Consider the following 115,343-nt stretch of genomic DNA (forward strand, 5'->3'; position numbering starts at 1 on the left):
TCGTCGCGGGGGCTGAGTCTGCGGTAGCCGGACAGCCAGGAGATCGTGCGCTCGATCACCCAACGGCGGCGGCCGAGCCGTTCGCCGGACTCGATGCCTTTGCGGGCGATGCGCACGCCGATACGCTTTCCGCGTAGCCATTTTCGCAGGTGGGGAATGTCGTAGGCCTTGTCGGCATGCAGTCGCCGTGGCTTGAAGTAGCGGCCGTTGTGGGGGTCGTGTCTCGTTTGGTGACCGGCCACCATGGGCCTCCGGCCTTGGCAGTCGTGGACGTTGGCGGCGGAGATGCCGACGACCAGGGGTAGCCCGTTCGCGTCCGACAAGATGTGCATCTTGGACCCCGGCCTGCCCCGGTCCACGGGGCTCGGACCTGCGTGTTCGCCCCCCTTTTTTTAGCGCGCACGTGGGCGGAGTCGAGCACGACGCGGGAGACGTCGATGAGGCCGGCGTCGTCGAGCCGGTGCAGTACTGCTTCGTGGAGGCGGCCCCAGACGCCGGCCCGCGACCAGGTCATGAACCGGCGGTGGGCCGTCGACTTCGATATCCCGAAGCACGGCGGCAGAGCCCGCCAGGCACAGCCGCTGACCAGCACGTAGATGATCGCCGCGAACAGCATCTCATCAATCCAACTCCATGTACCCAGCCCCATGAACGGACCAACGAGCATCACCACATAGGACACCGTCTACGCCGTGCGGTCGCTTTCCGGAGGCCGTCAGCGCGCGCCTGAACGTGCACCAGGAGGGCAGACAGTCTGTCCGGATGGACCTTGCCGCACCTGTCGCGATGACTTAGAACGAGACGAAAGCTTCCTTGCTGCTGGAGAGGACTTGCGTGCACTACCTCGGACATGGACAGGCTCGTAGTAACGGACTCCCGTCGCCCGCATCGCGTGCCGGCATGCCACGCGCAGGGCTGACGGGCGCCTGGCTGACGCACTTGCAACGTATCGCGGCCAAGGGAAGCGGGTCTGCCGACCAGGAGAGGGAGGACGCGGACCACGCGCAGGTGCAGCGCGCCGCAGTGGACAATGCCCTTCAGTCGCCGGCACGCCAGCTGGATCCCGGCTTGCAGACCGAGATGCAGGCGCGTTTCGACGGCGCCGACTTCAGCCGCGTGAGGGTGCATGACGGGCCTGCCGCGCGGGAGGCGGCGGCCATCGTCGAGGCCACGGCGTTCACTACCGGTCAGCACATCGTGGACGGCGGCGGGATGAGCCAGAAGGACTGGGCGCACGAGCTGGCACACACGCTTGACCAGGCGAAGGGGTCCGTCCCAGGCGTGGACAACGGCGCCGGTCTGAGCATCTCGGATCCGGGCGACTCCGGTGAACGGCACGCTGTCAACACGGCGGACCGGGTCATGCAAGGACCCGCGCCCATCCAGAGGATCGCCTCCGGGGAGCCGACCAAGGACGTTGAACAGCACCGGCACAGCCATGCCTGCGGACACGAGGTGCAGCGTGTCGCGACCGGTGCCGTCGCGGTACAGCGCACCCGGCGGGCCACTCGGGAGGACATGGAGGCGTCCCGGTCCGCCTCGGCGCTGACACGGAGCGCGCAGATGCTGCGGGCCCAGGGCAAGGACGACTTGGCCGCCAAACTGGAGGACCAGCTGGAAAAATCGCTTCCTCTTCCCATACAGGGGACGGTCGCGTTCGCGAACGACATGCTGGTCCAGCGGCGTCACGGCCGCCGGTACAAGCTCTCCCTCGACCTCTCGACAATGCTGTACTCGGCGTCACCGCACGAGGGTCGCAAGCAGTACGGGACCCCCGCGCTGGCGAACGGCAAGTACAACTTTGTGATCCCCGTCCGGAAGCCGGCCAAGATGATGGCGTCGCAAGTCGGCACCGAGTACGAAGAGGGACATTCCGCGCTCGCGAAGGCCAGCAAAGCCGGCGACGGGCACGTGTACTGGGCAGGTACGGCCGTGTTCACCGACGGCGTCCTGGAGAAGTGGACGAACGACAGCGGTCACTACAGGCCCACAGGCGATGATGCAGGCCAGGTGGCAGGCATCACGGGCGGTTTTCCGGTCGACAAATACAAGAACTTCGACGACCCGGGCGGGGCGGGCTGAAGTCTGCGCTGACGAAACGGCTGGACGGCGGCGGGTAGTCAGCGCTGTCCAGCCGTTATGGCTTTCCGCTCAGCCCGCGTCTTGGTCGTCGGCTGAAGGAGCTTCCCGATCGGCCGCCGTCCTCGGGGGACTCAGCAGACGCACAACGGCGGCGTTTCCCGCCAAGCGTTGCAGCGCGGCCAGGCGGTCGAGGACGTTGGTCTCCGGTGCGGCCCGCGCCGGATTGCGGCCCTCGCCCGGATCGCCCGGTGACTGCACGTCGCCTGAGTCACCACCGTCATCGAGCCCATCTCCAACTGGCCTTGCGGCATGTGGCAGTTCACGCATCGCACACCTCGCACTCGTGTAGTGCCACGAGCGTGGAACTCACCCCGCAACACGGGTCGTCGCGGCGCCGTTCATCCTACGGCGGGAAGATCGCGCTGTGCCTCCAGGGGTTCACCGGTTTGCGTTCAGCGGGATCTAGCGAGGAACCCTGGGGTGTTCACGCTCGGGAGGAATCGCTTTTCTGGATTGCTCTGACGTGCAGATCGCGTCGGACGTTTTTGCTGTTCGATGTATTCCTTGATGGCAGCCGACGGTGCTCCGCCGCTGCTCGCCGCGAAATATGAGGGTGACCGGAAGTGTGCGCCCCACAGGTAGTTGCGGATGTGGTCGGGGTGCTTCTGGCGGAGTCTGTGGGCGGAGACCCTTTTGAGGGAGCCCACCCGTTTGGAGAGGGAGACCTTCGGCGGGTAGTGCACGAGGAGGTGGACGTGGTCGCGTTCGCCGTTGAACTCGACCAGTTCGGTTTCGAAGTCGGCGCAGACGGCGCGCATGACTTCCTCGCAGCGTCGGAGGATCTCGTCCGTGGACGGTCCACGCCGGTATTTGGGCGTGAAGACCAAGTGTGCGTGGAGGGTGTACACGACCGTAGGGTCCCTGCGGATGTTGGGGTTTGGTTCCCGGCGCGGTGAGACAGATCACCGGGAGTACGACGCTCCGCGTGAAGATCGTCGTGAGGATCAAGCTGATGCCGGATGCCGTGCAGGCGCCCGCCCAGCGGTGCGACCCTGCACACGGTCAACGACCGTGCCAACGGGGTGTCGGAGGTGGCATTCGCTCGCGGTGTGCCGCGTGAGTACGCACTGCGCAACCACACCTACGCCGGGCTGAAAGCAGCCGGTCTCGGGGCGCAGGCCGGCGCAGCACACCATCAAGAAGGTGTGCGACGCCTACACCACGCTGCGGGCGAACCTGCGGGCGGGGAACCTCGGCAAGCCCGGTTCGAAGCGCCGGAAGAAGGCCGAGTCCAAGCCGGTCGTCTTCCGCTCCGAGGCCGCGCACCCGTTCGACGACCGGTGTTTGTCCTGGCAGTACGACGCGCAGACGGTCAGCATCTGGACCACGGCAGGGCGCCTGAAGAACCTCCGCTTCGCCTGCTCCACCGACGCCTCAAAACGTTCCGGGAGTACCGCAGGGGCGAATCTGACCTGATCGAACGTGACGCCGTGTTCTATCTGGTCGCCGTGTGCGAGGTTCCCGAGGCCGAGCAGTACGAGCCGGACAGCTTCATCGGCGTCGATCTCGGCATCGCCGACATCGTCACTACCTCCACCGGATACCGTGCCGCCGGTTACGGACTGAACCGGCACCGCAAGCAGCAACTCGACCTGCGCAAGAAGTTGCAGTCGAAGGGCACCAAGTCTGCAAAACGACGGCTGAAGAACCGGCGCCGCAAAGAACAACGGCACGCCGCCAACCAGAACCACATCATCGCGAAGAAGATCGTGACCGAGGCTGAACGCACCTCGTCCGGTGTCGCCCTGGAAGACCTGGGCGGCATCCGGCAGAGGGTACGGCTCCGCAAGCCGCAACGGGTCACGCTCCACTCCTGGGCCTTCCACCAACTCGGACAGTTCATCGAGTACAAGGCACGCCGGGCAGGCGTCCCGCTGGTGTACGTCGATCCGGCGTACACCGACCGGAATGCTTCCCGCAACATCGCCCAACGCGGCGAGGCTGTGTGGATTGCGGGGCGTGAGTCACGCGTCCCAGCACCTTCCTAGGTGCCTGGACGGAGGAGGGCACACCACAGCCAGTGGTGTCCTACCTCCAAGCCCGGTCGTTTACGGCGGAGTCAAGTTGACACCGTCTGTGACCGGCGGCGGCATCTGGCCACGTTCGGTGCGGCGTAGAGCGATGAGTTCCGATATCTGTGCGAGGGCCAGTCTGATCATGCTCAGGGCCGTATGGGCGGCGTCTGCCCAGGGTGGTGTGCGGCGCGGGCTGGATCGCCCGGTCGCTGGCAGGCTCGCCGCGGTGCGGCCGGCGGCGATCGGCTGATTCCTCGCTCCGTGCCTGGATGCCGGTACGGGGATGACGTCGGGCCCGGCGGCCGCAGTGCTCCTGCACGCCCGCGGAAAACAGGGCGCTACGTCTGGCGGGGGCCGACCAGTTCCCTGTACAGGGCTTCTCGTTCCTCGCTGCCGTCCTCGGTCTTCCCGAGTTTCTGCACCCACTCCTGGTTGAGTTCGTCGAGGAACGTGCGCCAGTCGCCGTCGTTCCGCTTCTGCGCGAAGTCGGAGAGTTCGACCAGGCGGGAGTTTTCCTTGAGCTTGCCCGCGCCGACCTTGTCGCCCTTGTGGCCGTGCAGGACGGACTCGTCGTTGGCGGTGGCCTCGCTGGAGGTGGCCTTGTGCTCGTAGCCGACCGGGCTCGTGGCGCCCGGGGCGAGAGTCTCGATACCGACCAGGAGGGAACCCTTCGTCTTCGCAGTGGGCTGCTGGAATACCAGCAGCATGTGACCCCAGGACCCGTTGGGCAGGATCACGTCGCCGTTCCAGTCGGCGCCGCCGAGACCGCCGCCCGAGATGTCCATGCCCATGAGCAGCGGTGGGTTCGAGCCCGCTTTGGAGAAGAAGTTCTTCACGGCGGCAGGGAGTTCGCCCTCCTCCTGAAACTTTCCGGGCTTCCCGTCCTTGTCCTCGGTGATCTTCGTACGGTGAGTTGCGAAGCCGCGGTGGGACACCGAGGGGCCGAGCTGGCGGGCCGGATCCTGGCCTTCCGAGTCCGGGGGGTGCGGGACCGGCTGGGTGGCGCCCAGGAAGTCCGTGAGGTCGTACGGCGACTGACCGTCGGTCAGGGCGGGGATGTCGATGACGACTCGGCCGCCGTGGGCCAGCGCCCGGATGACGTCCTGCCCGTGGTCGTCCACGTGGGCCTTCTGGCCGGCGTCGTAGAGCTTCAGACCGTTGCGGAGGATCAGCAGCACCTTGGTGAGCATCTCCCGAGCGTCCTTGTCCTTGGGCGCCCAGGCCCGGGTGGAGTCCTTGTCCGCGTCCGGGTGACGCCGCTCGGCAGGGATACCGGCCGGGTGAAGGGTGTCCACGGCCGTCTGCCGGATCTGTTCGTACGCCTCCCGTTTCATCTCCTCCTTCACGTCGTCGGGGATGTTGGGGGACTTGGTCGTCATGAACCTGCCCAGGGTGTAGTCCGGGTGGCTCGGGGGAGCCGTCATCGCCTCGACCATGTGCGGATGCTGCTTCTTGAAGGCCAGCGTGGCGGTGAGTACGCGTTTCCCGGAGGAAAGCTTCATCCAGTTGTCGAACCGGCCTCCGACGTATTTCTCGGCCTCCTGGTACGTGCCGATGCCGACCCTTTCGAGCCACTTCGGGTTGAGCTCGGACAGGTGCTGGATGTCCGCCAGCTCCTGGTCGGTGAACGGCTCACCGAGCTTCACTCGCCGGTCCAGGGTGCGGCGCAGCTTGGGCTCCCCCTCGACCATCCACTCCTCGGGCCACCAGGTGTTGGGGGCGAGCCAGCCGATCTTGATCTTCTGTAGGACGGTGTGGTCGGGGATTGACTTCATCAAGCGCCGGATCTGCTGCGCGCCGTGTTTGTCGCCGCTGCCGACCTCTGGCGTGGGCGCCTCCTGCTCCCGGGCGGACTCCGCCGGGGCTTCGGCGCCGACACGCTGGACCGTGACTCCGGCCCCGCCGCGGCCGTGGTCGACGGCCTGGGTCTGCTGACTCGCGCCCTCGTGATGCTGTCCCGCACCCGTGTCCCCTGACGCCACCCGCTGCAAGTGGGTCAACCAGGCGCCGGTGAGTGGGGCGGGCGGCTGGGTGGTCCGGGACGGCCCGCCCCGTAACTGATCGGTCTCCGGGTTGCGCTGCCGCTGGTAAGGGTGCACGCGGATTCCTCCTCGCTGGCCGGGGCGGTTCCCGGTCGGCTCCGTTCTACGCCGCGCCGCCACCGCGCCGGAAGGTCCGCTCGGGCAGATTCCGTTGCCCCCACCCGCCACGTGACAGCGTCGTACGACTGCGCACGCCCATGGGTGGCGGCTCCTCGCCCTCGCCTGGGAGAGCGGCACGACTGTGCACCTGTGGGGCACGCTTGTGCTTGGGCCGTGCGAGCTGTTGATACCCCGGGTCAGCACCCGTATCAGGTGGATGATCCGGGTGGTGCTCTTCATGCCGTTCACACACCGCCAGCGCGGTGAACTGCCTTCCTGTGCAGACGAGTTTGACCCCGAGACAGGGCTGCCGACGGGCAGGTGCGGGCAGCGCCGCCTTGAGGGTGGCAGATGTGGGGTAGCGGAGTGCGACAACTGGTTCGCATAAATGTGGTGCATACACGGTCTGCGCCAGCTCGGAGGTCGTACCGCCCGCCGTCCGTGGCCGGCGGTTGGTGGCCCGAGATCACTCGCCGGGCCCGCGCATGTACCGACGTGGTCTCGTATCCGGCGGGGCTGCGGGGTCCACCGCTTCCTCGTGAGCAAGCCCTGAACAGGGCCGAGTACACGCCACTTCCTACACCTCGGCGGGCCAGACCGTCTCCATCGCCCCACAGTCGGCGTCGTACACCCCGTCGGCCAGAAGAACGAGCGGCGCGTCTTCGGCCGCGGACGCCGTTCTCGCGATGCGAGCGGCTCTGAACCGCACCGCGGCTTCGGGGTCGCGCAGCCACTGCTGCACCCGGCCGGGGAGCCTGGCGTCCGGGGAACGAAGGGCGAGGGTCACCGCCGCTTCGGCCAGGCAGGCACGCGCGAGCGCGTGCGACTCCGCAGCTTCCGTCGCCAGCAACAGATCGAGATCAGCCGTTCATTCGACGGATGCGTCCCCCAGCAGGGCCGCGGCCATGGACCGTACTTCCGGGTCACTGTCCGTCAGCAAGGGGCGGACGACGTCGATGTCCCGGGTCAGGAGTTCGGCCACTTCGGTCTCCCAGCCGACCTGGGTGTCGTCCAGCCAGGGCTTGGAACTCGTCTGCCGTTGCGTCTCCCACTCGCCCAGGGCGAAAGCGGTCGCGTCGAGAACGCCCAACGTGTCAGCCACCCATGCGGAGTCACGCCGTTCCAGCAGGCGCAGGAGTTCGCGAACCGCTTCCGGTGCCGTGGCCTCGATCGACGTTCCTCCAGAACGTTCCAGGCCGCGCGGCGGGCCGCGGCCCGATCATCCGCCTCGGCCAGGCCACGCAGCAAACTCGGGACGTCCGTCGGCGTCACTGTCTCTTCGTCCGCAGGTGCTACCGGCACAGGCAATCTAGAAGCTGATACCGAAGTGATTCAGAACGTCTTGGCAGATGGGACATGGACTGGCCGGCGTCGCATGCAGATTGGCGAGCTGGGACTGCGTCGACTTCACGAACTGGGTCCTCATCGAGCCACCGCGGATTGCCGCTTCACCCCTCGTTGTTGAACGCGCCGATGAGGCAGCCCATGTCGGCGCATCCGCGCGTGGTCAGCCCGGCATCGTCGAGGAGATTCGGCGGTTGCAGCAGAAGCGCCGGAGAGATACGGACAAAAGTCTCTGGTGGGCATGATAGTTGTGGTACTAAGTGAACACGGAGTGTGAGCCAGGGGGTTGGATGGCGGCTGAGCACGCGCCGCTGTCGGCGGCATTGCAATATCTGGTGGAGTTGGTCGTGCAGGCTCCGGACGGGTTGACCCGAGGGGAACTTGCGGCAGCTGCTCGTGAGCGGTACGCCCGGCTACCGGGCGAGCGCATCTCCAAGTTGTTGGAGGAGGCATTCCAGGCCGGTGCGCTGACTGAGCGTGTCGGGCGAATCAGGGGGCCTGAGCCGGACGCGAGCCTGGCAGAGGCGGTTGCCGTGCCACTCCCGAGGGAAGGTTTCCGGGCCGTCGCCCTCGACCTGGAGAGTGCCGTACGGACCACGGCCACTGAGCCGTGGACCGAGCGGCGGATCTTTCAGATCGGGGCGGTACGCCTTGGCGCAGACGAATGGGTCAAGGAGCAGCCCAGGTTCGAATGCTGGACCAAACTGCCTGAACTGCCCGACGCACCCTGGGAGATCAACGATCCCGCCCGGCGCAAGCGGCATGACGCCGAGGCCGTGGACATCGCCGAGGCGCTGGAGGCCCTCCGTGCTTACTGCGTCGGCGCGGAGTTCGTCATCGCGCACAATGGGACGGCTGCGGACTTTCCGCTCCTCGACGAGGAATGCGCACGCGCCGGGCTCGCTGTGCTCGACTGCACTCGCGCGGATTCTCTCTATGTGGCACACGTTCTCTTGCCGACCGTCACCAGCCACCGCTTGGCCGACGTCGCGGACGAGTTGGCCACGGACCGTCGCGGTTTGGCCCTTCATGACGCGGTCGACGATGCCGAACTGCTGGCCCGCCTGCTTCGGAGAGCGGCTCAGGTATACGGGCAGTGGCCCGCGGAACGTCGTGAGTTGCTTGCGGCCGTCTGCCCGGATTCGCCCGCCTGGCGGCTACTGCGCCGGTTTGCCGGCGAAGAGGACCGAACAATGGCCCCGTGGACTCCCGCCGACACTGCCGCCGTGGTCGGCCGGTCCCTTGCCTCACACGTCCCGCGCCGTGGCCCTGCCACGGGGATACAGGCAGGGCGGGGGCAGATCGTCGTGGCCGAGCGGTTGTGCGGGTCGGACGGTCGGGTGGACCCTACTGCGCTCGCGGCTGTCGTCCATGGAGGTGAGGCCAGACCGCGTCCGGCACAGCAGGAGATGTCCGCCACGCTGCACACCTGGTGTGACGCCGCTGTACCAGGGCTTGTTGAGGCGCCCACCGGGACAGGAAAGAGCTACGCGGTGCTCGCCGCCGCGCTCGACTGGCTGGCGGGCGGATCCGAACGTACAGCTGTGGTTGCTACCTACACCAAACAACTCCAGACCCAGCTCGCCAAGGACGTAGAGATCCTGGACAAGGCGGTGCCGGGCCTGACGGCCTCCGCGGACCTGGTGAAAGGCAGTGCCAACCGCATCTCGCTGCGCATGCTCACCACCGCGCTGGCCGAAGCGACGACGGTCGGCAGCGGCGCCGCCGCTCGCGCAGTGGGCGTCAATCACCGGTTCGTACAGCGACACGAGTACCGCGAACTGCTCGCTTACCTGTGGCTCAGGCTCGCCGCATCGCAGGCCCCACCTCTCAGCTGGACCGCGAGGTCGGTGGATCCGGTGGACATCCCCGCCCACTTCGGGGACAGCATCGGCGCCGTACTGCCACTCTGGTTGCAGTCGCTGTCGCAGAGCGCGGGTGGCGAGTACCGGGCGGGTGCCGCCACGCCTCTCGCGGAGCACACAGACGCGGTGCGTGAGGCGCTCGCCTCGCACCGGCTGCTGCTTGCCAACCACGCATTGGTCCTCACCCACCTCGACGACCTGCGCGCTCTGCCCGGCGAAGTGCTTCTTGTCATCGACGAGGCCCACCAGTTGGAAGACGCGGCCACCTCCGCTCTCACCATTTCCCTCGACTACGCGGCTATCGAAGACCTGGCGGGGGAGTGTGCCGCGTGGCTGCGGGAAGCGCGTTCAGGTGTCTCACGGGACCGCGTCACGGCGGCGCTCCAGGAGCTGGAACTGCTCCTGGACCATGAGCAACTGCCGCGGGCCGCTGCCCAGGCGTTCGACGGCAGTGGGTCCGGCGGCTCCCGCGTGGGATCGAGGACGGTAACCCTCGCCAGCGCGTACAGCGGTAGCTCGGGGGTTCGCGCGGCGCGGGATGTAGAACGGCCACTGGTCGTCCTGGCCGCCTTGGCGCACAAGCTCGGGGCAGCCTTCGCAGCGTACGGTGCCGAACACGGACGTTTGCTGGACTTCTTTGCTCAGGAGCGGCTCGACGCACTGTACGACCGGGTCAAGGACACGGCCGCCGCTGCACGAGACCTCATCGACGACCTCGATACGGTCCTCGGGCCTCCCGGCACGACATCCCCCCGCACGGCAAGTGAGGAAGCTCCGCCACAGGTCGCCGCCGACGACTCGGAGCAGGACGACACGGCCGCCGCTGACGACGAGGTGCTTGGCGGCGGGCCTGAACAGGAAGCGTTTCCCGGACTCCCTCCCGTCCTCAACCGTGTCGTCCACGCAGAGGAGTTGGAGGTGCCCAGACCGGGACTGCGGCGCTACCGCTTCCGACTCTCGTCCAGTCCTGTCGAGCTCCCCGCTGACCCGGCCTGGCGGCAATTCCGTGAGGCATTTGCCCGCACCTATTACGTATCCGCGACCTTGCGAGTGGCCGGCAGCTGGGACTTTGTACGGGAACGTCTCGGCCTGGCCGAATCCATGGCTACCGTGCACCTACCCACACCGTTCAGGCTCGAAGAACAGGCCGAACTGGTCTGCCTCGCCGACTTCCCTTCCTGGGCCGAGCAACAGGAAGGGGCCATGCGCACTGTCGCCCACCAACTCGCCGGCTACGCGGAACTTGCTGTGCACCCCGCCCCGGCACGCGAATCCGGTGGGTGGGACGGGGGCGCCCTCGTGCTGACCACTGCCCGGTCGACAGCGGGCGGCATTGGTGAACTCCTCACCACCGAACTGCGGCGGCGCAGCCATGACGCACCCGTACGCAACGCGCTGACCCTTGGCAATGGTCGGGCCTTCGCGGACTTCACCGACCGAGACCATGGTGGCGGATTCCTCGTAGGCACCCGGGGCCTGTGGCAGGGCATCGATGTCTCCGACGCGCACAGATTGCGCCTGGTGTGGATCAACAAGCTGCCATTCGCGCCGTTCGCAGCCCCCATCATTGAGGCCCGCAGGGCCGCAGTACGGGCACGGGCAGAGGCCGCATGTGAGGAGGACCCCGACGCGTACGCCACCCGTCACTATTACCTGCCGCTCGCCGCGATTCAGCTCCGGCAGGCCGTCGGCCGGCTCATCCGGTCCGACCAGCACCGAGGCGTCATCGTCATCTCCGACCGCAAACTCGCTGGACAGTCCGCGCTTCGCCGGGCGTACCGGCAGGCGTTCCTGGGCAGCCTCGAACCCGGACTGCTGCGCCTCGACCAGGTCACGGGAGAGCCAGGTGGTGGCAATGTTGTGCCGATGGCCGAAGGCTGGGCCCGGATCTGGACGTTTCTTGCCCGGAACGGGGTCGTGCCCGCTTCCCGTGCCGATGAGCTGACCGAACCCGCAGCGCTGCTCAAGCACACCCTTCTGCCGCAGACGCGCCGTATCCGAGAGCTTGCCCTGAGCACCGAGGAAGCCGAAGAGCTCCGGTCGGCGGGCACGCTAGAGAAGGAAGTATTGCGACGGTGCGCAGAGACGGCCGGTCTGTTGCGCCTGATGGACCACCCGGAGGACTTCCGGCTCAAACCGGCACAGCAGGCGGTTATCGGCGCGGTGGCCGCAGGACAAAACGTCCTCGCGCTACTGCCCACCGGGTACGGCAAGAGCTTCACCTTCCAACTGCCTGCCCTGGTGATGCCCGGCGTCACCATCGTTGTAAGCCCGCTGGTCGCTCTGATGCAGGACCAAGCACTCGAACTTAACCGTTCCATCGGCGGAGCGGTACGCGCCCTGGTAGCGCCGATGCGCGAGTCCAGCAGCCGGGCCGGCAAGACCGAGGTCGCCGAGCAGCTCGAAGACCGCCGCGACCATGGGATCAAGATTGTGTACGTGAGCCCCGAGCGCTTGTGCCAGAGCCGCTTCAGAGGGCTCGTACGCGACGCGGTCAAAGCGGGCATCGTCACTCGGATCGCGCTCGATGAGGCCCACACCATGGTGCAGTGGGACGACTTCCGGCCGAGCATGGGGCGGGTCGAACGGTTCCTCGCCGAACTGCGCCAGGAGTACGCCCTGCCCGTCACCGCGCTGACGGCCACCGCGAACCGGACTGTGCAAGCAGGACTGCGTGAAGGGGTGTTCGGGCTCGCTGCGGATCCGCCGCCCCTTGGCAGTGAGTCGGAGCGGAATGAGCAGGAGCGGTCCGGGGTGAACAGCGCTCTGGTCACCGTGCGCGAGAATCCCATCCGGCCGGAACTCGCCCTGTTTCGCCGTACCTTGCAGCGCTCCGGTTCACTCACCGCCGCCCGGCTCGCCGAGGAGGTGGTGGACGCGCTTCAGGACCATGCCGTGCTGTACTGCCTGACAGTCAAAGAGGTTGTGGCTCTCCACGCGCACCTGCGGGACTACCTCGGAGAAACCGGAATCCGCATACGGCGCTTCCACGGTCGGCTCACGGAGGTCGAAAAGGCCGCAGTCATGACGGAATTCCGGGAAGCACCACGTCGGGGAGAGGAAGGATTCACCCCCCTGGTGGTCGTCGCGACAGCCGCCTTCGGGCTGGGTATCGACCGGGACGACATCCGTACGGTCTTCTGCGTCTCTGCGCCCACCGACATGGCCGCGCTCTACCAGCAACTCGGCCGTGCAGGACGGGACGTCGCCGGATCCGGCGTCCAGTCCGGGAAGGAGTCACCCAGAAACGCTGGTCTCGCCCTGCTCACCGGAGGCGGCCTGCGGACCGTTGCCTGGATGACCGGCACCGATTTGGCGCCGGAGCTGCTGGAGCGGATGAGTCAGGCCGTTCTCGACTGCCGCGGCGGAGTGCTGGACGCTGGGCACTTGGCCGACGCGTTTATCGGTCAGGAGCTGGCCGCGGGACGCCTCACTGAGGAAGACGCCCGGCTTACGCGAACCGTCGGTTCCTACACCACCGGTGTCATGAGGACGTTCAGTGCCTTGGCCGACCGAGGTCTGATCACGGATTTCGGCGACTTTCCGCCGCGCTGCACCGTGCGTCCCGGGGAACTGCCACCGGGCGATGCCGACGTGGAGGCGGCAGTCGTCGCCGCTGTTCTGGCCCTTCCGGGCCGTGCGGAGGCAGCGGGCGGGCTCAACCGTGGCGTACTCGATGTCGCACGCCTCGACGTGTTGCTCGCCCGCACGGTCGACGGTTACCGTCACCTGTCGGTCACCCCTGCGGAAACGTGGCAACTGCTGGCCGATCTGCACGATCGAGGGGTGCTGGACGTGTCCGCGGCACCAAGTCGCAGCCTGGTCACCGGGCTTGAGGTGCGTGGCAGCGGGTTGCCCGGCGGATTCCTCCGTCTTCTCAATGCCCGCGCCGAGCGAGCGGCTCGCGAAACGGCCCTGCTCCGGGACTACTTCGAGGACTCCAGTACCTGCGCCCACCGCAAGTTCGCCGACTACTTCGGTGTCACGGAACTCCCCGACGGATGCTGCACCACGGCGTGGAACCGATGCTCGGCCTGCTGGGAGGATCCGTCGCTGCCGCTCGATGAAACGCGGCCGGCCGTAGCCCGCGCGTTGGCGACCCCGGTGCAGCAACTTCGAGGCGCGAGCACCCGGGCTGATGCGGAACACCTGCGCCGCCGCTTGGACGAACAGGTCTACCGCCTGGTGTGGACGGTTCACCGGGGCCTGCATCCTCGTACCGTTTGGCGGGCTTTGAAAGGTGAGGACTCGTGGTACTCGCCCGTCAAGCGGCGCAGCGTCCGGCTTCACCCCGCTCTGTCGAGCAGCCGTCACTTCGGCTCCCACGCCGACCTGATTTACCGTCAGGTACAGGACAGCCTGGAACGACTGGCCGCCGAAGGACGTGTGCTCCCCGACGAGCACCGGTGGCGGGCCGATGCGCACCTCAGCGCCACCCGCACGGCGCCACCCGCGGGAGGTACCCCATGACCGTCGTCACCCCTGCCGCCGGAACACAGCTGTGGCGTCCGTACGACGATCCGCCGCTCCTCACTCCCGACATGGTCGCAGGGCCCTGGGCGACACCTCCTGAAGACGTTGCCCGGATGGGTCGCTACCTGGCCGCGCTGGTGTCGGCCCGTCGCTGCCCGGTGCATGTCTCCGTGGCGTTCAACGCCGTCTACTTCGGCTACGACGTACACGAAGGCGGCTATCTTGGCGGCCCGCTGGACCTTGGTGCCTTTCCGACGGTCAGCTTCGGTGAAGCCGTCGTGGCGCTGCCGGTAGGAGCGATGGTCAATGTGGCAACCGGGTCGATCCTGATGCCCGCCGAGATCGTCTATAAAGAGGGAGCTCACCCTCAACTGGGCGAGGGCGGGGAAGTGCCTGGTTGGTTGTCGGGCGCGCCAGCAGGAGCCTGTGGCCCAGGACGGACCGACCCTATGGTCCCGGCTGTGCTCCGTGAGCGGCTGGTGATCGATCCGGACGCCTTCGGGGAAGGGCTGTCAGCCAGCGCCACCCAGCTGGCACGCATGAGACGCAAGAGCCGTTGGCTGGACGCTCGTGGCCATCTGGTGCTGGACGCGCAGTACGACTCGGCGACCGAGGCTGACCTCGGTGACACCGACTACTACGCACGCTTCCTTCTTACGCGGGGCCGGGACCTCATGCTCAGCCCGTTTGCTCCGGCCCCGCTGCCGACGCTGTTGCCGCCCGGTGCCGATGAAGACGCGCTGGTTGCCGCACTGCACGGTCTGCTGGACACGGTGCGCGGTGTGCTGCGGGGCATCAACGAGCTTCGGATGTGTGGCGACTACGCGTTCACTCGCTCGTCCCTGGCGGAGTGCCTTGCCGACGATGGACCATTGGGAGGGCAGGCGCTGGAGGACATGGCCACTTCGATATCCCGAACCGGCATCCCCAGTCGGCGTCGTAGCCTCGCCCAGGTTCGAACTGTCGGGCACACCGCGCTCGGCCCCGCCCTTCTCACGATGCGGGACACCTCCGGGCTGCTGGACGGCATCGCCTACCCCGTCGCGATCTGCCATGCCAACGCTGTGCTCTCCGACTACGTGCGCTGCGACAGCGACGAGGACACCGGGTTACTGCGCAACGGCGTTCACCTGCGGCTGGACGATCCATGGCAGGGCGGCGGGATATGGCGGGCCGAACAGCCCCGCACAGCGTCTGCGGACCGGGCGCCGGATGAGCCCCTCAGACTGGGTTGGCAGGACTCCCTGCCGCACCCCGTGCCGCAACCGGCTCCTGAGCCCGAGTCGGTGTCCCCGGAGCCCGCAGCGGGGCCGGCTGAGGAGCACGAACGAGGAGAACGGCCCGACTGGGCTCCTGATGACGAGGATCTGGGTCTCGGCTCGGTACCTGCGCTCACGGACAGCCAACTGGACTGGATCCAGACGCTGCGCTTGTGGCACACCCTCCAAGACGTACTGCCGCTCCCCACCCTTGTTGCCGACGGGCTTCGCGACGCCGGATGGGAGGGCCGTATCCTGCGTCTCGAACTTGATCACGCTGGCGAGTCGCTCGCCCCCGGCGATCAGGCTTTTGGTGTGACCCTAGAACGCGACGATGACGGCGTCAGGCTTGCTGGTGTCGGCTGGCCGCTGGAATTTTTCCCCGGCATTGTGCTCACCCTCAGCTGGGCCCGTGCTGGAGGTGTCGTACGGGTCCGCACCACCCTGCTGCCGGAACCGGTCGTCATTGACGGTGAGGAGATTCGGCACCGCTACGACCCCCAAGTCCTGACCCGGGACCAAGCCCCCGGCAACGCCCGGAAAGGAACACGCGGTACCAACGAACTGACCCCCGGGCAGCAGCTCCTGCGGGCGGTACGAATCCTCGGTCTCCTCGACCAGTACGGCCGGGCGATGCTCCCTGAGGCGCACCTGGCAGAGGCGCTGCGCAGTACGACGCCCGACGGCCACCGTGTGATCACCCAGCTGGAACTACAGGCGGCCATCGGTCTGCTGGTCGCAGCTGGAGAACTCGGCATGGAGCGGGGCAGCCTCGGCGAGGACGGCCGTACCCAATACCCCGCCCGTGCTGGGCGGCCAGGAATTCAACTGCTCTGTTACACCCCACGTCGGGCGCAGGGATTCGCCGAATCGCAGGTTGAGCCGACTCCTTTCACGGGTCGTCCGCCGTCCCGGGGCCATCGTGTCCACGGTCACCTGCGGAGGATTGGACATCTCGGTCATCAACCCAGTGACAGGCAGCGCGCCGCGTACCGCGAGGACATGCGGCGCTGGGGACTGGTCGGCAGCCTGGAGATTCCTCGGGGCTACACATACATCCCTGATCATCACCGGGGCAGCTGAGTCGTCCCGGAACCCTCCCGCATCACTCAACCCGTTGTACATCTGTACCGGAGCCGCGCGTGACGAAGAACCGTATGCCCCGCCCTCTCGACTGCAGCGACGAAACGGCTTACCCGGTAGTCCCGGTCGAGGTGTCCGCTGATAGCGCGGACATCAAGCAGCTCAATGCCTCCCTGAACGAGCTGGCCGCTGCTCTGACGGACGTGCCTGATGCCTTCGAGTCGGCCATCGCGGAACTCACGGTGGCGGATATCGGCGCAGTGCTGAACGCGATGTCCGTCCGAGAGCGCAAACACGCGCTGGGCGCGCTGCGGATCCCGCTCGGAGGGGACAGGGTCAACAGTCCCCTGTGTCGTGATGTACTGGCCCGGCTCCGACAGGACGCTGCTGCTCCACGTGTTCGGCACGCTTTGCGGCACCTCACCTTGCCGGTCCAAGCGCAACTCCTGCAAAACATGGTGCCGGGTGAGGTGCTCCTGCCCGGGGAGGCGCGGAGGCCTCAGTGGCGCGGGCCGCTGCTCCGCTTGTGTTTGTGGTCTCGTACGCAGGTCAGTGTCTGGGACGCGCATCTCTGGCAGTGGGCCCTGACTGAGGGCGGCCTTGCGGAAGGGCTGGACGTGGCAGCCGTTGAGACAGCCGCAGCAGCCGCCACGGCAGTCGTCGACCTGACCCCCAAGGAGCGTTGTGCCTCAGATGCTGCGGTGGCCGAGCCTCCTCAGCAGCATCAGGAGTCAGCCGATCACGTAGAGAGCTACGAAGAAAGAATGTCCAGGCTGATGGCGACTGTCTCCGAGCTGACGGAAGCCGTTGCCGCAGCAAAGGAGCCGGCCGACAGGATCGCGAGTGCGGTGGCCGCGGCCACCCGCCCGGAGGACACTGACATCGAGGTGATCCGCAGGCTCACCGAATCGTTCGATACCACGGTGGCGGCATTCCCGGCGCTCGGTCTGTCCCAGCCTGTTGCCCGGGCGGACGCCATCGAGGCCGCCGCCGAAGACGCTGCCGCCCGGCTCGGCGACGGGGTACTGCGCGCAGAACTCCAAGTCGTCCTAGGGCTGCGGGCAGTGCCTGGATCAGTAGCCGAGCCACAGCTTGAGGAGGCCCAGCGCCATACCGGAGAGCTCCTGACCAACGTGTCATGGTCCCAGAACCATCGGCAGCGGGCCGAAGCCATGACGGCCTTGCTGGGTCTCGTTCGGATGAACGGTCAAGGGGTGGATCCCCAGGAACTGTTCACCCTGCAGGGCCGTTGGATGGCCGGTTTCCCGGAACTGGCCCAACTCGCTGTGTCTATTCCTCTGCTGTCCGAACCGCGCGCGTCGGCCGGGGACACCACTGCCACACGGGACGCAATGCCGCGGCGTCGGACGGAAGACGGTGTGCCGGGGCCGGTCACCACGCCGGTGGCGGCCCCTGGCGATCGAGTTGTCTCCGACGACCGGTCACCGCAGGCCGCCGACGGCGCCGGGGTGGAGATGCCGGTTACTCCGGCTCCAGTCACTGCTGACAACCTGGGCGACGCCGTTGAGACGCCTACGAGTGGGTTGGTCGTGTCCCGTGCCGGGGTCGCGCCCTTGCGGGCCGAGATGTCCGGTAAGGAGGTCGAGGCCATCGCCGAGGACCCCGCGATGGACGTAGTCGTGGCCCTAGTCCCAACTCGGCGCTATGGTCTCGCCGCCCACGTCGCCACCGTGGCTGGTTGGCCCGGGCAGCGGCAGGCCGCCCTTCGTATCGCTGCCTACGCGTACGACCTGCGCACCGAGGCGGGAGGCTGTGCCGCCGGTCTGAGCAAGGAGATGTCCGAACTCGATGCTGAGGCCGTGGCGGTGGACTGGCCCACCGCAGCGCTCGTTGTGCCCGCTGTCATTCGTACGGCACTCATCACGGGAGACCACACGGCCGGCGCACTGCTTCACACGTTGGCGCCCAGGCTGGAAGAGAACCTCGGCACGGTCGCCCGGGAAGTCGCGGACCGGGCTCTTTCGGGTGCTTTGCTGCACTGTCCGCCACTGACCGTCGTCGAGGATGTGGCGGCAGCCGAGCGGGAGTTGGAGCGGGCCCGAGCGGCCTGTCGGGAGGCGCTGCGCAAGCCTGCCGGATTCCGGTTTCCCCGCGCGGGTGACATCGCCAAGAAATGGCTCGCCAAGGACGGACTGCTGGGTGCCATTCTGCACAAGGCCGCGGCGGACGAGCGTGATGCCTTGCCCGAGATCGTAGACGCGGTTCACCGGCTGCTCAGGCCCGAGGCGGTTCGCGGTGAGCTGGACTCCATGGATCGTGAATTGATGAACCCCGGCGGTAAGCCGCTGGAAGGCCGGTCGCGGCAGGACCTGCTGCGGCTCGTGCCGGTTCGGCTCCAGCCGGTCGAACAATGGATCGCCGCTGCTCGCGGGCTGCCCAGGGCGCGCTCCCAGGACCTCGGCTGGAGCAGGAGTGAGGTCTCGGCCTTGCGCGCTGGAGCGTTGGAGCGCAAGGACGCAGTTCTGGCGGCTATGAGCAAGCGGGTGGAGCAGGAGACCGATCGCCTCGCCCGTGCGGCCTGCCAGGCTGCTCTCATTTCTCTCCAGCGGACTTTTGCGTTGTTGGAGGGCGGCGAGCGCTTGTCCGCCGATGAGCGCCCACCGGGCCTGGTACTCAACTCCGAACTGCTCAAACTCCCCGGGACCCGCGTTTCAGCGGGCATCCATGAGATCCAACCGCCTTCGGCCACGGTGGGCGAACTAGCGGCAGCCGCAGGGCGGACGTGGCCCGAAGCGGTACTCCAGCAGCTGAAGGGAGAGCACTACGACACGGTCGACTACCTACTCGCCTGTGCGGAAGGGCAGTTGCTGGAAACCGGCTCGGGTGTCAAGGCGGAGACGATTTCCGAAGAGCTGCTTCGGGACATTAGGGAGGCCCGGCAGCAAAGCACTGATGAACTCACGAGCATTCATGAAGCCCTGGAAGCCGATCTACGCCTGGCGCGTCTCCACAATGCCGTGTCTTCGGATCAGGAGCGTGAGTTGGACCGCTGCCTCCAGGCGACGGCCGGGCTGGAGCGCGGCGATCTGGGTACCGTACGGGTCGAACTCGGCCTGATGGCGGGGAAACTCAAGGAACACTGGGCACGTTGGGAAAGTGTTCTGCGTGCCAGGCTCGACGCACTCCGCACGGTTGAGGCTACTGCACGGGAGAAGGTCGAGCACGAGCTGGCAGCGGGGCAGCTCGGCGACGCCGAAGTGATGATCGCCCAGTTGGAGACGAACGGCGTCCTCGCTCAGATCGGCGGTCGACGTGAGCTCGACAGGTTCTTCCCCCGGGTCCCGGAGGCGCTGCAGACGGGAATCACTCGTGATTTGGTCGCAGTTGTACGCTCCCGTGGCCGTTTCAAGGACCTGCGGGAGCTCGACTATTCCCAACTGTCCGAGGAGAACGCCGAACGCGCAGCGGAAGCACTCGACAGCTGGTCCGCGATGGGGCGCCGGGCAGCCGCACAACGGCAGCAGGGTCTCAAGGAGAGCGAACTGCTGATGCCGGCCCTGCGGCTGATCGGCTACAGCAGTCTGCGCAGCCCGCTGCGCCGTGATGATCTACGCAAGGGGTCGGACCACCGGTTCCTCGACCTGACCGATGTCCGTTCGGATGGCGAGGCGCATGTACCTGCTTTTGGCTCGGAGCTGGGCGGCCGGTTGCGGATCATGCTTGTGTGGGGGCAGCCGGCTCCGCAACTGCTGCTGAGCTACGCGGACCACGACTCCGGACGAGAGGGCCTGCTCGTCGCCTACTTCGGCACGATGTCGCCGAAAGACCGGGCGGCACTGGCCGTGCACTGCGTCGGACGCCGTCCCATCGTGGTCTTGGACGACGCGGCACTCGCCTACCTCGCGGCGTACGGAAAACGTGGTCTCGATGCCACGATGAGCATCCTGTTGCCGTTTTCCGGAGTCAATCCGTACGTCAGCCAGAAGCGAGGGCGCGTTGCGAAGGAGATGTTCTTCGGCCGGGACCGTGAGGTGCGTGATCTCCAGGATCCCCAACAGACACAGGTGGTCTTCGGAGGACGGGGACTTGGCAAGTCGGCGCTTCTGAAAGCGGTAGGGCAGGCGTTCGAGAAGACCGGAACCGACAATCGCAGTGAGCAGATCAGCCTCCTGCTGAGCCTGGACTCGCTGGATTTCGGAGGCTCGGCGACTTCGGCGACGGTATGGCGCGAGATCAGCAGGAAGCTCGAAGCACGGGGGATCACGCTGCGAAAGCGGGCCAGGTCCGCCACCGGCATCACGCACGAGCAGGTCCAGGATGCGATCCAGACATGGTTGCGTGCGGACGACCGGCGCAGGCTTCTTATCCTGCTCGACGAGGCCGACAAATTCTTCGACTGCGATTCTCCCGGGTTCTTCGAGACCCGCCGCCTTCGTGATCTAGGGCAGGAGTACGACGGCAGGGTCAAAGTGGTCTTCGCCGGACTGCACTCCGTGCAGCGCTATACGAAGGTCGCTGGCAACAACCCCTTTAGTCACTTGGCCCAGCAACCTACAGTTGTAGGACCACTCGATCCCCAGGACGCGGCGAACCTGCTTGGTACTCCGCTTGCGGTTCTGGGATACCGGTTCGAGGACGACAATCTCGTGCATCGGATTCTCGGTTACTGCTCTTACCAGCCGTTCCTGCTGCAGATGTTTGGGCACCGCTTGGTGGAGACGATGCACAAGCGACGTACCGAAGAGAGTTCCGGAACCCCGCCGTTCATCATCACCAGGGCGGATGTTCAGGCGGTGCACGGCGACACCAGTCTTCGGCAGGGGATCACCTCGGCATTCCGGGACACCCTCATGCTTGACCATCGGTACAACGTGATCGCCAACGTGCTCGCCTTCCATGCCCATGAACGTGGGATCCAGTCGAGGATGAGCCAGTCGGAGTTGCGTGACGAGTGCGTGTCCTGGTGGCCAGCCGGATTCAGAGGGCTGGACACCGAAGCCTTCCGGGCGTACCTGGCCGAGATGGAAGGGCTGGGCGTGCTCGCTCCGGACACAGGCCTCGGCTGGCATCTGTGCAGCACCAACGCGCTCAGCATGATCGGCAATGTCGGGGAGGTTGAGAGCCAGCTGATCAATGCCGAACAGGGCATCGTTCCCGAGGAATTTGCGGCACTGGAGGCGAGGCCCCGGCTCGCGGCGGACTTCTATGCCCCGTTGACCACCAGCCAGGTCGCGGCGGTACTGGGCGGTGACGGCAACCAGGTGCGGGTGGTGATCGGCACGACCGCCACCGGTGTCAAGCGGGTCAAGCCCGCGTTGTGCGACCTGACGTCCAGGGCCGGGGGGTGGGTCGTTCCGTTCGTCAACAACCGGAAGGACTTCGCCCGAGAGCTCTCGGAGGGAGCAGAGAACACGAAGCGTGTGGTGCTGAGCGATCTGACCGTCAAGTCACCTCATTCCGAGACGTGTCTGGAGTCCCTTGAAGATGCGCTGCGACTGGTTCCCACCGCATCCGGAGTCAAAAGGTCCGCGGTGATCGTCGCCGGCCAGGATCAGCTCGCGCTGTGGCGCGAGGTGATGTCCGGCCATATCCAGGATCCGTCCTTCGATGTGGTGGTACTCCGCCGGTACACCCGGAACGGGTTGCGGGCTTGGGCTCTGGAACAGCAGCGGTTCACTGACAGTGAGCATCTGGAGCAGCTATTCGAGGTGACCGGCGGTTGGCCGGTGCTCGTGGAACAGATCGCCGACTGCCTACGCGAGGGACTCAACGAACGGAAGTCATTGGCTCAGTTCCGTGAAAATCTGGCCATACCGGGCGAATGGCAGGCTTTCGTGGAAGCAGCCGGGCTTGGTGAGGGGTGTGAGCTTTCCGGGGCGTACACGTCGATCCAGCGGTATATGGGGTCGGCTGGCCTCAATCAGGGTGAACTCGTCGACGCCGTTGCGGAGGTCCTGGGTGAAGAAACCGCCAGCGGAACTGTCAACTGTCTAAAGGCCATGCAGGCCTTCGAAGAGAACAGCCCTGGTCGCTTCTCCTTGGAGCCGGTACTGGACTCGTGCTGGCGGCAGCTGTACGAGCAGTAGCACGTAACGGCTTTATGGGCCTGCGCCGGAGCCCAATGCGCCTGTTCCAACCTCGTTCCTAGGCTGGGTAGTTGGCCCGGCAGACGCTCGAGTTCCCACTCCTTCTCGGCCTTGCGCAACCGGCCGAGTTCAGCCCGGAGCCTCGCCAGTTCCTCGTCCCGATCCTCTGCCGCCCCGTCACCACGGACCTGCCCACCGCCGGCGGCCTCGTCGGCCTGCCGGATATGGAGACTTCCGTCCCACCAGGACATCCTTCCTCGGACCTACAAGATCCATTGTCAGAGTGTCCACACCAGGGGAGTCACCTCAGTGATCTGCCGCGACCGTTCCCTCGCCTTCGTCGAGGCCGGACGGCTCGGCGCCCCCAACGCCATCCAGGTCGCGGACAGGTGGCACCTCTGGAAGAACCTCGCCGAGGCCGTGGAGAAGGCCGTCATCCGCCACCGTGCCCTGCTGCGCGAACCGCAGGAGAACAGCTCGCAGTCCGTCACGGTCCCGGACTTGGCGGAGCCGGTACCCGACGCTCCGGCCGGGCCTCGACGGTCCGGCCGTCTCTCGGACCGGGTCTGAAATCAGCACGCATCCGTCCACGACCTGCTCGGCCAGGGCATCGCACTGCGTGTTATCGCCCGGCAGTTGGGCCTGGCCCGTAACGCCGTCCGCCGCCTCGCGGACGCGGCGACCGCGGATGAACTCCTCGTCGGACGGTGGACGGGCCGCACCAGCATCCTCGATGCCTACAAGCCGTACCTGCACCAACGGTGGAGCGAGGGCCGCACCACTGCCAGGGCAAGGCCGGCACCTCGGCCAGGACCTCGACGCCGTCGTCGCCGGCCTCAGCCTGCCCGACAGCTCCGGCGCCATCGAAGGCCACAACAACAAGATCAAGATGCTGAAACGCCAGATGTTCGGCCGCGCCAACTCCGACATGCTGCGCAAACGGGTCCTCCTCGCTGCATGAGGCCGTTCATGATCGCGGGTTCGGTGACCCTCCGTGGCTCCGGCACTGAAAGTGATCCAGAACCACGATTCAACCGCCGCCGATAGGCGCATCGCTGAGCACACTCTCCGCGCCGTGGAGCTGATCGCCGTGTGCGGAGTTGGCCTCTCGCCAGGCGCTGCCGGTGCCGTCAGGGATACCAGGTGCCTGATGTGGGAGTCAGGTTGGGCAAGAGCCTTCCGCAACTGGAACGCGAGGGTTGTGTCGAGGGCTCAGCACGGCCCGTCCTGCTCGGGCGTCGACCGGGACACCTGCGAGGGACACCGTCAGTGCTGCAACGAAAGGCGGCAGCGTAATGACTTCCGAAAAGAATATCCCTCTGAACAGGCATGATGGGCACAGCAGGTGAGGTTGTGCCAAGTCGGGGAAGAAGGGGTGGCAGCCGATAGGAGGTTTTCGTGGTGGGTGGAGATCTGGAACTGGGTGAGTTGCTTGTCGCTGCGGAAGCGGCGCCGCCCGGTGAGTCTGTCGATGTGGTGGCACATGACCTGCAGAAGCGGTTCGGTGCCGAGCATGTGTCTTTCCTGTTCGTCGACCTGATTGGCCAGCGGCTGATTCGGCTCGCCGCAGTCGGCGGCGAGACCGCTGACGATGCCGGGCCGATCGCTCTGCGGGACAGCGTCTACGACAGAGTTCTGCAGAGCCAACGCCAGCACGTGGAACCGGACGGCCAGGGCGGACTGAACGTCATCACGCCGGTCACCAACCGCGGCGACTGCATCGGCGTCCTGGAGGTGACTCTGCAGTCGGCCGACGACACGGTGCTGCGCCAGGTCCGCGACGCTGCACACGCGTTGGCCTACATCATCGTCACCGACCGCCGCTTCACCGACCTGTACCACCTGGGCCGGCGTACCACCAAGCCCAGCCTGGCCGCGGAGATCCAGCACCAGCTGCTCCCCTCGGCCCCCTGCTGCGAGGCGGAGCAGTTCACTTTGGCCGCCGGACTGGTCCCGGCCGATGACATCGGGGGTGACACCTACGACTACACGCTCGACCGCGGCACCCTGCATCTGTCGATCACCGATGCCATGGGCCACGACACGGACTCAGCCCTGTTGGCCACCCTGTTGGTCGGCGCACTGCGCCGGTCACGCCGCAGCGGCTGCGACGCCCTCAACCAGGCCCACCACGCTCACCAGGCCCTGCTGAGTCACTGCCGCGGCCTGGCCACCGGGCAGTTGTTGTGTGTCGACTTGGAGACGGGCCGGTGCGACCTGGTCAATGCCGGCCATCCCCGGCCTCTGCTGCTGCGCGGCGACGTCGTCGAAGAGCTGGAACTCGCCGTCAATTTGCCCTTCGGCGTGGCGGCCCCCAGCTCCTACCGCCTACAGGAACTGCAGCTGTGTCCGGGAGACCGCCTGGTCCTGCTCACCGACGGAATGCAGGAGCGTGGTGCCGCGGCCGTCGACCTCGCCGCGGTCATTCACGACACTCGTGCACTGCACCCGCGCGAAGCCGTACGGAGCCTGACCGCCGCGGTGCTCGACGCCTGCCATGGCAATCTCAAGGACGACGCCACGGTCCTGATACTGGACTGGCACGGTGATCGCCGCCGATCGGCGGGAAGCAGACAGCCCCGTAGCGATGATCCGCAACGGCCCAGTCAGTGAGTGCGTCATGACGCGGTCGCTGGTCATACAGAGGGCGTGTGTCCGTGGACATGAGGGGGACTCGGCTGGAGGGGGGAGGTTGGAAAACGGCCTCGTGGGGGGCTCTTCGTGTCTTGCGGAGGGGCGTTTTGCTGTTGCACTTCGGGGCAGGCGTACTGGAAATCCCGCCCCTATGGAGTCCTGTCACGACGATCTCTCGCGAACAGCGGCCCCTGCCCGACAGAGCGCCTGACGCCGATGCGGCCCGTCTTCGGCAGGAGAGCGCCGAGCTGCGACAGGGCGTTCATTCGCACGCGATCGTCAACCAGGTCATCGGTGTCCCTCATCGCGACCTACGGCATGGCTCCGGCTGCCGGGGCCGAGGTGCTGCGCGAGGTCTCCCAGCAGACCAACATCAAACTGCGTACGGTCGCGGAAGCTCTGATCGGATGGATGTTGGGCCGGCCGAAGCCGAAGCCGCTGGGCCGGGAGCTGGACGCGGCAGTGCAGCGGCGCTCGCGATGCCCGGGTACCCAGGATTGTCCCTCCCCTCGTAGCGTAGAGACCATGACTGCAGGGGGAGTTGGGAGTCATGGCGGAGAAGCGACGGAAGTTCGAGCCGGAGTTCCGTGAGAGAGCTGTACGGATCGTCATGGAGACCGGCAAGACGATCGCGGAGGTCGCCGGAGACCTGGGGATCAACGAGACCACGCTGGCGAGCTGGGTCTCCCGTGCCCGCCGGACGGGGACCGCACCGGCTGGTGGCGGTGACGAGCTGAAGCGTCTACGGCGGGAGAACGCCCAGCTCAGGCGGGACAACAAGGAGCTGGGCATGGAGCGTGATGTCCTCAAGCACTGCATGGTCCCGTGGGTGAAGTAGCCGTGGCGGACCCGGCGTCCGTCGTCGGGGTGATCAGCGACTTCAGGACCGAGCACGGCATTTCGCACCGCGTCTCCTGCCGCGCCCCGGGCGTGAGCGAGTCGTGGTTCTACAAGCACCGCACCCACCAGCCCACCCGGCGTGAGCTGCGCAGACAGCATCTGATCGAGGCGGTGAAGGGAGAGTTCCACACGTCCGGCGGCACCTACGGCTCGCCGAAGATCTGGATCAGGCTGGTGAGGCAGGGCTGGCGGATCTCGGTGAACACCATCGCGAAGATCATGGCCGAGCTCGGCCTGGTCGCACGGAAGGTGCGCAGACGGCGGGGGCTGACCCGGCCGGGCAAGCGGCCGGCCGCACCGGACTTCGTGCGCCGCGACTTCACCGCCGAGGCACCCGACCTGGTCTGGTGCGGGGACATGACCGAGATCGAGACCGGTGAGGGCAAGTTGTACCTGGCCACGGTCGTCGACCTCTTCTCCCGGCGCCTGCTGGGATACGCGATGGGGGCACGCCACGATGCCGAACTGGTCGTCGCCGCCCTGCACATGGCCGCGGCCACCCGTGGCGGAGACGTGCGCGGCGTCATCTTTCACACGGTCCGCGGCAGCGAATACGTCTCACGGAGGTTCCGCCGGGCCTGTCGCCGGCTGGGCGTCTTCCAGTCCATGGGCCGGGTCGGATCTTGTGTGGACAAGGCCGTCAGCGAGGCGTTTAACAGCGTGCTGAAGGTCGAGTACGTCCACCGGCACACCTTCGCCACCCGCGCCGCGGCCCGGATCAGGATCGCGACCTGGATCACCGACTGCTACAACACCCGTCGGCTGCACAGCGTGTGCCATTGGAAGAGCCCGATCGACTACGAACACGACTACTGGGCCAGCTTCACCGAGGAGCTGGCTGCATAGGACGGTCTCCACACTTCGAGGGGATTGACAGAGATGGCGGTTCACCTGGCTGCCACCCTCGTGCAGTGGTTTGCCGCAGGGCTCATTCGACGTGCGCCGTAGCCCACCTCACGCTGATGGGCTTCCGTGGAAAGCGAGCAGGATCAGGATCAGGTGTGTGAGCGAGGCCTGTTACCGAGTCCGTATCTGTGAATGTCTCAGCGGGAACCCGTCTCGACGGCGGTTTCCTTGCACCCTGCATGGTCGTTGTCTACGGGGATGGGACTCACCTCTTCGAGTCCTGCGGGCCTTGACGACAAGCGAGGATGCCATGGGGCGCGAGAAGATGAACAAGCCGCGCAAACCGCACAACGAGAAGCCGCGCATCGTCGACATGGTGAGCGTCCCCGTCGCAACACAGAAGAACGTGATCCTCACGTACATCATGTCCGCAGAGGATCCGACCTGGCGGATGGTCGAGGCAGGGGTCCGGAACAAGTACGGGGAGTTCACGGTCGCTGAGCGAGACCTGCTCGATCTCCCCGCGCAGGCGCGTACCGAGGCGCTGAACGACTTGGCGCTCTACGCGTCTGCGCAGATGCCCCTACAGGCCCCCATGGAGGTACGGGAGCAAGCCGCCCGTACCGCGGCCAACTGTCAGCAAGCTCTGACGCGACTCCGCTCCGCTCTCTGACGCCTGTCTACGCCAGCAGCGCGCTGGCGCAGGTTTGGGTCGACGCCTTTCCCGTAGGGCTGTCCCGGCCGCTTGTTCAGCGGGCGAGGGTGACGGCGATCGTCCACCCGGATGACCACGGATCAACGCAGCCGAACCACAGTGACCACTTCCCTGATGCTTGAGCGTGTTCAAGCTGCGGGTCACGCCGGTTCCAGCAAAACGGCCGGCAGCGTCCCGCTCACGATCGGATCCCTCGGCAGCGTGAGCCCGAAGAACTCCTCGACAACACCCAGCGCGGCGCGGTGGACCTCGCGTCGGTTCCGCTCCGGGTCCGGGAGGCCGGCGGCCGTGAGCCGCTCCTGCAGTCGAGCGGCTGTAGCGGGGTCGCCTTCGACCTTTTCGTAGCCCCATGACCCGTCCATGTGCAGGTTGAAGGCGGCCAGCAGCCGGCCATCGTGGAAGTAGGCGAACTGGGGCGGTACTGGCTTGCCGTTCTCCTCCTCGTACTCCAGGAGGCAGACATCCGCGCCGCCGAGTGAGACCGGTGTCAACGGTCCGAACTCGGCCGGCCAGCCGCCGTACGCAACCGCGTATGTCCAGCCCCCCACAGAGCCGAGGCGCAACCCGACGTCGTCGTAGTCGTCCATGAGCTCCAGGAGCGAAGCTCCCGTGTGGTCCCCGACCGGCACGACGATGTGCTCCGTGTCGTACCGCAGGGCCGCGGCAAGACGCTTGGCGAGTTCCTGCGGGGAGAGCCTGCGGGCGAGTACCACGTGATAGCCCCCGAAAGCGATGGATTGTCGATCAGCGAGCCAGGTCGTTCCGTCTGTCATGACCGTCATCCTGCCCGGCGCCTCTGACAACGCATGCCACGAGCCCGCGGTGTTCAGTACAGCGGCGGTCCTGGAGTCGGTATCGCTGCGTTGTCAGCACTCGCACACATCGTTCTCACGCCGCACCGGGCGACCTCGCCATCGAGCAACAAACGTTCCCGACGCTCCCCTGCAAAGCCACCCGCCTCAAGGGCCCCTGCATCAGACCAAGAACCTGAACACAAGAGCTCGACAGGGAAGACCACCGCGTGCCGGGTCGTGCCTGCCACGACCTCTACGACGACGTCTTCGGAGACGGGTGTGTAGGCGTCGCAGGCTTTCGTGGAAGCGCGCCCGGCATCGGGCAGCAGGCGTGGGCTGATGGCGGCGGTGAGCGCGGTGGTCAGCCGCTGGGACAGTGCGACCCGTCCGTCGGGCTGGAGTACCGCACGGTGCAGCCCGGTCTGGTGGCCGAGTTGGCCGCCCACACCGCCATCGACGCGGGCCGCCACCGTCACCCCGTCCGGTTCCTGCGCGTGCGCGAGGACCTCACCTCGGAAGAGGTCGAACCCTTCCGAGGGTGACCACGTCACCGTGAGCGGGACATCGCGGAACATCCATGGCCACCGGCACCTTCTCCCGTCGCTGGGTGACCGCCATGGAACTGTTCGCCCTCCACCCGGGCTGACGCTCCCTGATTGACGATGCCTCGGACGGGTTCAGGGGGGTGGGGTGAGGCGGGCGGTGAAGATGATGATGTCGTCTTCTGGTTCGGTGCCGAAGGTGTCGAGGAGTTCGGTGCACAGGGCGTCGGGGTGCGCGGCACCGGTCGCGGCGGTGGCGGCCAGGAGTGCGAGCCGGTCGTCCAGGTTGGTGTCGCGGGTTTCGATGAGTCCGTCGGTGATCATGAGGAGTCGGCTGCCGGGTTCCAGGTGGTGCACGGTGGCCGCCGGTTGGGGCAGGCCCAGGCCGAGCAGGGGGCCGTGTTCGGTGAGGTAGCGGGGTGTGCCGTTCGGGGGCAGGAGCAGTGGGGGGAGGTGGCCGGCATTCGCGATGTGCAGGCGGGTGTTGCCGGGTTCGACGAGAGCGATGCAGACGGTGGCGGTCCAGCCGGGTCGGTGCAGGCCCAGCAGGTGGTCGAGGTGTTGCAGCAGGGTGTGTAGGGGGTGGTCCTGGGCGGCGTAGGCGCGCAGGGCGTGGCGGAGTTCGCCCATGACCATGGCGGCCTTGAGAGAGTGTCCGACGACATCGCCGACGGCCAGGAGGAGTCCCTGGCGGGTGGTGACGGCTTCGTAGAAGTCGCCGCCGATCTCTGCGGCGGCGGTGGCGGGCAGGTAGCGCACGGCGAGTTCGGCGCCGGGGACGTCGGGGAGGGTGGCGGGCAGGAAGGTGCGTTGCAGGGCCAGGGCGAGTTCGTGTTCCTGGCCGAAGCGTTCGACGACGTCTTTGTGCTCGACGGTGAGTTCGGCGTACATGGCCATGACGCCCGCGTTGGTCTCGGTCAGTTCGTCGTTGAGGCGTTCGAGTTCGTCGCGCTGGGCGTGGGCTTCCTGCAGTGAGGCGATCAGGTCGCGGGTCTGCGCCTGAAGGTCGTCGAGTGCGCTCGCGCCCGAGGGGTCGGCGGTCTCCAGGAGGGCGCGGACCTGGTCGACTTTCAGGTCCCGGGCCGCGAGGTCGGGGATCGGGCAGGTGATCTCGATCCGGCCGCCGGAACGGGGCGCGGGCCGTGTGGCGTTGGTGGGGGCGGTGTCGTAGCGGGTCTGGAGCAGTAGCCGGGTGACGGCCGTCAGTGATTCGCGGCTGGGGACGCGGTCGTCGGTCCATTCCAGGACGGTGCGCAGTGCGGCCGGTTCCTGCTGCACGCTGAAGACCGCGGTCATCACCTCAGGACGCATGAGGTCGCGGCCGAGTTCGCTCAGGGCGGTGGCCAGGCGTACCTGGTCGCGGGCATCGAGGCCGATGGCTTCGGTGATGGTCTTGGCGTGGCGGCGCAGGGCGAACACGTCGTGCTCGGTCCTGACCGAGACGGCCAGGACCGGCGCCGCAGCGCCGTGGCGGTCGGGGGTGGGCGAGTTCACCGGGCGGCCTTGGCGATCACCGCGCTGGCGTCGTCGCGGCGGGTTCCGGCCTGGCGCAGCAGAGCCGTGGCGATCACGGCGGGCGGGTGGTGCAGGAGGCCGGTGAGGTCGGCCGGGCTCCAGCGGTCGCTGAGTCCGTCGGAGTGCATGACGAGCATCCCCTGGGCGGGAAGCCGGTATTCGTGGGTGCGCAGCCGGTGCATCTGGTGGCCGGCGATCCCGGGATGGGACAGCAGGTTCGCGCGGCTGGTCGCGGTGAGAAGGGCGGCGGTGATGTTCCCGACGCCGCAGAACAGCACCCGTCCGTCGCTCTCCAGGCGGGCGATGGCCACGGCGGCGCCGCGGGTGCCGCGCAGCGCCCGGTGCACTTCTTCCATCGCCTGCTCGGGGGTGCGCCCGTTTCCGGTGCGGAAGGCGTTGACGGCGGCCTGCGCGGCCAGGGAGGCCAGCGGGCCGTGGCCCAGCCCGTCGCAGGACATGACGAGCAGTCCGTCGCCCGGCCCCGGCACCGCCGCGTGGACCGGCGCGGAGGCGCCGGAACGCGCGGCCGCCGGCTGCTGTCTCGGGCCGCCCGTCATCATCGACCAGTCCGGGGCCGCGGCGAGAGGCGGCCCCGCATCGGCGGTCCCCTCCACCCGTGCCACGGCCGTCCCGACACCGGTGCTGGTGCCGGTGTCGATGCGTGCGGCCCAGGCGTCGCCGCAGACCTGCTCGCCGCTGATCGGCCGGGTGATGCCCCCCACTGCCGCCTCCCCGCTGAGAGCGGGCGGTACGGGGTGCGGCCAGAAGCGGGCCAGCTGAACGGTGCCGGTGCCGGGCCGGGAGTGAATGGTGAAGGTGTCGGCCAGGCGCTCGACGGCGCCCAGGCCGATGCCCAGGGTGCTGGTGGTCGACATGCCGTCCCGCAGGGCTGCGGGGACGTCCGCCATGCCGGGACCGCTGTCGACAGTGATCACCTCCACCCCGGCCACCACGTCCCCGGCGAGCGCGGCGTGGTTGCGCAGGATCCGCAGGAGGAGGGAGCCGTCGGTGGCGTGTTTGGTGAGGTTGGCGGCCAGTTCGGCAACGGCCAGGACCAACTCGGCGGTGCGCTGCTCGCCCAGGCCGATCCGCCGGCCCAGCTTGGCGGCGGTACCGCGGGCCCCGTCGGGACCGTCACGGAACCAGGCCACGTCCTCACAGTCCACCAGCAGGGCGGAGCGGGCGGTCATCATCGGGCCCACTTGGTGATGGTGACGGTGGTGCCCGCACCCGGGGCGGTCTCCAGCACGAAGTCGTCGACCAGCCGCTTCGAGCCCGACAGCCCGAGCCCCATCCCGCCGCCGGAGGTCCAGCCGTCGGTCATCGCCTGCTCCACATCGCCGATCCCCGGCCCCTGGTCGGCGAAGACCAGACGCACGCCGCGCCGGCCGCGTTCCTCCACCACCGCAGCGGTCATGGTGCCGCCGCCTCCGTGGACGAGGGTGTTGCGGGCCAGTTCACTGGCGGCAGTGATCAGCTTGGTCTGCTCGACGAGGGAGAACCGGCACTCCTGGGCCAGCGCCCGCACCAGCTGACGGGCCTGCACCACTCCGGCGGTGGAGGTTATCTCCAGTACCTCCGGGGCACGGGAGGGCCCGGTCATGCGCCGGCCGCGTCACCCGGCGCCGTGCCGTCCGCACTGCCTGTGCCACTGTCGTGTCCCAACATCCGCAGGCCCTTGTCCAGACTCAGCGCGGTCCGTACCCCACCAAGCGAGAGCCCGAGTTCGACCAGGGTGATGGCGACGGCCGGGCGCATGCCCACCACGACGGTCTGCGCGTCCAGCAGCCGCGACAGCGACGCGATCGTCGACAGCATCCGGCCCACGAACGAGTCGACGATCTCCACGGCGGTGATGTCGATGACCACCCCGTGAGCGGCGTGATCCACCACCGCGGCGGCCAGATCGTCCTGGAGCTGCAACACGTCCTGGTCGTCCAGGTCGGTCTGGATGGACACCAGCAGGACCTGTCCGATCCGCAGGACGGGAACCCGTTCGCTCACCGGGCACCGGCCTGGGGAGCGGTAGGCGAGAAGGCGACGCCGGAGCGGCGCAGCGCGTGCCGCAGGGCATCGGCGAGCGTGGCCTTGGTGACGATGTCCCCGAAGTCGATCCCCAGCGCCACGATCGTCTGGGCGATCTGCGGACGGATCCCGGAGATCGTGCACTCCGCGCCCATCAGGCGGGCCGCCACCACCGTCTTCAGCAGATGCTGCGCGACCTCGGTGTCCACCGCGGGCACACCGGTGATGTCGATGATGGCCTGCTCGGAGCCGGTGTCGATGAGCGCCTGGAGCATCTTCTCCATCACCACCATGGTCCGCGCCGAATCCAGCGTGCCCACCAGCGGAACGCCGATCACCCCGTCCCACAGCTTCACCACCGGAGTCGACAGCTCCAGCAGCTGCTCCGCCTGCGCCGCGATCAGCTCCTCACGGGTACGGGTGTACGCCTCGATGGTGAACAGACCCAGCGTGTCCAACAGCGTGGCGAACTGAACGTACGCCTGCACGTCCGTGTCCTTGCCGGCCAGCTCCGGCTCCAGGACCTTCTTGAGAGCGAACACGCTCACCGCGGTCTCGGTGGGCGAGAAGCCCTGCATCGCCCGGTTGCGCGACAACTCGCTCAGCAGCGCACGCACCTCACTGAACGCCCCGTCATGCCCGTCCACACTGCCCGCGCCGAGCGCGGCCACCAGCGCGGTGTAGATCTCCTGCAACTCACCCACGACCTCGCTGCGGCTGACCCGCCCGCCCAGCGAACCGGTCACCCTCTCCGCCCACTCCGCGCCCAGATCCTCGCCCCGGACCGACAACAGACCGATCAACCGCTCCGAAACGTCCTTGTCAGCCACGGGACACCTCCTCCGAAAGGGGATCAAGCGACCCCGCTGGAACACTAAGCCATCAGGGTGAGCAGCGACGGAGACCCTTCCTGGCAGGACAGTTCCCGCACATGCGGCCACCCCATCTTCCTTCGCCAAGCCCCCGCAGAAGCGGTCCCCGATACGTGGGTGGTCTGGCGATGTTTGGCCTGACGCGATGCAAGCGCCCGAAGCTATGGACAACGGACAAGACCGAACCCCGTCCATAACTTGATCTCGTACGCCCACGGTCCTGTCGGCAGCTGCTGCACGGGCCGCGCAAGGGCGACGTCCAGGGGCCACTCCACACGACCAGCCTGCACGGCTGCGGCACCCGGCGCCCGCTGGCGAGCAGGTGCCGCGCCCTTGTCGCGGCCGAACGCGGTCACACCCTTCGGTGCAACCCCGCGGATCCGGTCGAACTACACGTGCTTCGTTGCCATCTGCCGATCCCTCAGCTGCTCACGCTGTCCGTGCTCGCTACACCTGACCAAGGTGCATTCAGTGGAGGGGCTCTCATGGTGCTGTCGATCAATGTGGCTGTGCTCTTGGCGGTCGTCATCGTGGTGAGACTTCGCCGTCGTACTCAGGCGCGGAAGCGGACGGATGAGCAGCTGACCGTGCTCATCGTGTTGGTGTTCGGGGTGCTGGTCACCCCGACCGCGTTCGGGCAGGGGATCTTGAACGTGGTGGGGCAACTCGCCGACGGCATCACCCAGTCGGGCCGCTGACAATTCTCAGCTGCTGTACCCAGCTCCAGGGCGGGATGCTGTCGGACCCCCGAGCGGAGAGGCTTCTCGTCCAGCGGGGAGGAATGACGACCGACTGCAGACCGGGATCGGATCGGTGAGAGACCGTTTCGGGGCTCTCACGGGCGGGGTTCGCTGGCTGGGAAACCGGCCACGGACGGCGGCGTGTGGCTCGTTGCGTGGATGCCCGGTTCGGGATTTCGGGCGGCGAGGAGCGTGCGGACCTGTTCGTGGGAGTAGCGCGAGGATGCGGCGATACGCCGCAGGCCCCAGCCCTCTTCGCGGGCTCGGACCATGCCGCTGACGAGAGCGGAGGCAAGGAGTTGATCGCAGGCCGTGCGGAGGTCTGCGGCAGTCCGCAGGTGCTGATGGGGTTCGGCGTCGGGAAGGAGGCCGATCAGCTTCGTGATCTCATCCTGGACGTGACGGGCCTGGTCTTGGCAGGCGGTAGGGGGTTCGGTGTCGGCCACGGGCGCTCTCCGGCGGGCGAGGGGTCAGGTGCGGGGGGTGACGCGCAGGAGCATCAGTGCGGTGTCGTCGACGGCGTAGCCGCCGGAGTGCTTGGAGGCTTCCTGCCACAGCTGGTGGAGAGTCTCGGCGGCGGTGTGGCCGTGGGTGGCGGCCAGGGCTGCGGCGAGGCGGTCGCCGCCGAAGAGCGGACCTTTGTCTCGGGTGCGGGCCTCGGTGATGCCGTCGGTGTAGAGCAGCAGGGCGTCGCCGGCTTCCAGGCGGAAGGGGGTCTCACGGTGCGGGTTGTGGAGGACCGGCAGAAGTGGGCTGAGCAGCATGCCGTCGGCGTGGAGTTCCTCGACGGTGCCGTCTGCGCGGCGGATCAGGGCCGGTGGATGGCCGGCGCTGGCGTAGCGGCCCCTGAGTCCGTTGGCGTCGGGGCGGAAGACCGCCAGGGCGGCAGTGAGGAAGCGGTCGCTGACCTGCTGGTCGATCATCGCCTCGTGCAGGCGGTGCAGCACGGTGGCCATGCTGATGTGCTGGGTGGCCTCGGCGCGGACGGTGTAGCGGGCCAGGGCGGTGACCTTCGCGGCGTCGATGCCTTTGCCGCAGACGTCGCCCATCACCGCGCACCAGCTCTTGCCGCGGGTGCGGAAGAGGTCGTAGAAGTCGCCCACTACTTCCGCGCCGGCGGCGCCGGTGGTGTCGGCGGGCAGGTGGACTGCGGCGACGTCCAGTCCCGGCGCCTTCGACAGCCGGGGCGGCAGGAGGCTGTCCTGCAGGGTGCGGGCGAGCGCCGTCGATGCCTCCTCGCTCGCCCGGGCCTCGCGCAGGGCCTGGCGCAGGGCGATCTCGGAGGACACCGATCGGGTCAGGGTCCGTAGTGCTTCGGCCTGCGCGGGGGTGAAGGGGCGAGCGGCCTGGTCGACCACGCAGAACCCGCCCAGGACGTGCCCGTCGGGCGAGACCACCGGATAACCCGCCCACGCGCCGATACCCAGGGCGTCGATGGCCGCGAGGTCCTTGATCCTGGGGTCGCGGACGGCGTCCTCGGCGATCAGCTCCCGGCCGGTGCCGATCAGGATGTGGCAGGGGCTGTCACGGATGTCGTTCTCGCGGCCGGCCGTGGGATCCATCCCCAGGGCGGTTTTCCAGAACGAGCGCCTACCGTCGGCGATGGTGAAGAACGCCTTCTGCGCACCCGTGATCGCCAGCGCGAGCTGCGCGAGATCGTCGAAAGTGCCCTCCGGTGCGGTGTCCAGCAGACCGGACTGAGCAACTGCGGCCAGCCGTGCTGGGTCGAACACCTCCTTCGGCAACTCATCTGGGGAGCGAGGAACCTCTGTCGCCATCAGGCTGCCGTCCATTCCGAGGCCGTCCCCCGAGCCGTCTACCCGCGTGTCAAGTGACCTGACGGTGAGCGTAAGCGAGCACAGGCCACTGCTCCAGCACGATCACGTCACACCGCCTGACTCGCGCGGGGGTCGGCCCAGCACCGATGCCGGAGCACGGCCAGGGCTGTGGTTCCGGCCACTGTTGTCCCGCGTGGAGAACGCCACGACCAGACCCCGGATGCGCCGCGACGGCGGATACCCGTTGGACCCGACGCTGAAAGTCGCGCTGGAGACGGTCGCCGACGATGTACGACGGTTCCGCTCCTGGGGCTACGAGTTGATCAAGCACGACTTCTCGACGTACGACCTCTTCGGCCGGTTCGCCGCCGACTCCCTGCCCGAACTCGCCGATGCCGACTGGGCGTTGACCGATCGGTCACTGACGAACGCGGAGATCCTCGTGCGTCTGTACCGCACCGTGGCGGAGGCTGCCGGGCCGACGGTCGTCATCGGCTGCCACACCGTGGGGCACCTGGCAGCCGGTCTGGTACAGGTGCAGCGAACCGGGGACGACACCTCGGGGCGCCGATTGGAACGCACCCGACGCATGGGCGTGAACACCCTCGCTTTCCGACTGGCCCAGTACAACCGCATCTTCGCGCTCGACGCGGACTGTGTCCCGTGCACGCCGCAGACCGACTGGGCCATGAACTCGCGGATGCGGAGGCCTCGGGTGGAGGACTCGCTGAGGACGTCTTCGACGAGCGCGGTCGGCTCTCGGAGGAGGAGGGACCGCTGTCGCCATCCCCGTCGGCCGGCATCCGGTACTTCGTATCGCGGTGACGTCTCGGACGGTTTGGTGATGAGCCGGCTGAACGGCTGCGCCGCGAGCACCCGCTGAGCGGTGTCCAACGGGTGTGAACGGGGTCGACTTCACTCGGCCCCTGCCCTGCCAAGTCCGAAGATCCGCTCTGCATGCCCACGGAGGTAGAGATCGGTGGCGGTGTCGTCCAAGCCCAGTTCGTCGAGGTCCGCTAGGGCTTTGTCGGCTGTAATCATGGGGTAGTTGGTGCCGAAGAGGACCTTGTGGCGACTGCTGCGCAGGTAGGCGACCAGTTCGGGCGGGATGCGCTTGGTGGTGTAGGCCGAGGTGTCGATGTAGACGTTCTCGTGCTTACGCGTCACGGCGATCATCTCCTCCGTCCACGGATAGCCGATGTGCCCGCCGACGATGGTGAGTTCGGGGAAGTCCAGCGCCACGTTGTCCAAGTACGGGATCGGGCGGCCGGTCTCGGAGGTCCGCAGCGGGCCGGTGTGGCCGACCTGGGTGCAGAAGGGGATTCCGAGTTCAACACATTCGGCGTAGAGCGGGTAGTAGCGGCGGTCGTCGGGCGGCCAGCCCCACAGCCATGGCACGACCCGCAGGGCCTTGAACCCCAACTCGTTTACGCAGCGGCGCAGTTCGCGGACCGCCTGCATGGGCTTGCGCAGGTCGACAGAGGCGACACCCACCAAGCGGTCGGGGGCGTGGGCGACGAAGGACGCGACCTCGTCGTTGGAGATGAGCGGGCCCTCGGGGCCGTACCAGGCACTGAGAAGGGAAATGCTGACGCCGCCGGCGTCCATCGCGGCGAGGGTGAGGTCAACGGGGAGTTGCTCGGTGAGGAGGTCGGCTCCGGTCCAGCGGCGCAGGGAGGCGAACATGTCGTGCTGGATGAAGCGCAAGGTGGGGTGTTGGGCCCACGCATCGATGATGACGGTCATCGTAGAGCTCTTCCTTTCTACGTTCGGTGATCTCGTAGGGGCTCAGGCCCCTATCGGCAAGCCGCAAGCCCGGTGGCGACGACGGCCCGGGCCACGGTTGCGTGAAGTCTCACTTGCGTTCCTCGTGGGGAAGCGGTAGCAGTCCCATGTTTCCCGGAGGAGTTGAGCGCGAGGAGAACTCGTCACTCTTGATATCCCGCGGACGGATGGATAAATGTCACGTTGAACCAGGGCAGACCCGGTGTGCCCATCGGGCAAGCCTGACAAGGAAGATGGGATGTCTGACTGCTGGTCTCTACGTGGTGCCGCGCGAAGGCGTCGCGGGGAGTGGCGCAGCCGATGGGTTGGCCGACGCGGCTCAGGACGCCTGCTGGTCTTCGGCCTTCTTGACCGCCGGTGTTTCGTCGCGAACGGAGTTGGTGGACTCCAGGTGCTGCCGTAGCCATCGCTCGGTGTTGTTGACGTGCAGGAGCGCGGCGGCCTGGCTCAGGGAGGCGTCGCGGGCGGCGAGGGCCTCGAAGATGGCCTCGTGTTCGGCGAGCGTTCGCCCCGAGGCCTGGGCGTCGACGAGTCCGCGCCAGACGCGGGCGCGGAGGGTACGGCCCGAGATTCCCTCGAGAATGGTCAGCAGCGTTTCGTTGCCCGTCGCGGAGACGACGGACCGGTGGAACGCTGCGTCATGCAGGTTCAGCCGCTCCACGTCGTCACGCGCGTCCCGCATGGCGTCCAGGTGCCGTTTGACCTCAGCAAGGTCCTCGTCCGAGATGCGGGTGGCGGCCAGCGCGGTGGCGACGGGTTCCAGCAGTCGCCGTACCTCCATCAGGTCCAGCAGCGCGCCCGCGTCGCCCTGGAGAAGCTCCACGGCACCGCCGAGACCCTCCAGGAGAAGGCTCGGCTGCAGGCTGGTGACGTACGTTCCGTCGCCCCGTCGGACCTCCAGGACCCGTGCGACGGCCAGCGCCTTGACCGCCTCCCGCGCCAGGTTTCGGGAGAGGCCCAGTTGAGCGGCCAGGTCCTGCTCCGGAGGCAGTTTCGAGCCCGGCGGCAGCGCGCCTGAGCCAATGAGCTCACGGATCTGCTTGATGGCCTTGTCCGTCAGGGACACGGGGAACTCCTTCCGCGAGCGTCTTCGCTGTCGAGGTGTGGTCCACGGCCCGCCGCGGCAGGGCGATCGACAGGTACGTCGGCCCTGATCAGGCCTTGGGCGCGAAGATCGTCCCACAGATCCTCGGGTGTGTGCCGACCGTGCAGTTCCACGTTGCGTGCGACCTGTTCCGGATTACGCATGCCGAGGGTGACGTTGATGGTAGCGGGGTGGGTGAAGGGGAAGGCGATCGCGGCGGCAGGCAGGGTCGTGGCGTGCCGTTCACAGACTTCCGCGATTGCCCTGGCCCGCGTGACGAGGTCCGGCGGGGCGTCCTGGTAGTCGTACTTCATGCCCTCGGCGGGTCGATCCCGGGAGAGCAGTCCGGAGTTGAAGACCCCGACCGCCACGACGCTCTTGCCGAGTTCCGTCGCGGCGGGCAGCACGTCGTCCAGGGCCGACTGGTCGAGGAGTGTGTAGCGTCCGGCCAGCATCACCACATCTGCGGCGGTCTCGCGCAGCAGGCGGGCGAGCATGGCCGACTGGTTCATGCCGGCGCCGATGGCGCCGATGACGCCCTGATCGCGCAGGTCCGCGAGGGCGGGCATGGCCTCCTCGGCGGCCTGGCGCCAGTGGTCGTCGGGGTCGTGCAGATAGACGATGTCGAGACGGTCCAGGCCGGTGCGCTCCAGGGTGGCCTCGATGGAGCGGAGTACGCCGTCGCGGCTGAAGTCCCACTGTCTGCGCAGGTCGTCACGTACGACGAAGCCCTCGGTGTCGACGCCTCGGGGCCGTTCGTTGGGCACGAGCAGTCGTCCCACTTTGGAGGAGACGACGTATTCCTCGCGCGTACGGTTCTTGAGGGCTGCTCCCAGGCGGTGCTCGGAGAGGCCCAGCCCGTAGTGGGGTGCGGTGTCGAAGTAGCGGATGCCGCCTGCCCAGGCCGTGTCGACGGCCGCCGTCGCTTCCTGGGCGGATGTGATCCGGTAGAGGTTGCCCATGGCGGAGGCACCGAAGCCGAGTTCGGTGAGTTCGACGGGTCTGTTCTCGATCTTTCGGTGCCTCAAGGCATATCCTCCTGGGACCTGTTGGGCGCTGGGTGGTTCGGCGGGCTCAGCGACTGACGTGGGCGGAGCCGCCCGCCATGAGCGCCTCGACCTCGGTGAGCGAGGCCATGGACACATCGCCTGGGGTGGTCATGGTGAGTGCGCCGTGCGCTGTGCCGTAGGCGAGGGCACGCTCCAGGGGGATACCGGTCATCAGGCCGTAGATGAGCCCGGCGGCGAAGCCGTCGCCGGAGCCGATGCGGTCCAGGACGTGCAGGCCGGGCATCGGGGGACCGGACACGAAGCCGGTCTCGGCCGACCAGGCCGCCGAGGACCAGTCGTTCACGCCCGCGGAGGGCACGTCTCGCAGGGTGGTGGCGAGCACCTTCACGTCGGGCAGTTGGCTTGCCACTTCGGCGAGGGCGTCGGGCAGTCCGTCGGCGCCGACGCGCACCGCTCCGGGGTGTCGTCCGGCCAGTCCCAGGGCGCCCACCACTACGTCTGCGTGCCGGGCGAGCCGTAGATCGACCTCACGGGCCCGGTCGGCGCCGCCCCGGTCGGCCCACAGACTGGGGCGGTAGTTGGGGTCGTAGGAGACCGTCACTCCGTGCCGCCTGGCTGTCGCCATCGCCTCGTCCGCCACGTCCACCGTGGTGTCCGACAACCCGGCGAAGATGCCACCGGTGTGAAACCAGCACGGGCCCGCCGAGAAGACCGCGTTCCAGTCGACATCGCCCTTCCGCAGCTGGGACACCGCGGTGTTGGCACGGTCGCTGACGCCCAGCGCTCCCCGGATGCCGAAGCCGCGCTCGACGAAGTTCAGCCCGTTGCGGGCGCTGCGGCCGGCGCCGTCTCCGGTCACCCAGCGGATCAGCGAGGTGTCGACGCCGCCCTGCAGGATCAGGTCCTCGGCGAGCCGGCCCACCGCGTTGTCGACGAGGGCCGTCACGATCGCTGTCCGCACACCGAAGCAGCGGCGCAGTCCGCGTACGACGTTGTACTCGCCGCCGCCCTCCCAGACCTGGAACGAACGGGTGGTACGGATGCGTCCCTCGCCCGGGTCGAAACGCAGCATGACCTCCCCCAGGGCGATCACCTCGGCACCATGGCCGCGCCCGGTCACGCCGCACTCCGTGCCACGGCCTCGGCGGTCAGCCGCCGGATCGCCGCGTACTCGCCGTGCTCCAGGTGTGCGGCGGTCGCCATCCAACTGCCGCCAATGGCCAGCACGGCAGGGTGGGCGAGGTAGGCGGACACGTGGGCGAGGTCGATTCCGCCCGTGGGTACGAAGCGGGCCTGGGTGAACGGCGCTGCCAGGGACCTGAGCATCTGCACACCGCCCAGTGCCTCGGCCGGGAACAGCTTGACGGTGTCGATTCCGGCTCGTAGGGCCCGAAGCAGTTCGGTGGCGGTGGCGATGCCGGGGAGGACCGGTACGCCCAACTCCAGGCATTTGGCGACCACTTCGGGGTCGAATCCGGGCGACACGACGAAGCGGGCCCCGGCGGCCACGGCCCGCTCGGCCTGCTCGGGTGTGAGCACCGTGCCCGCGCCGACGGTCAGGCCGCCGTGCGTCGCCATGGCCTTCAGTGCCTGCTCGGCATCCGGTGTGCGGAAGGTGACCTCGGCACACCGTGCGCCGCCCTGCACAAGGGCTTCCGCGAGGGGGCCGGCCGTAGCGGCGCGGGGCACGGTCAATACCGGCAGGATCCGAGAGTCCAGCACGGACGCCAGATCGGTGCTCATCGGCCCAGCCATCCGCCGTCGACGGGCAGGACGGTGCCGTGGACGTAGGCGGCGGCGTCGGAGGCGAGGAAGACGGTGGCGCCGGTGAGGTCGTCGGAGGTGCCCCAGCGTCCGGCCGGGATGCGGTTGAGGATCGCGCGGCTGCGTATCGGATCGACCTGCAGTGCGTGCGTGTTGTCGGTGGCGATGTAGCCGGGAGCGATGGCGTTGACGTTGACGCCGTGCGGTGCCCATTCATTGGCCAGCGCCTTGGTCAAACCGGCGATGCCGTGCTTGGCGGCGGTGTAGCCGGGGACGTTGATGCCGCCCTGGAAACTGAGCAGCGACGCTGTGAAGATGACCTTTCCCCGGCCGCGGGCCACCATCGCTCCGCCCACCGCGCGGGTGAGCGCGAACTGTGCGTTGAGGTTGACCTGGAGGACCAACTCCCAGTCTGCGTCGGTGTGTTCGGCCGCCGGGGCGCGGCGGATGGTGCCCGCGTTGTTGACCAGGATGTCCACCGGCCGCTCGCGTCCCGCGAGGTCGGCGCCGAGGGCCCGTACGGCTTCGGGGTCGGCGAAGTCGGTGCGGATCGCCTCGAAGGCACGCCCCGCGGCACGCACGTCCTTCTCCACCGCGCTGCCGGATTCCTCCAGGTTGGCGCTGACGCCGATGATGTCCGCGCCGGCCTCGGCGAGGCCGCGGGCCATGGCCCGGCCGATGCCGCGCCGGGCACCGGTGACGACGGCGAGCCTCCCGGTGAGGTCGAAGGCGTTCATACGGCGGCTCCCTGGGCGTTGTCGGTGGTGCAGTCCACGAGGATCTTCATCACGTCGCCGCCTGCCTCCAGCGCCTGGAAAGCGGCGGGCGCCTCGGTGAGCGGTACGGTCTTGCTGATGAGCCGCTCGGCCGGAATCGTGCCGTCGGCGACGAGGGTCACCGCCTTCTCGAAGTCCGTGCGGTCGTACAACCGGGCGCCGACGAGGGTGAGTTCGCGCCAGAAGAAGCGGTGGAGGCTGATCTCGCGGGGCCGGGGGTGGATGGCCACCAGGCACAGCCGGCCGCGTACGCCCAGCACCTCGACCGCCGTGTCGACGCCGGCGGCGGCGCCGGACACCTCGAAGGCGACGTCCGCGCCAGCGTCCGCGGTCCACTCGCGGACCAGCTCAGCCACGTTGTCGACGGCCGGATCCCAGGCGGTCAGCCCCGACTCCTCGGCGAGCGCGCGCCGGTAGGCGCTCAGTTCGGCGATGCGTACGTCGGCTCCGGCGGCCCGGGCGACCAGCGCGATGAGGATGCCGACGGGTCCGCCGCCGACCACGACGACCTTCTCGCCCTCGGCGACCTCGGCGCGGCCGACGTCGTGCACGGCGACCGCCGTGGGCTCGACCAGCGCGGCCCGGTCCAGGGGAAGGGTGTCGGGCAGCCGGATGAGTGTCGAGGCGGGCACGGTCCAGCGCTGCTGCATCGCGCCGGGGGAGTCGATGCCGATGAAGTCGAGGTGCTGGCAGATGTGCTGGTGGCCTTTGAGACAGGCCGGGCAGGTGTCGTCCCAGCGCAGCGGCATCACGGTGACGGCGTCCCCGGGCGCCCAGCCGTCCACGCCGGGGCCGACGCGGACGATCCGGCCGGACATCTCGTGCCCCAGGACGGCGGGCGTGGACACCCGGGCGTCCATGTCGCCGTGGAAGATGTGCAGGTCGGTGCCGCAGATCCCGACATAGGCGGGCGCCAGCTCCACCTCGCCGGGACCAGGGGCGGAGGTTTCGGCTGGGGCGGTGTCCAGGGTGCGGGCGGATAGGTAACGGACGGCGAGTGTCATCGTGGGGTCAGGGTCCCTTCAGCGCGGACACCGATGGTCAGCAGCAGGTTGGCGTAGGTACGGGTGTCGGCGGTGACGATCGCCAGCGTCAGGTCGGGGGAGCGGGCGGCGTTGTAGAACTCGAAGCGGCCGAGTGTGTCGACCGGGACGGGCGCCAGCAGGGCGCGGTACTGCGCAATGGCGGGCGGTTCCGGTTCGCGCCCGGGTGGCACCATCACCTGGGCCGACTCGACCGGCAGAGCGCTCAGCAGGACGTCGAGCACGGTGGTGACGTCCAGCAGGCCGGGCGCCAGGTTGAGGTGGATGACGCGGGCGCGTTCCCCGGTCGCGGTGCTCGCTGGGTAGTGGCCGTCGGCGAGCAGCACCCGGGCGCCGTGGCCGGCGCCGGCCAGCGCTTCGAGGATCCCCGGGTGCAGCAGACGGGTCAGGAGCATGGTGTTCCCTCCTTTCTTCCAGAGGTTTGCGGTGCAGTGCGGTTCAGGCGGTAGAAGGCGGTCGCGGTGTCGGCGAGGATCGCCGAGGTCTCGGTGGCGGAGCAGCCGGCGAGCAGTTCCTCGACGGTGGCGGCCCACTGGTTCCAGCCGCCCGCGAGGACACAGACCGGCCAGTCGGAACCGAACATCAGCCGGTCGGGTCCGAAGGCGGACAGCAGCACGTCCCACACCGGGCGGATGTCCTTGGTCGTCCACTTCTGCCGGTCGGCCTCCGTGACCAGACCCGAGACCTTGCAGCGCACCTGAGGGTGCGCGGCCAGAGTCCGCAACTGCCTTTTCCAGTGGCCCAGTTCACCCCGGGCGATGGGCGGCTTGCCCGCGTGGTCGAGGACGATCGGCAGATCGGGGAAGCGTTCCGCCAGGTGGACCGCCTGGTCGAACTGTGGGCTGCGGATCAGGACGTCGTACGCCAGTCGGCGCTCGCCCACTGCCATCAACCCTCTTTCCACGGAATGCCGTTGCAGCCACGCCGGGTCCGACTCGCTCTGCACGAGGTGGCGCAGGGCGCGGAGGTAGGGGCCACCGGGTCCGGCGAGCAGGTTGTCGAGCGTGTCCGCGACGGCCGGGGAGGTGAGGTCCACCCAGCCGACGACCGCGCCGATCAGCGGGTCGGCGTCGGCCAGGTCGAGCAGTTCCCGTGTCTCGGACACGGAGGCCACGCACTGGACGACCACCGTGCTCGCGGGCTTCCGTCCGGCGATCGGCCGGGTCGCCGCCGAGCGCAGATCGGCCGTGCCGAAGGTGCGGCGGATGGGCTCGTGGCCGGGGTCATCCAGCCAGGGCTGCGGTCTGCGGTCCAGGTCCCACACATGATGGTGGGCGTCCACCAGGTGCCGGCTGTCAGACACGGGCGGCCCAGACGGGGCCGTCGGGGTACGTGTACTCCTTGAGGGAGTCCTGGTGCATCTGCGCGCTCAGCCCGGGAAGGGCGGGGGCGAGGTAGTGGCCGTTGGTGATGCGCACGGGGTCGACGAAGTGTTCGTGCAGGTGGTCGACGTATTCGATGACGCGGTCCTCGAGGGTGCCGGAGACGGCGATGTAGTCGAACATCGACAGGTGCTGGACCATCTCGCACAGGCCGACCCCGCCGGCGTGCGGGCAGACCGGGACGCCGAACTTCGCGGCGAGCAGCAGGATGGCGATGTTCTCGTTGACGCCGCCGACCCGGGCGGAGTCGATCTGTACGATGTCCACCGCGCCGGCCTGGAGGAGCTGTTTGAAGACGACCCGGTTGGCGATGTGCTCGCCGGTGGCGACCTTGATGGGGCTCAGGGCCTTGCGGACGGCGGCGTGGCCGAGGATGTCGTCGGGGGAGGTGGGCTCCTCGATCCAGTACGGGTCGTAGGGGGCCAGTTCGCGCATCCAGTCGATCGCGGGCTGGACGTCCCATCTCTGGTTGGCGTCGACAGCGATGCGGATGCCGGGCCCGACCGCCTCACGGGCTGCGCGCATCCGCCGTACGTCGTCCTCCAGGGACGCGCCGACCTTCAGCTTGATCTGGGTGAAGCCGTCCGCGACGGCCTCGCGGGCCAGGCGGGCCAGCTTCTCGTCGGAGTAGCCGAGCCAGCCGGGGGTGGTGGTGTAGGCGGGGTAACCGCGCTCCAGCAACTGGGCGATGCGCTCCTCGCGGCCGGGTTCGGCACGCTGGAGGATCTCCAGGGCCTCTTCGGGGGTGAGGGCGTCGCTGAGCCAGCGGAAGTCGACCTGGGCGACCAGTTCCTCGGACGGCATCTCGCCGAGGAAGCGCCAGACGGGCTTGCTTGCGCGCTTGGCGGCGAGGTCCCAGGCGGCGTTGACGACCGCGCCGGTCGCCATGTGGATGGCGCCCTTCTCCGGGCCGAGCCAGCGCAGTTGGGGATCGTGGACCAGGGAGCGGGAGAACGCGCCGAGGTCGGCGCAGACCTCTTCGACCGAGAGGCCGACCACGTGCGGGGCGAGGGCTGCGATGGCCGCGGCCTGGACGTCGTTGCCGCGGCCGGTGGTGAAGGCCAGGGCGTGGCCCTCCAGGCCGTCGCCGGCGTCGGTGCGCAGGACGACGTAGGCGGCGGAGTAGTCGGGTTCGGGGTTCATCGCGTCCGAGCCGTCCAGGTGCTCGGACGTCGGGAAGCGCACGTCGAGGACGTCCAGGGCGATGATGCGGGCAGATGCCGGTACGGAGGACTCGGTGGAGGACATGGCAACTCCTAGGGGGCAGGGGCGTGGACCCTGCGACGAGAGGGGGCAACGACGACGGCGGAGGCCGGGGGCCGCGCGGTCACGGTGGATCCGGCGGCGGCCGCCCGTTCAGTCCTGGACCTTGCCGCCCGTGATGCGCGAGATCATCAGCGCGACCAGGATGATGAGGCCGTTGAGGGCGCCGATCCACTGCGCGGGCACACCGCCCAGGGTCAGCACGTTCTGGATCATGAAAAGCAGCAGGATGCCGCTGAAGGCCCCGAACATGGTGCCCTTGCCGCCGTTGAGGCTGATCCCGCCGATGACGGCGGCGGCCATGACGGTGAAGATGTAGCCGTTGCCCTGTGCGGAGGCGACGGAGGCGAGCCGCCCGGAGAGCAGGAGGCCGGCGAGGGCGGCGAGCACACTGCCGGTGACGATGACGATCCACAGCACCCGGTCGGTGCGGATACCGGCCGCCTTCGCGGCGTCGACGTTGCCGCCGATGGCGTACAGGGAGCGGCCGAAGCTGGTCCAGCCGAGGACCACGATGGCCACCGCGAACAGTGCCAGGCAGAGCCAGATGGAGGCGGGCATCCCGAACCACTCGGCGGTGCCCAGGTAGAGCATCGACTCGGGCAGCTGGAAGAAGGTCTGGCCGCCGGAGATACCGGTGAGGACCCCGCGCAGGACGATCAGCATGCCGAGGGTGACGATGAAGCCGTTGAGGCCGAAGCGGATGATCAGGACGGCGTTGATGACACCGACGAGTGCGCCGACGGCGAGGGTGACGGGAATCGCCCAGGCGCCCGGGAGGAGACCGAGGCCGTGTCCCGCCCCGGTCGGCACCACCAGCCAGGCGGCCACTCCGGGCGCCAGGCCCATGGTGGACTCCAGGGAGAGGTCCATCTTCTTGACGATCAGGATCATCGTCTGGGCGAGGACCAGCAGCGCGATCTCGGACATGGTCTGCAGCACGTTGATCAGGTTGTCGGCCTGCAGGAAGACCGGGCTGACGATCTGGCCCACGACCGCGATCACCACGATGGCGGGGACGAGCGCGAGGTCACGCAGCCTGGCCAGCGGCACCCGGCCGCCGAACAGCGCAGTCGGCTTGGTTCCCGGCTCCGCGGCCTCTGAGGCGGCCTTGTCCGCGAGAACGGATTCAGACATTGAGGTCCACTCCTTCCATCGCGGCCACGAGGTCGTGGTCGTGCCAGCCGCGGGCGATCTCTGTCGTCACCCGGCCCTGGAACATCACCAGGACCCGGTCGCACATGCGCAGGTCGTCGAGCTCGTCGGAGGCGATGAGCACTCCGGTGCCGGTCTGCGCGGTCTCCTCGACCTTGCCGAGGAGGAACTCCTTGGAGCGCACGTCCACGCCCGCTGTCGGGTTGATCAGCACCAGCAGCCGGGGGTCATCGGCCAGGGCGCGGGCCATGACGACCTTCTGCTGGTTGCCCCCGGACAGTGCGGAGACAGGCAGGTCCGCTGAAGGAGTCTTGATCGCCAGGTTCTCGATCATGCCCTCGGCGAGCCGGTCCCGGTGACCGCGGCTCAGGAAGCCGTGGGAGCCGAGCCGCTTGGGGACGGACAGGGTGGCGTTGTCCGCGATCGACATGTCGGGGACGAAGCCCTGGTGGTGCCGGTCCTGCGGCACGAACCCGGCACCGGCGGCGAGCGCCGCGGGCACGCTGCCCGGCCGGGGCCGACGCCCGGCGATCTCCACCGCTCCGCCGTCGGCGGACCGAAGCCCTACGACGGTCTCGGCGACCTCCGTACGACCGCTCACCGCGGCCCCGGCGAGTCCCACGATCTCGCCCGCCCCCACCTGGAAGGTGACATCGCCGTAGGTTCCGCCGCTCAGCCCCTGGACGTTCAGCGCGACCGTGGCACCGGTGTCCAGAGTGCTCGCCCGCGCCTCGCGCCGGTCGGCCGCCGCCTCGCCGGTCATGGCGGCGACGAGCTCGGTTCGGGGGAGCTCGGCCACCGGCGCGGTCAGGATGTGCCGGGCGTCGCGGAACACCGTCACCATGTCGCAGATCTCGTAGACCTCCTGGAGGTGGTGACTGATGAACAGGAAGGTCACGCCCTGGCGTTGCAGGTCGCGGATCCTGCCGAAGAGCCGGCTGATGGCGGCCGCGTCGAGCTGGGCGGTGGGTTCGTCGAGGATGATGAACCGGGCGCCGAAGGACAGCGCGCGGGCGATCTCGACGAACTGCCGCTGCTCCACGTTGAGTTCGCCGGCAGAAGTCTGGGGGTCGACGTCCACCGACCAGGCCGACAACGTCTCCTGCGCACGGCGGCGCACGCCCTGCCAGCTGATCAGCCGGCTGCGCCCGTGGTGGTGCCGGTTGAGGAAGAGGTTCTCCGCGACGGTCAGCGTCGGGATGATCGTCGACTTCTGGTAGACACAGGCGACCCGCTGCCGCCAGGCGTCGCGGTCGGTGAGCCGCGGCGCCGGGGTGCCGCCGAAGGAGACGCTTCCCTCGTCGGGGGCCTGGAGGCCGGTGAGGACCGACACCAGGGTCGACTTGCCGGCTCCGTTGCGGCCCACGAGCGCGTGGGTCTCGCCGGGCCTGATGGTGATCCGGGCGCCGTTGAGGGCCACCGTCGGACCGAATCGTTTGACTATGCCCGTCGCCTCGACGACGGGCGGGCCCGCTGCGGCCCGGCCGTCGTCCGCCGGGGCGGGCGCGGGGGTGACTGCTCGCTCCCCGTCGCTCATCTCAACCGCCTTGTACTCGTGAACCGTTGTATGCCGGACGGGGGAATCAGCCGAGGTTGTTGCCCCACAGCGACTTGTCGTCGCTCTTGACGCTGGGCACGCCGCCGTAGGTGCCGCCGTCGGCGGTGACCAGCGGGGCGGAGAGCTGGTCCTCCAGGAGGCCGTCGCGGACCTGGATGATGGTGCTGTCGTGGTCGGTCTTGCCGGGCTTGAACGTCTTTCCGTCGATCGCGGCCTTGAGGTAGTACAGGGCGTACTTGGCGTACAGGTCGGCGGGCTGGGAGACGGTGGCGTCGATCTTGCCCTCGCCTATGGACTTCAGTTCCTCGGGGATGCCGTCGTTGGACACGACGAACACGTGCTTCTTGTCCGACGGCTCGACCAGCAGGCCCTTCTGCTTGAGGACCTGGAGGGTGCCGGCCAGGGCGAAACTGGACTGCATGTAGACGCCCTTGATGTCCGGATTCGCGGTCAGGTCCGTCTGCAGCTTCTGCGCGGCGACGGCGCCGTCCCAGTTGGTGGCCTCGCCGAACACCTTGATGCCGGGGTAGTTCTTCTTCACGCAGTCGTTGAACGCCTCGGTGCGGTCACGGCCGTTGATGGAGTCCAGGCCGCCCTCCAGCATGACGACCTTGCCCTTGCCGCTCAGCTTGGTGCCCAGGTACTGGCACGCCTTCTCGCCGTACGCCCGGTTGTCGGCGCGCACCACCATGAAGACCTTGCCGCTGTCGGGGCGGGTGTCGACGGTGACGACCGGGATCTTCTTCGCCGCCAGCTGCGCCAGCGTCGGCGCGATGGCGGCGGTGTCCTGCGGGGCCATCGCCACGCCCTTGACGCCCTGACTGATGAACGTCTGCGCGTTGGCGGTCAGTTTGGCGACGTCGTTCTGCGAGTTGGTGGTCTTGAGGGAGACGCCGAACTCCTTGGCGTACTCCGGCGTGTACTTGATATACGAGTTCCAGAAGTCGGTGTCCGAGCGCGGGTAGTCGACCCCCACCAGCGGGGCACCGCCGGCGGACGTGGAGGTGGAACCGCCGCCACAGGCGCTGGTCAGCAGCAGGGCGGACGTGGCCGAGACAGCTGTGAAGAGTGCGGTTCTGAGTCTCATGGCTTCTTTCCTCACGCGGAACGGCTGGACGGGCGGGCAATGTTTCGGGGGTGCGAACGTCAGATGACGCCACCTCTAGACATGGGATGTTTATAGGCGTGAACCTTCCCCCCTGTCTAGACGTTTGCGACCACTGGCATAAAAAGCGAGGTAACGAGTGGAGAACGGCGGCGGGTGCGGACTTCCACCACGCGATCCATCCCATCTCTGCCTTCGTGGGTGCTCCGCCGCGAAAACCCTTGACTCGATCACTGAGGGCTCAGACATGCCATGTCTGAGCCTCCGGGAGGCACCCAATAAAGTGCAATCAATGATAAATCGGTCATATTGCCTGTCTTTCATCCCTGCAAAGGTGTTGACATCCATGGGATACATGGCCGAAGTTCATCGTTAACATCCGGAGCCTCCGGCCGGGGTGCTGTTCGGCCCGCGTCCCCGCCCGCACACAAGCCGTCGTTCGCGGCACCTGGGGGTTCGCCGACTGCCTGCAGGTGCGAGAACCGGGCGATGCGCATTCGGTCATCTCCCACCGTGTACAGCCCAGCCAGGGACAAAGCACACAAACCAGGAGTGAGATCATGCCGTCAGGAAGACTGTCCCGCCGTACGCTTCTGACTGCGGCGGGTGCTGCGGCAGCAGCGACCGCCCTGCCTGTTCTTCCCGCCTTCTCCGGCCTTCTGTCCGAGGCGTCCGCCGCTGACCTGCAGACCAATCTGGCCCATCTGGCCAACCTGCGGTTCGGGATGTTCAACCACTTCAACCTGGGCACGTTCACCAACGAGGAGTGGGCCGCGCCGAACCAGGACCCCGCGCTGTTCGCTCCCACGGCCGTCGACTGCGCGCAGTGGGCGGCTGCGGCCGCCGCCGCGAAGATGAGTTACGGCGTGCTGACGACCAAGCACCACGACGGCTTTGCCTTGTGGCCGAGCGCCTACGGCACGCAGAACGTCGCCAACAGCTCCTACAAGCACGACATCGTGCAGGCTTACGTCACCGCGTTCCGCGCTCAGGGCCTCAGGGTCGGCCTGTACTACTCGATCTGGGACCGCACCTACAACGTGCAGGCCTACGACACACGGCACGGGGTCGCCGCCGCCGAGGAGATCCAGCCGGGGGACATCACCTTCATCCTCAACCAGATCACCGAGCTGCTGACGAACTACGGCACCATCGACATGTTCATCACTGACGGCTACGCCTGGCAGATGGGCCAGCAGGCCGTCTCCTACCAGCGGATCCGCGAACACGTGAAGTCGCTGCAGCCGAACATCGTCATGATCGACCACGGCGGGCTCTCACAACCGTGGCTCGGCGACGCGATCTACTTCGAAGAACCGCTCGGTGTCACCTCGCCGACCGGCAACACCTACGCCTCCCTCCAGGGACAGACGATCAGCAACGGCTGGTTCTGGCACCCTTCCACACCTACCACCGACCCGATGAGCCAGGCGTCGATCCTGTCCCATCTCACGGACCTGGAACCGAAGTACACCTCCTTCATCCTCAACTGCCCGCCCAACCGCGACGGCGTACTGGACACCAACATCGTCAACCGCCTCGCCGGCGTCGGCGCCGCCTGGAGCCCGAACACCTCCCGGGCCCCGCTGCCGACCCAGCAACTGCGCTGCGAGCACCCGGTCAACCCGGTCAATGCCTACGCCACCGCCTTCCACACCGGCGAGGGCCCGCTCAACGCCATCGACGGGCTCAGCGACAAATCCTTCGAGACCTGCTGGTCCACCTGGAGTCTGTCGCTGCCGCAGTCGATCACGATCGACCTGGGCGGGGTCTGGAGCAACGTCTCCACCCTGGAATACCTGCCCAAACAGTGGAACCGGTCCAACACCACCGACGGCGACATCACGTCGTACACCATCTACACCAGCACGGACGGCGTCACCTTCACGCAAGCCGCCACCGGTACCTGGAGCGGCAACCAGACGACCAAGCTGGTGGAGTGGACGAACCGCAACGTCGGTTTCGTGCGCATCCAGGCCGATGCCGCCACCGGCGGCTACGCGAACATCGGCGGCGTCAGGATCGGCGGCCGGTCGGCCAGGCCCGCCCTGGTCTCCAGTACGTTCCCCGGCGACTCGACCGTCTACAAGCTGGTCAACCGCAACAGCGGAGAGGTGGCCGACGTGTACAACTTCGGCACCGCCAACGGCGCCAACATCCAGCAGTGGCCCTGGCTGGACAACACGGCCCAGAAGTGGACCTTCGTGAGCACCGGCGACGGCTACTTCAAGATCCGCAACGTCAACAGCGGCAAGCTCATGGAGGTCGCAGGGCTCTCCCGCGTCGACGGCGGAAACGTCGGCATATGGGCCGATGCCAACGTTCCCCAGCAGCACTGGGCCCTGACGCCCACCGGTGACGGCTACTACTTCCTCACCAACCGGCTCAGCGGTCTTTCACTCAACGTGGACGGCGCTTCCACCGCCGACGGCGCCAACGTCAACCAGTACACGTACACCAACGCCGCTCGGGAGCAGTGGCGGATCGTCAGCGTTTAGCCGAACGGCCGCAGGCGGCGCAGCGATGCGGATGTCACGGCCCGTCAGCCGGGCCGGGGGCATCTGCTGCGCCGGGCCGGGTGGGCCGGGCTCCGGGGCCGGGTGTCGCGGTGATGTCGCGGACGGCGGCGATTTCGTGGCCGGAGGCGCAGGCGATGACCGAGTGGACCGGCGCCCCGCAGTCGCGATGGATCAGCGTGACCGTGGGCCCGGGCGCGTCGGCAAGCCAGTGTTCGGCCCAGGCGTTGAGAGCGACCAGGGTGGGAGCGAGGCTGAGCCCTTTGTCGGTGAGACGGTACTCGTCCCGCTCGCGGGCACCGGGCTCGCGGTAGGGCCGTTTCTCAAGCACGCCGATGGCCACGAGGTCGCGCAGTCGTGTCGAGAGGACAGTCCGGCTCAGCTCGCACCGACGCTGGAAGTCCTCGAAACGCCGCGTGCCGTAGAAGGCTTCCTTCAAGATTTTGCCGGCCGCGCGGGGGTTGAGGACCTCCAGGGCGAGGGCGATCGAGTCGGGCTCGATGTCCCAGGAATCACGGTTCCACTGGGTTGGACCGCCCGGCAGTCCCGGTCCTTCTGGTGCGTCAGCCACGTCCCTCTCCCCAGGTCGGCGCCTGCCCACAGGCCCCTCACACGCCTGCACTTTACACTCACCCCGAGGCTGAGTACGGTTATGCGTACTCAGCTGAGGAGAGGGGCGCACATGAGCGTCGGACAGAGTTACCACCGGAGCAATGCCGGTACGTCATGGGACGCGATCGTCATCGGGTCCGGGATCGGCGGCCTCACCACCGCCGGCTTCCTCGCCCGGGCCGGACAACGGGTTCTGGTACTGGAGCGGCATTCGACGGCCGGCGGAGCCACCCAGACCTTCCGCCGGGCCGGGTACGAGTGGGACGCCGGACTGCACTACATGGGCGAGGTGCACCGTCCCGACAGCGGGCTGCGCCGGATCTTCGACCACATCACCGGCGGCAATCTTGAGTGGGCCCCGATGCCCGACGTCTACAACCGCATCGTCGTCGGCGACCGCCAGTACGAGATCCCGTCGGGCGCCGAGCGGTTCAAGGAGCGCATGACCCGGTACTTCCCGGACGAAGCCGAGGCGATCAGCCGCTACGTGGACCTGGTCTTCTCGGCCAACCGGACGGCCAAGAACTTCTTCGCGCAGCGCAGTCTGCCGCAGCCGGCCGCCGACGAGCTCTACGAGGCGATGTGCGCACCGTTTCGCGCGTTCTCCGACCGCACGGCGACGGAAGTCGTTTCGGAACTCACCGACAACGAGGAGCTCAAGACCGTCCTGTGCGGTCACTACGGCGACTACTCACTGACACCGGGGCGCGCCTCGTTCGGTATGCACGCCATGCTCATCCGGCACTACATCGACGGCGCCAACTTCCCGGTCGGCGGATCGGGCCGACTGGCCGAGACGATCAGTGAGGTGATCCGGGACGCGGGCGGAGAGGTCCTCATCGCCGCCGAAGTCTCCTCCGTGCTGCTCGACGACGAGGGGCGGGCCGGTGGTGTCACGATGGCCGACGGCCGCGTGTTCCGCGCGCCGGCAGTGATCAGCGATGCCGGCGCCCTCAACACCCTCACCCGTCTGCTGCCCGCCGAAGCGAAACGCGACGACGGCCTCGTTCGGGCGTGCCGGGCGATCGGACCCTCGCTCACCTGGGTCGTCCTCAACATCGGGCTCAAGGAGCCGGCCGACCGGCTCGGCCTGCAGGCGTCCAACATCTGGGCACACCAGGGACCGGGTATCGACGCCCAGTTCGCCGCCTATGAGGCGGATCCCCTGCACCGTCCGATGCCGGCGTACTTCCTGACCGCTGCCTCGGCCAAGGATCCGCTCTGGAACGACCGCCACCCCGGGCGGAGCACGGTCGACATCGCCGGGGTGACGACATGGTCCCTGTTCGAGCCCTTCGCGGACAGCGCCTGGATGCGTCGCGGAGGGGAGTACGAGCAGCTCAAGCAACGACTGAGCCAGGAACTGCTCGACCAGGTCCTGCGGTTCTATCCCAAGGCGGAAGGCAAGATCGATCACATGGAGCTGGCCACGCCGCTCAGCTTCAATCACTTCCTGGGCCGGACCCACGGTGACTTCATGTCGCTGGCGCACACTCCCGAACGCTTTGCGCAGCGGGGTCTGAGCGCCCACACCACGGTGCCCGGCCTGTTCCTCAGCGGCCAGGACATCGCCGCGGCCGGCGTCAGCGGCGCGGTGACGGGCGGACTCGTCGCGGCATCCGCCGTGCTCGAACGCGATCCACTCGCCGACCTCTCCACGAGGAACCTCACGTCCGCAGGAGACAGCGCATGACCGTGAAACTGATGGTGCTGTACACACAGCCCGTCGACGGCGACGCCTTCGACGAACATTACCTGGGTGTCCACGCGCCCCTCGTGGAGGCGGTTCCAGGCCTCCAGCGATGGGAGTCCGCACGCGTTTCCGGAGCCGCCGACGGCGGTGAGCAGACGTTCCATCGAGTCGCGGAGCTGTATTTCACGGACATGGAGTCCCTGGAAGCCGCGCTCGGATCCGACGAGGGACGGGCTACGGGCCGCGACTACCGGCAGATCGCGCCACCCGGCTCCCGGATGTTCATCGCCGCGCTCGACGAGTAGCTGCCGCGGTTCCCCGTTCGCGGTGAGCGGCGCACTCCCGGCACGCGGTATCCCGACGGAGGCGGCCCGTGAAGGACATGCGGCCCGGGGCAGCGGAGTTGCTCGCACAGGACAGGACGCAGCCGCAGGCAGCAGCCCTGCGGCTGCCACTTCCGGGAAGTTCGCTGACGTCTGGTACGCCCCGGCGGGCGGACGGAATGGAGTCTCTGCGGTCCGATCGTCCACAGCCGGCGCCGGTTTCCCTGTCTCATCGCCCGGGCCCGGCATGGGTGTGGTGACGCGGTGCTCGGCCGAGGTGACGCCGGGCAGGCGTTTGAAGGCGGCGCTCGGTGCGAAGGTGCTGGTGTAGCCGACCTTCACCCGGCGGCGGGTGAGGAACCGGCCGGCTCACCCAGGTCGGCCACGTGCGGGCCTTCGCCTCACTCCGAGCATCCACCGGAGCCAACGCCCACTACCGGCGACGACGTGTGCAGGGCGACTGGCATACCGCTGTCCAGCGCAACCTCTTCAACCGCATGACCGGCCGACGTCATCACTGCCTGCGGCATCGCCGGCTGTTCGACGAAAACACCGTGTTCCCTACCGAACTCGCCGCCGCAGCTTGATTCTTCGGCATGGCGAGGTGACTGCCTCGATGCCCGCGACCAGTTGCGATCACCCGGTCGAGGCTCCCGTTCGACGCGCACCCCGCAAGATCGGAACGACAACAGTCACTGGGTTTCGACGCGGGCATGGATACCGCTGATGAGGGGCTCGGCCGGATCGTAATTCGGTTCGCGCAGGTCTTTGACGTGCAGGTGGGGGACGGGCGGGGATCGACGACGGTGCCCGCCCCGGCGAGTGTTGTCAGCGGTGCGGTGTCCAGCCTTGGAGTGCGCCGTAGCAGGCGGGGATGAGCCGGTCGAGGGCCTCGTCGGTGGTGGATCCCTGGTCGACGAGGTCGAGTACTTCGCGGGGGTCGAAGAGGATGTTGTAGAGGAACAGGGCGTGGTCGAACTGCTCGTCGGGGATGCCCAGTTTGCGCATGACACCGCGGATCGGCCGCTCCCACGCGTCACGGACCGTGCCGATCACCTCGTCACCGCCCCGCAGACGCCCGAACCACATCCCCTCACCGGCGAGACAGCGGAGCCGAGGTCCACCTCGTGAGCGCCATCATCGCGCTGGCCGCATCCATCCTGGCCATCGTCGCCTGGAACGTTCTGCTGCGCCGCAACGTCGGAGAAGCGATGATCGTCGGCTTCCTGGTCACCGTGGCCTTCACCGGCGGCGACGCGCGCCAGGTGGCCTGGGACAGCCCTGCCACCGCGCTGAAGGAGCCGATCACCTTCGCGGCCCTGGCCTTCGTCTTCGTGAGTGCCGTGCTCTCCGAAGCCGGCCTCATGCAGCGCCTGGTCGACATTCTCAGCTCGCCGCTCGGTCGCTTCCGCGGCGGATCGGCCTACGCGGCCACGGCGTCCGCGGGGCTGTTCAGCACCGTCGTGCCCGCGGGTCCGGCGATCGCGGGCACCATCGGTTCCATCACCATTCCGTGGATGCGACGCACCAACACCAGCGGGGAGACGGCCGCGCTCATCACCGCGGGCATCGCGGGCCTCCTGGCGTTCGTCCGCATGTACTTCAAGTCCGAGCAGCGCGAGCGAGGGGCGTAGCCCGTGCCGGTGCTGCCGAAACAGCGGACCTGCAAGGTCGGCGCGGTCGGTCGTCTCCGGCGTCAGTCCTGTACGGAGCAGAACCACGCTGCTGAGCCACAACTGCCCAGCAGCGCGCCCGATCCGCCGGTGGGCCGTCCACGCCGCCGAAGCATGTCAGCGGCACTCGTGCAGTTGCTCCGCCGCGCGAGAGTGCGCGTGATGTCCGTCGCGGACGAGTCCGACCGTGACGGGCTCACTTCCTTCGGGTTGTACGGCGCTGGACTCGACGAGCGGCTTCGTGCCGCGGCACCTGGGGGAGTGGACGCGTTCGCCGACGTCTTCGGGGTCGGCCCTGTCGAATGTGCGGCGCTGATGACCGTGTTCTGGGCCCGTCCGTCAACTGTACAGGGACAGCGGATGGTTGGGGCCGTCCTTGAACTCGACAGTGGTGAAGATCAAGGTCGTAGGTCCCGTGTTCTCCAGGTCGTGGAGGAGGTACTGGCCGGATCGGAAGGTGAAGTGCCGGGTGTCGCCCGCCTGGTATGCGACCTCCCGGGTGGTGCCGTCGTGGGTGTGCTGGCGGCTGCGGCCATCGGTGACCGCGGTCCAGAAGTAGTCCAGGACGTGCCGGTGTGCGGATACGCGCTCGCCCGGGGCGAGGCGGATCTCCCACACGCGCACCCGGTCCGTCTCGCTCAGCAGCGTCTGGCCGACGTGGCCGTTGAACGCGTTGACCTGGAATTCCTGGAGCAGGTGCGGAGGCCATCCCTGGAAGCCGTCGGCGATCAGGTCTCCGGCGAGTGGAAGACCGCTCATGTCTTGGATACTCATGCGTCGTTCCGTTCGTGTGAGGGGCCGTCGGGTCGGCTCAGGCGAGGCGTCCGCCGCCGTCGACGTGCAGCACGGTGCCGGTGACGTAGGGGTTGGTGAGCGTGAACAGCACCGCCTGGATGACATCGTCGGGGGTGCCGACACGGCCGACGGGGTTGCTCTCGGCGGTCTGGCGCAGGAACGCCTCCTTGCCGTCGCCCATGGCGTCCCAGGCCCCGGAGTCGATGATGCCGGGGGAGATGGCGTTCACCCGTAGCGGGGCGAGTTCCACTGCCAGGGCTTCGACGAGGAAGGCCAGTGCGCCGTTCGTGGTGGCCATCACCACCCGGCCCGGTGCGGGGCGCCACGCCGCCACACCGGAGAAGAAGGTGAAGGAGCCGCCCTCACGCACCTGACCGGCCAGGTGCTTGGCGAGCAGCAGCGGGCCGATCACCTTGGCGGCGAACGCCCGCTGCACGGCTGCGAGTTCGAGTTCGGCGACCGGCCCGTTGGCCGGCATGGCAGCCGTCGAGACCAGATGGTCGAAGGGGCCGGCCTCGGTGGCGAACGAGGCGATCGAGGCCTCGTCGGCGAGATCGAGCGCCAGCACCCTGGCTGCTCCTGGCAGTTCGTCGGCCGTCGCTTTGAGCTTGCCGGTGTCCGGGCCCGCGAGGATCAGTTCGGCGCCGGCGGCCGATGTCCGCGCGGCCAGGATCCGGCCCATGCGGGAGCCGGCGCCGAGGACGACGATGCGCCGGCCTTCGAGAGACGGGGAAACGGAGCGGGGAGGGGAGGCAGACATGGAGGTACCTCTTCACTTACGCCGCACGCCGGTGCGTACGGCTCTGTCATGTCGACCTTGCGCCATGTCTCATCGATACGTCCAAGACATGCTTTCTACCGGTGGCATAACCTGGGTGTATGGCAACGCTGAGGCAGCTGGAATACCTGGTGACCGTCGTGGACACCGGGTCCTTCACCCGTGCCGCCGAGCTGCTGCATGTCTCCCAGCCCGCTCTCTCCCACCAGGTCCGTGCCCTGGAACGGGACAGCGGAGGCCCTCTCCTCGAACGGCTCCCGCGCTCGGTCCGGTTGACCCCGATGGGCCGCGCGATGCTGCCTCACGCCCGCGCCGCCCTCGCCGACGCGGGCCGGGCCCGCTCCGCGGCCCGTCGTGCGGCCGGGCTGGAAACCGGCGAGCTCCAGCTCGCAGCCGTGTACTCGGTCACCCTCGGCGTCCTCCCGCCGGTCCTGAACGTCTGGCACAAGACCCACCCGCAGATCCAGGTACGCCTGCTGGAACACCGGCACGCCGCGGAGCTTCACGACACGATGACCGCCGGACACGCCGACCTCGCGGTCGGTCCACGCCCACCAAGCTGGGACGGTCTGCTGCGCGAGCTGGGCACCGAGGAGTTCGTCGTGGTCGTCTCCGCCGACGACCCGGCCGCCGAGCAGGGCGCCACCCGCGTACGGCTCGAGACCCTCGCCGACCGCAGCTGGGTGCACTACGCCGCGGGAAACGGCCTTGCCGAGATCCTCGACCGAACCTGCGCCGCCGCCGGATTCCGCCCGCATACGGCGGTACGCACCGAACAGACCGCCGCCGCACCCCTGCTCGCCGCCGCCGGCCTCGGCCCCGCGCTGGTCCCCGCCAACGTCGTCCCGCCCGACTTCGCCGGCCGCCTGCTCCGCCCCGACCCGCCCGTACGCCGCACCCTGGCCGCCTACACCCGGTCCCGTCCGGACCCACTGACCACAGCGTTCCTCGACACTCTCGCCGAGCACGCGCGCGTCATGCCCCCACACGTCCACGACCAGTTGGTCCCTTGCCCGCCAGCAGGATGACGGCTGGCGGAGAAGGCCCGCCGGGCCGGTGGCTTGTGCGCGACGGAGCCTGGATCCGCGCACGACACGCGCGTCCTCTGCGTGCGCGTGGAGGTGAACCAGCTGGCGAAGAGCCCAGTTGGCGGGGAAGAGGAATCCGCTGTGTGTGGGGGGTGCCCCTATCCCCTTGGTCAAGCGATCGTGATGATGACGGGCATGACGGATGAGGGTCAGGGCTTGGGTCGTGAGAGCCGCCAGGGGTGGACGCAGCTGCACTTCGCGGCGGATGCGCAGGATGCCGCGGCTGTCGGCTCTCTCCTGGCGGCGGGTGCAGAGATGGATGCACCCGATGGGCAGGGCAATACGCCTTTGTGGCAGGCCGTGTTGGCGTATCGAGGCGATGGCACGGTGCTGTCGCTGCTGGTCAAGGCAGGTGCTGATCCGGACAGGGCCAACCTTCATGGTGTGAGCCTGCGGCGTCTCGCCGACTGGCGTATCGGTTCAGATGTCGCGGTGCATCTTGGGGAGCCTCCTTCCGTGCAGTGAAATTTCAGCAGGTCAGGCCTCGGCGGGCTGGGGTTCGTAGAAGGTTCCGTCGCGGAGCATGGCGAAGAGGCCACCACAGCGAATCTCATCACCCCCAGTGAGAATCGCGGCCAGCTAAGGCTTGTCCCGTAACTGCTGGTCACAGGTGAGATGATCTTGGCGTGGCTGGTGTGATCACGGCGTCGGAGCCGTCTTGGATAGCCCCGTTCACCGGGCTGAGCCCGCGTTGTTTCGGGAAGCTGGTGAGCGTGCTGCGGCGTGAAGGTGCGGACGCGGTCCGCAAGGGCCGGCCGTGGAGCCTTCCGTTGGAGGACCGGACTCTGCTGGTCGCGGCGTACTGGCGGACGAACTTGACGATGCGCCAGCTCGCCCCGCTGTTCGGGGTGTCGAAGTCGGCGGCGGACCGCATCATCGACCACCTCGGGCCGATGCTCGCGCTCCAGCCCCGAAAGCGGTTCGCCAAGGACACCGTGCTCATCGTGGACGGCACCCTGGTCCCCACCCGCGACCACTCCATCGCCGCGCAGTCCAAGAACTACCGGTACTCCACCAACCACCAGGTCGTCATCGACGCCGACACCCGCCTGGTCGTCCTGGTCGGCCGCCCGCTCGCCGGAAACCGCAACGACTGCAAGGCATGGGAAGAATCCGGCGCCAAAGCCGCCGTCGGCAAGACACTCACGATCGCCGACGGCGGCTACCCCGGCACTGGACTCGTCATGCCCCACCGCCGGCGTAAAGGCGAAGACCTGCCCGACTGGAAGCAGGCACACAACAAGTCCCACAAGCAGGTCCGAGCCCGCGTCGAGCACGTCTTCGCCCGTATGAAGACCTGGAAGATCCTCCGCGACTGTCGCCTCAAAGGCGCCGGCGTCCACCACGCCATGCTCGGCATCGCCCGACTGCACAACCTCGCCCTCACCGGATAGGCAAGCGGACCGCCACGCGGCCAACCACGCCCGAGACGACCCGAAGATCATTTACGGGACAAGCCTTAGCTTCACGCGGCGGTATCGCGCTGCGCGCTGATGCAGGCCACCGCGACCGCCAGCACGTTGAACGCATCCGCCTGGTCGAAGCACACAGAGCGGCCGCGCAGTTCTACCTCACACAGCTCAACACCACCTCCGAGGCCGCTATCGGCCGCACATTCCTCGCCGAGCGTGGTATCGACCAGGCCGCCGCCGAGTATTTCTCCGTCGGCTACAGCGTCCAGGGCTGGGACCACCTCACGCGCTACCTGCGCGGCAAGGGCTTCACCGACAAGGAACTCCTGCTCTCCGGCTTGGCCCAGGAAGGGCGCCGCGGCCCCATCGATCGTTTCCGCGGCCGACTGATGTGGCCCATCCGCAACATCGGCGGCGAAGTCGTCGGCTTCGGTGCCCGCAAGCTCCACGAGGCGGACAACGGCCCCAAGTACATCAACACGCCCGACACGGCGATCTACAAGAAGTCCCAGGCGCTGTTTGGTATCGACCTCGCGAAGAAGGACATGGCCAAGACCAACCGCGCCGTCGTGGTCGACGGCTACACCGACGTCGTGGCCTGCCACCTGGCGGGTATCCCCACCGTCGTCGCCACCTGCGGCACACTGTTCGGTGCTGACCACATCCCGATCCTGCGACGCCTCCTCAAAAATGATGGAAGCGCCCGGATCACCTTTGCCTTCGCCCATGATGGGCACGCTCATCAGTCCGCGCTGCGCATACTCGCAGACGATCAGGAGTTCGCCGCTCACTCCTACATCACCGTTGCACCTGACGGGATGGGCGCCCACGCATTGCGCCTCGCTAAAGGCGACGCGGCCGTCACGGAACTTGCTGAACCACGCACCCCACTCTTCGAGTTCATCCTGCGCAAGATCGTTGCTCGACACGACCTGGAGACGTCGGCCGGACAGAAGGCCGCCCTGGCAGAGGCTGCTCCTGCAATCGCCGGCATCACGAACAGGTCGACTCAGCACCAAGTCACGCTCCAACTCGCCGGCATGCTCGGCAGCCTGGACGAGACCTTCGTGGCCAGGGAGGTAAGCCACCTGGATCGCGAAGCGCGCGGTAGTACTAGCCAGGCTCCCACCATGCGGCGCCCGCTTTCGAACGCGAACGCCGGGACTCAGCCCAAGCCCGTGATCAATCTTCGTAACGCGGTCTATGCAACGGAGCGCGAACTACTCAAGATCGCCCTACAGCGGCCCGACCTGGTCTCCCCAGCTTTCGACGCGTACGGGATCGAGGAGTTCACTGCTCCGCCCTACGCGGCTGTGCGCCGAGCAATCATGGAAGCGGGCGGCGCCGAATACGGTGTCCAGGACCCGCAGGAGTACCTCTCCCTGGTCCGTGAAGCCACTCCCAACGATGCTGTCCGTTCCCTGATCACCGAGCTGACCGCCGAGCCGATCATGCGCAGAAACGTCGACGAAGCCTACGCAGGCGGCCAACTCGTCGCCGTCAGGCGGCGTTCAGTCGACCGGCGGATGCAGGAACTCCTGGGTGTCCTAGCCCGCGAGCACGACGAGAAGGACTCGTCGCAGTCGGCCGCTGTCCAGAAAGAAGTGTGGCTGTTGCAGCAGTACAGTCAAGCCTTGCAGGAGCGAGGTGCAGAAGCCCTGTAAACACGCTCCACCCTTGGCACTGACCTCGTGGCCGTCAATGCCCTCGACCTGGAAAATAGCTGGGCTTTCACGGACTTCAAGGCCGCGCAAATCCTCAGCTGTTCGTACCGCTGGGTCTGCCCCACGGAGTGCCAGGACGGAGATCCGTTTCAGACATAAAAAAACGACCCGCCCAAGCACGAATGCGCGAGTCGTCCCCAGCCAATTTTCTATTTCGTACTTGACTGAGGGACTATATGTTCATAACCGTCCCGAGAGGCTACGGGGCCACCGCAGTGGATGGCTGCGTTGCTCCGATCCACTCGCACACACGCTGTGCGGTGTGGAGCGAGTGCGGCTGACCGCATCCCGCGTCGACCCGGAAGAAACCAGTTACGAGCGCCAACAACAGCGCTGCCACAATCCGCGCGTATCGTAGACGCCGAAGCGACGCTCGTGCAGATACGGGCGAATCGTCAGCAACAGTCGGTGTAGTGAAGTTGGGGCGCTGCGCCCATATCGTGAATCCGATATGCCGCAGAGGCTGCATATTTGCAGCGGCCCTTTTGAGGGCCCTCCTAATTCGAGACACCTGAGTCCCTTTCGCTCAATATTCAGTTAGCGCCGGCGCCGGTTTGCACCGGCGCAACCCCGGTACTGAGCTTGAACTTGGGTTGTCGTAGCTGCTGACAGGGCTTGATCCTCGCGGTACGTCGTTGTCATGAGGTACGCGCAGGGTGGTGGACTGTCGGACGAACGTCGGCAGTTCCGCGAGGGCATTCGCATGATGGCCGCCGAACGGTTCGCTGCTGGTGAGCCGAGCTCGGCGATCGCGAAGGAGTTACGGGTCAGCGTCCGGTCCATCCAGCGGTGGCGCAGGTTATGGGACAAGGACGGTCCGCGGGCCCTGCGGTCAGCGGGAGCTGCTTCTGTGCCCCGGTTGAGCGAGGCCCAGTTCGCCCAGCTGGAGCGGGAGTTGGCGAAGGGGCCGGTCGCACACGGCTGGCCGGACCAGCGGTGGACGCTGTCCCGGATCAAGACCGTGATCGGCCGTCGGTTCCACAAGAGCTACACCCCGCAGGGGGTGCGCAAGCTGTTGATCCGGCACGGCTTCTCCTGCCAGGTGCCGGCCAGACGGGCCGTCGAGCGTGACGAGGAGAAGGTCACTGGCTGGGTGAAGGAGACCTGGCCGCAGGTGGAAGGACCGCGGCGGCGCTCGACGCGTGGATCGTCTTCGAGGACGAGTCCGGCTTCTCGATGACGCCGCCGATTGCCCGCACCTGGGCCCGACGCGGGCAGACCCCCGTGATCCGGGTCCGGGGCCGCTCCCGCCGCCGCATCTCGATCGCCGCACTGACCTGCTACAAGCCGGGTGAACGCTCCCGGCTGATCTACCGGCCGCGCCGTGACGACGGCCGACGCGACGGACGCAAGAGCTTCGCCTGGACCGACTACCGCGACCTGCTCATCACCGCCCACACCCAGCTCGGCGGCCCGATCGTGCTCGTCTGGGACAACCTCAACGTCCATCTCGCTTACGGCATGCGGCAGTTCATCGCCCGACAGGACTGGCTGACCGTCTATCAGCTGCCCTCCTACGCGCCCGATCTCAACCCGGTCGAAGGCATCTGGTCGCTGCTGCGTCGCGGATGGCTGTCCAACACCGCCTTCACCACCCCTGAGCACCTGATCCAGACCATCCGACACGGGATGAGGAAGATCCAGTACCGCCCGCACCTCATCGACGGATGCCTCGCCGAGACCGGCTTATCCCTCACCCCAACGACTTCATGAGTTCAAGCTCAGTAACCATGTTCAGCGACCGGGACACAAGCGTGCCCCCAACGGCCCTCGTCGTGCAACGAGTTCGGGCAAACCGGTCATTGAGCGCCCTGCAAGCTGGCAGTGTAGACCGCGAGTTTGACCACCCTGCGCAACGACGAAGCTCCTGGCAGACGGGTTCTCGACCAAGATCCCCCGTGTTCGCCAGGAGCTTCGCTGTTGCGCAGGACAGTCCAACTTGCGGTCAGCATCGGGATGTTGGAAATCACTCACTGCATTTCGTCGTCGGGATCCTCGGCAAGGTGTCCGTGGTGCCGGTACACCATTTCGTCGGGATGCCGTGTTACCCGTGCCAGCCGCCAGGCCGCGTCGTAGGACATGCGTCGTGGTTCTTGAGCACGTAACCGCAGGGCCAGGAGGCTGGTTGCCGGGTCGAGCAGCCAGCGTAGGGCAGTCAGCTTCATCGCCCTGCGCTCGTCTCGGCGAGGGGGTCGAGCGTGTCCTTGTCGCCACCTCTGTCAGGTGAGTCGGTGGTGGCCGGGTCGTCCGACGCCGGCCAGGGGGCATCGGTCCATCCCATCTGTTCTGCGACGGTGCGCACAGTGGTGGTGAAGCGTGCGTGTTGTCCTGGAGCATCGCCCAGTTTTTCCCTCGGGCAGCAGCGCTGCGAACTGGTCCCACAGGGGTTCGAGCAGGCATGACGGCAGGACAGGCACGAGCCCTCCGCTGATCACTGAGCGTCAAGAACTCCATGATCACCCAGGCTCGTGCCTGTCTTGCCTCCGGGTCGTCACACGGCCATTCGCCACACCTACCGCCGGGCCCTCTTAGGCGGCGCCCGAGCTCGTTCGTAGGAAACGGACCATGGCGCGGTGGCCGCAGAGGGCGCCCGGACGTCGGACGCACGGGGATCGGCGCCCCGGGGACGGCGTAGAGCCGGAGCATGTGGCCCGACAAGGCGGCACCAAGTGTCGCGGGCGTCGTCGTCGGCGGTGAAGATGCCCGACGTACAGTCGGAAGCCAGGGGCAGCCATGCTTCTCCTGGCCGCCGGCTCGTGTGCTTGCCCGGTCCCTGTGTCGGTACGGCTTGCCGCCCGCAGCTCGGGCCGCCGGGGGATCGCGTTCAGCCCGCGGTGACGCGGGAGTTGACCCGCCGCATCCAGTCCCGGTCGGTGTGCCACATGGGGTGGTGCGGGGCCGCGTTGGAGGTGAGGACGACGCCCTGGAAGCCTGCGGCGAGGCAGCGGTCGACGACGAACTCGGCGATGTCCTTGCCGACTGCGTCCTCCTCGAAGCGGGTCAGAAGTGGGGTGTATCCGACGACGCTTTCGCCGAGGACGGCAGGGATGTTGCGTTGGCGGGCGAACTCGGCGACGGAGTCGACCCACCCGGCCAGCGTCTCCCGCATGGCCTGCCGGTGTGCCGGATAGTTCTCGTAGAGCCACAGGTCCCAGCGGTCTGGGTCGACCCAGTCGTGTGCGTAGAACAGTTCGCGGGGGATCCCGGTGGCGGCCAGTCGCCAGGGTTCGTCCGGCTGGTGGTCGGTGAAGGCGGGTGCGTCGGGGCGCAGCATGGCGGCCAGTTCGGGGGTGGGCCAGGTGGTGGTCTCGGGTGCCGTTTCGGTGCCGTGGCCCAGGCCGGCCGCTTCGTACAGTGCGCCGAGGACGCCGTAGACGTAGAAGTGGAAGTGCGCGATCTGGGCCTGTTCGGGCAGGTCGTCGAGCTCGGCGGGCCAGGGCTCGCCCAGCGAGTAGGTGACGGGGATGTCGGGGTGGCGGGCCTGCAGCAGTTTGACGGCGCGTTCGAGGGGGCCGCGCAGCCGGGCGTAGTGGCCTGCGGTGCCGTCGGCGGGTACGAGGGAACAGTTGTCGACCTCGTTGTGCACCTCGACGTAGGCGACGCGGTCGAGCAGTCCGCGCTCGTCGAGGAAGTCCAGCAGGTCTGCGAGCGATTCAGCCACCGCCTCGGCGCGGTCCGGGCCGGGAACCTCGGCCAGGGCGCGGTGCCACGTATCGGTGTCGGCGAAGCTGGGGGACTGCTGGTACTCCCATGAGGACACGATCACCTGGCAGTCGTGGCGGGCGGCTGCCTCGAACAGCTCGACGAGTCGGCGCCGGCCGTCCAGCGGATAGCCGCCGCGCACGTTGTACCAGCGGGTGCGCTGTCCGAACTGATCGCCCAAGCCGCGGACTTGGATGGACTCGGGGGAGTGGACGCGTCCGGAGAACAGCAGGAAGGGCATGGCGCAGACGCGCACGGTGTTGAAGCCCCGTTCCATCGCCTCGGCGAAGGCGCGGTCGAGGTCGGCGAAGGGTTCGCCGGGTCCGGCCTGCGTGTACCAGCTGAAGTCCCACAGGGTGATGGCCAGGCGGCGCGTGCCGTCGGGCGTGGTGGCTTGCTGCGATGCGGAGGTCATGGGGTCACCCGTCGTTCGTGTGCGGAAGGGCGCCGTCGGCGGCTCGGCGGCACCACGCTAGCTCAATTCATTATTTATGAATAATCCTTGACGACGGTGGCGGGCTTGTCCAGGCTGTGGGGCGGACGAACACGTACGTGCCTCAAGGAGCCGCCCGTCATGACCGAATCCATCCATCCGTCCCGGCGCACCGTCGTCACGGCACTCGGCGCCGCCGCCTTCGTCGCTCTGCCGGCCTGGCCGGCGACGGCGCGAGCGGCAGACGGTACGACCGTGGCCCCCGCGAACGGCCCGGTGCTCGACACCCACCCGGCCACCGAGCCCTCCGGCACCCATGTACGGGATGTCGGCGGGACCAACGTCGTCTTCCAGTACGGCACAGTGCTGCCGGCCTTCGACGGCTGGCGTACCCACGAGTCCACGCGTGACTACCTGTCCCTGGACAAGCGGTGGCGCTTCCGCTTCGACCCCGAGGACCGAGGGCTCGGTGAAGGCTGGCAGTCACCGAGCCTCGACGACAGGGCGTGGGGCCGCATCGATGTCCCGGCTTCCTGGGACCTGCTGGACACGCCGGACTTCGGGTCGGAGACCGCCCCCTTCGGTCAGGGCACGGCGTTCAGCGACGGCTACGCCTGGTACCGGACCACCGTCGACGTACCCGCGTCCTGGCGCGCCCGACATGTGCGCATCGCCTTCCTGGCCGCCGGCTACAGCGCGGAGGTCTGGGTCGACGGCACGCATCTCGGCAAGCACGAAGGCGCCAACTCGCCCTTCGCGCTGCCGGTTTCGGGGGCGCTGCGGCCCGGAACTCGGCAGACGATCGCCGTGCGGGTCTTCCGCCGGGCGAGCTACACGGACTACACGGCCTCGACTCCGCAGCCGGTCACCGACGAGTACGAGGTGCCGTACAAGCCCGTCGACTACTGGCCCTACGCCGGGCTGACCCGCTCGGCCTGGATCGAGGCGGTCCCGCAGGTCACCATCGCCAAGCTGCTCGTGGCCGCAGCGAACGGGCGCCTTGAGGCGCACGCGGTCGTCGAGAACCACGGGACCTCCGACTTCGACGGTCGGCTCACGCTGGATCCGGGCCGGGGCAGCGGCGCCGGGCCCACCGACGTCGCGGCCCGGATCGCTGCCCGGTCGGCAGGCGTCGTACGGGTCGTACTCCGTGTACCCGGCGCCCCGCGATGGAGCCCGGCCTCGCCGCACACGCTCATCGCCCGCGCCACCTTGACCGCCGGGCGGCACGCCGGCCTGCGGGTGGACACACTGTCCACCGGGTACGGCGTGCGCGAACTGACCGTTGGCGAAGCGCAGTTGAAGCTGGATGGCAAGCCCGTCTTCCTCAAGGGGCTCAACTGGCACGAGGAGACGGCCGCGCACGGCAGGGCGATGACGCCGGCGGAGTACGACCGCGAACTGGGCCACCTCACGACCCTGGGCGCCAACTTCATCCGCAACTGTGTCTACAACCGCCACCCCTACGTCTACGACTGGGCGGACGCGCACGGCGTGATGGTGATGGACGACATCGACACCATGTGGCTCAACACCGCTCAGGAGAAGCTCCAGACCGAGCGCTACGGCCTCGCCCGCGCCCTGGCCCTGACGATGGCGTGGAACCAGCACAACCACCCCTCGGTGATCCTCTGGGGACTCCAGAACGAGTCGGAGATCGACACCGACGGCGCCCCGGTCTACCGGGCCTGGCTCGCCGACCTCAAGGCGGCCGTGAAGGCGGTCGACCTCACCGCCCGCCCCGTGACCTGGGCCTCCAACACCAGCAACGACCCCGCCTTCGACCTCGCTGACGTGATCGGGTTCAACGAGTACTTCGGCTACTTCTACGGCAAGGACGCCGACCTCGGCCCCACACTGGACGCCGTGCATGCGAAGTACCCCGACAAGCCGATCCTTGTCACCGAGAACGGCACCTGGGCCGTGGCCGGCACCCACGGCCCCGGCACCACGCAGGGCACCGAGGAATGGCAGGCGGCCAGCTTCACCGCCCACTGGGCGCAGGTGGCCGCGCGCAGCGAGTTCGTTGCAGGTTTCACCTACTGGGTTCTCAAGGACTACAAGGAGCGGGCCGGCTACAACCAGGCCTACAACGGCATTTCCGTGATGGGCCTGCTCACGTTCGCCGAGGAGCGGCACAAGCTCGTCTACGACGCGTTCCGCACAGCCGCCCGTCCGAAGGGCCGGTGAACCTGCGGAGCGGGGGCCGGTGAGTAGGGGAGGGGCGAACTGCCCCTCCCCTTTGTGTTGGCGGCTTGTCCGGTTTTCTACGGCTCGGTCAGTACGGCTACTCCGGCCACGGGCAGCGTGATGCGGTCGATGGACGTCCTCCCCGAGGTCAGGGCGTCGGACATCGGCTCGGGGAGCCCGAACTCGACCTCCTCCTGACCGTGGTTCAGCAGGAAGACGAAGCGTCCGCCGTCGCCCTCCCGCACGGTCGCCTGGACGTGCTCGGGAAGCCCGGGGAGTGCGGAGGCGACGGACGCCGTACGGCACACGTCGTCGGTCAGGGACCGCATGGCCTCCGCTCCGAGACGCGTCGCGACGTACCAGGCCTGTCCCTCGCCGAAGGAGTGCCGGGTGACGGCCGGCTGCCCCGCAAGATGTCCGGAGTCGAACTCGGCCACCGTCTGGGCGCCTTCGGGTACGAGGGACTCCGACCACAGGTCGGCGCGGCTGACTGTGCCGTCCGCGTGCCGGACGTCGACCGTCTCCTTCTCCGCCAGCGGCCAGAACTCCTCGACGCGCAGGCCCAGCACCTCTCGCAGTGGGGCTGGGTATCCGCCCAGGTGTACCCGGTCGCAGTCGTCGACGATGCCGGAGAAGAACGACATCAGCAGGTGGCCGCCGCCGCGGACGAACTCGGTGAGGCGTTCGGCGTCCCGTTCCTTCAGCAGGTACAGGTTGGGCGCGACGACGAGGCGATAGCCGGACAAGTCCCGGTCCGGCGGGACGACGTCACAGGCGATTCCGGCTTCGAACAGCGGGCGGTAGTGGGCGAGCGCGATGTCCATCTGGCTGAGCGCGCTGGACGGGTGCGAGTCCAGCTCCAGGGCCCACCAGCTGTTCCAGTCCAGCACCAGGGCGACCTCGGCGGTCGAGCGGGTGCCGGCGATCTGCGGCACGGAGGCCAACTCCCGCCCCAGCTCGCGCACTTCGCGGAAGATACGAGTGTCGGTGCCGCCGTGCGGAACCAACGCCGAGTGGTACTTTTCGGCGCCGCCCCGGGACTGGCGCCACTGGAAGTACAGCACCGCGTCCGCGCCCTGGGCGATGGCCTGCCAACTCCACAGCCGCATCCGGCCCGGCGGCTTGGGTCCGTTGCGTTCACGCCAGTTGACCGCGCTGGGCGCCTGCTCCATCAGCATCCACGGCTGTCCCGCTCGGGCGGAGCGTGTGACGTCGAAGATGAACCCCGCTGCGACATGTGTGTCCTCATCGTGCGGGTCCTGGTAAACGTCGACCGAGACGACGTCCTCCTCGGCGGCCCACCGGAAGGCGTCGACGGGCTTGTGGACGCCGATGAAGTTCGTCGTGACGGGAACGTCGGGGGTGATCCGGCGCAGGACCTCCTTCTCCGCCAGGTAGCACTGCAGCAACGCGTCGTCGGAGAAGCGGGCGAAGTCCAACTGCTGGGCGGGGTTGGGAAAGGTCGGTGCAAGCCGCGGCGGCAGTACCTCGTCGAAGGTGTCGTAGTGCTGCGCCCAGAAGGCCGTCGACCAGGCGTCGTTGAGGGCTTCGACGTCGCCGTAGCGCTCGGACAGCCAGCGTCGGAAATCGGCGGCCGACTCGTCGCACCAGCACTGCGGGGTGTGGCAGCCGTACTCGTTGCCGATGTGCCACATCTCCAGCGCGGGATGGTCGGCGTAACGGGTGGCCAGTCGCTCGACCAGACGGGCGGCGTACTCGCGGTACACGGCGCTGGAGGGGCAGTAGTGCTGGCGTCCACCGGGCCACATGCGGCGGCCGTCGGCGGTCTCGGGGAGGATCTCGGGGTGCAGCCGGGAGAGCCAGGGTGGCGGGGACGCCGTCATGGTGGCCAGACATACGGCTACGCCGGCCCCGGCGAGGTTGTCCATGACCCGGTCGAACCAGGTGAAGTCGTACTCGCCGGGCCTTGGTTCCACCTTGGCCCAGGAGAAGATCCCGGCCGTGACCATGGAGACGCCGGCCTCCTTCATCAGCGCGACGTCCTCGGCCCACACCTCCTCCGGCCACTGCTCAGGGTTGTAGTCGCCGCCGAAGGCGATCCCGGCCGGGCGCAGACGCCGTCGGTTGTCGATCGGTACTGAGGGTGCTTGGTACATGCCGGTCAGTCTTGAAGCGCCATCGCCAGGCAGTCAAGATTTATTCATAATTAATTGAAACATCTGAGTCGGGGTGAGTACGGGAGGGGAGAGGCGCGTGATGACGGAATGCCGCAGGACGACGGAGTGCGTGCGCTGTGACCTCGGCCGCAGGGTCCACGTCCATCGCCTGACGACACGGCGGTCCAAGCGGCGCCACGTGGCATGGGCGCCGACCCTGGTCTGCGCCGGCAGCCTCGTCGAGTACGGCTGTGCGCCGTGCGAAGTCGCGCATCGGGCGGGTGAAGAGACGCTCGACGATCCACCGCTCGGGCAACGCCAGGAAGCCATGCAGGTCGCTGCGTGTGGCATCGCCAACGCCAGTGCGAGCACCCGGACATGGCCACTCAAGGGTGGCGACCCTCGACATTGGCTCAAGCTTGGAGTGGGACGGCGACTTGGTCCGTCGCGAGGGGCGGGACCGTCCGGTCCGGCGGCGTCAGCCCTTTACGCTGCCCTCGGTCAGACCGCTGCGCCAGAAGCGCTGCAGGGCGACCATGGCGATCATCAGGGGGACTACGGAGACGAAGGCGCCACCGACGGTCAGTTGGTAGAGCTGTGGTTGGCGGTCGGCGAAGGACTGCCACGAGGTCAGGCCGAGGGTGATGGGGTACAGCTTGGAGTCGGACAGCATGACCAGTGGCAGGAAGTAGTTGTTCCAGATGCCAACGAACTGGAAAAGGAAGATCGTCACCAGGGCGGGAGTCATGATGCGCAGTGCGACGACCGTGAAGATGCGGATCTCTCCCGCGCCGTCGATGCGGGCTGCCTCCAACAACTCGTCCGGTATGGATGCCGCGGCGTAGATCCTGCACAGGTACACGCCGAAGGGACTGACGAAGCTCGGCAGCAGTACGGCCCAGTAGGTGTTGGCCAGGCCTGCCTTGCTGAACAGCAGGTACATGGGCAGCGCCAGTGCCGTGGCGGGGATCAGGACGCCACCCAGCACGACGTTGAAGATGGTGTCGCGGCCGGTGAAGGAGAACTTGGCCAGCGCGTAGCCGGACATCGCGGCCAGAAGTGTCGCCACGCCTGCGCCGACGCCTGCGTACAGCAGGCTGTTGGCTGCCCAGCGCAGGTAGATCGCGTGGTCGTAGGTGACCACCTGGTGCAGGTTGCTCAGGAACTGGGGGTGGGAGAACCACAGTCCGAAGCTGCCGAACAGGTTGCCGGTGGACTTGGTCGAGGCCACGGCCAGCCAGTACACCGGGAGCAGGAAGTACCCGGCTGCGGCCACGAGCAGGCCGGTGACGAGGATGCGGCTGCGCGTGGTGACCCCGGTGATGCCGCCGCGCGTCGTCGTGCTGTCGTCGGAGGCCGGCGACCCGGCCCTCAGCGGGACTTCGCGGGCCGGTGTCTGGAGACTCACGCGTCCTCACCTCTCTTGTTGATCAGCCGCAGGAATCCGAAGGAGAGCGCGAACGCGGCGAGGGCGAGCAGCACTGCCTCGGCGGCGGCGAGGTGGTAGTTGTCGTTGGTGAACGCCTCGTTGTAGGCGCTGAGGTTGGGGGTGTAGGCGCTGTCGATGCTCGATGAGACGGGCTTGAGCACCAGTGGTTCGGCGAACAGTTGCAGCGTGCCGATGATGGTGAAGACCGTGGTGAGGATCAGCGCCGGGCGCAGCAGCGGCAGTTTGACGTGCCGGACCGTCGCCCATGCGCTGGCGCCGTCGATGCGGGCGGCCTCGTACAGCTCCGCGGGGATGGTGCGCAACTGGGCGACGAGAACCAGGACGTTGTAGCCGGCGAACTCCCAGGTGACGATGTTCGCGATGGACCACAGGACCGTGTTTCCGCCCAGGAGGTCGACCGATATGCCCAGGTGGCGCATGCCGTCCACGAGCGGGCTGACTCCCGGTACGTACAGGAAGCCCCACAAGATGGACGCGATGACGCCCGGGACGCCGTAGGGCAGGAAGAAGGCGGCGCGGAAGAACCGCACGCCTCTGGCCGAGGCGCTGTCCAGCAGCAGCGCGAGCCCGGCGGACAACGCGACCATCACCGGCACCTGGACGGCCGCGAACAGCAGTACGCGGCCGATGCTGCGCACAAAGGCGTGGTCGGACAACGCGTCGGAGTAGTTGCGTAGCCCTACGAAGGCGGTGTGGCTGCCGCCGAGTCCCAGGGCTCCGGTGTGCTCGACATCCATGACGCTCTGGTAGAGGGCGTAGCCGATGGGGACGGCGAAGGTCAGGAGGAACAGAAGGAGGAATGGCGCGACGAAGGCGACGGGCACCAGGTTTCTGCGGCGGCGGGGCGCTCGGGTGGGCATCAGGGTTCTTTCTGGAGTCCGGAGGGGAGAACGGCGGCGGCCGTGTCGCGCCCTCCGGAGGTGGTCACTGGCCGGTGGAGACCTTCAAGCCCTTCCTCTTCAGGTCCTCGACGGTCTGCTTCTGCGCCTGCTGGACCGCGGAGACGAATGTGCCCTTGCCGGCCAGGGCGGCCTGGAAGCCGTCGTTGAGGTGCTGGTAGGTGGCGTCGATCGTCGGTATCCACTTCCACGAGGTGTCGATGCTCTTGTCCGCCTGTGCGAAGACCTCGTTGTACTTCTGGTCTCCGAAGAACTTCGAGGGCTTGTCCAGCGAGGAGCCCTTGTACGCGTCGGCCCCCGCGGGCCAGCCGTATCCGCCCTGCAGCAGCAGGTCGACGCTTGCCGGGTCGGTGTTGAGCCACTCGGCGAACTTCAGGGCCTCGGGGATGTGCTTGGCGCCCTTGAGGACAGCCGTGGAGGATCCTCCCCAGTTCGCGGACACGTTCGAGCCCTTTGTCCACTGCGGCATGGGTGCGACCGCCCATTTGCCGGCGGTCTGGGGAGCGTTTCCGCTGATGATGGCGTCGCCCCACTGGGCACTGACCCATGAGGTGATGGCACCGGTCTGCAGGTCCTTGTACCAGCCGTTGGCGAAGTCGGGTTCGGTCTTGATCACTTTCTCGCTGCGCAGGCTGTCCCAGAAGGCGGCGACCTTGAGGGTCTGCGGGGAGTCGATGTTCACCGTCCAGGTGTCGCCGTTCACGCCGAACCACTTGGCGCCGGCCTGCCATGCCAGGGCGGTGAACCAGGCGGAGTTGCCGGCGGGGAAGGTGCTGATGTAGGCCTTCGGGTCGGCGTCGTGGATCTTCTGCGCGGCCTGGGCGAACTCGTCCCAGGTGGCGGGCGGCGTGATGTTCCACTTCTTGAACAGGTCGGAGCGGTAGAACAGGCCCATCGGACCGGACGCCTGGGGGATCGCGTAGACGGTCGAGTCGAAGACTCCCTGCTGCCACTGCCAGTCCACGAACTTCGACCGGTCCTTGTCCGCGCCGTACTTGGACAGGTTCACCAGGCCGTTCTCCAGCAGGAACGAGGGGATCTCCTGGTATTCCACCTGTGCCAGGTCGGGCGCGTTGCCGCTCTTGAGCGCGGCGCGCATCTTGGCGTAGCCGCCGCTGCTGCCTGCCGGGATCTTCTCCAGTTTGACGTGGATGTCCGGGTGGGTGGCGTTCCACTTGGCGACTGCCTTGTCGACACCGGGAACCCACGACCAGAAGCGCAGGTCGACCTTCTGACCGGCCTTGACGGGTGCCTGGACCCCCTTGTCCTGCGAACTGGTTGAACCCCCGCAGGCGGAGATCACCAGGGCGGTGGCGGCAAGGGTCGCTGCGAGTGCGCCCCGGCTTCTGCGGAGGTGTGCGGTGCGGCTCATGGGAGGAGGTCCTTCCTCGCTTCGTGCTGAAACGTGCCTGTTGCTGCCGGTCAGTCTCGGAGCGGCATCGCCATCTCGTCAAGATATATTCATAATTAATTGAAAGAGCTATGGTGGGTGCACTCAGCAGCCATCAGAGGGGAGACGCACGCGATGACGGAGTGCCGCAGGATGGCGGGGCGGGTGGCGGTGATCACCGGCGCAGCGCACGGAATCGGCGCCGCCACGGCACGAAGGCTGGCGGACGAGGGCGCGAGCGTCGTGGTCACGGACGTGGACGACGCGGTGGGCAAGTCACTCGCCGCAGGCATCGAGGAGAGCGGCGGACGCGCCGAGTACGTACGGTGCGACGTGACCTCGGCCGCCGACTGGGAGAACCTGGCCCGCCACGTCGACGAGCACCACGGGCGGTTGGACGTACTACACAGCAACGCCTTCGCCCAACTCAACAAGCCCGCCCACGAGTTGAGCGAGGACGAGTGGGACGGTCAGATGGCCGTGCTGCTTAAACCGGCCTGGCGCGGGATGAAGACCTTCGCGGCCATGCTGCGCCAGGCATCTGGGTCCGTCGTGCTCACCTCCTCGGTGCACGCGGTCATCGGCATCCCCGGCCATGCCGCCTACGCTGCCGCGAAGGGTGCGCTGTGCTCGCTGGGGCGGCAGTTGGCCGTCGAGTACGGGCCGGACATCCGGGTCAACACCGTGCTTCCCGGGCCCATCCTCACCGCCGCGTGGGAGGGCATACCGGAGTCCGAGCGTGCGCGCAGCGTGGCGGCCACGGCGGCCAAGCGCTTCGGGCAGCCGGAGGAGGTGGCCGCCGCGGTCGCCTTCCTCGCATCGCCGGACGCCTCCTACGTGACCGGAGCCAGCCTCGTGGTCGATGGAGGATGGAGCGTCATGAAGGAGTCCTCGTGAGCATCGCGCACCTCGCGGTATGCCGTACGAGGCCTCCGCGAACAGCACCGAGACGGAAACGGAGAACCTGGTGAGCAAACCCGGTAGGGGGCTGCACGGCCAAGCGGTGGAGGAACTGGGCCGGCGCATCATGCGCGGCGACTACCCCCCGGGCACCGTGGTGGACCCGGCCAAGTTCCAAACCGAACTCGGCGTCAGCCAGACCGTCGTGCGCGAAGCACTGCGCGTGCTCGCCGCCAAAGGCCTGCTCGAATCACGGCAGAAACGCGGCACGACCATCCGGCCCCGCGCCGACTGGAACCTGCTCGACAGCGACCTGCTGCGCTGGCAGGGCAGCAGCGCTCCCACCGACGGCTTCCTGGGGGACCTCGCCGAGGTCCGCGCGATCGTCGAGCCCGCCGGAGCCCGGCTCGCCGCCTCCCGCCGAACCCCGTCCGACCTGGAGACACTGCGCCAGGCGCTCGACGCGATGGCGGCGGCGGGCACGGACGCGGACGCGATGGTCGAGGCGGACCTGGCGTTCCACCGTGCCCTGCTGGACGCCGCGCACAACGAACTCCTCAGCCGGATGGAGGTCGTCATCGAGGCGGGCCTGCGCGTGCGCGACCGGATCGTGCACGGCGCCCGGCACTTCGCCGACTCCATCCCCGTGCACCAGGAACTGCTCGACGCCGTCGAAGCCGGCGACCCGGACGCCGCCGTGGCCGCCGTCGAGTCACTCCTGGCCCAGGCCACCGACGATCTGGCAGCCGTACAGGCACGGAAAGACAAGGAAGACCGCGCCGCCGACGTCGCGACCGACCCGCCGCCGAAGGAAACTCCTTGAAAATAACCGGACTTGAGACGTTCCTGGTGCCTCCGCGCTGGCTGTTCCTGCGCGTCGCCACCGACGAGGGCGTCACCGGCTGGGGCGAGCCACTGATCGAGGGACGCGCCGAGACCGTACGCGCCGCGGTCCACGAACTCGCCGACTACCTCGTCGGCCGGGACCCGCTGCGGATCGAGGACCACTGGCAGGTGCTCACCAAGGGCGGCTTCTACCGCGGCGGCCCCATCCTCTCCAGCGCGGTCGCCGGCATCGACCAGGCCCTGTGGGACATCGCCGGCAAGACCTACGGCGTCCCCGTGCACCGCCTCCTCGGCGGCCCCGTCCGCGACCGCGTCCGCATGTACGCCTGGATCGGCGGCGACCGCCCCAGCGAGGTCGCCGAGCTGGCCGAGGAACAGATGAAGGCCGGCTTCACCGCCGTGAAGATGAACGGCTCGGCCGAACTCGCCCCGATCGACACCCCGGCACGCACCGCCGAGATCGTCGCCCGCGTCGCGGCCGTCCGCGAAGTGCTGGGCGACGAGCGGGACATCGCCGTCGACTTCCACGGCCGGGCCTCCACCGCCATGTCACGCCGCCTGCTGCCCCTGCTCGAACCGCTGCACCCGCTGTTCGTCGAAGAACCCGTCCTGCCGGAACACTCGGGCCACCTGCGCAGTCTGGTGGAATCCACGAGCATCCCCATCGCGACCGGCGAACGCCTCTACTCCCGCTGGGACTTCCGCGAGGTCATGACCAGCGGCATCGCCGTAGCCCAGCCCGACCTGTCCCACGCCGGCGGCATCTCCGAGGTCCGCCGCATCGCGGCCATGGCCGAGACGTACGACGTCACCGTGGCCCCGCACTGCCCGCTCGGCCCGATAGCTCTGGCCGCGAGTCTCCAGATCGCCTTCGCCGTACCGAACTTCCTCATCCAGGAACAGAGCATGGGCATCCACTACAACCAGCAGTGCGACCTGCTGGATTACGTGATGGATCCCGAACCCTTCCGGTTCCAGGGCGGGTACGCCGTCGCCTCCACCCGCCCGGGTCTGGGCGTCGAGATCGACGAGAAGGCGGTACGGCGCGCCGCCGAGACCGGACACCGCTGGCGCAACCCCGTATGGCGCGGCCGGGACGGGGCGTTCACCGAATGGTGACCACCGTCAGGCCCTCGCACCCCACGCACAAGGAGAGCTTGTTCCCATGAACCTGGTGGAATCGCTACGAGCCCACCGCCTGTTGGCGATCGTGCGCGGCAAGGATCCTGCCGCTGCCCTGCGCACCGTGGTCACCCTCGCCGAGGAGGGCATCGCGGCCATCGAGGTCTCATTGATCACCTCCGACGCCCTGACCGTGATCAAGCAGGCACGCACCGAGCTGGGCCCCGACGCACTCCTCGGCGCCGGAACAGTGCGCTCGGCCGCGGACGCCGCCCGCGCCATCGACGCCGGCGCTTCCTACCTCGTCACCCCGGCACTGGTCGACGGACTCAAGCCCTACGGCATACCCGTGCTGATGGGAGCCCTGACACCGAGCGAGATCGAACTCGCCCTCACGCTGGGCGCCGCCGCGATCAAGCTCTTCCCCGGCTCCCTCGGCGGACCCGGCTATCTGCGGGCCCTACGAGACCCCTTCCCCGACGTGCCCTTCGTCCCCGTCGGCGGAGTGGACGCCCAGGCCGCCCGCGACTACCTCGACCTGGGCGCCCTCGCCGTCGGCGTCGGCTCACCCCTCGTCGGGGACGCGGCCGACGGCGGCGACCTGGACCAACTCCGCGCCCGCGCCGCCGAGTTCCGCAAAACGACCGCCGAGGAGACGCCGTGACGACACCGGATCACCAGGCCCCGCCCGAAGTCGTGACCTTCGGCGAGACGATGGCAGCGCTGCGCGCCCACAGCGCCCTGCGGCTCGGCGGAAGCCTCGGCCTGTCCGTCGCGGGAGCCGAGTCCAATGTCGCGATCGGTCTCGCCCGGCTCGGGCACCGGGTGCGCTGGGTCGGCCGGGTCGGCGCGGACGAACTCGGCGCGCTGGTCCTGCGCACGCTGCGTGCGGAGGGCATCGACACCGGCCACGCGGTCATCGACGACACCGGCCGGCCCACGGGACTGCTGCTGACCGAACCTCGCCTGGGCACACTCACCCGCGTCAACTACTACCGCGCCGGTTCCGCGGGTTCGGCCCTCTCACCGGCCGACGTAGTGCCCGCGCTGGCCTCGGGACCCCGCATCCTGCATCTGACCGGCATCACACCGGCGCTCAGCGCGTCGGCGGCCGAAACCGCCCTTGCTACAGCCACGGCCGCTCGCGACGCCGGCATCACCGTGTGCCTCGACGTCAACTACCGCTCCCGCCTGTGGACTTCGGACCGCGCCCGCGCGACGCTCCGACCGCTGTTGGCCCGCACCGACCTGCTCATCGCCTCCGAGGACGAGCTGCCACTGATGCTGGAACGGCCCGGAACGGGCGAAGCCGACGCCGTGCAACACATCCTGGCCGCGGGCGTGACCGAGGTGGTCATCAAACGCGGCGCACGTGGCGCGACCACCTTCACCACAGACGGCGTGGCCAACTGCCCCGCGCGAGAGGTCGGCGCGGTCGACCTGGTCGGAGCGGGCGACGCCTTCGTGGCCGGATACCTGTCCGGACACCTCCACGGCGCGGACATCCCCGCCCGTCTGTACCGAGCCGTTACGACCGCGGCCTTCGCCGTCGCCACTCGGGGTGACTGGGAGGGCCTGCCGACGCGGGACGAACTCGGCCTGTTCGACCAGCCCGAGGGCACGACAATTCGCTGACCGGGAGGACCGATCATGACATTCACGTCAGTACCGGCGTCGGTCGTCGTAGACGGAGCGTACGAACTCGCCGAGGGCGGTCGCTGGGTCGACGATCGGTACGTGTACGTCGACATCCTCAGCGGCCGGCTCTTCGAACTGCGCGGCGACACCGGATCGGCGGCTGCGCACCAACTGGCCCGGCTCGACGTCCCGTTGGGAGCCGTCGCGCCGGTCGACGACCGGTCGGGCACATGGATCGCAGCCGCCGGCACCGGCATCGCGCTGCTCACCGCCGACGGTGCACTGGAATGGCTGGACCGCCCCGAGGACCGCACCCCGGTCCCCAGCCGAATGAACGACGGCGTCGCCGACCCCGCCGGTCGCTTCTGGGCGGGCAGCATGGCCTACGACGGCACCCACGGCGCGGGCTCGCTCTACCGGACCGACCCCGACGGATCGGTCGTACGCGTCCTCGACGGCCTGACCATCGCCAACGGACCCGCGTTCACCGCCGACGGAACGATCATGTACCTCGCCGACACGGCCGCGGGCACCGTCTTCCGCTGCCGCGTCGACCCCGTCGCCGGCGCCCTTGTCGGCGGCCTGGAGACCTTTGTCCAACTGCGTGATGGCGAAGGCAGCCCGGACGGAATGACCGTCGATGCCGAAGGCTGCTTGTGGGTCGCGATGTGGGGCGCGGGCACGGTGCGTAGGTACCATCCCTATGGCCGCCTGCTCCACACCGTGTCCGTCCCCGCACCACACCCCACTTCGGTGTGCCTGCATCCCAGCGACAACCGCCTCTACGTCACCACGGCCCGGTACGGGGTGAAGAGCCCGACCGCCACCTCCGGCGCGGTGCTCAGCCTTCCGGTACCGGTCAGGGGCACGGCGGCCTGCTCCTGGCGCGGCCGTCGCTGAAACCGTCAGCCCTTGATCGCTCCGGTGAGCACACCGGTCCTGAGGTGTTCGCCCGGCGGCCTCGGGCAGGCATGACCTCGGACCGCGCGGTACACCGGCGGGGCCAGGGGCATGCGGTGTAGACGGCTGGCGGTCCTGATGATCAGCAGGTGTCACCGGAAGGGGCACTGGCACCCGGGGTGCCGCTGCCCTGGGAACAACTCGGCGGCAGCCCGTTTCGCCAGTCGCCCACTGCGTTGCCGAATCCATTCACTTCGACTGGTTCGACTACGAGCCGATCGATCGCTGAGCAGACGGTCATGACCGGGTAATGCCGAGGAATTATGCCTGCCGCAAGGCTTGATTCTAGGGAGTTGGCCGGGGCATGTCCCGGCCACGCCATCACATCCGCTTCACCCTAGGCGTGACGGGGCAAATCCCTTCTTGATCAGTAGACCTGAGCGGGCGTCAGGTTTCGGCCATTGACCAATGTTTAGGATCTACGGGATGGTCACAGGAAGGTAAGGCGCGTTCCCTCGCAACACTCGTGTTGCGGCACGCAATTTTTATGGGGGGAGGATTTTCTCCCTGTTTCGAGCGCGACGATGATGGCACGCTGCCGCGTAACCGTTCGCGCCGTCGAGGCGCCCGGTTTGTAGAGGTCTCGCGGGATGAAAATCCCGCTTCTCGCTGTACCGCTGTGTGCGGCGGATACCCGACCGTGATGCGAAGGCGAAGGCATGTCCACTGAACTCCCTGAATCTGTTCCACCCCCCACTGGATCCAGCGAGCCCCATTCGGCGCCCACCCGGCGGACCTTCATCGCCACGACCACCGTGGCCGGCGGTGTCGTGGTCGCGGGCGGAGCCATCGGAGGGGTCCTTCTCGGCGGTACGGAGGAAGCGGCCGGCGCCGAGGCAGCGCCGTCGAGCCGGGTGTCCCTGACGGTGAACGGCACCCGGCGAACGGTGACGGTGGACAACCGCACCTCCCTGCTGGACCTGCTGCGCGAGCACTTCGACCTCACCGGCACCAAGAAGGGCTGCAATGCCGGGGCGTGCGGGGCGTGCACGGTGCTGGTCGACGGCCGTCGGGTCAACTCCTGTCTGACACTCGCGGTGCGGCTGGAGGGGGCGGAGGTCACCACCATCGAGGGCCTGGCCGACGGCGACCGGCTGCATCCGTTGCAGCAGGCGTTCATCGACGAGGACGCGTACCAGTGCGGCTACTGCACACCGGGGCAGATCATGTCCGGCGTCGGCTGCATCAAGGAGGGCCACACCGGCTCACCGGATGAGATCCGGGAGTGGATGAGCGGCAACATCTGCCGCTGCGGCTGCTACGTCAAGATCGTGCGGGCAGTCGAGCAGACCGCCGGCCGGAAGTGAGGACCGATGCATCCCTTCTCTTTCACGAAGGCCACGACCACGCGTGAGGCCCTCAACGCCGGCCGCCGCGGCGGCCGTTACATCGCCGGTGGCACCACCCTCGTCGACCTCATGCGGGAGACCGTCGAACGCCCCGAAACACTGGTCGACATCAGTGACCTGCCGCTGCGCGAGGTCAGAGCCACCGAGCGGGGCGGCCTGCGCATCGGCGCGTTGGTCACCATGTCCCAGACCGCCTCTCACGCCACGGTGCGTTCCTTGTTCCCGGTCATCTCCGAGGCGCTGGAACTGAGCGCATCGGCGCAGTTGCGGAACATGGCAACCATCGGCGGCAACATCATGCAGCGCACCCGCTGCACCTACTTCCGCGATGTGACTGCCGACTGCAACAAGCGCGAGCCCGGCTCGGGCTGTGCGGCTCGCGAAGGCTTCAACCGCATGCACGCCATCCTCGGGACCTCCGACTCCTGCGTGGCCACCCATCCCTCCGACGCGGCCGTGGCCTTCGCCGCGCTGGAGGCGACCGTGCACCTGCTGGGCCCGGACGGGGAACGCCGTGTCCCCTTCGCGGACTTCCTGCTGCGGCCGGGCAACACCCCCAATCGTGAACAAGCGCTCCGGCGGGGCGAGTTGATCACGGCGGTGGAGATCCCCGCCTTGCCGCGTCCGTTGAAGTCCGGCTATCTGAAGGTGCGTGACCGGCAGTCGTACGAATTCGCCCTGACCTCGGCGGCCGTCGCGCTGCACATTCGGGGCGGGGTGATCCGGGAGGCGAAGGTGGCCGCCGGGGGAGTGGGCACCGTGCCGTGGAAGCTGCCCGCCGTCGAGCAGGCCCTCATCGGTGAACGTCCCTCGGACGTCTTGTGGACCGCCGCCGCCGAGCAGGCGGCCGAAGGAGCCCGACCACTGTCGGGCAACCGCTTCAAGGTCGAACTGCTGAAACGAACCGTCGAACGTCAGCTGCGCATCGTAGGAGGTACGAAGTGAGTCCTCAGCCGCAGGCAGCCGTGGGTGCGCCGCTGTCCCGGGTGGACGGGCGGCTGAAGGTCACCGGCAAGGCACAGTACGCCGCCGAGTTCAACGCCGAGGGGATGGTGCACGCCGTCATCGTCGATGCGAGCATCGGCCGCGGCCGCATCACCAGCGTCGACACGGACGCCGCCGAAGCCGTCCCCGGCGTGCTGCGGGTCATCCACCACGGCAACGCGCCGACGCTGCCGTACCGCGACAACTCGGGCGGGTCCAACAACCTGCCCGGCCGCAAGGTACGCGTCTTCCAGGACGACCGGGTCCTCTTCCACGGCTTTCCGGTCGCCGTCGTGGTGGGAACCACGCTGGAGGCCGCGCAGCACGGCGCCAGCCTGGTGAAGTTCAGCTACGACGCTGAGCGGCCCACGACCGATCTGGCCGAGGGCGAGCCGACCCCGGGGAGGCCGTACTCGCGCGGCGACGTCGAAGCCGGACTGCGCGACTCGGACGTGCGGCTGGACCTGACCTACCGCCTGTCGCGCAACCACCACAACCCGATGGAGATGCACGGCACGATCGCCCGTTGGGACGGCAACCGGCTCACCGTGTGGGACAAGACCCAGTGGGTGCCCGGCACGCAGCTGGAGCTCTCCACGGTGTTCGATGTGCCGCTGGACAGCGTGCGGGTCATCAACCCCTTCATCGGGGGCGCCTTCGGCAGCGGTCTGCGCTGCTGGCCGCACACTGTGGTCGCCGCGCTGGCCGCGCGGGAAGTGGGCCGACCGGTCAAGCTGGCCCTGACCCGCAGGCAGATGTACTTCGGTACCGGCTTCAGGCCCTCCTACGAGTACCGGATGCACATCGGCGCCGACCGCAACGGCCGCCTGGTTGCCTCGGACCAGACGATCGACGCGGAGACCTCGTCGTACGAGACGTTCACCGAGGCCGTCACGGCCCCCGGGCAAAGCCTCTACACCACACCCAGCGTCCGTCAGAACTACCGGACGGTGCCGCTGGACGTGAACAGCCCGATCTGGATGCGCGGTCCCGGAGCCGCCACGGGGGTCTTCGTCGTCGAGTCGGCGATGGACGAACTCGCCCACGAGCTCGGCATCGACCCGATCGAGCTGCGCCGCCGCAACGAGCCGACTCAGGACCCGGCGAGCAACGCACCGTACTCCACGCGCCGGCTGCTGGAGTGCTACACGGTCGGTGCCCGCGAGTTCGGCTGGGACCGGCGCAATCCGAGGCCGCGTTCGCGGCGTGACGGCGACTGGCTGATCGGCATGGGCATGGCCTCGGGCATCTACCACACCGGCGTCGCCCCGGCCCAGTCCCGGGCCCGCCTGAACGCCGACGGCACGGCGGTGGTGGAGTCCGCCACCAGCGACATGGGCCCGGGCACCTACACCGCCCAGACCCAGGTCGCCGCCGACGCGCTGGGGCTGGCCGTGCGCGCGGTCGACTACCGGCTCGGCGACTCCCTGTATCCGCAGACCCCGCCGCACGGCGGCTCGATGACCATGGCGAGCGTCGGCTCCGCCACCCTCGACGTCTGCAACCAGCTGAGGCAACAGGCGATCCGGCTGGCCGTCGAGGACGAGGAATCGCCGCTGTACGGGGTGGCGGCCGACGACATCGTGGTCCAGGGCGGCCGACTGCACGTGCAGGGGAATCCGACGCGTGGTGAGTCGTACCAGCGGCTGCTGACCCGCAACGACCGCGACCGGCTCGAAGCGAACACCTCCTTCTCGCCGCCGCAGGGCGAGAGGTTCTCCATCAGCGCCTACAGTGCCACCTTCACCGAGGTGGCCGTCGACGCGACGCTCGGTCTGGTGCGGGTACGGCGGATGCTCTCCGTGTACGACGCGGGGCGGATCATCAGCCCCAAACTCGCTGACAGCCAGGCGCTCGGCGGCATGGTGGGCGGCATCGGCGCGGCGCTCCTTGAGCACACGGTCACCGACCACCGCGACGGCAGGATCGTCAATGCCAGCCTCGCCGACTACCTGGTGCCGGTCAACGCCGACATCCCCGACCTCAGGGCGATCTACCTCGACGGCGAGGACATGCACGCCGACGCGCTCGGCGTCAAGGGCCTTGCCGAGCTCGTGATCTGCGGCGTGGCGCCCGCCATCGCCAACGCGGTCTTCAACGCCACCGGTCGTCGGCTCCGCGAACTGCCCATCACGGCCGAGGCGTTGCTCTGACGCCCAGTGCTCCGGCCGGCGAGCCATCCACCGGCCGGAGCGCACACCCATAACCGTCCGGCAGCGGGCCGCCCCCGTTCCCGCTGCCGGACCTCCAGGGCCGCCGCCGCGTGCTTCCGCTCCCCGCAGCGTGGCGGCGGCCCGCCCATCCCCCCCACTGCACGAAGGACCTGTTCATGCTGAACATCGCGGACACACTGCTCCGTTGGTGCCGCGAAGCCCGTCCCTTCGCCCTGGCCACCGTCGTCGACGTCCGCGGCAGCGCACCGCTGCCAGTCGGTACGTCGGTGTCGGTGGACGCGGACGGCAACGCGGTGGGCAGCATCTCCGGCGGCTGTGTCGAGGGCGCGGTCTACGACCTGTGCCGCCAGGTGCTCGACGACCAGGGCGCCCCGCAACGTGCCTGGTTCGGCTACTCCGACGACGACGCCTTCGCCGTCGGCCTGACCTGCGGCGGCGAACTCGACGTCCTCGTCCAGCGCGTCGATCCGGAGATTCAGCCGATGCTCGCCACCGCCCTCGCCGACGTGGTGGAGGGCCGGCCCGCCGCCGTGGCCCAGGTTGTCCAGGGCCCGGAGGAACTGGTCGGCGGCCTGCTGTATGTCGACGCGGCGAGCGGTATCCATAACGGGCCGTTGACCGGGGCACTGCGCCGCGAGGTCGGCGCACAGGCGTGGGCGCTGCTGCGGGCCGGCCGCACCGCCCGGGTGGAAGTCGGCGGAGATGCCGACACCTGCCCGGAAAGGCTGTCGGTCCTGGTCCACGTGCACGCGAGCCGCCCCCGCATGCTGATCTTCGGCGCGGTCGACTTTGCCGCGGCCCTCAGCCAGGCCGGGTGTTTCCTCGGCTACCAGGTCACCGTCTGCGACGCCCGCCCCATCTTCGCCACCGCAGCCCGCTTCCCGTACGCGGACGAGGTCGTCGTCGACTGGCCGCACCGCTACCTGGCGGAGACGACGGTGGACGCCCGTACCGCGGTCTGCGTCCTCACCCACGACGCCAAGTTCGACATCCCGCTGTTGTCCCTTGCTCTCGGTCTGCCCGTCGGCTACGTCGGCGCGATGGGATCCCGCCGCACCCACGAGGACCGCCTGCGCCGCCTGCGGGAAGCCGGGGTCACGGACGAGCAGATGGCCCGGCTGCGTTCGCCGATCGGGCTCGACCTGGGTGCCCGGACGCCCGAGGAGACGGCCGTCTCCATCACCGCGGAGATCATCGCCCAGACCAACCGGGGTTCGGGCCTGCCTCTGACCCGGCGCACCGGCCCCATTCACCGGGACTTGGTCGAGGAGGCCTTCGCCGACACCACCGGGCCGCGGCCCGCGTACGCATCGCTGAACTAGCTGTACTGCCAGCGGCGTTGGTCACCCTGGTGATGGGCGGTTTGCGGCCGGTCGCAGCATGGAGGCGGTGAGGGCCGCGGTCGAGCGGTTCGGCGGTAGCGACGTCCTCGTGAACGATGCCGCGAACTGCTGTCTCGGCTACTTCGAGGAACTGTCGCCGGAACGGGTTGAGAATCAGCTGATCACCAACCTCATCGGCCCGATGAAACTCACCTGTACGCCGCCTCGAAGTTCGGCATCGAGGGGCGTGGAATCACCGGACCGTGAGATCGCGGAAAACGGATCCAAGACCACCATCGTCGAGCCGGGCGCCTTCCATACGAGTCTGCTGGAGCCCGAGTCACGATGCACCCGGAGTCGTCGGCCGAGGACTACCCCGAGCGCACCGCGGCACGAGCCTCCGCTTCGATTTCCGGCCGGTAAGGACATCGGCTAAGGCTTGTCCCGTAACTGCTGGTCACAGGTGAGATGATCTTGGCGTGGCTGGTGTGATCACGGCGTCGGAGCCGTCTTGGATAGCCCCGTTCACCGGGCTGAGCCCGCGTTGTTTCGGGAAGCTGGTGAGCGTGCTGCGGCGTGAAGGTGCGGACGCGGTCCGCAAGGGCCGGCCGTGGAGCCTTCCGTTGGAGGACCGGACTCTGCTGGTCGCGGCGTACTGGCGGACGAACTTGACGATGCGCCAGCTCGCCCCGCTGTTCGGGGTGTCGAAGTCGGCGGCGGACCGCATCATCGACCACCTCGGGCCGATGCTCGCGCTCCAGCCCCGAAAGCGGTTCGCCAAGGACACCGTGCTCATCGTGGACGGCACCCTGGTCCCCACCCGCGACCACTCCATCGCCGCGCAGTCCAAGAACTACCGGTACTCCACCAACCACCAGGTCGTCATCGACGCCGACACCCGCCTGGTCGTCCTGGTCGGCCGCCCGCTCGCCGGAAACCGCAACGACTGCAAGGCATGGGAAGAATCCGGCGCCAAAGCCGCCGTCGGCAAGACACTCACGATCGCCGACGGCGGCTACCCCGGCACTGGACTCGTCATGCCCCACCGCCGGCGTAAAGGCGAAGACCTGCCCGACTGGAAGCAGGCACACAACAAGTCCCACAAGCAGGTCCGAGCCCGCGTCGAGCACGTCTTCGCCCGTATGAAGACCTGGAAGATCCTCCGCGACTGTCGCCTCAAAGGCGCCGGCGTCCACCACGCCATGCTCGGCATCGCCCGACTGCACAACCTCGCCCTCACCGGATAGGCAAGCGGACCGCCACGCGGCCAACCACGCCCGAGACGACCCGAAGATCATTTACGGGACAAGCCTTAGGGCGCGGAGAAGGAACTGGCCGACATGACCAGCGCGGTCGCGGTATGCCGAGGTGTCCGCGCGCACCGCGCACCGCGCTCCGCTATTGACCGCCCTCGCGGAAATGGGATGAGGCCGGCAGGTGTTGGTCGGCGGCCCAGGAGGCGAGGATGCGCAGGCGCTCGTGGGTGGAGGAGCCGGGCGCCGCGGTCCACACTGTGAGGTGCTGGTCGGGGTCGGTATTCGCGGTCAACGTGTCCCAGTCCAGAACGAGTTCACCGACGACCGGGTGGTGGAGAGTCTTCGTGCCCACGGTGCGGGCGGCCACCTTGTGGTCGCCCCACCACTTCGCGAACTCCTTGTCGCGCGTGGACAGTTCCCCGACCAGCTCGATCAGCCGTGGGTCGTCGGGGTATTTGGCGGCCTCCATGCGCAGCTGTGCCACGGAAATCCGGGCGGAGGTCTCCCAATCGGCGTACAGGCCACGCATCGACGGTTCGGTGAACTGGATCCGAGGGTAGTTGCGATGCTTTTCCGGGATGCGGGAGAAATCGATGACCATGGCGGACGCCAGCGCGTTCCAGGCCAGGATGTCCCCGCGTCGGCCCTGCACGACGGCCGGGGTGGCGGTGAGGTCGTCAAGGACGCGTTGCAGCTGCGGTTGTACCCGCTGCCTGCCGCGCCGCCGCCCGCGGACACTGGTCTTGCCGACGAGCTGAAAGAGATAGCTGCGCTCGTCGTCATCCAAATGGAGGACACGGGCGAGGGTCTCGAGAACGAGAGCGGACGCCTGAAGACGGCCCTGTTCGAGTCTGGTGTAGTAGTCGGTGCTGATGCTGGCCAGCTGGGCGACCTCCTCACGGCGCAGTCCGGCAACCCGGCGGGGCCCGCCCCTCTCCGGCAGCCCGACGGTGCGCGGGCTGAGCTCAGAACGGCGTTTCTTGAGGAATTCTCCCAGCTCATTGAGGGTCACATTCTCGTTCATGCTTCTCAGCATGGCATTGATCGTTCCTCAATAAGGGGGGAGAGTTTTCTCCCAGGACATGACTGTCCCCGGATAGTTTTCTCCGCTTTTCGCGCCTGCCTTCGCGTGCGAGGCTCGACGATGAGCAGCCTCATCCGTTCCCCGAAGGGCAGCTGACCGAAGACCTCTCACATCGAAAGAAGCATCCTCATGCGCGGAGCTGTCATCCACGCCCCCGGCGACGAGCCCGTCGACGCTCCCCACCCGATGGGGCACGACTACGTCGGCGTCGTCGAGGAGGTCGGCAGCGAGGTCACCCATGTCAAGCCGGGGGAGTTCGTCATCGGTTCGTTCGCCACGTCCGACAACACGTGTGTGAACTGCCGGGTGGGCTGAGCGCTTCGCGGGCAGCACCCCGGGGGCCGTGAGGCCCTCGTCGCGGACGAGCCGATCGGTCGTGTAGGCACACCGGACGAGATCGCCGCGGCCGTGCTGTGGCTGTGCTCGGACGCGGCCTCGTTCGCCACCGGCCATGCCCTGGTCGTCGACGGCGGCCAGACCGTCTGAGCCGCCCGCGGTGTGCGCCGGCCACCCAGAGAAAACAGTGGTACCGACTCGCAAGAGTCCTTGATCCAAGGAGCGATGAACATGTCTCTACAGGACGACGGTTACACCTTCCTAAGGCTTGTCCCGTAAATGATCTTCGGGTCGTCTCGGGCGTGGTTGGCCGCGTGGCGGTCCGCTTGCCTATCCGGTGAGGGCGAGGTTGTGCAGTCGGGCGATGCCGAGCATGGCGTGGTGGACGCCGGCGCCTTTGAGGCGACAGTCGCGGAGGATCTTCCAGGTCTTCATACGGGCGAAGACGTGCTCGACGCGGGCTCGGACCTGCTTGTGGGACTTGTTGTGTGCCTGCTTCCAGTCGGGCAGGTCTTCGCCTTTACGCCGGCGGTGGGGCATGACGAGTCCAGTGCCGGGGTAGCCGCCGTCGGCGATCGTGAGTGTCTTGCCGACGGCGGCTTTGGCGCCGGATTCTTCCCATGCCTTGCAGTCGTTGCGGTTTCCGGCGAGCGGGCGGCCGACCAGGACGACCAGGCGGGTGTCGGCGTCGATGACGACCTGGTGGTTGGTGGAGTACCGGTAGTTCTTGGACTGCGCGGCGATGGAGTGGTCGCGGGTGGGGACCAGGGTGCCGTCCACGATGAGCACGGTGTCCTTGGCGAACCGCTTTCGGGGCTGGAGCGCGAGCATCGGCCCGAGGTGGTCGATGATGCGGTCCGCCGCCGACTTCGACACCCCGAACAGCGGGGCGAGCTGGCGCATCGTCAAGTTCGTCCGCCAGTACGCCGCGACCAGCAGAGTCCGGTCCTCCAACGGAAGGCTCCACGGCCGGCCCTTGCGGACCGCGTCCGCACCTTCACGCCGCAGCACGCTCACCAGCTTCCCGAAACAACGCGGGCTCAGCCCGGTGAACGGGGCTATCCAAGACGGCTCCGACGCCGTGATCACACCAGCCACGCCAAGATCATCTCACCTGTGACCAGCAGTTACGGGACAAGCCTTACTCTCCGACGATGTCACACGGACCCCCGTCCGTTATAAGAACCGCTACGGCATCGAGATCGCCGCGGATCTGTACCGCAGCGTGGATCTCGACGAGTCGGCACGCCACCCCGCGGTCGTCATCGGCCCGCCGCACGGCGGCGTCAAGGAACAGGCCCCTGGCGTGTACGGCCAGGAGCTGGCCAAGCGCGGGTTCGTCGCGATCGGCTTCGACCCCTCGTACAACGGCGAGAGCGGAGGCGAACCCCGCCACATCACCTCCCCGGAGCTGTTCGCCGAGGACTTCAGCGCGGGTGTCGACTTCCTGGGCACTCTGCCCTACGTCGACCGCGAGAGGATCGGCGTCGTCGGGGTCTGCGGCAGCGGGGGGTTTGCGCTGAGCGCCGCGCAGGTCGACACACGGATCAAGGCTGTCGCGACATCGGCCATGTACGACATCAGCCGTATCGCGCGCAACGGGTGGCAGGACACCACGAGCGACGACGAGCGCCGCAAGGCGCTCGACGAGATCGCGGCGCAGCGCTGGAAGGACGTCGACGCGGGCGAGCCCGCGCTGACGCCCACCTTCCCCAGCGAGATCCCGGACGGTCTCGACCCGATCACCAGCGAGTTCTTCGAGTACTACGTGCCCACCTCTCGTGGCCACCACCCGAGGTCGATCGGCGGCTTCGCGGTCACCAGCACCCTGTCCCACATCAACTTCGGACCGCTCCGCCACCTCCCGGACATCGCACCGAGGCCGATCCTGCTGATCACCGGCGAGCACGCGCACTCTCGCTACTTCAGCGACACTGTCCACGGGCAGGCGACGGGTCCCAAGGAACTGGTGGTGGTGCCAGGAGCGCGGCACATCGACCTCTACGACCGGACCGACCTGATCCCGTTCGGCAAGCTGGAGACGTTCTTCTCCACGCATCTCAAGTAACGGTTCCATCCTGGGAAGGAGTCTCCCAGGGAATGAAGAATTTCCTTGCGGCGCAGCGTATTCCCTTTTCCGGGGCGGAGCGATGTGGCTCACATTCGGGAACGGGAAGAATGCTGTCGGGCGTCCTTCCTGTACCGGCCCGATTCCGGGCTCGGAACAGGAAAGGGATTCTTCCGTGACACTGCTCGACCTGCTCATCCTGCTGGCCGTGTTGCTTTTCGCCGTATCCGGTTATCGGCGTGGACTCGCGGCCTCCTTGGTCGTGTTCACGCTGACCGCGGTGGGCGCACTGCTCGGCCTTGCTCTGCTTCCCCGGATCCTCGACAGGGTCGGCGACTCCGCCGTGGCCGTGAACACGATCGCCGTGCTCACCGTGCTGATCCCGGCCGCGCTCGGCGCCGCGGTGGCCCGCCGTCCCGCGTACTGGCTGCGCGGCCGGGTTCTGGCACGTGGCCCGCTGCGCACGCTCGACGGCGCAGGCTGCGCGCTGGCCGGGGCCGCCGCGCTGCTGGGCGTGGTCTGGATCGCGGGCAACGCGGCTCTGGGCTCTCCGCACACCTCGACCGCCATGCAGCACCAGATACGTGAGTCGACGACCATGCATGCCCTTGCCGACCGGTTGCCCGCAAAGGCGGACGAATGGGCCGACCGGGCCTGCGGTGCGCTCACCGAGGCCCGTTTCCTGCATGCCGTGACCGCGTAGTCGCCGCAGTGCGTGCGGCAAAGGGGGAGAGTCCGCTCCCCGGATGTTCCGTTGCACGGAGCGAATTCTCCTCTTTTCGCGCACGGGCCCGTGTGTGAGGGGCGGCATCGAATATCACCCATGGATCACGCCTTGGGAATTCCTGTGCGTGGTCATTGAAACGCTGACAGGACGCAAAAAACATGAGTAAGGCCAACATCATCACCGGCGTCGATCGAGGTCCTGCGAGGCGTCCATGACGACATCGACGCTGGATCGGCCTGCCGCCACGGTCCTGCCCGACCGCCGACCGATTGTTCCCGAGTCACCGACGCCTGTCGGGCGCCCTGGGGACCGACGAGTCCGCAGGGCGTTGTGGTGGGCCGTGTGCCTGCTCTGCGGTGGCGCGGTCGGCCTCGTCCTCGCCGTGGTGGGCACCCTTCGCGGGCGGGTGCCATCCCGGCGGCGGCTGGCCGCGGTCGGCGCCGGCGCGGCGGTGCAACTGGTGTTGGCCGGCTCGTTCGCGGTGGCCGGGGCCCAGAGCGGCGGTGGCGTGTGGGAGACCACCCGGGCCGTGGTCAACGCACCTGTCTCCGGGGCGGCCCTGCTCTACGGGGTAGGCAAGGGCGGCGAGGTGTACCAGAACGACAACGGCACCACTGCCGTCCTCCTGGACGAGGGAGTCGTCCGCGCCGGCACCATGTTCGGGACCGTCTTCCTCACCGACCAGCACATGGAAGAGGAGACGCCGCGCACGGACCGCCTGTCGGAACACGAGGCCCGGCACGCCGACCAGTGGGCAGCCTTCTCGATCGCCGCCGGGCCCACCGCCTTCCCCACGCTGTACGCCCTCGACGAGACGTTCTTCCCCGGTGCGTTCAACCACTTCGAACGCCAGGCAGGTCTGGAGGACGGCGGTTACAACACGCCGTCGGACTGCCCGTCCGTCGCCGGCCAGTTGACCCTCGCTTCCCTGGCCCTGCTCGCCGGCTCGGTCCTGATCGTCCGGCGCCGGTACCGCACGTCGCGCGGGGGGCGTACAGCGCGGCGGGCTCATGAGCCGTCAGTGGAAGGTTCGTCCGCCGTCCGCCGCGAGCGCCGCCCCCGTCACGTAGGAGGAGTCGCCGCCGGTGAGGAACAGGATCACCTGGGCGATCTCTTCCGGGGTGGCGAGCCGCTTCAGGGCGTAGTGCACGGCATTGTCGCGATGCCCGTCGGCCATGGCGGTGTCGACCATGCCCGGGCAGACGCTGTTGACGCGTACCCGGGGTGCGACTTCGGCGGCAAGCGCCCGGGTGAACGTGATGATTCCGCCCTTCGAGGTGGCGTAGGCGGTGTATCCCGGTGAGTTGGGAAGCAGGCCCTGGCCGGAGGCCATGTTCACGATGGTCGACCCGACCTCCTCCCGCAGCCACGGCAGGCAGGCGCGGGACACCAGATACGTGCCGGTGAGGTTGACGTCCAGTACGCGTCGCCACTGTTCGACGGGCACGTCCGCCACCATCCCGCGATACATGATCCCGGCGCAGTTGACCAGTCCGTCGATGCCGCCGAGAACTGCGGCGGCCTCTTCCACGGCCGACGCCACGCCCGCCTCGTCAGTGATATCGAGCGGCAGGGCGGTCGAGCCGGTCTCGGCCGCCGTGACGGTGAGGCCGTCGGCGTCACGATCGAGCAGGGCCAGGGCGGCGCCTTCTCGAGCGAACAGGTGCGCTACTGCGCGCCCGATGCCGGCAGCGGCACCGGTGATGACGATGCGCCGACGGTCCAGTCGCCTCATGGACGGGATCTCGCGCGCTGCGGCCGAGGGATGTGTTTCGGGGGTCAAGAGCGCGCTCCTACCGAGGGGGCTGCTGGGACGGTGATGAATGCGCTGGTGGCGGTCAGCGCATGACGAACGGGTTGACCGGTGGCCCGTCGTCGGTGGAGATGACGACGCTCCTCGTTTCGAGGTACTCGTCAATTGCTTCGATGCCGTGCTCGCGTCCGAGTCCGGACCGCTTCGTCCCGCCGAAGGGGACCATGTAGCTGTAGGTGCGGTACGTGTTGACCCAGACGGTGCCGACCTGGAGCGCCTTCGACATGCGCAGAGCACGGGCGATGTTCGACGTCCAGACGCCGGCGACAAGGCCGTACGGGATCTCGTTGGCGAGCCGGACAGCCTCGTCCTCGTCGGCGAACTCGATGACGGACAAGACGGGCCCGAACACCTCCTCCTGGGCAATCCGCATGTCATTGCGGACGTCCACGAGGATGGTCGGCTCGACGAACTGACCGGCACCGAGGCCGGGACCGGTGGCGGGCTTCCCGCCGAGCACGCAGCGGGCGCCGTCGGCGCGGGCGATGTCCAGGTAGTCCAGCACCTTCTGGTACTGCGGCGGGGTAGAGATGGGACCGACGTTGGTACTGGGGCCACGGGGGTCGCCCATGCGGATGTCGGAGGCGAGATCGATGAGCTTCGCGAGGAGCTTGTCCCTGACCGAGGTGTGGACGAGCAGGCGTGAGCCGGCGGCACACATCTGCCCGGCCGCCCCGAAGATGCCGGACATGACGCCGGTGGCGGCCAAGTCGAGGTCGGCGTCGTCGAACACGATCGTGGGCGACTTCCCACCGAGTTCGAGGGCGACCCGCTTCAGGGACTTGGCCGCGCTCTGGTAGATGCGGATGCCGGTGGCGTCGGACCCGGTGAACGCGATCTTGGCGACGTCGGGGTGGTCGACCAGGGCGGAGCCGACGTCCGTGCCCAGTCCGGTGACGACGTTGAACACGCCCGCCGGCACGTCGGCCTGCTCGATGAGTCGCGCGAGCTCGAGGGTGGTCGCCGAGGCGAACTCGGAGGGTTTCACCACGACCGCGCATCCGGCCGCCATGGCCGGAGCAGCCTTCACCGTCGCGAACCACAAGGGGGAGTTCCAGGCGGTGAGCGCTGCGACGACACCGATGGGCTCCCGCATGGTGAACGCGAAAGCGTTGGCCTTCTCGGTGGGAATCGTGGCCCCTTGAACCTTGTCGGCGAGGCCGGCGTAGTAGTACCAGCATTCGGCGACCGACGCGATCTGCCCCTGGACCTCGGTGAGGAGCTTGCCGTTGTCCCGGACTTCGATGTCGGCGAGCCGATCCGCGTTCGCCTTGATCAGGTCGGCGACGCGGCGCAGGAAGCCGCCGCGCTGCGAGGCCGACAGCGTCGCCCACGGGCCGGTGGTCATCGCCCGCCGGGCGGCGTCGACGGCACGGTCTGCGTCTGAGGCCGTGCCGGCCGGGATGACGGCCCACGTCTCGCCGGTGTACGGGTCCGTACTGTCGAGTCCCTCACCCCCTGCGGAATCGACCCACTGCCCGTCGATGTACATCTGGTACCGCTGCACTGACTGAGTCTCCCTACTGGCCCTACTGGCCCTACTGGTCGCGTTGCTGGCTTGGTGGTCGCGAACTAATCCCACGTTCGAGTGCAGGGTGAAGAACGTGGGGTGACGGCCGGGGTACGGCAGCGGGTGGGCGGCGGGGCTGCTGGACGGCAGCCCTCGCGTTGACTGATCGCATCGCGAGTCGTGCGCCGCCGCCGGCCCGCTGTAGCCGTTGCGTCCGGAACGGATCAGGCAGCGCCGCCCTGAGCGGTGGGCGCGATCCCGTGGAGCACTCCCATTTCCTCGAACAGGGCATAGATGTGGTCCGCGTACTCCGCGAACTCGCGCGATCCCGCCAGGGAGATCGGCCGCGGCCTCGGCAGGTCCACCGAGATCTCCTCGATGATGCGACCGGGGTTCGGACTCATCACGAAGATCCGGTCGGACAGCCCCACTGCCTCTTCGACACTGTGCGTGATGAAGAGGACGGTGGGCCTGGTCCGCAGCCAGAGCGCCTCCAGGTCCGTCCGTACTTGCAGGCGCGTGAGGGCGTCGAGCGCGCCGAACGGCTCGTCCAGCATCAGAACCGGCGGTTCATGCACGATCGTGCGCACCAGCGACACGCGCTGCCGCATCCCGCCGGACATCTGCCGCGGATATTTGTCCACCGCCGACTCCAGGTGAAGCTGCTTGAACATGTCGAGGGCTCGGTTGCGCAGCACCCTCTTGTCGAGGCGACGGATGTCGGCCTGGAGCAGCACATTGTCCAACGCGGTCCGGAAGTCCAGCAGCAGGTGGTCCTGGAACGCGATGCCGATGTCGGTGAATGCCTTCTTCACACTGCGACCACCGATTTCGATGTCGCCCGAGGACCTGGACAGCAATCCGGCGACCATCAGCATGAGAGTGCTCTTGCCACATCCGGAGGGCCCCACGATGGAGACGAACTCTCCGGGCTCGATCTCCATGGAGACCGGCTTCAGTGCCTCGAACTCATTGGCCGAACCCTCGCCGTAGATCTTCGTGACGTTCCTGATGGAGATGGACTTGCCGGTTGTCGCTGTCGCTTCCGGTGTATCAGTCATGATCCCAACTCTTCCTGTACTTCCTTTTCCACCTTGAAACGATCCCTAACGGCAGGAAGTCAACGCACTTCGAGGCGGCAGGTAGTCGTAGGAAACGAACTTCGTCGGGTCAGGAGCGTTCGAAACGAGCTTGGCGCGCTTGAGAAGCGCCATGGTGCTCTTCCAACGGGCCGACTCGGCAAGTCCGATGTACCGAGCGTCGCCCGCACAAAGCAGGGGAAGAAGGACCGACAATTCCGTGCGCGCGTTGTCGTCGACCGTGTTCGGCTCCAACTTCTTGATGTCGGCGAGCGCCTGGTCCGGATGGGACCGGGCCTCGCTCCATCCCTGGAGGCTGTCCGCGACGACCTTCTTCACGACCGAGGGGTTCTTCTCGGCATAGCTCTTCGTCGTGAAGATCGAGTGCGCAACCGAGTTGACGCCGTGGTCACCGAAAGCGAAGTCCGTGAAGCGCGCCCCTTGGGAAGCCAGGGCGACGTGCGAGTCCTGGCCGCCGACAATCGCGTCGACCCTGCCTGCGATCAGCGAGGGCGCCATGGATTCGAAGGGCATGGTGACGATCTTTATGTCGTCCTCGCTCAGACCCCCCGACTGAAGGAAGATCGGAAGGAGGAAGGAGTAGGCGCCCTCTGCGGGGACAGCTACGGACTTGCCCTTCAGGTCCTCGACCTTCTTGATCCCCGAGGAGTTGAGCACCTGCATCGCGGTGTTCGTCGCCTGGTTGATGGTGGCCACGACGAGCAGAGGGGCACCCTTCTGGACGGCCTGAGTGATCGCCACGGAGTCCGCGATACCCATGTCTGCCTTACCGGTGGAGACGAGCTGAACCGTGGTGCCGGAGCCCTTACCCGGTGTGAGAGATATGTTCAAGCCGTCCTTTTGGTAAAGGTTCTCCTCCTCGGCGACGGCGAAGCCGGCGGTTGATGGCGACCATGCCCAGTGCAGTTGGAAGGCTACGGACGATCCGCCGCTTCCTGCTTGCGTCGCCGACGACCCGCAGCCGCTGAGGAGCGCAAGAGCCGAAAGGACGCCTGCCAACGCCGGGATTCTCTTCGTCTTCATGATTCTGCCTCTCACCATTTCCGTGCTGCTTCGGTTGATGCGCTGGGCACATGTGAAACCCAGACGTTCGAACATCGCCGCTGTCGCTACTTCTTGCCGCGTTTCTGGCGACGCTCCCAAGGAGTGAGCCACCACTCGAGCGCCTCAATCAGGTAGTTGATCGCGATGCCGATGATGGTGAGAACCACCAGAATGGCGAAGATGTACTCGGTGTCCAGCTGGGAACTCGCCCTCAGCAGGGCATAACCAAGACCCTCGTTTGAGCCGAGGAACTCCGCGACGAGAGCGCCCGTGATCGCGATGGTCGCGCACGTCTTGATGCCCGAGAAAATGATGGGCAGCGCCGCCGGCAGCCTGAGATTCCAGAAAGTCTGGAACCTGGTGGCCCCCATCGAGCGCGTCAAGTACAGCAGCCTGTCGTCCAGGCTGACGAATGCGGCGATGCTCGACATGAGAAGCGGAAAGAACGCGATGAGCACCACCAAGGTCACCTTGGTCTGCACGCTGAAGCCCAGCCACACCACGAGAAGAGGAGCAATGGCGATCTTGGGGACGAGCTGGGTCAGCATCACCACGGGGTAGACCGTCTGCTTGGCCACCTTCGAAAGAGCGATCAGCAGTCCGACCGGGATGCCGATCGCGAGGCACAGCAGCAGCCCGATCCCCAGCGCCTTCAGCGTGGGCAGCGACTGGGCCAGGAGGTTGTCCCGCTCCGCGATCATTCGGTTGAGAACGGCCAGAGGGCTGGGCAGCAGATAGGAAGGAATGGCGAAGACTTCGACGGCCGCCGCCCACAGCAAGATGATGGCGACGAAGGTCGCGGGTGGCAGGGCGGCCCAACCGGCTGACGCGAGCGCCTGCCTCCTAGCCCGACCGCCCGACCGCACTCGACGGCTGTCGTTCGCCGCCGATATGGCGCGGGCGCCGGGCCTGCTCCTCTCCGCCGGGGGACTGGTGTTCGCCATGGACATCTCCATTGATGGGTGAGCTGCGGGGCTGTGGTTCAGGGGGCACCTGAGGGATCGTGCGGTCGCACCTTGAGGTGCCGCCGCCTAGGTCGGCTCGTCTGTCGGCTCTGCCCGATGCACTCGCATGTCCCGTGCTGGCTCAGGGCGCCGACCGCACTGACGATTGAAGATATCCCGCATTGTGAGAATGTCAACGGTCGGCGTCGATCCTCTTTGAAAATGCCCAGCCTGCCCAGGTCATGCGGTCTTGGTCGGGTTGGCGGGTCAGGCTGCAGCCCAGCAATGTGAGCCGGTCGACGACTCGACTGGCCTGCCGACTCGTGGAACCCGGTTGGTGGACTGGCCGACACCTGGGGCCGGCGGGGTTACCGCGGGTGAGGGCGGGTCAGGCGGACATGAGGATCGACTCAGCTGCGGGGAGCCCACCAGGCAAAGGGCACGGCCTACGCTTCAGAACCGTCGCGGGCGGACCCTGGCGCAGGTGGGGCAGGTCTTCGCCGCCCTCGAATCTTCGGGGAGCCTGCGCCGGACCACCACCCGGCTAGCGCGCCCACGTCGCGAAGTGACGCGTGGCCGGGGCCAGAGGGCTCTGGCAACCAGGGGAGTCGTCACGGACGGTGAAGCTCGCGTCTATTCGCATGGCTGTGCCGGGTGTGCCGCTCGCATCCCCCAAAATTCTGACGCCCTCTCAAGTCTGCTGCGATCAGGCTGGACGGATGCGCTGCTGATGAAGCCCTGGACGTGGTTGGACGCGAACTCTCCTGCAGCGACTCGCTGTTCGCAGGGATCACAGTCCTGGCTGGGGCGACTGTGTGGCACAGGGGTGATGATTGTCCGGACTCGGGATCGCGCGGTGAAGGGGCGCTGTCCAAGCTGCTGGTATCCGGCGGCTTGTGTCCACGGTCGCCACCAACGGCAGCCGCAGGTTGTGCCGCTGGCCACCCGCGGGTGCAGATCCTGTTGGGGGTCCGCCGGTTCGTCCGCGCAAACCCGGAGTGTGCATAGCCGACGTGCGCCGACCCGGATACCGGTCTGACCAGCTCAGTCGCCCGCTGCGCCGACTGGCTCGGGGCGCTGATGAACGTCATCGCGAAGTCACCCAGTAGACCGGTGTCCTCCTGCCCACCTGGATTGACGAGGCCTTCGCGGCGAGTTGAATTCGACCTTCTATGAAGATGAGCCTGGTCCCGTGACCTCCGCTTCCTCGCTTGCCGACAGACGTACGGCACCATGCTGGATCAGGAATCTTGGGCCCAAGGTCGGATTCCAGCGGACCTCCGCGAGAAGAAGACGAACGGGTGACCTCTCCTGCGTTCGATGTGGATGCCTTCCTCAGCCGGCCGCTCACCGCGCGCATCGCGACCCACAGACCGACTGTGCGTCCCGTGTGCTTCCTGTGGGAGGACGGAGCCTTTCGGGTCCTGATGACGCCGTGGGCCAGACTCTTCGATCACGTCAGTCAAAGCCCGGAGTCGCCCTCGTGGTCGACGTCTGCGACATTGCAACAGGCTTTGTTCAACAGGTGATTGCTCGTGGTGATGCCGAGCTCGTCCCCTTCGCCGTACCGCTGGGCCGGCGCAAGGTCGTTCGCTGCCTCGGTGCGGACGAGTCCCGCTGGGACGAACACTTCGTCCACTACCTGCACGACAGCCCCGGTGACAGGGGCACCCTGTGGTTGCGGCTGGTCCCCGGCTCCCTCACGGCACAGGACTTGAGCTGTTCCAGCACCGCATGACCGAGCGTGACGGCTCCGCGTGATCGCGGCCACACATCACCGTACGACGCCCGATCTTCGTCATTTGTGCACAAACTGGGTCCGGTTGGATTCGACTCGGTGTCCCGCTTGCGGACACCGTGGCCACCCACCCAGGACGTGCTTGGCACTCGTGACCAGAATTCCCGCGGCGGATCGATGATGAGGCATCGCCCCGAAGCCAAGAAATGACGGATGCTCTTCTGTCGCTCCCTGCAAGGGGGGGCACTCCATCACGGGAGGTTGCCATCCAGGGAGGAAATTCTCCCCCCTTTGCCAGGCGAATGCAGCTGTACCTCTCAGATACTCTGAGCCTCAAGCCGGGAAGGCCTCGACCATTGTTGAGGAAGGCCGGATCACCAAACGTCGACAGCGCGGAAGTCCGACGAGGGAGGGGCCCGCGTGCTCATCGACACCTACGGCCGGCAGGCCACCGACCTGAGGGTCTCGCTGACCGACCGCTGCAATCTGCGCTGTACGTACTGCATGCCCGAGGAGGGTTTGCAGTGGCTGGGCAAGAGCGACCTGCTGAGCGACGACGAGATCGTTCGCCTGATCGACGTCGCGGTCACCTCGTTGGGTATCGAGGAGGTCCGCTTCACCGGCGGTGAGCCCCTGCTGCGTCCCGGCCTGGTCGGCATCGTCGAGCGCGTCGCCGCCCTGGAGCCGCGCCCGCAGATGTCGTTGACGACCAATGGCATCGGCCTCAAGCGCACCGCGGCCGCGCTGAAAGCGGCGGGTCTGGACCGGGTCAACGTCTCGCTGGACACCCTGCGCCGGGAGGTCTTCACGACCCTCACCCGCCGGGATCGCCACCAGGACGTCCTGGAGGGCATGCAGGCTGCGCGCGAGGCAGGCCTGACCCCGGTCAAGGTGAACAGCGTGCTGATGCCGGGTCTCAACGACGACGAGGCCCCAGACCTGCTGGCCTGGGCGATCGAGCACGACTACGAACTGCGGTTCATCGAGCAGATGCCTCTGGACGCTCAGCACGGCTGGAAGCGCGAGGGCATGATTACCTCCGGGGACATCCTGACCTCCCTGCGGACACGCTTCACGCTGACGGACGAGGGCTCCGAGGAGCGCGGCTCGGCCCCGGCGGAGCGCTGGATCGTCGACGGCGGACCGCACCGCGTGGGCGTCATCGCCTCGGTCACCCGCCCGTTCTGCACAGCCTGCGACCGCACCCGCCTGACGGCCGACGGCCAGATACGCACCTGCCTGTTCGCCCGCGAGGAGACCGACTTGCGCACCGCCCTGCGCTCCGACGCCGGTGACGAGGAGATCGCCCGCATCTGGCGTCAGGCGATGTGGGGCAAGAAGGCGGGCGCGGGCCTGGACGATCCGACCTTCGTCCAGCCGGACCGCCCGATGTCCGCGATCGGCGGCTAGAGCACAACGCTCCGAAACCAGAAGGAATTATGGAGTGGAAAATCAGACGCCATCCTAAAAGAAAACTCCTCTGAGGGTATCGGAGGGTGACGATATCGGCCGGTTGACCATCGGGGTCATCCTTCTGACATCAACAATCATGACCCTGTTGGCTGAACTCGCATTCGCCGTCTTCGGTGCGGGGCTAAAGGCAACGGCAGTGGCGGGCGTGAGCGCATTCAGTGACACCTTCGGGCTCGGCTACATCGTCGCCAAGAGGTCGGGATATATCAGAACCGACACTTAGGGCTTGCCTCATGACCCATTGCCATGAACTGAAAAATTGAGGGGGATGCATCTTTCCCTCCCAGTCGAGCGAGGGTCATGGCAACGTTGCTAATCATGAATGTGCCGACACCTTTCGTCGCGCCGTCGATTCCGGCTTCATCCCTATCTCCATGCAGCCGACAAGTGAGGAGTACTTCGTTGGGACATAATCTTCGGCGTAGAGGCTTGGTGGGACTGACTGGCGCGGGCGTCGCCAGGGTGGCGCTCGGGGCGGGCGGCTTCACTCCCTCCAGTGCCCTGGCGAGCCCCCGCGGTAAGACCACCACTCGACGCCGAAGGCCCGCGGGGCCCGCGCCGTGGCGCCGCGGCCGCCAGGTTGCTGCGGTCGCCGGCCTGTTGGCGTTGCTGCTGGTGGTGAGCGGCTGCACCTCCGACGGGGCCACGTCGGGGGACACCCGGACCCCTGTCGAGACGGCAGAAGGAACACCGAACCTCACCGGCGCGGCCTCGGACGGGGGGCCCGCCCGCTCGCAGTCGATCGCGCTGACTCGCGACGGCATCCGATTGGTCGGAACCCTCGAAGTCCCCGCACTCAAGGCCGGGCAGAAGGTGCCGCTGGTGATCGTCATGCACGGGCTCACCGGCAGCCAGAACGTGCCGGTGGTGCGTGCCACGGCGCAGGCCCTGCGGGAAGCGGGGATCGCCAGCATCCGATTCGACTTCGACGGCCATGGTGCCAGCGGCGGTGGCATGGTCGACATGACCGTGCCGAAGGAGGTCGCGGACGCTCGGAGCTTCTACGACTACGCCCGTGCGTTGCCTTTCGTCTCCACGATCGGCCTCGTCGGCCACTCGCAGGGCGGCGTCGTCGCCGCGCTGCTGGCCGGGCAGCTACGTGACAGGGTCACCGCACTCGCGCTGCTCGCGCCCGCGACCACCATTCCCGAAGGCGCACGGTCGGGGAACATGGGCGGCACCCGCTACGACCCGGCCGACCCGCCGGAGTCCATCTCCATGTTCGGTGTGCAGATCGGCCGCGACTATCTCGTCACCGCGCAGACCCTTCCGATCAACCAGGTCCCCTCCCGCTACACCGCGCCGGTCAGCATCATTCACGGCTCCGACGATGCGCTCATTCCTCCGAGCCGATCCGAGGACTACGCCGCCCGTTTCCGGGACGGCGAACTGCATCTGCTTCCCGGTCAGGACCACGAGTTCAGCCGGAACCCCGACCAGCCGGCCGCGCTGGTCGCCCGCTTCATGACCGCGCACCTGCGCTGACCGAGGCGTGTCAACTGCCCTGTTTCTCTCCCTCTCTTTAAAGACGCCGACGTGATACGCGCAGAAGGACCGACGTGGTGACCGCACGACTGAGTGAGAACGATGACCCCACTGTCCCGAACCCACCACCCGAGGACGGTGAGGTCGAGTCGGCTCCGCGCCGGCCGCGACGCTGGCGGCGGCGGATCGGCTGGGCTGTGGTTGTCGTGGGCGTGCTGATCGTGATCACGGTGGTCGGTGGTCTGATCTATGTGCGCACCACACCGTTCGGTGCGTCTCCGTCCGGCGACCGGCAGGCCAGGATCGAGCGGTCACCGCAGTGGCGCGACGGCGAGTTCAGGGACCCCCAGCCGCTGTGGATGTCTCCGCGGGCGCCGCTCGCAGGGACGGTCTTCGACGGCGACAGGAGCGATACCAGTAGCCCGAATCAGCCCCTTCACATCGCGGCGACCGATACCAGCCTGTTCGATGATCCGCCGGCTGACGGGCTGCGCATCACTTGGTTCGGTCACTCGTCGACGCTGATGGAGATCGACGGAACCCGAGTGCTGATCGACCCGTTCTGGGGAGAGCAGGCAGGGCCGAACGGGCTGTTCGGCCGCAAGCCGTTCTACCCGGCGCCCGCCGCGCTCGCCGATCTCGGCCCGGTGGATGTCGTGGTCATCTCGCACGACCACTGGGATCACCTCGACCAGTCGACGGTCCGTGCGATGTCCGGCTGGGCGCACACGACGTTCGTGGTGCCCCTGGGAATCGGAGCGGACCTGGAGCGGTGGGGTGTCCCCTCGCAGCGGATTCGCGAACTCGACTGGTGGCAGACCACCAAGGTCGGCTCCCTGGAACTCGTCTCCACGCCCGCCCGGCACAACTCAGGCCGAGACCCGCTGCGCAGCAACGAAACCCTGTGGTCGGGATGGGCATTGCGCGGCCCGCAGCACCGGGCCTGGTACTCGGGCGACACCGGGTACGCACCCGCTCTCACGCAGATCGGCGAACGCCTCGGACCGTTCGACGTGACTCTGATCGAGTCAGGGGAGTACGACCCGGACTGGCCGGACCAGCACCTCGGACCGGAACTCGCCGTGCGCGCGAATGGACTGGTGGGCGGCAAGCTGATGGTTCCGGTGCACTGGGGACTGTTCGATCTCGCGCCGCACAGCTGGACAGAACCGGTCGAGCGGGTGCGAGCGGAAGCGGAATGTCAGAAGCAGAGTTACCTGGTGCTCGTCCCGGGGGTGCCGACGGAGCCGACCGCGGACGCCGTTGCCGCACAGCGGCAGTGGTGGCCGAAGCTGCCGTGGCGCACCGCTGCGGAGACACCGATCAACCCGACGGTGGACGGCGATTCGGACGAGCGGGTCGGCTACGTTCCCTGCGTGTTGAACGGCCGGTAGGCCGACCCCGCGCGACGAGCAAAGGGGCGCCGGTCAGCGCTCTCGCGCTGCACGGCGCCCTCCTTGTCCACGGCCCCGAGTCGATCGGTGAAGCGTCAGCGAATCGCGCTGATGTGAACCGCTGAGACCACGCAGGGCTTGTCGGTCCGATTCCGCCAGGCGTGCTTGGTGCCGCGCTGAACCATGGTGTCGCCCTGCCGCATGGTCGTCTCGCCGGTTTCGAGGAGAACGCACGCCTCCCCGGAAATCACGGTGACGATGTCGATCGTGTCCGTGGTGTGCATGCCGGGGGCGTCCGCGGGATCGACCGCGTCGCCGGCACCTGATTCGGCCAGGATCCGCGCATAGCCTCCTTCGTAGTCCCATTCGCTGTCGGGAGCAAAGGCCGTGATCACGTAGTTGTAGCCGGCGGGTGGCGGTGGGATGATCGCCGCGTCGCCGGGGCCGTTCGGCGACATCACCTTCGTCGGCACCTGCGTCGCCTGCCACAGATGGTTGCGGGTGTAGCCGTCGGCGACGAGGCGGTCGGCCGTCGGAGCGTCGCTCACGAAGGTCGACCTGCCATCGGCATCGAGTCCGGTGACAATCAGGCGCGACTGAAATCGGCGATGTTCCCCAGGCATGAATGTGGTCCTCTCCATCGTGTGGTCTGTTCTACCGTCGGCTGTCAGAAGCCGACCGTCTGGCCGCCGTCGACGACCATTGCGTGACCGGTCGCGAATCCGCCGAGATCAGAAGAGAGCCAGAGCACCGCGGAGGCGATCTCCTCGGGGGAGCCCATCCTTCCCACAGGTTCCTGTCCGATCACTCGGGCCCGGCCCTCGGAGGTGCCGCCGGAGAATCGGTCCATCATCGGCGTTTCGATGATGCCCGGACAGATTGCGTTGACCCTGATGCCCTGCGCCGCATAGTCCAGCGCCGCTGATTTCGTGAGGCCGATCAGTCCGTGCTTGGCGGCGACGTACGCGGCCTGCCCCCGGATGCCGACGACGCCGGCGCCGGATGAGGTGTTGATGATGGCGCCGCCGCCGGTTTCGAGCATGGCGGGGATCTCGTACTTCATACACAGGAAGGCGCTGCGCAGGTCGATGTCGAGTATGCGTGACCACTCGTCCTCGGAGATGTCGGCGAGAGGCGCCGGAGGCTGTTCGATACCGGCATTGTTGAACGCGATGTCGAGGCGACCGAACTCCTGGACTGTCTGCTCGACAACGCCCTGGATGTCGCTGGAAGAAGTCACGTCGCATTTGACGGCGAGCACCCGGCCACCGTGCTCGGCGACGATCCGAGCGGTCTCTTCGTTGCCGACCGTGTCAATATCGGCGACGACCACATCCGCACCTTCGGCGGCGAACGCGATCGCCGTAGCGCGGCCGATGCCGCTGCCGGCGCCGGTGACGAGGGCGACCTTTCCGGCGAACCTGCGTTCAGTCATTAGCGATCTCACTCTCTGTCATTTAGGAAATCGGTATCTGCCGATCCGACAGGCCGGGTCGGCAGATACCGAAGAGGTGGTGCGGGCAGTACCGGGTCAGGAGTGACGAGTGGCTGTGCCGCTGAAACGCCCGCGCAGTTCAACTTCGAGCTCTTCCAGGGTCCGGCCCTTGGTTTCCGGAACGTAACGGAATGCGAAGAGTGCTGCCAGCACGTTGAGCACCAGGAATCCGGAGAACACCGCCACGGAACCGTACTTGTCGGCGAGGATCGGGAAGAGGAAGGAAATGAGGGAGTTGGCAACCCACAGGCCGCCGAGGGAAGCGCCCATGGCGAACCCGCGGATCGGCAGTGGGAACAGCTCCGAGAGTACGAGGAAGCCTGTGGTGCCCAGGAAGGTCACCATGGATGCCGTCACCATCAGCATGAACGCCAGGACCAGGTACGAGCGCAGGTCCGAGTCGGGCAGCAGATAGGTGACGAGGAGGCCCAGGTGCGAGGCGGCGACACCGCCGAAACCGAGCAGCATCATCCTGCGGCGCCCCATCACACCGAGAATCCACATCCCCACCACGGTGAAGACGATCATCGCGATTCCCACGGTGACGGAGGCAAGCAGCGACGCGGACCGGGTGAGGCCGGAGCTCTCCAGCACGGTGGGTGCGTAGTACATGACCACGTTGATGCCCGTGGTCTGCTGGGCCATGGCCAGGATGATGCCGATCACGATCAGACGCTTCATCCACGGTTCGCTGCGGAGGGTGGCGATGACGGAGAGCTTGCCCTTGATCGCGTCCGCCTCGACGATGGCCGTGATCTGCTCGTACTCCTCCTCGACCCGGTCGGCGAGATGCGCCCGCTGGAGAGTGCGGCGCGCCTCCGACCACATCTGCTTGCTCGCGTACCAACGGGGGGTGTCGGGCAGGGTGAGCATGCCGAGGAGGAGCGCGGCCGCCGGAACGACGGCGACACCGAGCATGTAGCGCCACACGACCTGGTCGTCGATCGTGTTGGCGAGTACCGCGTTGATGACGAACGCCAGGAACAGGCCGATGACCAGCATCAGCTGGTTCACCGTGACGATGCGGCCTCGCTGCGAGGCCGGCGCCAGCTCGGCGAGATACAGCGGAACGACGACGGATGCGACGCCGACGGCGTAACCGAGGGCGATGCGCGCCACGATCAGAAGGGGGACGTTGGGGGCCAAGGCGCACGCGATCGTACTGACGACGAAGATCGCGCCGGCGATCACCAGTGACTTCTTCCGTCCCACGCGGTCAGCTATGGGGCCGCCCAGAAGGGCGCCTGTCGTGGCACCCGGGAAGAGTAGTGACGTGACGACCAGGCCCTCGGTGACCGCGGTCATGTGGAAGCTCTCGCGGAGATACACCAGCGCGCCCGCGATGACGCCCGTGTCGAAACCGAAGAGCAGGCCGCCCAGGCTGGCGATCACGGTCAGCCGGAACAGGAATGTTCTCGGGTCTTCGCGTCCCTCTGTGGGGGGCGAGGCCTGCTTGAAGGGTGAGTTGACGGACATGAAGTCTCCCGCACGGGTCGATCGCCATTGTTCGGTCATGCGTCTTGCTGCCATTGGCCTGGGGTTCGAAGCCCGGCGGGCGTGAACGCGAAAGCCTGTTGATGAACGGCTCGCTCGCGCCGAGATGGACCTTCTGGGTCAAGGCAAACGATCGGCTCGGCCTTGACGGGGCTGGTGCGAATCGCCAGCGGCTCGGTTGTGGCGGTACACACACTCTCGGCGTGGTGGATTGGAAGATATCCTGCATTGTGGGACTCGGTCAATAGTATGGTTGGCTGCCCCGCCCGGGAATGTTCCGACAGAGAGGTCTGATCACCATGCGAGCGAGCACCGAGACGGTGAGGTTGCTGACTGAGTACTACGCGGCGATGGAGGCGAACAGCCCCCGCGAGTTCGGCTCCTACTACGCGGAGGACATGACGCTGACGTTTGGGAACAGCCCGGAGATCAAGGGGCGCGAGAACATCATCGCGGCCTTCACCGCCAAGCTCGACGAGGTGGTGTCACTGGGACACGGCCTCGTGCATGCGTGGGAAGAGGAGGGCGGGGTCGTCTTCTTCGAGTCCATCGGCCGTTGGACCCTCCGCAGCGGGGCGGTAATCGAGATCAAGGCGGCTTCCAAGATCACCATTGTCGACGGCAAGTTTGTCGATCAGCGCATCTACGTGGACAACGCCCCTGTATTCGAAGCGCTCGAGCGAGAAGACGGCTAAGGCTTGTCCCGTAACTGCTGGTCACAGGTGAGATGATCTTGGCGTGGCTGGTGTGATCACGGCGTCGGAGCCGTCTTGGATAGCCCCGTTCACCGGGCTGAGCCCGCGTTGTTTCGGGAAGCTGGTGAGCGTGCTGCGGCGTGAAGGTGCGGACGCGGTCCGCAAGGGCCGGCCGTGGAGCCTTCCGTTGGAGGACCGGACTCTGCTGGTCGCGGCGTACTGGCGGACGAACTTGACGATGCGCCAGCTCGCCCCGCTGTTCGGGGTGTCGAAGTCGGCGGCGGACCGCATCATCGACCACCTCGGGCCGATGCTCGCGCTCCAGCCCCGAAAGCGGTTCGCCAAGGACACCGTGCTCATCGTGGACGGCACCCTGGTCCCCACCCGCGACCACTCCATCGCCGCGCAGTCCAAGAACTACCGGTACTCCACCAACCACCAGGTCGTCATCGACGCCGACACCCGCCTGGTCGTCCTGGTCGGCCGCCCGCTCGCCGGAAACCGCAACGACTGCAAGGCATGGGAAGAATCCGGCGCCAAAGCCGCCGTCGGCAAGACACTCACGATCGCCGACGGCGGCTACCCCGGCACTGGACTCGTCATGCCCCACCGCCGGCGTAAAGGCGAAGACCTGCCCGACTGGAAGCAGGCACACAACAAGTCCCACAAGCAGGTCCGAGCCCGCGTCGAGCACGTCTTCGCCCGTATGAAGACCTGGAAGATCCTCCGCGACTGTCGCCTCAAAGGCGCCGGCGTCCACCACGCCATGCTCGGCATCGCCCGACTGCACAACCTCGCCCTCACCGGATAGGCAAGCGGACCGCCACGCGGCCAACCACGCCCGAGACGACCCGAAGATCATTTACGGGACAAGCCTTAGCTCCAGATCTGCATGTTCACGTTTGGGGGCGGCATACTAAGCGCGTCCGGCTGGCTACGTACAGCGGCGCTGAGGACGTATGTCGCCGCCCCCGTCGCTATCGTGGTCAGCACGGAACCTGGGTTGGACTGGTGTCGATGAGCGCATCCAACGCTTCCCGGGGCCTCGGCCCAGGAGCACGAGATCTGCTACGAGGGCCGAGCACCGCCGTGGTGTGCGTGGATGCCGACGGCATGATCTTCCTGTGGGGCCCGGAGGCGCAGTCGCTGCTGGGATACCGGGCCGACGAGATTTGCGGAACACAAGCCGTCGAACTGCTGACGGTCCAGGAGGATCGGGACGCGGCACGTGCTGCCCACGAGCGGGGACTGACAGGTCGGATCTGGGACGGCGTCATAGGCCTCAGGCATCGCGATGGGCATTCCGTGGAGGCGGCGCTGAGGGTACGTCCCGTGGAGCGCGCCGAAGGCCGGGCCGGATGGTCGGTCAGCGCCGCCGATGCCCGGGAGGCGGAGCGGGACTGCGTGGACCGGGCGATCCTGGAGGCCCTGTTCAGCCAGTCCCCGATCTCCGTCACGGTGATGGACGCCGGGCTGCGGCACCTGAGGGTGAACGCGGCGGCCGAGAGCATCACCAGCTTCCCCGCGGAGCTGCTCATCGGCCGGCGCATCGGTGAACTCACGCCCAGGGGTGGTGTCGAGGAGATCGAGGGGGTGCTCCGGCGAGTGCGGGACACCGGCGAACCGGTGCTCGACTTCAAGTTCGCCGGCTACGTTCCCTCCGACCCGGACCGGGAGCACGTGTGGTCCCTGTCGTCCTTCAGGCTGACCGACCCGGCGGGCGGGCTCCTGGGTATGTGCCAGACCTTCGTCGACGTCACTGAGGGGCACCGCGCCCAGCAGCGGCTGGCCCTGCTGGCGAGGCGAGCGAGCGCGTCGACAGCACCCTCGACGTGATGCGCACCGCCCAGGAACTGGCCGATACTTCTGTGCCCGGACTCGCGGACTTCGTCTCCGTCGACCTGTTGGAGGCGGCGGTGCGGGGCGAGGAGCTGAACGCCGACGCCGTGAAGGGGCGGGTGCAACTCCGTCGAGCCGGATTCCGTTCGGTCGAGCAGGGCTCTGCGGACGCCCCGTACCCCGTGGGCGACACCACGGTCCTCCACCCGGACATGGTTCAGGCCCGGTGCCTGGTGGAGGGGCTTTCCGTCCTGGTGCGTGGGGCGGATACCGACGGCCGGCCGGACATGGACGCACGCGTCAAGTTGAAGATGCGCGAGCTCGGTGTCCACTCGCTGATGGTGGTGCCGCTCCAGGCTCGCGGCATCACGCTGGGGGTGGCCTCGTTCGGGCGTGCACCGACGTCTCAGCGGTATGACGAGGGGGATCTGGCGCTGGCCGAGGAGGTCTGTTCACGCGCAGCCCTGTGCGTCGACAATGCCCGGCGCTACACCCGCGAGCACACCACCGCCCTCGCCCTGCAGCGCAGTCTGCTGCCGCATGATCTGCCCGGTTACCTCGCGGTCGAGACGGCTCACCGCTACGTGCCGGCCGCCGCCCACGCAGGCGCGGGCGGGGACTGGTATGACGTCCTGCCGCTGTCGGGAGCGCGTGTCGGTCTGGTCGTGGGCGACGTCATGGGCCACGACCTGCACGCGGCGGCCATCATGGGACGGCTCCGGACGGCTGTGCACACCCTGGCAGCGCTCGACCTGGACCCGGACGAAGTGCTGACCCAACTCGACGACCTCGTCCTGCGCCTCATCCAGGAGGACCCCGACTGCCTGGGCGCCACGTGTCTGTACGCCGTCTACGACCCCGTCTCCCGCGTCTGCGTCTTCGCCCGTGCCGGCCACCCGCCACCGGCGCTGGTTCAGCCCGACGGTGCGGTGGAGTTCCTGCACGACATCCCGTCCAACCTTCCACTGGGTGTGGGGGGCCTCCCCTTCGAGACGATCGAGCGTCAGCTACCTGAAGGCGCGGTTCTCGCGCTCTACACGGACGGCCTCGTGGAGGATCTGGGACGGGACATCGACAAGGGACTGGACCGGCTGGCCCATGTCCTGGCCGGCTCCGACGGATCGCTGGAGCAGCTGTGCCAGGCCATGGTGGCCGTGACGGCGGAGCCTCGCGTGGACGACGTCGCCCTGCTCCTGGCCCGGACCCGGGCGTTGGAAGCCGATCGGGTCGTCTCCTGGGAGCTGCCCGCCGATCCGGCACTCGTCGCCGAGGCTCGCGCCCTCGTCGATCGCCGGCTCCTCGCATGGGACCTGGAGCCGCTCTCCTTCACCACTGAACTCATCGTCAGCGAACTGGTCACCAACGCCATCCGCCACGCATGCGGGCCCATCGCCCTGCGTCTCGTCTACGCGGAAACCCTCGTGTGCGAAGTGTCCGACGGCAGCCTGAGCGCGCCCCATCTGCGCCGTGCGCGCACCAATGAGGAGGGTGGTCGAGGCCTGTTCCTGGTGGCCCAAGTCGGTTCCCGCTGGGGCACCCGCTACGGCCGAGCGGGCAAGACCGTCTGGGTGGAGCAGGCACTGCCCGGCCCGGACGCCGCAGGTGATCATGCACGGCACCGACCCGATTGACACAGCCGGGGTCCGTGCCGTCGGGCATCAGGATCGCTGCTTCTCCAGCAGGCGTTCCGAGATGGTCGTCGCTGCTTGCTTGATGGCCAGGACGGCGTGCTCAACATCGACGTCGCGCCGCTGCTTCTCGTCCCAGGCGACGCCCACGCTGCCCAGCGCTGTCTTCTGGTCGGTGAGAATGGGCGCCGCGACGCCGATGACGCCGGGGTTGAATTCCCCCACGGTCAAGGCGTAGCCGTCCTTCTTGATCTTTCCCAGGTTGGCGCGGAAGCTGCTCCAGCTGTCGCCGAGCCCGGCGTTCTCGATCTCCGTGCGCTGACGAGGGTAGATGGCCTTGAGGCGGTGATGGGGGAGATGGGCCAGGATGACCTTCGAGATCGCGCCCTGGAACAACGGGCGCCGCTGCCCGCGGCTGAACCGGTTGGCGGGGCCCTGAGGGGCGCGGCATTCGCCGACACACAGGACCGAATCGCGGAACGCGGTGCACAGAAGAGCCGAGTGGCCGATCTTGTCCACCAGATCCTCGAGTACGCCATGGCTTGCCAGGAGCAGCGGGTCCGTCAGACGCATCTGGAGATCCATCTCGATGATCCGCGGACCGAGGGTGTACTGGCCGCTGTACACGGCGTCGAGCAGTCCCGCCTCATGCAGGGTCTTGATGTAGCGGTATCCCGTGGACCTGGAGGTTTCCAGAGCCTCAAGGATGTCGGCCGTCGACCACACGGGTTCTGCTTCGGTGAACAGCTCCAGGATGGAGAGCATCTTGGCCAGGCTCGCGCTGCCTTGAGTCGCTGTCACAGTCATCTTTTAACGGTATCCCACTATGTGGGATACCGTCAACGAGGTGATCGATCCTGCACCGTTCAAAAAGGCGGTTCGGCGACGGCGCTGATGGTGGACATCATAGTGCGCCCGGGGTTCAGGCCGTCCGCTCGTGCAGCACCCGCACCGCGTCCTCCGCTCCGCTGCGCGGGCTGGAGAGTACGGGCTTGCCGACGGCTTCCGCGATCGCGGGCGCCAGCCTGGCCATGGACGCCTGAGCCAGGACGATGGCGTCGACCTGCGAGGCCAGCGCCTTCGCCCCGTCCAGCACCATGGCGTCGTGGCGGTCGCGGTCACCGGACATGAGCACCGAGAAGGCGCCCTCGCAGAGCCGCTGCTGGACGGTGATGTCGCGGCCGGCCGCCCGTGCCTTCTCCTCGACGAGGGCACAGGTCGGCGGCAGGGTCGTGGGAACCGTCGCCAGGACACCGATGGTTTCGGCGGTCTCGACCGCTGCAGCGGTCATCGCGTCGTCGATCTTGACGATTGGGACGGAGACCAGGCGTCGGGCCACGTCGATGGCGGGTCCGAGCGAGGAGCAGGCGGAGAAGATGACGTCGGCCCCCGCGGACTCCGCGGCCTGGGCCAGGTGCACCATGCGCTGTGTGCTGGCAGGGGAGATCTCACCCTCGCGCATCACGGTTGCGAGGACGTCGCTGTCGACGAAGTGCAGGACCTTGGCGTCCGGCGCGAACTCCGCGAGGTAGTCGTTAATGGCCGGCTCGACGGTTACGAACACAAGGCTGGTGTGCAGCACGGCGATCTTGGGCGGGGTGGACATGGTGGCTCCTAAACGGCTCGGGGGCGTACGACGGTCTTGTGCAGTCGGTGACCCGCGGTGCGGCTCATGGTCAGCGGGCTGAGTCGAGGTCGCGTGTTGCTCCCTCGGTGTGAGGGCTCAGACGGCCGATGACCTCCAGGGCGGCTTCCCGGACCGCGTCGCGGCCCGCTGCCCACAGGGAGACGACGTCGGAGCCGGGCAGCGTGGACGGGAGCGTCCCGCGGACGGCTTCGAGGTAGGCGCGACGCAGTTCGGCGTTGACGTTGACCTTGGCGACGCCCCGGGCGAGGACGCCGTGCAGTTCCTCGACGGGCAGGCCGCTGGCGCCGTGCAGCACGAGCGGGACCGGCACGAGCTCGTGGATCGCGGCCAGCCGTCGCAGGTCCAGGTGGACGGGGTTCTTGGTGAAGCCGTGGACATTGCCGACGGCGACGGCGAGCGCGTCCACGCCCGTCGCGGTCACGAACTCGGCCGCCTGCCGCGGGTCGGTCATCGCCGCGGTCTGTGCGACGGCATCGGTGGAGACGTCCTCGTCGCCCGCCATTGCACCGAGCTCTGCCTCCACCCAGGCACCGTGGTCACGAGCCCGACGTACCGCCTCCTTCGTCAACGCGATGTTCTCGGCGAACGGCAGATGGGAGCCGTCGACCATGACGGAGGTGTAGCCGGCCTCCAGACAGACGGTGATCTCGTCGAGGTCCCGGCTGTGGTCGAGGTGCACACCGAGGTGGGCGCCGGAGTGCTCGGCCGCGTCCAGCGCCAACCGCATCAGGGCCTCGCGTCCGGCGTGCTTGAAGGGGCTGGAGCCCGCCTGGATCAGGACGGGCCGCCCAGCGGCCTCGGCGGCGGCCGTGATGCCCTGGACGGTCTCCAGGTTGTAGGCGACGAACCCGGGCAGGGCCCGGCCGGTGGCCGCGGCCTCCTTGAGAGCGTCGGTTCCGTGCAGCAGCATCAGGCGCTCCGGAGCAGGTCGAGGGCGTCGGCGAGGGCGTCGTCGCCGCCGACGTTCCCGGCGAAGACGATGTAGGGGATTCCGGCGGCGGGGCCGTCCACTGGCTCCCAGAGCGAGACGATGCCGGGCAGGAGGGTGCCCCGAGCCCAGGCGCGGCGGATCTCCAGGCCGTCGGTGGCGGTGTCGCTGGAGGTGATGCCGCCCTTGGCGACGACGAAGGCGGGCCGCCGGGTGGCGTTGATCTGGCGTACGGCCTGGACGAGCGCGGCGGAGACCCGGCGGGAGATCGCGAGACTGTCGTCCGCGTCGGCCCCCGTCACCAGCACGCGAGAGGTGCGGATGACAGCGTCGGCCGAGTCCAGTGCGCCGGCCGCCGCTGTCGCGACCTCGGCGATGTGGGCGTCACGCCGCTCCTCGTCGAGCAGGAGGGCCACGTCGAGCTCGTACTCGGCGATCCCACCCCGCTCCCGCAACCGGTCCAACTGCCGTGTCGTCAGCGCGACATGAGACCCGACGACGATGAGACCGTGCGGCGCGTCCCCGCGCAGCGGGCGCACTTCGGCGGGGGCGAGCGGTGCCCGTGCCGCCTGCCCGGCGCGGGCCCTGACGAAGGACGGTCCGACCCGGTACAACAGCCGTGCGCCGTTCTCCTCGGCCTCGGCGAGGGCCAGGGCGAGCACCCGCAGATCGTCGTCGCACACCGCGTCCACCACCGCCGCACGCCCACCGCTCAGCGAGGACAGCAGCCGCGCAGTGTGCTCCGGGCCGCCGCCGCGCAGGTCGTCGAGGGTGATACGCAAGACCGCTTCCGCCCGCACGCGGCCGCCTGTCTTCTCCTCGACCCATTCGGGCAGCGACGAACTGCGGTAGCCGAAGGTGGCGTCGCGGGCGAACTCGCTCTCGCCGACCGGCAGCAGACCTTCTGCGGTCCGCATCCAGTGGCGGGAGTGCACGGTCAGGCGGCCCGCCTCGATGTAGGCGGGAACCAGCACGACCCCGTCCACCGCGCCGAGTTCCTCCGCCAGGACGTCGGTCTCCAACGGGAAGTGGCCGCGCAGGGTGGAGTCGCCACGGCTGGCCAGGACGTAACCGGTGCCCTCGGCCTGCGACGCCGCACGCAGGGCGCCCACCACCTCGCGGTTGCGGGCGGCGGCGTCCTCGGGGGAGAGGCTGCGGGTGTTGGTGAGGACGAAGAAGGCGGAACTGTCCTGGCGCAGTGCCCAGCGCAGGTCGGCCACCGACCAGGAGGTCAGGACCGGGACGTCGGCGACCGTCTGGGTGCCGGTCGGATCGTCGTCGAGGACGACGAGTCGGGGGCCGCCGGATATACGGGCGGCCACCTCTGCGGCGCTCACCGCGCGGACCAGGGGCAACCCTTCCAGCACCGCGGCCTCGGGGACGGCCCGCGTCTGGGCATGCAGGGGGAGAGACATGGCGAATTCCTGGCCTGTTCCGGGTAGTTGAGTGACGGCCACAGGGCAACGCGGAGCCGTGGCTGCGTGTTGCCCCGTGATGAGTCAGAAGGTGTGCAGGACCATGCGCAGGAACTCGGTCGGCTCGACGGCCTCGACAGGAACCGGACCTTCATCGGCGAGGAATTCGTATCCGGTCTCAGGTCCGTACTCAGCGCCGCCCGCCGACACCTTGCCACTGATCTGGAACAGGATCTCGATGGAGGGGAACTGTCCCGCCTGGTACACGGCGCCGGGCTCCAGGCGCAGGAACCCGATGCGCAGGTCGCGTTCGGTGAAGCGGCCCAGCCACTTCTCCAAGACGCCCGCGTCACCCTTCTGCCAGTCATAGGCCTCCGGGTCCATCGCGATGACATCGGTGTACCGCGGGGGCGCGAACTCGAGCTTGCCTCCCATGGCCTGTTCGAAGATCGCAAGCGAGCCGTCCACGGCCTGGGGCGCGCCG

Annotated in this window: 93 protein-coding genes and 7 pseudogenes (2 of these 100 cut by a window edge); 49 read left to right on the plus strand and 51 right to left on the minus strand. The window is 67.9% G+C overall.

Annotated features, from left to right (window positions below; genetic code table 11):
• A pseudogene (locus OG226_RS50195) lies at nucleotides 1-622 on the minus strand (IS5 family transposase) (its annotated part extends 88 nt beyond the left edge of the window); the annotation flags it as partial.
• A gap of 278 nt (nucleotides 623-900) precedes the next feature.
• On the opposite strand from OG226_RS50195, the gene OG226_RS50200 reads away from it, so the two are divergent.
• On the plus strand, nucleotides 901-2,082 hold the full coding sequence (locus OG226_RS50200; RefSeq protein ID WP_329353047.1) for an eCIS core domain-containing protein: 1,182 nt from the start codon (nucleotides 901-903) through the stop codon (nucleotides 2,080-2,082).
• 536 nt (nucleotides 2,083-2,618) lie between these two features.
• Here the strand turns inward: OG226_RS50200 and tnpA are convergent.
• Nucleotides 2,619-3,011 (minus strand): annotated as a pseudogene (gene tnpA, locus OG226_RS50205) (IS200/IS605 family transposase); the annotation flags it as partial.
• Nucleotides 3,012-3,094: 83 nt separating this feature from the next.
• Between tnpA and OG226_RS50210 the strand changes: the two are divergent.
• Nucleotides 3,095-4,130 (plus strand): annotated as a pseudogene (locus OG226_RS50210) (RNA-guided endonuclease TnpB family protein).
• Nucleotides 4,131-4,495: 365 nt separating this feature from the next.
• Here OG226_RS50210 and OG226_RS50215 read toward each other — a convergent pair.
• Nucleotides 4,496-5,932: a PE-PGRS family protein gene (locus tag OG226_RS50215; protein ID WP_329353048.1), complete on the minus strand. Its 1,437-nt coding sequence runs from the start codon at nucleotides 5,930-5,932 to the stop codon at nucleotides 4,496-4,498.
• A 24-nt stretch (nucleotides 5,933-5,956) separates the two neighbouring features.
• Here OG226_RS50215 and OG226_RS50220 point away from each other — a divergent pair, with 24 nt between their 5' ends.
• Nucleotides 5,957-6,133, plus strand: coding sequence for a hypothetical protein (locus OG226_RS50220; RefSeq protein ID WP_329353050.1), 177 nt, complete (start codon nucleotides 5,957-5,959; stop codon nucleotides 6,131-6,133).
• A gap of 742 nt (nucleotides 6,134-6,875) precedes the next feature.
• Here OG226_RS50220 and OG226_RS50225 read toward each other — a convergent pair.
• Both OG226_RS50225 and OG226_RS50230 read right to left on the minus strand, forming a co-directional pair.
• On the minus strand, nucleotides 6,876-7,148 hold the full coding sequence (locus OG226_RS50225; protein WP_329353051.1) for a hypothetical protein: 273 nt from the start codon (nucleotides 7,146-7,148) through the stop codon (nucleotides 6,876-6,878).
• A gap of 18 nt (nucleotides 7,149-7,166) precedes the next feature.
• On the minus strand, nucleotides 7,167-7,400 hold the full coding sequence (locus OG226_RS50230) for a hypothetical protein (RefSeq protein WP_329353052.1): 234 nt from the start codon (nucleotides 7,398-7,400) through the stop codon (nucleotides 7,167-7,169).
• Nucleotides 7,401-7,932: 532 nt separating this feature from the next.
• On the opposite strand from OG226_RS50230, the gene OG226_RS50235 reads away from it, so the two are divergent.
• From OG226_RS50235 to OG226_RS50275, 10 genes and pseudogenes are all read left to right on the plus strand, one after another.
• The gene (locus OG226_RS50235; protein WP_329353054.1) at nucleotides 7,933-13,977 is read left to right on the plus strand and encodes a DEAD/DEAH box helicase; all 6,045 of its coding nucleotides are present in this window, start codon (nucleotides 7,933-7,935) and stop codon (nucleotides 13,975-13,977) included.
• Nucleotides 13,974-16,322, plus strand: coding sequence for a hypothetical protein (locus OG226_RS50240; RefSeq protein WP_329353055.1), 2,349 nt, complete (start codon nucleotides 13,974-13,976; stop codon nucleotides 16,320-16,322). The genes OG226_RS50235 and OG226_RS50240 overlap by 4 nt, the downstream gene beginning before the upstream one ends.
• 59 nt (nucleotides 16,323-16,381) lie before the next feature.
• Nucleotides 16,382-22,369 carry an AAA family ATPase gene (locus OG226_RS50245; protein ID WP_329353057.1) on the plus strand — a complete coding sequence of 1,996 codons (5,988 nt, stop codon included), beginning with the start codon at nucleotides 16,382-16,384 and terminating at the stop codon, nucleotides 22,367-22,369.
• Between the two features lie 111 nt (nucleotides 22,370-22,480).
• On the plus strand, nucleotides 22,481-22,939 hold the full coding sequence (locus tag OG226_RS51785) for a transposase (protein WP_443066969.1): 459 nt from the start codon (nucleotides 22,481-22,483) through the stop codon (nucleotides 22,937-22,939).
• A gap of 232 nt (nucleotides 22,940-23,171) precedes the next feature.
• A pseudogene (locus OG226_RS50255) lies at nucleotides 23,172-23,330 on the plus strand (transposase); the annotation flags it as partial.
• Nucleotides 23,331-23,767: 437 nt separating this feature from the next.
• Entirely contained in the window at nucleotides 23,768-24,982 is a 1,215-nt protein-coding gene (locus OG226_RS50260) for a PP2C family protein-serine/threonine phosphatase (protein ID WP_329353062.1), read from the plus strand.
• 237 nt (nucleotides 24,983-25,219) lie between these two features.
• Entirely contained in the window at nucleotides 25,220-25,594 is a 375-nt protein-coding gene (locus OG226_RS51790; protein WP_443066970.1) for an ANTAR domain-containing protein, read from the plus strand.
• Complete coding sequence (locus tag OG226_RS50265) at nucleotides 25,554-25,841, plus strand: transposase (RefSeq protein ID WP_329353064.1); 288 nt, start codon at nucleotides 25,554-25,556, stop codon at nucleotides 25,839-25,841. Before OG226_RS51790 ends, OG226_RS50265 begins: the two co-directional genes overlap by 41 nt.
• Complete coding sequence (locus tag OG226_RS50270; RefSeq protein WP_329353066.1) at nucleotides 25,829-26,749, plus strand: IS3 family transposase; 921 nt, start codon at nucleotides 25,829-25,831, stop codon at nucleotides 26,747-26,749. Before OG226_RS50265 ends, OG226_RS50270 begins: the two co-directional genes overlap by 13 nt.
• Nucleotides 26,750-27,059: 310 nt before the next feature.
• The gene (locus OG226_RS50275) at nucleotides 27,060-27,422 is read left to right on the plus strand and encodes a hypothetical protein (RefSeq protein ID WP_329353067.1); all 363 of its coding nucleotides are present in this window, start codon (nucleotides 27,060-27,062) and stop codon (nucleotides 27,420-27,422) included.
• Nucleotides 27,423-27,604: 182 nt separating this feature from the next.
• Here the strand turns inward: OG226_RS50275 and OG226_RS50280 are convergent, their stop codons facing one another.
• Nucleotides 27,605-28,237, minus strand: a complete 633-nt coding sequence (locus tag OG226_RS50280; RefSeq protein WP_329353069.1) for a DUF6461 domain-containing protein — start codon at nucleotides 28,235-28,237, stop codon at nucleotides 27,605-27,607.
• 248 nt (nucleotides 28,238-28,485) lie between these two features.
• Here OG226_RS50280 and OG226_RS50285 point away from each other — a divergent pair, with 248 nt between their 5' ends.
• Nucleotides 28,486-28,800, plus strand: coding sequence for a hypothetical protein (locus OG226_RS50285; RefSeq protein ID WP_329353071.1), 315 nt, complete (start codon nucleotides 28,486-28,488; stop codon nucleotides 28,798-28,800).
• Between the two features lie 135 nt (nucleotides 28,801-28,935).
• Here OG226_RS50285 and OG226_RS50290 read toward each other — a convergent pair whose 3' ends face one another.
• Genes OG226_RS50290 through OG226_RS50310 form a run of 5 tightly spaced genes read right to left on the minus strand, consistent with a single transcriptional unit; the run spans nucleotide 28,936 to nucleotide 33,170 of the window.
• Nucleotides 28,936-30,294, minus strand: a complete 1,359-nt coding sequence (locus OG226_RS50290) for a PP2C family protein-serine/threonine phosphatase (protein WP_329353072.1) — start codon at nucleotides 30,292-30,294, stop codon at nucleotides 28,936-28,938.
• A complete protein-coding gene (locus OG226_RS50295) occupies nucleotides 30,291-31,508 on the minus strand; it encodes an ATP-binding SpoIIE family protein phosphatase (RefSeq protein WP_329353741.1) in 1,218 nt (405 codons plus the stop codon). The genes OG226_RS50290 and OG226_RS50295 overlap by 4 nt, the downstream gene beginning before the upstream one ends.
• A complete protein-coding gene (locus OG226_RS50300; protein ID WP_328675048.1) occupies nucleotides 31,505-31,918 on the minus strand; it encodes an anti-sigma regulatory factor in 414 nt (137 codons plus the stop codon). Before OG226_RS50300 ends, OG226_RS50295 begins: the two co-directional genes overlap by 4 nt.
• Nucleotides 31,915-32,319 carry an STAS domain-containing protein gene (locus tag OG226_RS50305; RefSeq protein ID WP_328675047.1) on the minus strand — a complete coding sequence of 135 codons (405 nt, stop codon included), beginning with the start codon at nucleotides 32,317-32,319 and terminating at the stop codon, nucleotides 31,915-31,917. The genes OG226_RS50300 and OG226_RS50305 overlap by 4 nt, the downstream gene beginning before the upstream one ends.
• Nucleotides 32,316-33,170 carry an STAS domain-containing protein gene (locus OG226_RS50310; protein ID WP_329353073.1) on the minus strand — a complete coding sequence of 285 codons (855 nt, stop codon included), beginning with the start codon at nucleotides 33,168-33,170 and terminating at the stop codon, nucleotides 32,316-32,318. Before OG226_RS50310 ends, OG226_RS50305 begins: the two co-directional genes overlap by 4 nt.
• A gap of 527 nt (nucleotides 33,171-33,697) precedes the next feature.
• Between OG226_RS50310 and OG226_RS50315 the strand changes: the two genes are divergently transcribed.
• Nucleotides 33,698-33,910 carry a hypothetical protein gene (locus OG226_RS50315; protein WP_329353075.1) on the plus strand — a complete coding sequence of 71 codons (213 nt, stop codon included), beginning with the start codon at nucleotides 33,698-33,700 and terminating at the stop codon, nucleotides 33,908-33,910.
• A gap of 137 nt (nucleotides 33,911-34,047) precedes the next feature.
• Here OG226_RS50315 and OG226_RS50320 read toward each other — a convergent pair whose 3' ends face one another.
• Both OG226_RS50320 and OG226_RS50325 read right to left on the minus strand, forming a co-directional pair.
• The gene (locus tag OG226_RS50320) at nucleotides 34,048-34,398 is read right to left on the minus strand and encodes a hypothetical protein (protein ID WP_329353077.1); all 351 of its coding nucleotides are present in this window, start codon (nucleotides 34,396-34,398) and stop codon (nucleotides 34,048-34,050) included.
• 24 nt (nucleotides 34,399-34,422) lie between these two features.
• Nucleotides 34,423-35,685 carry a PP2C family protein-serine/threonine phosphatase gene (locus OG226_RS50325; protein ID WP_329353079.1) on the minus strand — a complete coding sequence of 421 codons (1,263 nt, stop codon included), beginning with the start codon at nucleotides 35,683-35,685 and terminating at the stop codon, nucleotides 34,423-34,425.
• A gap of 238 nt (nucleotides 35,686-35,923) precedes the next feature.
• Between OG226_RS50325 and OG226_RS50330 the strand changes: the two genes are divergently transcribed.
• On the plus strand, nucleotides 35,924-36,613 hold the full coding sequence (locus tag OG226_RS50330; protein ID WP_329353080.1) for a hypothetical protein: 690 nt from the start codon (nucleotides 35,924-35,926) through the stop codon (nucleotides 36,611-36,613).
• Between the two features lie 32 nt (nucleotides 36,614-36,645).
• On the opposite strand, the gene OG226_RS50335 is transcribed toward OG226_RS50330, so the two are convergent.
• The 13 genes from OG226_RS50335 to OG226_RS50395 form a co-directional block, all read right to left on the minus strand.
• Entirely contained in the window at nucleotides 36,646-37,476 is an 831-nt protein-coding gene (locus OG226_RS50335; protein ID WP_328675042.1) for an amidohydrolase family protein, read from the minus strand.
• A 358-nt stretch (nucleotides 37,477-37,834) separates the two neighbouring features.
• Nucleotides 37,835-38,581, minus strand: coding sequence for a FadR/GntR family transcriptional regulator (locus OG226_RS50340; RefSeq protein ID WP_328675041.1), 747 nt, complete (start codon nucleotides 38,579-38,581; stop codon nucleotides 37,835-37,837).
• Complete coding sequence (locus OG226_RS50345) at nucleotides 38,572-39,627, minus strand: aldo/keto reductase (RefSeq protein ID WP_329353081.1); 1,056 nt, start codon at nucleotides 39,625-39,627, stop codon at nucleotides 38,572-38,574. The genes OG226_RS50340 and OG226_RS50345 overlap by 10 nt, the downstream gene beginning before the upstream one ends.
• A gap of 46 nt (nucleotides 39,628-39,673) precedes the next feature.
• On the minus strand, nucleotides 39,674-40,729 hold the full coding sequence (locus OG226_RS50350) for a sugar kinase (RefSeq protein ID WP_329353082.1): 1,056 nt from the start codon (nucleotides 40,727-40,729) through the stop codon (nucleotides 39,674-39,676).
• Nucleotides 40,726-41,352 (minus strand): bifunctional 4-hydroxy-2-oxoglutarate aldolase/2-dehydro-3-deoxy-phosphogluconate aldolase, encoded by a 627-nt coding sequence (locus tag OG226_RS50355; RefSeq protein WP_329353084.1) that lies wholly within the window; start codon nucleotides 41,350-41,352, stop codon nucleotides 40,726-40,728. Before OG226_RS50355 ends, OG226_RS50350 begins: the two co-directional genes overlap by 4 nt.
• Entirely contained in the window at nucleotides 41,349-42,110 is a 762-nt protein-coding gene (locus tag OG226_RS50360) for an SDR family oxidoreductase (protein WP_329353086.1), read from the minus strand. The genes OG226_RS50355 and OG226_RS50360 overlap by 4 nt, the downstream gene beginning before the upstream one ends.
• Nucleotides 42,107-43,153, minus strand: a complete 1,047-nt coding sequence (locus tag OG226_RS50365; protein WP_329353088.1) for a zinc-dependent alcohol dehydrogenase — start codon at nucleotides 43,151-43,153, stop codon at nucleotides 42,107-42,109. The genes OG226_RS50360 and OG226_RS50365 overlap by 4 nt, the downstream gene beginning before the upstream one ends.
• On the minus strand, nucleotides 43,150-43,587 hold the full coding sequence (locus OG226_RS50370; RefSeq protein ID WP_329353089.1) for an RbsD/FucU family protein: 438 nt from the start codon (nucleotides 43,585-43,587) through the stop codon (nucleotides 43,150-43,152). Before OG226_RS50370 ends, OG226_RS50365 begins: the two co-directional genes overlap by 4 nt.
• Nucleotides 43,578-44,495: an amidohydrolase family protein gene (locus OG226_RS50375; protein WP_329353091.1), complete on the minus strand. Its 918-nt coding sequence runs from the start codon at nucleotides 44,493-44,495 to the stop codon at nucleotides 43,578-43,580. Before OG226_RS50375 ends, OG226_RS50370 begins: the two co-directional genes overlap by 10 nt.
• Nucleotides 44,488-45,822, minus strand: coding sequence for an L-fuconate dehydratase (locus tag OG226_RS50380; RefSeq protein ID WP_329353092.1), 1,335 nt, complete (start codon nucleotides 45,820-45,822; stop codon nucleotides 44,488-44,490). Before OG226_RS50380 ends, OG226_RS50375 begins: the two co-directional genes overlap by 8 nt.
• Nucleotides 45,823-45,930: 108 nt before the next feature.
• A complete protein-coding gene (locus tag OG226_RS50385) occupies nucleotides 45,931-46,974 on the minus strand; it encodes an ABC transporter permease (RefSeq protein WP_329353094.1) in 1,044 nt (347 codons plus the stop codon).
• Complete coding sequence (locus tag OG226_RS50390; RefSeq protein WP_329353096.1) at nucleotides 46,967-48,529, minus strand: sugar ABC transporter ATP-binding protein; 1,563 nt, start codon at nucleotides 48,527-48,529, stop codon at nucleotides 46,967-46,969. The genes OG226_RS50385 and OG226_RS50390 overlap by 8 nt, the downstream gene beginning before the upstream one ends.
• A gap of 46 nt (nucleotides 48,530-48,575) precedes the next feature.
• Nucleotides 48,576-49,637, minus strand: a complete 1,062-nt coding sequence (locus OG226_RS50395; RefSeq protein WP_329353098.1) for a sugar ABC transporter substrate-binding protein — start codon at nucleotides 49,635-49,637, stop codon at nucleotides 48,576-48,578.
• Between the two features lie 578 nt (nucleotides 49,638-50,215).
• Here OG226_RS50395 and OG226_RS50400 point away from each other — a divergent pair.
• Complete coding sequence (locus tag OG226_RS50400) at nucleotides 50,216-52,153, plus strand: alpha-L-fucosidase (protein WP_329353099.1); 1,938 nt, start codon at nucleotides 50,216-50,218, stop codon at nucleotides 52,151-52,153.
• A 34-nt stretch (nucleotides 52,154-52,187) separates the two neighbouring features.
• On the opposite strand, the gene OG226_RS50405 is transcribed toward OG226_RS50400, so the two are convergent.
• On the minus strand, nucleotides 52,188-52,742 hold the full coding sequence (locus OG226_RS50405; RefSeq protein WP_329353101.1) for a winged helix-turn-helix transcriptional regulator: 555 nt from the start codon (nucleotides 52,740-52,742) through the stop codon (nucleotides 52,188-52,190).
• A gap of 111 nt (nucleotides 52,743-52,853) precedes the next feature.
• Here OG226_RS50405 and OG226_RS50410 point away from each other — a divergent pair, with 111 nt between their 5' ends.
• Both OG226_RS50410 and OG226_RS50415 read left to right on the plus strand, forming a co-directional pair.
• Nucleotides 52,854-54,476, plus strand: coding sequence for a phytoene desaturase family protein (locus OG226_RS50410; protein ID WP_329353103.1), 1,623 nt, complete (start codon nucleotides 52,854-52,856; stop codon nucleotides 54,474-54,476).
• Complete coding sequence (locus OG226_RS50415; protein WP_329353104.1) at nucleotides 54,473-54,781, plus strand: EthD family reductase; 309 nt, start codon at nucleotides 54,473-54,475, stop codon at nucleotides 54,779-54,781. The genes OG226_RS50410 and OG226_RS50415 overlap by 4 nt, the downstream gene beginning before the upstream one ends.
• Before the next feature lie 846 nt (nucleotides 54,782-55,627).
• Here the strand turns inward: OG226_RS50415 and OG226_RS50425 are convergent.
• Nucleotides 55,628-55,888 (minus strand): hypothetical protein, encoded by a 261-nt coding sequence (locus OG226_RS50425; RefSeq protein ID WP_329353105.1) that lies wholly within the window; start codon nucleotides 55,886-55,888, stop codon nucleotides 55,628-55,630.
• Nucleotides 55,889-55,926: 38 nt separating this feature from the next.
• On the opposite strand from OG226_RS50425, the gene OG226_RS50430 reads away from it, so the two are divergent.
• Nucleotides 55,927-56,433 (plus strand): TRAP transporter large permease subunit, encoded by a 507-nt coding sequence (locus OG226_RS50430; RefSeq protein ID WP_329353107.1) that lies wholly within the window; start codon nucleotides 55,927-55,929, stop codon nucleotides 56,431-56,433.
• Nucleotides 56,434-56,811: 378 nt separating this feature from the next.
• Here the strand turns inward: OG226_RS50430 and OG226_RS50435 are convergent, their stop codons facing one another.
• Both OG226_RS50435 and OG226_RS50440 read right to left on the minus strand, forming a co-directional pair.
• Nucleotides 56,812-57,246: a hypothetical protein gene (locus OG226_RS50435; protein ID WP_329353109.1), complete on the minus strand. Its 435-nt coding sequence runs from the start codon at nucleotides 57,244-57,246 to the stop codon at nucleotides 56,812-56,814.
• 37 nt (nucleotides 57,247-57,283) lie between these two features.
• A complete protein-coding gene (locus tag OG226_RS50440) occupies nucleotides 57,284-58,027 on the minus strand; it encodes an SDR family oxidoreductase (RefSeq protein WP_329353110.1) in 744 nt (247 codons plus the stop codon).
• A gap of 119 nt (nucleotides 58,028-58,146) precedes the next feature.
• Here OG226_RS50440 and OG226_RS50445 point away from each other — a divergent pair, with 119 nt between their 5' ends.
• The 5 genes and pseudogenes from OG226_RS50445 (at nucleotide 58,147) to OG226_RS51795 (ending at nucleotide 63,982) form a co-directional block, all read left to right on the plus strand.
• Nucleotides 58,147-59,073 carry a LysR family transcriptional regulator gene (locus tag OG226_RS50445; protein WP_329353112.1) on the plus strand — a complete coding sequence of 309 codons (927 nt, stop codon included), beginning with the start codon at nucleotides 58,147-58,149 and terminating at the stop codon, nucleotides 59,071-59,073.
• A 195-nt stretch (nucleotides 59,074-59,268) separates the two neighbouring features.
• Entirely contained in the window at nucleotides 59,269-59,598 is a 330-nt protein-coding gene (locus OG226_RS50450; protein ID WP_329353113.1) for an ankyrin repeat domain-containing protein, read from the plus strand.
• A gap of 161 nt (nucleotides 59,599-59,759) precedes the next feature.
• On the plus strand, nucleotides 59,760-60,527 hold the full coding sequence (locus OG226_RS50455; RefSeq protein ID WP_329347193.1) for a transposase: 768 nt from the start codon (nucleotides 59,760-59,762) through the stop codon (nucleotides 60,525-60,527).
• A 59-nt stretch (nucleotides 60,528-60,586) separates the two neighbouring features.
• Nucleotides 60,587-62,209: pseudogene (locus OG226_RS50460) on the plus strand (DNA primase); the annotation flags it as partial.
• A gap of 700 nt (nucleotides 62,210-62,909) precedes the next feature.
• Nucleotides 62,910-63,982, plus strand: a protein-coding gene (locus OG226_RS51795; protein WP_443066971.1) for an IS630 family transposase whose coding sequence is annotated in 2 segments (ribosomal slippage) — nucleotides 62,910-63,356 and nucleotides 63,359-63,982 — 1,071 coding nt in all. Because the reading frame shifts where the segments join, the coding sequence is not laid out codon by codon here.
• Nucleotides 63,983-64,239: 257 nt separating this feature from the next.
• Here the strand turns inward: OG226_RS51795 and OG226_RS50475 are convergent.
• Together OG226_RS50475 and OG226_RS50480 are read right to left on the minus strand one after the other, a co-directional pair.
• Nucleotides 64,240-64,434: a hypothetical protein gene (locus OG226_RS50475; RefSeq protein ID WP_329353116.1), complete on the minus strand. Its 195-nt coding sequence runs from the start codon at nucleotides 64,432-64,434 to the stop codon at nucleotides 64,240-64,242.
• A gap of 659 nt (nucleotides 64,435-65,093) precedes the next feature.
• Nucleotides 65,094-66,386 (minus strand): cellulase-like family protein, encoded by a 1,293-nt coding sequence (locus OG226_RS50480; protein ID WP_329353118.1) that lies wholly within the window; start codon nucleotides 66,384-66,386, stop codon nucleotides 65,094-65,096.
• A 159-nt stretch (nucleotides 66,387-66,545) separates the two neighbouring features.
• Between OG226_RS50480 and OG226_RS50485 the strand changes: the two genes are divergently transcribed.
• A complete protein-coding gene (locus OG226_RS50485) occupies nucleotides 66,546-68,594 on the plus strand; it encodes a glycoside hydrolase family 2 protein (RefSeq protein ID WP_329353119.1) in 2,049 nt (682 codons plus the stop codon).
• Between the two features lie 77 nt (nucleotides 68,595-68,671).
• On the opposite strand, the gene OG226_RS50490 is transcribed toward OG226_RS50485, so the two are convergent.
• The 4 genes from OG226_RS50490 to OG226_RS50505 all read right to left on the minus strand — a co-directional run bounded on the left by OG226_RS50490 (nucleotide 68,672) and on the right by OG226_RS50505 (nucleotide 74,432).
• The gene (locus OG226_RS50490; RefSeq protein ID WP_329353121.1) at nucleotides 68,672-70,711 is read right to left on the minus strand and encodes a beta-galactosidase; all 2,040 of its coding nucleotides are present in this window, start codon (nucleotides 70,709-70,711) and stop codon (nucleotides 68,672-68,674) included.
• 478 nt (nucleotides 70,712-71,189) lie between these two features.
• A complete protein-coding gene (locus tag OG226_RS50495) occupies nucleotides 71,190-72,119 on the minus strand; it encodes a carbohydrate ABC transporter permease (RefSeq protein WP_329353122.1) in 930 nt (309 codons plus the stop codon).
• Complete coding sequence (locus OG226_RS50500) at nucleotides 72,116-73,021, minus strand: carbohydrate ABC transporter permease (RefSeq protein WP_329353123.1); 906 nt, start codon at nucleotides 73,019-73,021, stop codon at nucleotides 72,116-72,118. Before OG226_RS50500 ends, OG226_RS50495 begins: the two co-directional genes overlap by 4 nt.
• A gap of 64 nt (nucleotides 73,022-73,085) precedes the next feature.
• A complete protein-coding gene (locus OG226_RS50505) occupies nucleotides 73,086-74,432 on the minus strand; it encodes an ABC transporter substrate-binding protein (RefSeq protein WP_329353125.1) in 1,347 nt (448 codons plus the stop codon).
• Between the two features lie 153 nt (nucleotides 74,433-74,585).
• Between OG226_RS50505 and OG226_RS50510 the strand changes: the two genes are divergently transcribed.
• The 11 genes from OG226_RS50510 (at nucleotide 74,586) to OG226_RS50560 (ending at nucleotide 86,992) form a co-directional block, all read left to right on the plus strand.
• Nucleotides 74,586-75,347: an SDR family NAD(P)-dependent oxidoreductase gene (locus tag OG226_RS50510; RefSeq protein ID WP_443067030.1), complete on the plus strand. Its 762-nt coding sequence runs from the start codon at nucleotides 74,586-74,588 to the stop codon at nucleotides 75,345-75,347.
• 67 nt (nucleotides 75,348-75,414) lie between these two features.
• The gene (locus tag OG226_RS50515) at nucleotides 75,415-76,173 is read left to right on the plus strand and encodes a FadR/GntR family transcriptional regulator (protein WP_329353743.1); all 759 of its coding nucleotides are present in this window, start codon (nucleotides 75,415-75,417) and stop codon (nucleotides 76,171-76,173) included.
• Nucleotides 76,170-77,315 carry a galactonate dehydratase gene (gene dgoD / locus OG226_RS50520; RefSeq protein WP_329353127.1) on the plus strand — a complete coding sequence of 382 codons (1,146 nt, stop codon included), beginning with the start codon at nucleotides 76,170-76,172 and terminating at the stop codon, nucleotides 77,313-77,315. Before OG226_RS50515 ends, dgoD begins: the two co-directional genes overlap by 4 nt.
• A 46-nt stretch (nucleotides 77,316-77,361) precedes the next feature.
• The gene (locus tag OG226_RS50525; RefSeq protein WP_329353128.1) at nucleotides 77,362-77,982 is read left to right on the plus strand and encodes a bifunctional 4-hydroxy-2-oxoglutarate aldolase/2-dehydro-3-deoxy-phosphogluconate aldolase; all 621 of its coding nucleotides are present in this window, start codon (nucleotides 77,362-77,364) and stop codon (nucleotides 77,980-77,982) included.
• Between the two features lie 50 nt (nucleotides 77,983-78,032).
• Nucleotides 78,033-78,953, plus strand: a complete 921-nt coding sequence (locus OG226_RS50530) for a sugar kinase (protein ID WP_443067031.1) — start codon at nucleotides 78,033-78,035, stop codon at nucleotides 78,951-78,953.
• Between the two features lie 15 nt (nucleotides 78,954-78,968).
• The gene (locus tag OG226_RS50535) at nucleotides 78,969-79,856 is read left to right on the plus strand and encodes an SMP-30/gluconolactonase/LRE family protein (RefSeq protein ID WP_329353130.1); all 888 of its coding nucleotides are present in this window, start codon (nucleotides 78,969-78,971) and stop codon (nucleotides 79,854-79,856) included.
• 719 nt (nucleotides 79,857-80,575) lie between these two features.
• A complete protein-coding gene (locus OG226_RS50540) occupies nucleotides 80,576-81,223 on the plus strand; it encodes a (2Fe-2S)-binding protein (RefSeq protein ID WP_329353131.1) in 648 nt (215 codons plus the stop codon).
• A 6-nt stretch (nucleotides 81,224-81,229) separates the two neighbouring features.
• On the plus strand, nucleotides 81,230-82,210 hold the full coding sequence (locus OG226_RS50545) for an FAD binding domain-containing protein (RefSeq protein WP_329353133.1): 981 nt from the start codon (nucleotides 81,230-81,232) through the stop codon (nucleotides 82,208-82,210).
• Nucleotides 82,207-84,402, plus strand: coding sequence for a xanthine dehydrogenase family protein molybdopterin-binding subunit (locus OG226_RS50550; protein ID WP_329353135.1), 2,196 nt, complete (start codon nucleotides 82,207-82,209; stop codon nucleotides 84,400-84,402). The genes OG226_RS50545 and OG226_RS50550 overlap by 4 nt, the downstream gene beginning before the upstream one ends.
• 176 nt (nucleotides 84,403-84,578) lie before the next feature.
• The gene (locus tag OG226_RS50555; RefSeq protein ID WP_329353137.1) at nucleotides 84,579-85,745 is read left to right on the plus strand and encodes an XdhC family protein; all 1,167 of its coding nucleotides are present in this window, start codon (nucleotides 84,579-84,581) and stop codon (nucleotides 85,743-85,745) included.
• A 479-nt stretch (nucleotides 85,746-86,224) separates the two neighbouring features.
• Nucleotides 86,225-86,992 carry a transposase gene (locus OG226_RS50560; protein WP_329347193.1) on the plus strand — a complete coding sequence of 256 codons (768 nt, stop codon included), beginning with the start codon at nucleotides 86,225-86,227 and terminating at the stop codon, nucleotides 86,990-86,992.
• Nucleotides 86,993-87,143: 151 nt separating this feature from the next.
• On the opposite strand, the gene OG226_RS50565 is transcribed toward OG226_RS50560, so the two are convergent.
• Nucleotides 87,144-88,037, minus strand: a complete 894-nt coding sequence (locus OG226_RS50565; protein ID WP_443066972.1) for a helix-turn-helix domain-containing protein — start codon at nucleotides 88,035-88,037, stop codon at nucleotides 87,144-87,146.
• A 177-nt stretch (nucleotides 88,038-88,214) separates the two neighbouring features.
• On the opposite strand from OG226_RS50565, the pseudogene OG226_RS50570 reads away from it, so the two are divergent.
• Nucleotides 88,215-88,397: pseudogene (locus OG226_RS50570) on the plus strand (alcohol dehydrogenase catalytic domain-containing protein); the annotation flags it as partial.
• Nucleotides 88,398-88,418: 21 nt separating this feature from the next.
• Nucleotides 88,419-88,571: pseudogene (locus OG226_RS50575) on the plus strand (SDR family oxidoreductase); the annotation flags it as partial.
• A gap of 180 nt (nucleotides 88,572-88,751) precedes the next feature.
• Here OG226_RS50575 and OG226_RS50580 read toward each other — a convergent pair.
• A complete protein-coding gene (locus OG226_RS50580; RefSeq protein WP_329347193.1) occupies nucleotides 88,752-89,519 on the minus strand; it encodes a transposase in 768 nt (255 codons plus the stop codon).
• Between the two features lie 127 nt (nucleotides 89,520-89,646).
• Here OG226_RS50580 and OG226_RS50585 point away from each other — a divergent pair, with 127 nt between their 5' ends.
• Both OG226_RS50585 and OG226_RS50590 read left to right on the plus strand, forming a co-directional pair.
• Entirely contained in the window at nucleotides 89,647-90,489 is an 843-nt protein-coding gene (locus tag OG226_RS50585) for an alpha/beta hydrolase (RefSeq protein WP_329353139.1), read from the plus strand.
• A 175-nt stretch (nucleotides 90,490-90,664) separates the two neighbouring features.
• Nucleotides 90,665-91,192, plus strand: coding sequence for a CvpA family protein (locus OG226_RS50590; RefSeq protein WP_329353141.1), 528 nt, complete (start codon nucleotides 90,665-90,667; stop codon nucleotides 91,190-91,192).
• 1,042 nt (nucleotides 91,193-92,234) lie between these two features.
• Here OG226_RS50590 and OG226_RS50595 read toward each other — a convergent pair.
• The 5 genes from OG226_RS50595 to OG226_RS50615 form a co-directional block, all read right to left on the minus strand.
• Complete coding sequence (locus OG226_RS50595) at nucleotides 92,235-92,999, minus strand: SDR family NAD(P)-dependent oxidoreductase (RefSeq protein WP_329353143.1); 765 nt, start codon at nucleotides 92,997-92,999, stop codon at nucleotides 92,235-92,237.
• A gap of 55 nt (nucleotides 93,000-93,054) precedes the next feature.
• Nucleotides 93,055-94,536: an aldehyde dehydrogenase gene (locus OG226_RS50600; protein ID WP_329353144.1), complete on the minus strand. Its 1,482-nt coding sequence runs from the start codon at nucleotides 94,534-94,536 to the stop codon at nucleotides 93,055-93,057.
• A 227-nt stretch (nucleotides 94,537-94,763) separates the two neighbouring features.
• Entirely contained in the window at nucleotides 94,764-95,600 is an 837-nt protein-coding gene (locus OG226_RS50605) for an ABC transporter ATP-binding protein (RefSeq protein ID WP_329353146.1), read from the minus strand.
• A 45-nt stretch (nucleotides 95,601-95,645) separates the two neighbouring features.
• Nucleotides 95,646-96,662, minus strand: a complete 1,017-nt coding sequence (locus OG226_RS50610) for an ABC transporter substrate-binding protein (protein ID WP_329353147.1) — start codon at nucleotides 96,660-96,662, stop codon at nucleotides 95,646-95,648.
• An 86-nt stretch (nucleotides 96,663-96,748) separates the two neighbouring features.
• Nucleotides 96,749-97,627, minus strand: a complete 879-nt coding sequence (locus OG226_RS50615) for an ABC transporter permease (protein WP_329353148.1) — start codon at nucleotides 97,625-97,627, stop codon at nucleotides 96,749-96,751.
• Nucleotides 97,628-99,152: 1,525 nt separating this feature from the next.
• On the opposite strand from OG226_RS50615, the gene OG226_RS50620 reads away from it, so the two are divergent.
• The 4 genes from OG226_RS50620 to OG226_RS50635 all read left to right on the plus strand — a co-directional run bounded on the left by OG226_RS50620 (nucleotide 99,153) and on the right by OG226_RS50635 (nucleotide 103,717).
• Nucleotides 99,153-99,365 carry a hypothetical protein gene (locus OG226_RS50620; protein ID WP_329353149.1) on the plus strand — a complete coding sequence of 71 codons (213 nt, stop codon included), beginning with the start codon at nucleotides 99,153-99,155 and terminating at the stop codon, nucleotides 99,363-99,365.
• Nucleotides 99,366-99,785: 420 nt separating this feature from the next.
• Nucleotides 99,786-100,775, plus strand: a complete 990-nt coding sequence (moaA, locus tag OG226_RS50625) for a GTP 3',8-cyclase MoaA (protein WP_329353150.1) — start codon at nucleotides 99,786-99,788, stop codon at nucleotides 100,773-100,775.
• A 495-nt stretch (nucleotides 100,776-101,270) separates the two neighbouring features.
• Nucleotides 101,271-102,323, plus strand: a complete 1,053-nt coding sequence (locus tag OG226_RS50630) for an alpha/beta hydrolase (protein ID WP_329353152.1) — start codon at nucleotides 101,271-101,273, stop codon at nucleotides 102,321-102,323.
• A 77-nt stretch (nucleotides 102,324-102,400) separates the two neighbouring features.
• Complete coding sequence (locus OG226_RS50635) at nucleotides 102,401-103,717, plus strand: MBL fold metallo-hydrolase (protein ID WP_329353153.1); 1,317 nt, start codon at nucleotides 102,401-102,403, stop codon at nucleotides 103,715-103,717.
• A 95-nt stretch (nucleotides 103,718-103,812) separates the two neighbouring features.
• Here OG226_RS50635 and OG226_RS50640 read toward each other — a convergent pair whose 3' ends face one another.
• The 3 genes from OG226_RS50640 to OG226_RS50650 form a co-directional block, all read right to left on the minus strand.
• Nucleotides 103,813-104,340 carry a cupin domain-containing protein gene (locus tag OG226_RS50640; protein WP_329353154.1) on the minus strand — a complete coding sequence of 176 codons (528 nt, stop codon included), beginning with the start codon at nucleotides 104,338-104,340 and terminating at the stop codon, nucleotides 103,813-103,815.
• 44 nt (nucleotides 104,341-104,384) lie between these two features.
• Nucleotides 104,385-105,152 carry a glucose 1-dehydrogenase gene (locus tag OG226_RS50645; RefSeq protein ID WP_329353155.1) on the minus strand — a complete coding sequence of 256 codons (768 nt, stop codon included), beginning with the start codon at nucleotides 105,150-105,152 and terminating at the stop codon, nucleotides 104,385-104,387.
• Between the two features lie 96 nt (nucleotides 105,153-105,248).
• Nucleotides 105,249-106,688 (minus strand): sugar porter family MFS transporter, encoded by a 1,440-nt coding sequence (locus OG226_RS50650; RefSeq protein WP_329353156.1) that lies wholly within the window; start codon nucleotides 106,686-106,688, stop codon nucleotides 105,249-105,251.
• A 317-nt stretch (nucleotides 106,689-107,005) separates the two neighbouring features.
• On the opposite strand from OG226_RS50650, the gene OG226_RS50655 reads away from it, so the two are divergent.
• The 4 genes from OG226_RS50655 to OG226_RS50670 all read left to right on the plus strand — a co-directional run bounded on the left by OG226_RS50655 (nucleotide 107,006) and on the right by OG226_RS50670 (nucleotide 110,871).
• The gene (locus OG226_RS50655) at nucleotides 107,006-107,401 is read left to right on the plus strand and encodes a nuclear transport factor 2 family protein (RefSeq protein ID WP_329353157.1); all 396 of its coding nucleotides are present in this window, start codon (nucleotides 107,006-107,008) and stop codon (nucleotides 107,399-107,401) included.
• 43 nt (nucleotides 107,402-107,444) lie between these two features.
• Nucleotides 107,445-108,212, plus strand: coding sequence for a transposase (locus tag OG226_RS50660; RefSeq protein WP_329347193.1), 768 nt, complete (start codon nucleotides 107,445-107,447; stop codon nucleotides 108,210-108,212).
• Nucleotides 108,213-108,418: 206 nt separating this feature from the next.
• Entirely contained in the window at nucleotides 108,419-109,237 is an 819-nt protein-coding gene (locus OG226_RS50665) for a PAS domain-containing protein (protein WP_329353159.1), read from the plus strand.
• Nucleotides 109,237-110,871, plus strand: coding sequence for an ATP-binding SpoIIE family protein phosphatase (locus OG226_RS50670; RefSeq protein ID WP_329353161.1), 1,635 nt, complete (start codon nucleotides 109,237-109,239; stop codon nucleotides 110,869-110,871). The genes OG226_RS50665 and OG226_RS50670 overlap by 1 nt, the downstream gene beginning before the upstream one ends.
• A 27-nt stretch (nucleotides 110,872-110,898) precedes the next feature.
• Here the strand turns inward: OG226_RS50670 and OG226_RS50675 are convergent, their stop codons facing one another.
• From OG226_RS50675 to OG226_RS50695, 5 genes are all read right to left on the minus strand, one after another.
• Nucleotides 110,899-111,675, minus strand: a complete 777-nt coding sequence (locus tag OG226_RS50675; RefSeq protein ID WP_329353163.1) for an IclR family transcriptional regulator — start codon at nucleotides 111,673-111,675, stop codon at nucleotides 110,899-110,901.
• A 115-nt stretch (nucleotides 111,676-111,790) separates the two neighbouring features.
• Nucleotides 111,791-112,474, minus strand: coding sequence for an aspartate/glutamate racemase family protein (locus tag OG226_RS50680; RefSeq protein ID WP_329353164.1), 684 nt, complete (start codon nucleotides 112,472-112,474; stop codon nucleotides 111,791-111,793).
• 70 nt (nucleotides 112,475-112,544) lie between these two features.
• Nucleotides 112,545-113,426, minus strand: a complete 882-nt coding sequence (locus tag OG226_RS50685; protein WP_329353166.1) for a class II fructose-bisphosphate aldolase — start codon at nucleotides 113,424-113,426, stop codon at nucleotides 112,545-112,547.
• Nucleotides 113,426-114,859 (minus strand): four-carbon acid sugar kinase family protein, encoded by a 1,434-nt coding sequence (locus OG226_RS50690; protein WP_329353168.1) that lies wholly within the window; start codon nucleotides 114,857-114,859, stop codon nucleotides 113,426-113,428. Before OG226_RS50690 ends, OG226_RS50685 begins: the two co-directional genes overlap by 1 nt.
• 84 nt (nucleotides 114,860-114,943) lie before the next feature.
• Nucleotides 114,944-115,343: the 3' portion of a hypothetical protein gene (locus OG226_RS50695; protein ID WP_329353170.1), read on the minus strand. The gene runs 437 nt beyond the window's last position; the window shows 400 of its 837 coding nt (coding positions 438-837); its start codon lies beyond the right edge, outside the window — the gene reads right to left on this strand; its stop codon occupies nucleotides 114,944-114,946.

Origin of the sequence: Streptomyces sp. NBC_01261 (assembly GCF_036226385.1) — a bacterium.
In the GTDB taxonomy this organism is placed as follows: domain Bacteria; phylum Actinomycetota; class Actinomycetes; order Streptomycetales; family Streptomycetaceae; genus Streptomyces.

What these genes read in the sequence shown, in the direction of transcription:
- OG226_RS50605 (WP_329353146.1), bottom strand. Translation starts at nt 95,600, where the DNA reads ATGACTGATACACCGGAAGCGACAGCGACAACCGGCAAGTCCATCTCC.
- OG226_RS50355 (WP_329353084.1), bottom strand. Translation starts at nt 41,352, where the DNA reads ATGAGCACCGATCTGGCGTCCGTGCTGGACTCTCGGATCCTGCCGGTA.
- OG226_RS50610 (WP_329353147.1), bottom strand. Translation starts at nt 96,662, where the DNA reads ATGAAGACGAAGAGAATCCCGGCGTTGGCAGGCGTCCTTTCGGCTCTT.
- OG226_RS50555 (WP_329353137.1), top strand. Translation starts at nt 84,579, where the DNA reads ATGCTGAACATCGCGGACACACTGCTCCGTTGGTGCCGCGAAGCCCGT.
- OG226_RS50415 (WP_329353104.1), top strand. Translation starts at nt 54,473, where the DNA reads ATGACCGTGAAACTGATGGTGCTGTACACACAGCCCGTCGACGGCGAC.
- OG226_RS50360 (WP_329353086.1), bottom strand. Translation starts at nt 42,110, where the DNA reads ATGAACGCCTTCGACCTCACCGGGAGGCTCGCCGTCGTCACCGGTGCC.
- OG226_RS50500 (WP_329353123.1), bottom strand. Translation starts at nt 73,021, where the DNA reads ATGCCCACCCGAGCGCCCCGCCGCCGCAGAAACCTGGTGCCCGTCGCC.
- OG226_RS50480 (WP_329353118.1), bottom strand. Translation starts at nt 66,386, where the DNA reads ATGACCTCCGCATCGCAGCAAGCCACCACGCCCGACGGCACGCGCCGC.
- OG226_RS50425 (WP_329353105.1), bottom strand. Translation starts at nt 55,888, where the DNA reads ATGTGGTTCGGGCGTCTGCGGGGCGGTGACGAGGTGATCGGCACGGTC.
- OG226_RS50265 (WP_329353064.1), top strand. Translation starts at nt 25,554, where the DNA reads ATGGCGGAGAAGCGACGGAAGTTCGAGCCGGAGTTCCGTGAGAGAGCT.
- OG226_RS50640 (WP_329353154.1), bottom strand. Translation starts at nt 104,340, where the DNA reads ATGCCTGGGGAACATCGCCGATTTCAGTCGCGCCTGATTGTCACCGGA.
- OG226_RS50685 (WP_329353166.1), bottom strand. Translation starts at nt 113,426, where the DNA reads ATGCTGCTGCACGGAACCGACGCTCTCAAGGAGGCCGCGGCCACCGGC.
- OG226_RS50300 (WP_328675048.1), bottom strand. Translation starts at nt 31,918, where the DNA reads ATGACCGGGCCCTCCCGTGCCCCGGAGGTACTGGAGATAACCTCCACC.
- OG226_RS50315 (WP_329353075.1), top strand. Translation starts at nt 33,698, where the DNA reads ATGGTGCTGTCGATCAATGTGGCTGTGCTCTTGGCGGTCGTCATCGTG.
- OG226_RS50410 (WP_329353103.1), top strand. Translation starts at nt 52,854, where the DNA reads ATGAGCGTCGGACAGAGTTACCACCGGAGCAATGCCGGTACGTCATGG.
- OG226_RS50275 (WP_329353067.1), top strand. Translation starts at nt 27,060, where the DNA reads ATGGGGCGCGAGAAGATGAACAAGCCGCGCAAACCGCACAACGAGAAG.
- OG226_RS50615 (WP_329353148.1), bottom strand. Translation starts at nt 97,627, where the DNA reads ATGGCGAACACCAGTCCCCCGGCGGAGAGGAGCAGGCCCGGCGCCCGC.
- OG226_RS50670 (WP_329353161.1), top strand. Translation starts at nt 109,237, where the DNA reads ATGCGCACCGCCCAGGAACTGGCCGATACTTCTGTGCCCGGACTCGCG.
- OG226_RS50215 (WP_329353048.1), bottom strand. Translation starts at nt 5,932, where the DNA reads ATGAAGTCAATCCCCGACCACACCGTCCTACAGAAGATCAAGATCGGC.
- OG226_RS50510 (WP_443067030.1), top strand. Translation starts at nt 74,586, where the DNA reads ATGACGGAGTGCCGCAGGATGGCGGGGCGGGTGGCGGTGATCACCGGC.
- OG226_RS50390 (WP_329353096.1), bottom strand. Translation starts at nt 48,529, where the DNA reads ATGAGCGACGGGGAGCGAGCAGTCACCCCCGCGCCCGCCCCGGCGGAC.
- OG226_RS50395 (WP_329353098.1), bottom strand. Translation starts at nt 49,637, where the DNA reads ATGAGACTCAGAACCGCACTCTTCACAGCTGTCTCGGCCACGTCCGCC.
- OG226_RS50525 (WP_329353128.1), top strand. Translation starts at nt 77,362, where the DNA reads ATGAACCTGGTGGAATCGCTACGAGCCCACCGCCTGTTGGCGATCGTG.
- OG226_RS50665 (WP_329353159.1), top strand. Translation starts at nt 108,419, where the DNA reads ATGAGCGCATCCAACGCTTCCCGGGGCCTCGGCCCAGGAGCACGAGAT.
- OG226_RS50485 (WP_329353119.1), top strand. Translation starts at nt 66,546, where the DNA reads ATGACCGAATCCATCCATCCGTCCCGGCGCACCGTCGTCACGGCACTC.
- OG226_RS50240 (WP_329353055.1), top strand. Translation starts at nt 13,974, where the DNA reads ATGACCGTCGTCACCCCTGCCGCCGGAACACAGCTGTGGCGTCCGTAC.
- OG226_RS50450 (WP_329353113.1), top strand. Translation starts at nt 59,269, where the DNA reads ATGACGGATGAGGGTCAGGGCTTGGGTCGTGAGAGCCGCCAGGGGTGG.
- OG226_RS50400 (WP_329353099.1), top strand. Translation starts at nt 50,216, where the DNA reads ATGCCGTCAGGAAGACTGTCCCGCCGTACGCTTCTGACTGCGGCGGGT.
- OG226_RS50645 (WP_329353155.1), bottom strand. Translation starts at nt 105,152, where the DNA reads ATGACTGAACGCAGGTTCGCCGGAAAGGTCGCCCTCGTCACCGGCGCC.
- OG226_RS50335 (WP_328675042.1), bottom strand. Translation starts at nt 37,476, where the DNA reads ATGACCGTCATCATCGATGCGTGGGCCCAACACCCCACCTTGCGCTTC.
- OG226_RS50690 (WP_329353168.1), bottom strand. Translation starts at nt 114,859, where the DNA reads ATGTCTCTCCCCCTGCATGCCCAGACGCGGGCCGTCCCCGAGGCCGCG.
- OG226_RS51790 (WP_443066970.1), top strand. Translation starts at nt 25,220, where the DNA reads ATGCGGCCCGTCTTCGGCAGGAGAGCGCCGAGCTGCGACAGGGCGTTC.
- OG226_RS50675 (WP_329353163.1), bottom strand. Translation starts at nt 111,675, where the DNA reads ATGACTGTGACAGCGACTCAAGGCAGCGCGAGCCTGGCCAAGATGCTC.
- OG226_RS50440 (WP_329353110.1), bottom strand. Translation starts at nt 58,027, where the DNA reads ATGTCTGCCTCCCCTCCCCGCTCCGTTTCCCCGTCTCTCGAAGGCCGG.
- OG226_RS50235 (WP_329353054.1), top strand. Translation starts at nt 7,933, where the DNA reads ATGGCGGCTGAGCACGCGCCGCTGTCGGCGGCATTGCAATATCTGGTG.
- OG226_RS50490 (WP_329353121.1), bottom strand. Translation starts at nt 70,711, where the DNA reads ATGTACCAAGCACCCTCAGTACCGATCGACAACCGACGGCGTCTGCGC.
- OG226_RS50530 (WP_443067031.1), top strand. Translation starts at nt 78,033, where the DNA reads ATGGCAGCGCTGCGCGCCCACAGCGCCCTGCGGCTCGGCGGAAGCCTC.
- OG226_RS50475 (WP_329353116.1), bottom strand. Translation starts at nt 64,434, where the DNA reads ATGAAGCTGACTGCCCTACGCTGGCTGCTCGACCCGGCAACCAGCCTC.
- OG226_RS50365 (WP_329353088.1), bottom strand. Translation starts at nt 43,153, where the DNA reads ATGACACTCGCCGTCCGTTACCTATCCGCCCGCACCCTGGACACCGCC.
- OG226_RS50540 (WP_329353131.1), top strand. Translation starts at nt 80,576, where the DNA reads ATGTCCACTGAACTCCCTGAATCTGTTCCACCCCCCACTGGATCCAGC.
- OG226_RS50380 (WP_329353092.1), bottom strand. Translation starts at nt 45,822, where the DNA reads ATGTCCTCCACCGAGTCCTCCGTACCGGCATCTGCCCGCATCATCGCC.
- OG226_RS50535 (WP_329353130.1), top strand. Translation starts at nt 78,969, where the DNA reads ATGACATTCACGTCAGTACCGGCGTCGGTCGTCGTAGACGGAGCGTAC.
- OG226_RS50280 (WP_329353069.1), bottom strand. Translation starts at nt 28,237, where the DNA reads ATGACAGACGGAACGACCTGGCTCGCTGATCGACAATCCATCGCTTTC.
- OG226_RS50655 (WP_329353157.1), top strand. Translation starts at nt 107,006, where the DNA reads ATGCGAGCGAGCACCGAGACGGTGAGGTTGCTGACTGAGTACTACGCG.
- OG226_RS50545 (WP_329353133.1), top strand. Translation starts at nt 81,230, where the DNA reads ATGCATCCCTTCTCTTTCACGAAGGCCACGACCACGCGTGAGGCCCTC.
- OG226_RS50505 (WP_329353125.1), bottom strand. Translation starts at nt 74,432, where the DNA reads ATGAGCCGCACCGCACACCTCCGCAGAAGCCGGGGCGCACTCGCAGCG.
- OG226_RS50295 (WP_329353741.1), bottom strand. Translation starts at nt 31,508, where the DNA reads ATGATGACCGCCCGCTCCGCCCTGCTGGTGGACTGTGAGGACGTGGCC.
- OG226_RS50680 (WP_329353164.1), bottom strand. Translation starts at nt 112,474, where the DNA reads ATGTCCACCCCGCCCAAGATCGCCGTGCTGCACACCAGCCTTGTGTTC.
- OG226_RS50200 (WP_329353047.1), top strand. Translation starts at nt 901, where the DNA reads ATGCCACGCGCAGGGCTGACGGGCGCCTGGCTGACGCACTTGCAACGT.
- OG226_RS50385 (WP_329353094.1), bottom strand. Translation starts at nt 46,974, where the DNA reads ATGTCTGAATCCGTTCTCGCGGACAAGGCCGCCTCAGAGGCCGCGGAG.
- OG226_RS50435 (WP_329353109.1), bottom strand. Translation starts at nt 57,246, where the DNA reads ATGAGTATCCAAGACATGAGCGGTCTTCCACTCGCCGGAGACCTGATC.
- OG226_RS50565 (WP_443066972.1), bottom strand. Translation starts at nt 88,037, where the DNA reads ATGCTGAGAAGCATGAACGAGAATGTGACCCTCAATGAGCTGGGAGAA.
- OG226_RS50370 (WP_329353089.1), bottom strand. Translation starts at nt 43,587, where the DNA reads ATGCTCCTGACCCGTCTGCTGCACCCGGGGATCCTCGAAGCGCTGGCC.
- OG226_RS50650 (WP_329353156.1), bottom strand. Translation starts at nt 106,688, where the DNA reads ATGTCCGTCAACTCACCCTTCAAGCAGGCCTCGCCCCCCACAGAGGGA.
- OG226_RS50445 (WP_329353112.1), top strand. Translation starts at nt 58,147, where the DNA reads ATGGCAACGCTGAGGCAGCTGGAATACCTGGTGACCGTCGTGGACACC.